78 protein-coding genes and 1 tRNA gene (1 of these 79 running past the window's edge) are annotated in these 82,911 nt (G+C 60.3%); 31 read left to right on the top strand and 48 right to left on the bottom strand.

Annotated features, from left to right (window positions below):
- The first annotated feature begins 71 nt into the window (after positions 1-71).
- A tRNA-Val gene (locus AAHA39_RS16245) sits at positions 72-147 on the top strand.
- Between the two features lie 294 nt (positions 148-441).
- Here the strand turns inward: AAHA39_RS16245 and AAHA39_RS16240 are convergent.
- The gene (locus AAHA39_RS16240) at positions 442-1,755 is read right to left on the bottom strand and encodes a sodium-dependent transporter (protein ID WP_320656123.1); all 1,314 of its coding nucleotides are present in this window, start codon (positions 1,753-1,755) and stop codon (positions 442-444) included.
- 416 nt (positions 1,756-2,171) lie between these two features.
- On the opposite strand from AAHA39_RS16240, the gene AAHA39_RS16235 reads away from it, so the two are divergent.
- A complete protein-coding gene (locus AAHA39_RS16235) occupies positions 2,172-2,891 on the top strand; it encodes a substrate-binding periplasmic protein (protein WP_320656124.1) in 720 nt (239 codons plus the stop codon).
- Positions 2,892-2,894: 3 nt separating this feature from the next.
- Here AAHA39_RS16235 and AAHA39_RS16230 read toward each other — a convergent pair whose 3' ends face one another.
- Positions 2,895-4,208, bottom strand: a complete 1,314-nt coding sequence (locus AAHA39_RS16230; RefSeq protein WP_320656125.1) for a sodium-dependent transporter — start codon at positions 4,206-4,208, stop codon at positions 2,895-2,897.
- 211 nt (positions 4,209-4,419) lie between these two features.
- Positions 4,420-5,259: an isopenicillin N synthase family dioxygenase gene (locus tag AAHA39_RS16225; RefSeq protein ID WP_203974814.1), complete on the bottom strand. Its 840-nt coding sequence runs from the start codon at positions 5,257-5,259 to the stop codon at positions 4,420-4,422.
- Positions 5,260-5,466: 207 nt separating this feature from the next.
- Here AAHA39_RS16225 and AAHA39_RS16220 point away from each other — a divergent pair, with 207 nt between their 5' ends.
- Positions 5,467-6,030, top strand: coding sequence for a DUF2799 domain-containing protein (locus AAHA39_RS16220; RefSeq protein WP_320656126.1), 564 nt, complete (start codon positions 5,467-5,469; stop codon positions 6,028-6,030).
- A 51-nt stretch (positions 6,031-6,081) separates the two neighbouring features.
- On the opposite strand, the gene AAHA39_RS16215 is transcribed toward AAHA39_RS16220, so the two are convergent.
- Both AAHA39_RS16215 and AAHA39_RS16210 read right to left on the bottom strand, forming a co-directional pair.
- Positions 6,082-6,900, bottom strand: coding sequence for a Cof-type HAD-IIB family hydrolase (locus AAHA39_RS16215; protein ID WP_043849890.1), 819 nt, complete (start codon positions 6,898-6,900; stop codon positions 6,082-6,084).
- Positions 6,901-7,009: 109 nt separating this feature from the next.
- Positions 7,010-8,239, bottom strand: coding sequence for an MFS transporter (locus tag AAHA39_RS16210; protein ID WP_320656127.1), 1,230 nt, complete (start codon positions 8,237-8,239; stop codon positions 7,010-7,012).
- A gap of 106 nt (positions 8,240-8,345) precedes the next feature.
- Between AAHA39_RS16210 and AAHA39_RS16205 the strand changes: the two genes are divergently transcribed.
- Together AAHA39_RS16205 and AAHA39_RS16200 are read left to right on the top strand one after the other, a co-directional pair.
- Entirely contained in the window at positions 8,346-8,969 is a 624-nt protein-coding gene (locus AAHA39_RS16205) for a helix-turn-helix transcriptional regulator (protein WP_320656128.1), read from the top strand.
- A 318-nt stretch (positions 8,970-9,287) separates the two neighbouring features.
- Positions 9,288-9,764 carry an Lrp/AsnC family transcriptional regulator gene (locus AAHA39_RS16200; RefSeq protein WP_005304871.1) on the top strand — a complete coding sequence of 159 codons (477 nt, stop codon included), beginning with the start codon at positions 9,288-9,290 and terminating at the stop codon, positions 9,762-9,764.
- A 63-nt stretch (positions 9,765-9,827) separates the two neighbouring features.
- On the opposite strand, the gene AAHA39_RS16195 is transcribed toward AAHA39_RS16200, so the two are convergent.
- Positions 9,828-10,145 carry a hypothetical protein gene (locus AAHA39_RS16195; RefSeq protein ID WP_041210257.1) on the bottom strand — a complete coding sequence of 106 codons (318 nt, stop codon included), beginning with the start codon at positions 10,143-10,145 and terminating at the stop codon, positions 9,828-9,830.
- 305 nt (positions 10,146-10,450) lie between these two features.
- Here AAHA39_RS16195 and AAHA39_RS16190 point away from each other — a divergent pair, with 305 nt between their 5' ends.
- Positions 10,451-10,906 (top strand): nucleotide triphosphate diphosphatase NUDT15, encoded by a 456-nt coding sequence (locus tag AAHA39_RS16190; protein WP_320656129.1) that lies wholly within the window; start codon positions 10,451-10,453, stop codon positions 10,904-10,906.
- Between the two features lie 72 nt (positions 10,907-10,978).
- Entirely contained in the window at positions 10,979-12,127 is a 1,149-nt protein-coding gene (gene chrA / locus AAHA39_RS16185; RefSeq protein WP_320656130.1) for a chromate efflux transporter, read from the top strand.
- Between the two features lie 317 nt (positions 12,128-12,444).
- Here chrA and msrB read toward each other — a convergent pair whose 3' ends face one another.
- From msrB to malQ, 4 genes are all read right to left on the bottom strand, one after another.
- On the bottom strand, positions 12,445-12,831 hold the full coding sequence (gene msrB, locus AAHA39_RS16180) for a peptide-methionine (R)-S-oxide reductase MsrB (RefSeq protein ID WP_033113220.1): 387 nt from the start codon (positions 12,829-12,831) through the stop codon (positions 12,445-12,447).
- Positions 12,832-12,899: 68 nt separating this feature from the next.
- Complete coding sequence (glgX, locus tag AAHA39_RS16175) at positions 12,900-15,056, bottom strand: glycogen debranching protein GlgX (protein WP_320656131.1); 2,157 nt, start codon at positions 15,054-15,056, stop codon at positions 12,900-12,902.
- On the bottom strand, positions 15,056-17,233 hold the full coding sequence (glgB, locus tag AAHA39_RS16170) for a 1,4-alpha-glucan branching protein GlgB (protein WP_320656132.1): 2,178 nt from the start codon (positions 17,231-17,233) through the stop codon (positions 15,056-15,058). The genes glgX and glgB overlap by 1 nt, the downstream gene beginning before the upstream one ends.
- A gap of 82 nt (positions 17,234-17,315) precedes the next feature.
- Positions 17,316-19,505: a 4-alpha-glucanotransferase gene (malQ, locus tag AAHA39_RS16165; protein ID WP_320656133.1), complete on the bottom strand. Its 2,190-nt coding sequence runs from the start codon at positions 19,503-19,505 to the stop codon at positions 17,316-17,318.
- Between the two features lie 347 nt (positions 19,506-19,852).
- Between malQ and gap the strand changes: the two genes are divergently transcribed.
- Positions 19,853-20,848, top strand: coding sequence for a type I glyceraldehyde-3-phosphate dehydrogenase (gene gap, locus AAHA39_RS16160; protein WP_033113224.1), 996 nt, complete (start codon positions 19,853-19,855; stop codon positions 20,846-20,848).
- A gap of 85 nt (positions 20,849-20,933) precedes the next feature.
- The gene (locus AAHA39_RS16155) at positions 20,934-21,800 is read left to right on the top strand and encodes a D-hexose-6-phosphate mutarotase (protein ID WP_320656134.1); all 867 of its coding nucleotides are present in this window, start codon (positions 20,934-20,936) and stop codon (positions 21,798-21,800) included.
- 70 nt (positions 21,801-21,870) lie between these two features.
- On the opposite strand, the gene nadA is transcribed toward AAHA39_RS16155, so the two are convergent.
- Entirely contained in the window at positions 21,871-22,944 is a 1,074-nt protein-coding gene (gene nadA / locus AAHA39_RS16150) for a quinolinate synthase NadA (protein ID WP_320656135.1), read from the bottom strand.
- Positions 22,945-23,086: 142 nt separating this feature from the next.
- Here nadA and AAHA39_RS16145 point away from each other — a divergent pair, with 142 nt between their 5' ends.
- A complete protein-coding gene (locus AAHA39_RS16145; RefSeq protein WP_320656136.1) occupies positions 23,087-25,192 on the top strand; it encodes a methyl-accepting chemotaxis protein in 2,106 nt (701 codons plus the stop codon).
- Between the two features lie 61 nt (positions 25,193-25,253).
- Here AAHA39_RS16145 and AAHA39_RS16140 read toward each other — a convergent pair whose 3' ends face one another.
- Both AAHA39_RS16140 and AAHA39_RS16135 read right to left on the bottom strand, forming a co-directional pair.
- Positions 25,254-25,709 (bottom strand): NfeD family protein, encoded by a 456-nt coding sequence (locus tag AAHA39_RS16140; protein ID WP_320656137.1) that lies wholly within the window; start codon positions 25,707-25,709, stop codon positions 25,254-25,256.
- Positions 25,706-26,626: an SPFH domain-containing protein gene (locus tag AAHA39_RS16135; RefSeq protein ID WP_041210247.1), complete on the bottom strand. Its 921-nt coding sequence runs from the start codon at positions 26,624-26,626 to the stop codon at positions 25,706-25,708. Before AAHA39_RS16135 ends, AAHA39_RS16140 begins: the two co-directional genes overlap by 4 nt.
- A 198-nt stretch (positions 26,627-26,824) precedes the next feature.
- On the opposite strand from AAHA39_RS16135, the gene cysG reads away from it, so the two are divergent.
- The 4 genes from cysG to cysC all read left to right on the top strand — a co-directional run bounded on the left by cysG (position 26,825) and on the right by cysC (position 31,551).
- Positions 26,825-28,261, top strand: a complete 1,437-nt coding sequence (gene cysG / locus AAHA39_RS16130) for a siroheme synthase CysG (RefSeq protein WP_320656138.1) — start codon at positions 26,825-26,827, stop codon at positions 28,259-28,261.
- A gap of 71 nt (positions 28,262-28,332) precedes the next feature.
- On the top strand, positions 28,333-29,265 hold the full coding sequence (gene cysD, locus AAHA39_RS16125) for a sulfate adenylyltransferase subunit CysD (protein ID WP_342690027.1): 933 nt from the start codon (positions 28,333-28,335) through the stop codon (positions 29,263-29,265).
- A gap of 12 nt (positions 29,266-29,277) precedes the next feature.
- A complete protein-coding gene (cysN, locus tag AAHA39_RS16120; protein WP_320656140.1) occupies positions 29,278-30,705 on the top strand; it encodes a sulfate adenylyltransferase subunit CysN in 1,428 nt (475 codons plus the stop codon).
- 255 nt (positions 30,706-30,960) lie between these two features.
- On the top strand, positions 30,961-31,551 hold the full coding sequence (cysC, locus tag AAHA39_RS16115) for an adenylyl-sulfate kinase (RefSeq protein WP_320656141.1): 591 nt from the start codon (positions 30,961-30,963) through the stop codon (positions 31,549-31,551).
- A gap of 403 nt (positions 31,552-31,954) precedes the next feature.
- Here the strand turns inward: cysC and AAHA39_RS16110 are convergent, their stop codons facing one another.
- The 12 genes from AAHA39_RS16110 to AAHA39_RS16055 form a co-directional block, all read right to left on the bottom strand.
- Positions 31,955-32,848, bottom strand: coding sequence for a hypothetical protein (locus AAHA39_RS16110; RefSeq protein ID WP_342690026.1), 894 nt, complete (start codon positions 32,846-32,848; stop codon positions 31,955-31,957).
- A gap of 10 nt (positions 32,849-32,858) precedes the next feature.
- Positions 32,859-33,320: a macro domain-containing protein gene (locus AAHA39_RS16105; RefSeq protein ID WP_320656477.1), complete on the bottom strand. Its 462-nt coding sequence runs from the start codon at positions 33,318-33,320 to the stop codon at positions 32,859-32,861.
- A 389-nt stretch (positions 33,321-33,709) separates the two neighbouring features.
- Positions 33,710-34,381, bottom strand: coding sequence for a hypothetical protein (locus AAHA39_RS16100; protein ID WP_320656478.1), 672 nt, complete (start codon positions 34,379-34,381; stop codon positions 33,710-33,712).
- Positions 34,382-34,930: 549 nt separating this feature from the next.
- Positions 34,931-36,559 carry a methyl-accepting chemotaxis protein gene (locus tag AAHA39_RS16095; RefSeq protein ID WP_201967731.1) on the bottom strand — a complete coding sequence of 543 codons (1,629 nt, stop codon included), beginning with the start codon at positions 36,557-36,559 and terminating at the stop codon, positions 34,931-34,933.
- A 270-nt stretch (positions 36,560-36,829) separates the two neighbouring features.
- A complete protein-coding gene (locus AAHA39_RS16090) occupies positions 36,830-37,702 on the bottom strand; it encodes a TIGR03899 family protein (RefSeq protein WP_104016389.1) in 873 nt (290 codons plus the stop codon).
- A gap of 104 nt (positions 37,703-37,806) precedes the next feature.
- Positions 37,807-38,286, bottom strand: coding sequence for a DUF3299 domain-containing protein (locus AAHA39_RS16085; RefSeq protein ID WP_124241686.1), 480 nt, complete (start codon positions 38,284-38,286; stop codon positions 37,807-37,809).
- Positions 38,287-38,317: 31 nt separating this feature from the next.
- Positions 38,318-39,565: an ABC transporter permease gene (locus AAHA39_RS16080; RefSeq protein WP_320656479.1), complete on the bottom strand. Its 1,248-nt coding sequence runs from the start codon at positions 39,563-39,565 to the stop codon at positions 38,318-38,320.
- Positions 39,559-40,248, bottom strand: coding sequence for an ABC transporter ATP-binding protein (locus AAHA39_RS16075; protein WP_320656480.1), 690 nt, complete (start codon positions 40,246-40,248; stop codon positions 39,559-39,561). Before AAHA39_RS16075 ends, AAHA39_RS16080 begins: the two co-directional genes overlap by 7 nt.
- Positions 40,249-40,252: 4 nt before the next feature.
- Positions 40,253-40,837 (bottom strand): DUF2796 domain-containing protein, encoded by a 585-nt coding sequence (locus AAHA39_RS16070; RefSeq protein WP_320656481.1) that lies wholly within the window; start codon positions 40,835-40,837, stop codon positions 40,253-40,255.
- A gap of 30 nt (positions 40,838-40,867) precedes the next feature.
- Entirely contained in the window at positions 40,868-41,167 is a 300-nt protein-coding gene (locus AAHA39_RS16065) for a DUF2607 family protein (RefSeq protein ID WP_043849910.1), read from the bottom strand.
- Positions 41,168-41,210: 43 nt separating this feature from the next.
- Positions 41,211-41,753, bottom strand: a complete 543-nt coding sequence (locus tag AAHA39_RS16060) for a YtfJ family protein (protein WP_041210236.1) — start codon at positions 41,751-41,753, stop codon at positions 41,211-41,213.
- Positions 41,754-41,962: 209 nt separating this feature from the next.
- Positions 41,963-42,841, bottom strand: a complete 879-nt coding sequence (locus tag AAHA39_RS16055; RefSeq protein WP_279011369.1) for a hypothetical protein — start codon at positions 42,839-42,841, stop codon at positions 41,963-41,965.
- A 138-nt stretch (positions 42,842-42,979) separates the two neighbouring features.
- On the opposite strand from AAHA39_RS16055, the gene AAHA39_RS16050 reads away from it, so the two are divergent.
- Positions 42,980-43,330, top strand: a complete 351-nt coding sequence (locus AAHA39_RS16050; RefSeq protein WP_320656482.1) for a hypothetical protein — start codon at positions 42,980-42,982, stop codon at positions 43,328-43,330.
- Between the two features lie 27 nt (positions 43,331-43,357).
- Here the strand turns inward: AAHA39_RS16050 and ppa are convergent, their stop codons facing one another.
- The 3 genes from ppa to AAHA39_RS16035 all read right to left on the bottom strand — a co-directional run bounded on the left by ppa (position 43,358) and on the right by AAHA39_RS16035 (position 46,657).
- A complete protein-coding gene (gene ppa / locus AAHA39_RS16045) occupies positions 43,358-43,888 on the bottom strand; it encodes an inorganic diphosphatase (RefSeq protein WP_005335667.1) in 531 nt (176 codons plus the stop codon).
- A gap of 198 nt (positions 43,889-44,086) precedes the next feature.
- Positions 44,087-45,667, bottom strand: a complete 1,581-nt coding sequence (locus AAHA39_RS16040; RefSeq protein ID WP_320656483.1) for a DUF3369 domain-containing protein — start codon at positions 45,665-45,667, stop codon at positions 44,087-44,089.
- 108 nt (positions 45,668-45,775) lie between these two features.
- Positions 45,776-46,657: a LysR family transcriptional regulator gene (locus tag AAHA39_RS16035; protein ID WP_320656484.1), complete on the bottom strand. Its 882-nt coding sequence runs from the start codon at positions 46,655-46,657 to the stop codon at positions 45,776-45,778.
- A 159-nt stretch (positions 46,658-46,816) separates the two neighbouring features.
- Here AAHA39_RS16035 and AAHA39_RS16030 point away from each other — a divergent pair, with 159 nt between their 5' ends.
- Positions 46,817-47,221, top strand: a complete 405-nt coding sequence (locus AAHA39_RS16030) for an SMR family transporter (RefSeq protein WP_082035428.1) — start codon at positions 46,817-46,819, stop codon at positions 47,219-47,221.
- Positions 47,209-47,529, top strand: a complete 321-nt coding sequence (locus tag AAHA39_RS16025) for an SMR family transporter (protein ID WP_033113059.1) — start codon at positions 47,209-47,211, stop codon at positions 47,527-47,529. Before AAHA39_RS16030 ends, AAHA39_RS16025 begins: the two co-directional genes overlap by 13 nt.
- A gap of 69 nt (positions 47,530-47,598) precedes the next feature.
- Here AAHA39_RS16025 and gloA2 read toward each other — a convergent pair whose 3' ends face one another.
- From gloA2 to hrpB, 3 genes are all read right to left on the bottom strand, one after another.
- Positions 47,599-48,000, bottom strand: a complete 402-nt coding sequence (gene gloA2, locus AAHA39_RS16020) for an SMU1112c/YaeR family gloxylase I-like metalloprotein (RefSeq protein ID WP_320656485.1) — start codon at positions 47,998-48,000, stop codon at positions 47,599-47,601.
- A gap of 59 nt (positions 48,001-48,059) precedes the next feature.
- Entirely contained in the window at positions 48,060-50,378 is a 2,319-nt protein-coding gene (gene mrcB, locus AAHA39_RS16015) for a penicillin-binding protein 1B (RefSeq protein ID WP_320656486.1), read from the bottom strand.
- Positions 50,379-50,451: 73 nt separating this feature from the next.
- Positions 50,452-52,899, bottom strand: coding sequence for an ATP-dependent helicase HrpB (hrpB, locus tag AAHA39_RS16010; RefSeq protein WP_320656487.1), 2,448 nt, complete (start codon positions 52,897-52,899; stop codon positions 50,452-50,454).
- Between the two features lie 179 nt (positions 52,900-53,078).
- On the opposite strand from hrpB, the gene thpR reads away from it, so the two are divergent.
- The 10 genes from thpR (at position 53,079) to AAHA39_RS15960 (ending at position 62,062) form a co-directional block, all read left to right on the top strand.
- Entirely contained in the window at positions 53,079-53,651 is a 573-nt protein-coding gene (gene thpR, locus AAHA39_RS16005) for an RNA 2',3'-cyclic phosphodiesterase (RefSeq protein WP_320656525.1), read from the top strand.
- Complete coding sequence (gene sfsA / locus AAHA39_RS16000; RefSeq protein ID WP_320656488.1) at positions 53,648-54,391, top strand: DNA/RNA nuclease SfsA; 744 nt, start codon at positions 53,648-53,650, stop codon at positions 54,389-54,391. Before thpR ends, sfsA begins: the two co-directional genes overlap by 4 nt.
- Before the next feature lie 119 nt (positions 54,392-54,510).
- Positions 54,511-54,960 (top strand): RNA polymerase-binding protein DksA, encoded by a 450-nt coding sequence (dksA, locus tag AAHA39_RS15995; protein ID WP_005335644.1) that lies wholly within the window; start codon positions 54,511-54,513, stop codon positions 54,958-54,960.
- A gap of 110 nt (positions 54,961-55,070) precedes the next feature.
- Positions 55,071-55,979 (top strand): tRNA glutamyl-Q(34) synthetase GluQRS, encoded by a 909-nt coding sequence (gene gluQRS, locus AAHA39_RS15990; RefSeq protein WP_320656489.1) that lies wholly within the window; start codon positions 55,071-55,073, stop codon positions 55,977-55,979.
- 432 nt (positions 55,980-56,411) lie between these two features.
- Positions 56,412-57,893: a polynucleotide adenylyltransferase PcnB gene (pcnB, locus tag AAHA39_RS15985; protein ID WP_198505769.1), complete on the top strand. Its 1,482-nt coding sequence runs from the start codon at positions 56,412-56,414 to the stop codon at positions 57,891-57,893.
- Positions 57,894-57,904: 11 nt separating this feature from the next.
- Entirely contained in the window at positions 57,905-58,414 is a 510-nt protein-coding gene (folK, locus tag AAHA39_RS15980; protein WP_042030454.1) for a 2-amino-4-hydroxy-6-hydroxymethyldihydropteridine diphosphokinase, read from the top strand.
- Positions 58,411-59,205: a 3-methyl-2-oxobutanoate hydroxymethyltransferase gene (panB, locus tag AAHA39_RS15975; RefSeq protein WP_042030455.1), complete on the top strand. Its 795-nt coding sequence runs from the start codon at positions 58,411-58,413 to the stop codon at positions 59,203-59,205. Before folK ends, panB begins: the two co-directional genes overlap by 4 nt.
- A 104-nt stretch (positions 59,206-59,309) precedes the next feature.
- The gene (gene panC / locus AAHA39_RS15970) at positions 59,310-60,167 is read left to right on the top strand and encodes a pantoate--beta-alanine ligase (RefSeq protein WP_043849920.1); all 858 of its coding nucleotides are present in this window, start codon (positions 59,310-59,312) and stop codon (positions 60,165-60,167) included.
- A 24-nt stretch (positions 60,168-60,191) separates the two neighbouring features.
- On the top strand, positions 60,192-60,542 hold the full coding sequence (locus tag AAHA39_RS15965; RefSeq protein WP_041210222.1) for a putative quinol monooxygenase: 351 nt from the start codon (positions 60,192-60,194) through the stop codon (positions 60,540-60,542).
- Between the two features lie 149 nt (positions 60,543-60,691).
- Positions 60,692-62,062: a cation:dicarboxylate symporter family transporter gene (locus AAHA39_RS15960; RefSeq protein WP_185430666.1), complete on the top strand. Its 1,371-nt coding sequence runs from the start codon at positions 60,692-60,694 to the stop codon at positions 62,060-62,062.
- A gap of 63 nt (positions 62,063-62,125) precedes the next feature.
- Here the strand turns inward: AAHA39_RS15960 and AAHA39_RS15955 are convergent, their stop codons facing one another.
- The 8 genes from AAHA39_RS15955 to hpt all read right to left on the bottom strand — a co-directional run bounded on the left by AAHA39_RS15955 (position 62,126) and on the right by hpt (position 67,914).
- Positions 62,126-62,653 carry a rhodanese-like domain-containing protein gene (locus AAHA39_RS15955; RefSeq protein ID WP_075114616.1) on the bottom strand — a complete coding sequence of 176 codons (528 nt, stop codon included), beginning with the start codon at positions 62,651-62,653 and terminating at the stop codon, positions 62,126-62,128.
- A 4-nt stretch (positions 62,654-62,657) separates the two neighbouring features.
- Complete coding sequence (locus AAHA39_RS15950; protein ID WP_320656490.1) at positions 62,658-63,092, bottom strand: MauE/DoxX family redox-associated membrane protein; 435 nt, start codon at positions 63,090-63,092, stop codon at positions 62,658-62,660.
- Positions 63,093-63,106: 14 nt separating this feature from the next.
- Positions 63,107-63,415 carry a DUF3343 domain-containing protein gene (locus AAHA39_RS15945; protein WP_320656526.1) on the bottom strand — a complete coding sequence of 103 codons (309 nt, stop codon included), beginning with the start codon at positions 63,413-63,415 and terminating at the stop codon, positions 63,107-63,109.
- Positions 63,415-64,200, bottom strand: coding sequence for an acyl-CoA dehydratase activase (locus tag AAHA39_RS15940; RefSeq protein ID WP_320656491.1), 786 nt, complete (start codon positions 64,198-64,200; stop codon positions 63,415-63,417). The genes AAHA39_RS15945 and AAHA39_RS15940 overlap by 1 nt, the downstream gene beginning before the upstream one ends.
- 9 nt (positions 64,201-64,209) lie before the next feature.
- Entirely contained in the window at positions 64,210-65,361 is a 1,152-nt protein-coding gene (locus AAHA39_RS15935; RefSeq protein WP_320656492.1) for a double-cubane-cluster-containing anaerobic reductase, read from the bottom strand.
- Positions 65,362-65,587: 226 nt separating this feature from the next.
- Positions 65,588-66,361 (bottom strand): ABC transporter permease, encoded by a 774-nt coding sequence (locus AAHA39_RS15930; RefSeq protein ID WP_320656493.1) that lies wholly within the window; start codon positions 66,359-66,361, stop codon positions 65,588-65,590.
- The gene (locus tag AAHA39_RS15925; RefSeq protein ID WP_042030466.1) at positions 66,358-67,275 is read right to left on the bottom strand and encodes an ABC transporter ATP-binding protein; all 918 of its coding nucleotides are present in this window, start codon (positions 67,273-67,275) and stop codon (positions 66,358-66,360) included. Before AAHA39_RS15925 ends, AAHA39_RS15930 begins: the two co-directional genes overlap by 4 nt.
- 108 nt (positions 67,276-67,383) lie before the next feature.
- Positions 67,384-67,914, bottom strand: coding sequence for a hypoxanthine phosphoribosyltransferase (gene hpt, locus AAHA39_RS15920; RefSeq protein ID WP_005343302.1), 531 nt, complete (start codon positions 67,912-67,914; stop codon positions 67,384-67,386).
- A gap of 201 nt (positions 67,915-68,115) precedes the next feature.
- Here hpt and AAHA39_RS15915 point away from each other — a divergent pair, with 201 nt between their 5' ends.
- Positions 68,116-68,730, top strand: coding sequence for a TetR/AcrR family transcriptional regulator (locus tag AAHA39_RS15915; RefSeq protein WP_033113077.1), 615 nt, complete (start codon positions 68,116-68,118; stop codon positions 68,728-68,730).
- Positions 68,731-68,798: 68 nt separating this feature from the next.
- Here AAHA39_RS15915 and AAHA39_RS15910 read toward each other — a convergent pair whose 3' ends face one another.
- Positions 68,799-69,410 (bottom strand): flavin prenyltransferase UbiX, encoded by a 612-nt coding sequence (locus AAHA39_RS15910; RefSeq protein WP_041210212.1) that lies wholly within the window; start codon positions 69,408-69,410, stop codon positions 68,799-68,801.
- Positions 69,407-70,777 carry a UDP-N-acetylmuramate:L-alanyl-gamma-D-glutamyl-meso-diaminopimelate ligase gene (gene mpl / locus AAHA39_RS15905; protein ID WP_320656494.1) on the bottom strand — a complete coding sequence of 457 codons (1,371 nt, stop codon included), beginning with the start codon at positions 70,775-70,777 and terminating at the stop codon, positions 69,407-69,409. The genes AAHA39_RS15910 and mpl overlap by 4 nt, the downstream gene beginning before the upstream one ends.
- A 196-nt stretch (positions 70,778-70,973) precedes the next feature.
- Here mpl and AAHA39_RS15900 point away from each other — a divergent pair, with 196 nt between their 5' ends.
- Positions 70,974-71,675, top strand: a complete 702-nt coding sequence (locus tag AAHA39_RS15900) for a phosphatase PAP2 family protein (RefSeq protein WP_320656495.1) — start codon at positions 70,974-70,976, stop codon at positions 71,673-71,675.
- Positions 71,676-71,744: 69 nt separating this feature from the next.
- On the opposite strand, the gene galE is transcribed toward AAHA39_RS15900, so the two are convergent.
- From galE to barA, 7 genes are all read right to left on the bottom strand, one after another.
- Positions 71,745-72,758, bottom strand: a complete 1,014-nt coding sequence (gene galE / locus AAHA39_RS15895; RefSeq protein ID WP_320656496.1) for a UDP-glucose 4-epimerase GalE — start codon at positions 72,756-72,758, stop codon at positions 71,745-71,747.
- Positions 72,759-72,843: 85 nt separating this feature from the next.
- Positions 72,844-73,851 carry a hybrid-cluster NAD(P)-dependent oxidoreductase gene (locus tag AAHA39_RS15890; RefSeq protein ID WP_320656497.1) on the bottom strand — a complete coding sequence of 336 codons (1,008 nt, stop codon included), beginning with the start codon at positions 73,849-73,851 and terminating at the stop codon, positions 72,844-72,846.
- A gap of 82 nt (positions 73,852-73,933) precedes the next feature.
- A complete protein-coding gene (gene hcp, locus AAHA39_RS15885; RefSeq protein ID WP_320656527.1) occupies positions 73,934-75,583 on the bottom strand; it encodes a hydroxylamine reductase in 1,650 nt (549 codons plus the stop codon).
- A 205-nt stretch (positions 75,584-75,788) separates the two neighbouring features.
- Entirely contained in the window at positions 75,789-76,256 is a 468-nt protein-coding gene (locus AAHA39_RS15880) for a Dps family protein (protein WP_033113084.1), read from the bottom strand.
- Positions 76,257-76,408: 152 nt separating this feature from the next.
- The gene (locus tag AAHA39_RS15875) at positions 76,409-77,290 is read right to left on the bottom strand and encodes an N-acetylmuramoyl-L-alanine amidase (protein ID WP_320656498.1); all 882 of its coding nucleotides are present in this window, start codon (positions 77,288-77,290) and stop codon (positions 76,409-76,411) included.
- A gap of 30 nt (positions 77,291-77,320) precedes the next feature.
- The gene (locus tag AAHA39_RS15870) at positions 77,321-77,800 is read right to left on the bottom strand and encodes a DUF1456 family protein (protein WP_185228321.1); all 480 of its coding nucleotides are present in this window, start codon (positions 77,798-77,800) and stop codon (positions 77,321-77,323) included.
- A gap of 95 nt (positions 77,801-77,895) precedes the next feature.
- Positions 77,896-80,607 (bottom strand): two-component sensor histidine kinase BarA, encoded by a 2,712-nt coding sequence (gene barA / locus AAHA39_RS15865; RefSeq protein ID WP_320656499.1) that lies wholly within the window; start codon positions 80,605-80,607, stop codon positions 77,896-77,898.
- A 76-nt stretch (positions 80,608-80,683) separates the two neighbouring features.
- Between barA and rlmD the strand changes: the two genes are divergently transcribed.
- Together rlmD and relA are read left to right on the top strand one after the other, a co-directional pair.
- On the top strand, positions 80,684-82,006 hold the full coding sequence (gene rlmD, locus AAHA39_RS15860) for a 23S rRNA (uracil(1939)-C(5))-methyltransferase RlmD (protein ID WP_320656500.1): 1,323 nt from the start codon (positions 80,684-80,686) through the stop codon (positions 82,004-82,006).
- A gap of 211 nt (positions 82,007-82,217) precedes the next feature.
- Positions 82,218-82,911 carry the 5' end (the start) of a GTP diphosphokinase gene (relA, locus tag AAHA39_RS15855; RefSeq protein WP_040068329.1) on the top strand. 1,520 nt of this gene lie beyond the right edge of the window, so the window shows 694 of its 2,214 coding nt (coding positions 1-694); it begins with the start codon at positions 82,218-82,220; its stop codon lies off the right edge, out of view.

Here is an 82,911-nt window from a genome sequence, read left to right as displayed (position 1 = left end):
AGCAGTTGACTTTTAATCAATTGGTCGCTGGTTCGAATCCAGCACGACCCACCATCATTTAAGAATTCCCAGGTCGTTTAGCTCAGCTGGGAGAGCACCTCCCTTACAAGGAGGGGGTCACTGGTTCGATCCCAGTAACGACCACCATATTCGCAAGCGAGGCTGAGATATCAGCTGCGGTTGCAGAGAAAGTCCCCACTCAGATGGGGATTTTTTTTGCCTGAAATTCAGTGACCAGCATTTTCTATTGCTCGATCTCTTAACCTGTCCCGTCTGCTCCCGTCTGCTCCCGTCTGCTCCCGTCTTATCCAAGCGCCCTTTTCCACTCCCGCTCTTGGTCTGTTGATGCCTGCTCATCTTATTGCTGCACCTGACTGCTGCCTCTGGATAGCGGTAAGAAAAAGGGCAGGCCAGAGCCTGCCCTCATCGCGATGATCGACGTTACATGATCCCGCGGATCAGGATCCCGCTGATCAGCAGCGGAGCCACCACGCGCCAGCACCAGAGCAGCGCAAGGCGCAAGGTGGGTGACAGGCTTGCAGGCAGAATGGCATCACCCAGTCGCCAGCCCAGCAGCAGGGTCAGTACCAGGCCAAACAGCGGCATCATCAGGTTGGAGGTGAGGTAGTCGAGCAGCTCGAAGATGGTCTTGCCAAACAGGGTCAGATCGCTCAAGGGGCCGAACGACAGGCTGACCGGAATGCCGGAAGCCATGATGAGCAGGGTCAATACCCGGCAGGCGCCGCGGCGTGACCAGCCCCACTCCTCGGTGGTGAAGCGCACCAGATGCTCCAGCATGGAGATGGAGGAGGAGAGCGCGGCGACCAGCAGCAGCAGGAAGAAGACGACGCCGAGCCCCTGACCGAACGGCAGATGGCTGAAGACGGCGGGCATGGTCATAAAGGTGAGCCCTGGCCCGGCAGTCGGGTCGATGCCGGTGGAGGCCAGCGCCGGGAAGATCATCAGCCCAGCCAGCACCGAGATCAGGCTGGCCAGGGTAACGACCCAGACGCCGGAGCGCACCACGCCGTCGCTATTGGGCAGGTAGGCGCCATAGGTGGTGTGTACCCCGAGCCCGATGGAGAGGGAGAAGAAGGCCAGCCCCAGCGCATCCAGCACGCTCTGGCCGGTCAGCATGGAGAAGTCCGGCAGCAGCAGCTGGCACACACCCGCCATGGAGCCGGGCATGGAGAGGCCAACCCCCACCAGCAGCAACATCATGATGAACAGCGCCGGCATCATCCAGCGCAGCGCCCGCTCCACCCCTTTCTGAATGCCACCCTGCACGAACCACCAGGTTAGCCCGGCAAAGATCAGATGGGTCAGCACCGGCCACCAGGGGTTGCTGACATAGCCGTTGAACAGGGCGGTGAGGGCGCTTCCTTCGCTCAGGTTGAGCTTGCCAGCCATCGCCAATGCGGCGTAACCCACGGTCCAGCCACCCACCACGCTGTAGAAGCTGTAGATAAAGAAGCCGCAGAGGATCCCCATATACCCCATCCAGCGCCAGTTCGGCCCCACCAGCTTGCGGAAGGCGCCGAGCACCCCGCGCTGGCTATGGCTGCCGAGCAGGGTTTCGCCGACCTGTACCGCCACACCCAGGGTGAAGCTGAACAGCAGAAACACCAGCAGGAAGGCGCCACCGCCATTGGTGGCGGTCACATAGGGAAACTTCCAGATGGCACCAAGGCCAATCGCTGTACCTGCTGCGGCCAACACATGACCGAGACGGGAAGACCATTGAACCTGGCTCATACAACCTCCGGGTAACACGACATCGAAGCAATACTCCTCTGTAGCAATAAACGACAGACAACAAAAAGGCCGCCCGAGGCGACCTTTGCAATGAACATTCAGAAAACTGTGCGTGCAAGGTCACCTCTCTTGCGAGATAAAAAATCGACCAAACAGCACGAGGATGGCAGACATGGGTGACAGCCTGAATAGTGAATGAGGGGACAGCCTAAACCATGGAAAGAAAAATTGACACATAAAATAAAATTTTTTTGATGGCGATGGGCTGCATTCATGATTCACCGCAGAGGCGGGGCTGGTGTGCCCTATCTTTTATCCCCTTTCACCCGTTACTGGGCGATAATCCAGCTAGCTTCTTGTGGAACTTGCGGGCATCAGCTGACCCGGCAGGTGCCAAACATGAGACAGGATGTCGTATGAGATGGATGGTTTTGCCCTGGCTGTTGTTGAGTCTGAGCTTGTCGGCTCAGACGGGATTAACGCTGCTAAGTCATGATCTGCCCCCCTTTACCGAGTCCCGCGACGGCAAGCTCGACGGTCTGGCCATTCGACTGGTGCAGCAGGTGCAGCATGAGCTGGGTAGTGATTATCCCGTCCGGCTCTATCCGCTCAAGCGCGCGCTGGCGCTGACTCAGGTCGAGCCGGGTTACGCGCTCTTTGTGGTGCAGCGGATCCCGGAGCGGGAGACGCTGTTCAAATGGGTGGGCCCGCTTTTTATCAACCGGGTCTTTATCTATCAGGCGCCGGGCAGTGCCCGGCCGCTGACCGAGCTGGCCCAGCTGCGTCAACTGCCGAGAGTCGGGGTGGTGCTTGGCAATGCGGATGATGTGCGGCTGACCCACGAGGGCTACACCAATCTGGTGCGCTACAAGACGGTGACAGAGGCCATCGAGCGGCTGATGCTGGGCAAGATAGATGCCTTGCCGATGGCGGAGAGAGTCATGGATGCCACCCTCGACAAGATGGGGCTATCCCGTCACAGCGTGGCCAGCAGTGGCGTGCTGCTCCATGAGGCTGGCCTCTATATCGCCTTCTCCAGAGCCACTGACGATGGTGAGATTGCCCGTTGGCAACGAGCCCTGGACAAGGTGAGAGCCATAGAGGGGCGGGCCGGTGAGCCCACCCATCATCATTGATCCTCAGATAAGACCGCGAACCAGGATCCCGCCGATCAGCAGCGGAGCAACCCAGCGCCAGCAGTTCATCAGCAGGTGATGCCAGTGGGCAGAGAGCCCTTGCGGTAGCGCCCTGCGCCCCAGTTTCCAGCCCAGCAGCAGCGTCAGCATCAGGCCGAACAGCGGCATCATCAGGTTGGAGGTGATGAAGTCGAGCAGTTCGAAGATGGTTTTGCCAAACAGGGTGACATGTTGCAGCGGGCCAAACGACAGGCTGACCGGAATGCCGCACACCATGACGAACAGGGTGATGGCGCTGCAGGCGTTACGACGTGACCAGCCCCAGGTTTCGCACAGGAAGCACTGCAGGTGCTCCAGCAGCGAAATGGCGGAGGAGAGCGCGGCAAAGACCAGCAGGGAGAAGAAGATCACCGCCAGACCCTGACCGAAGGGCAACAGCTGGAATACCGCCGGCATGGTCATGAAGGTGAGGCCCGGGCCCGCAGCAGGGTCGATACCGGTTGATGCCAGCACCGGGAAGATCATCAAGCCCGCCAGTACCGCCACCATGCTGGCCAGCAGCACCACCCAGAGGCTGGAGCGACCAACCCCTTCACTGGAGGGCAGGTAGGCGCCGTAGGTGGTATGAATGCCCAGACCGATGGAGAGAGAGAAGAAGGCCAGCCCCATGGCGTCGAGCACGCCGGACATCCCCAGCTTGCTGAAGTCGGGCATCAGGAAGTGGCGTACCCCCGCCATGGCGTTGGGCAGGGTGAGGCTAAAGGCGACCAGCATCAGGATCATCACGAACAGGGCCGGCATCATCCAGCGCAGGGTGCGCTCCACCCCTTTCTGGATCCCGCCCTGCACCACCATCCAGGTCAGTGCCGCAAACAGCAGATGAGTGAGAATGGGCCAGACGTCACCGCTGACATAGTCATTGAAGCGGGCAGTGAGGGCCGCCGCATCCCCATGATTGAGCTGGCCGGCAGCGGCCATGCCGGTATAACCCAGGGTCCAGCCGCCCACCACGCTGTAGAAGCAGAAGATCAGCAGGGTACTCAGCACCCCCATGACGCCGACCCAGCTCCAGCGCTTGCCGAGCAGCTCGCCAAACGCCCCCGCAACACCGCGACGGCTCATGCTGCCAAGCAGGGTCTCGCCCATCAGTACCGCAACCCCCAGGGTGAAGCTGAACAGCAGAAAGACCAGCAAAAAGGCACCACCGCCGTTGACGGCAGTGACGTAGGGAAACTTCCAGATTGCGCCGATACCGACGGCGGAGCCGGCGGCGGCGAGAATATAGCCGAGGCGGGAGGACCATTGGGACTGCATCATTTGAACTCCAATCGAGGGCCCATGGCTGGGCCAGAATGGCGCTCATATTACGGAAAGGGGTCCGCAATCACTACGCAGCTTGTCAGCCTTAAATACGATTTATTGGCACGATTACCTAATAAAATTCGCTTAATTGTGTGATTGTGCCAACAAATAAAAACCGGAGCATTTTTGCTCCGGTTTTGGATTGATGCCAGACTGGCAGGGCAGGTCAGATGACGCCCAGCTCGCGCAGCCGCTCCATCAGGTAGCTGTGGGCGGTATGACGCTCGGAGAGCACCACCTCGGGCCGCGGATGGAGGAACAGCGGCAGGGAGATGCGTGACTTGCTGGCGCTGCCGCCGGTCGGGTTGATGACGCGGTGGGTGGTGGAGGGGTAGTAGCCGCGGGAGGCCTCCTGCAGCATGTCGCCGATATTGATGATGAGGGTACCAAAGTCGCACGGCACATCCATCCACTCGCCGTCGGAACCCTTCACCTGCAGACCGGGCTCGTTGGCGGCGGGGAGAATGGTGAGCAGGTTGATATCCTCGTGGGCGGCGGCGCGGATGGCACCCGGCTCCTCGGTGCCGTTGAACGGCGGATAGTGCAGCACCCGCAGCAGGGTCTTCTGGCTATCGTCGATCATCGAGGAGAGGGGGCCGCTGTAGTTGGCGGCGATATCAGCCGGGGTATGCTGCTCGACCCAGCCCAGCAGCTCGGCGGCCAGACCGTTGGCAAGGCGGTAGTACTCCATCGCCTGCTCTTTCAGCTCTGCCGGCATCTGGCCCCAGGGGTAGATGTGGAAGTACTCCTTGATGTCTTTCTGGCTATGGCCCTTGGCCACCTCGGAGACCGATGGCGGGAAGTAGCCATCCTGGGTTTCGCGGTTGAACAGAAAATCCTGTTTCTGCTCGCTCATGAAGAAGCGATACCAGTTGTCGTAGATGGATTGCACCAGCTCTTTCGGGATGGGGTGGTTGGTCAACACGCCAAAGCCGGTAGTACGCAGGGATTCGGTGAAGCGTTGGGCCGCATCGGGTGAGCGGTAATCGACGGTCAGGACTTTCATTGTTTTTGTTGCGCGCCAGTTAAAAGATGGCGCAGTTTACCCTGCAAGCCGTAACAAGGAAAGCAACGCCGCCTCCAGCTGCCGCCCCCTGCCTGATAGTGATAAAAACATCAGATAAAAGAGACGGATAGTGGCGATCGTGGCTCCCTTGTCCTGCCTGCCCATCCTCACTAGAATGCCAGCCACTGTCTTTTCCGGAGTCTGTCCATGTCCTCGAAGATCCTGTTGCTCACCCTGCCGCTACTGCTGGCCGGATGCAGCTCCCTGTCGGAAGATGAGTGCCGCACCATGAGCTGGTACAACCTTGGCTATCAGGATGGTGAGCAGGGCAAGACCCGCAATCAGGCGCGGGACTACGTCTCTACCTGCGGCGAGTATGGCCTCATGGTGGACGAGGCGGAGTGGAAACGGGGTTACGACAAGGGGCTGGAGCTCTACTGCATTCCCGAGCTGGCCTACAGCAAGGGCAAGGAGGGGCAGGAGTATCGCGGTGTCTGTCCCAACGACGCCAGCTTCCTCAAGCAGTACCAGCGCGGTTATGAAGAGTACAAGCTGGCGACCCGGCTGCGGGAGATCAGCGACGAGCTGGAGCGCACCGAGCGGGATATCGACGATCTCGAGCGCAGCATCCGCAACGAGACCAACAGCGAGCAGCGCGACTACTACCGCGCCAAGCGCAATCGCGCCATTCGCCACTATGAATCCCTGCGCCGTGAATATGACCGGCTGCGCTATCCGGATCGGGTGATCCAGTTCTCCTTCGGCAACTAAGCCATCATTTTTGGCCAGCCATCGCGGCTGGCCATCTTGCATCCTGTTCGCTCAGGGCAGAACCCAGCGCTGCAGCGCCAGCGCGATGCCATCCTCGTTGTGATCGGCGGTGACCTGATCGGCATGGTGCTGGATCTGCGGTGCCGCATTACCCATCGCCACCGCCAGCCCCACCTGCTCGAACATGCTGATGTCGTTGTTGTTGTCACCGAACGCCACCACCTGCTCCATCGCAATGCCCTCGCTGGCGGCCCACTGGGCCAGCCGGTTGCCCTTGCTGCAACCGGGCTGTACCAGCTCCACCGCGTAGGGGGCAGCCCAGTCGCGGGTGAAGGGGATGAGGTCGCGCTCTTCGTCCATAAAGCGGTGCAGGCGCGCCGGATCCTGATTGAACAGCTCCAGCTTCCAGACCGGGTTGTCGAGCCAGCCTGCCAGCTCCTCGACCGGGTGGATGGCGATCTTCAGGTGGTCCGGCTGATTGGCCGACCAGTGGCGGATGCGGGTGACATGCTCCTCGCAGCCGATGTAGCCGATCCCCTCGCTCAGGTGGAACAGGGCGCCCATCTGCTGCGCCTCGACTTGTGCCAGCAGGGCGTTGAGCGGCGCGCTTGCCAGCGGATCGCCGGCCAGAATGCGATCTGTCGTCGGGTCGTAGAGGCAGGCGCCGTTGCTGCAGATGATGGGGGTATCGAGCGCCAGCTCGTGGTGAAAGGGACGCGCCGTCATGAAGTGGCGCCCGGTGACCAGCAGCACCTTGATACCGTGGGCGCGCGCCTGCGCCAGTGCCGCCCGGGTGGCCGACGAGATCTTGTGATCCCGGGTCAGCAGGGTGCCATCCATATCGAGGGCGATGGCCTTGTACTCACTCATAACACCTCCAGCATCGAACAAACCAGCAAGAGCCTTACCGTCCCAGACCCGGCGCCCCGATGCAAGTTTTGCCGCATGACGGAGCGCCGAACTGTGATCTTTTGCCGGCTCAGGCGCAACTGGCCAACTGCTGGCGGCGGTCGGCACGCTGGCGCAGCAGATAGAAACCGGCGGCGCTGGCAAGGGCGCAGAGGGTGGCGAGGTAGAAGGGCCACTCGCTCCCTGCCAGCAGTACCAGACTGCCCAGCACGACCGCCAGGATCTCGCTGCCCACCGCGAGGGCGCGGTAGAGCCCCATCGCCTGTCCCTGCTGCTCGGCATGGCTGCGGTTGGAGACCGCCACCGAGGTGGCCAGCTCCCCCAGACTCATGCCGATGCCGGCCGGAATGAAGGTGAGCGCCAGTCCCCACCAGTGGCTCGGCAGGATAAAGAGCAGCATGCCGGTCGCCATCACCAGATGGCCGACGATGCCGAGAGAGCTGCCGCGCCAGTGGCGGGCGATGCGGGAGCCGAGCCAGGAGCCCGCCATCATCGGCAGGCTCACCAGCACCGCCGCCTGCGCCAGCTGGGCCGGATCCCAGGCCAGCCGCTCCACCAGCCAGATATTGAAGTAGGTGAAGTAGAGCTGCACCGCGCCATAGCTGACCAGAGTGAGGGCGAAGTAGGGGAGCAGGGCCGGTTGCAGCAACAGCTGGCGGCTGGAGAGCGTCGGTGCCTGCCGGGCGGCTGCCACCAGCGGGCGATGGGGCACCAGCCAGAGCACCAGCAGCAGGTTGAGCAGGGTCATCGCGACGGCCAGCCAGGCCGCCAGACTGTAATCCCCCGAGATCACCGCGGCGTAGCCCCCGATCACCGGCCCCACCACCCAGCCCAGATTCATGCCGATATTGATCCAGGCGAAGCTGCGCGCCTTGTGCTCCTTGCCGGCGAGATCCGCCGCCATCGCCTGCACGATGGCGATGTTGCCGTTGCACAGCCCCTCCACCACCCGGCTGAGCAGCAGCAGGGGGAGGGAGCGCCAGGCGATGCCGAGTGCCATCAGGGCATAGCCGGTCAGCACGCCCGCCAGCGAGAGCAGCAGCAGTGGCTTGCGGCCGTAGCGGTCGGAGAGCCGCCCGAGCCAGGGGCTGCCCACCAGCTGGAACAGGGGATAGAGCCCCATGATGACCCCCAGCCACACCTTGCGGCTCCAGTCGGAGGCTTCCGGCGTCAGCATCCCCTGCGCCGGATCCAGCAGCAAGGGGGCCAATACCGGGGAGGGGAGGCTGAAGCCGGCGACCGCCAGCGTGACCGTCATCACCAGCACCCAGAGGGGGTTTTTGGGCTGTTGTTTCGCCATGTTGCACCTATTAAGTAAAGTAATTGGTTTATTTATGCTGGGTGATAATCGGCATTAAGTAAAGTGAATTGTTGATTTAATAAAGGGGGCTCCCCATAATGGGGTCATGAACGCAAGCACCGACAAAATCCTGTTTCTGCTCAAGAGCCATGGCCCGCAGAGCGCCGCCGCGCTGGGGGAGCAGTTGCAGATGACCTCCATGGGCGCCCGCCAGCACCTGCTCGCACTGGAGCAGGAGGGGTGGGTCACATTCAGCGACGAGGCACGCGGACGCGGTCGTCCCGTGCGGCTGTGGCAGCTCACCGAGCAGGCCTGGCAGCGCTTCCCCGATAGCCATAGCGACCTGACCGTGCAGCTGATCGACAATGTGCGCGAGCTGTTTGGCGAGGAGGGGATGGAGCGGCTGATCCTGCAGCGGGAGCAGCAGATGCTGGCGCGCTATCAGCAGACGCTGGGCAACAAGGGGTTGTCCGGTCGGCTGGAGGCGCTCAGGGAGCTGCGCAGCCGCGAAGGCTACATGGCGGAGATCCGCCGTGAGGAGGATGGCAGCTGGCTGCTGTGGGAGAGTCACTGCCCAATCTGTGCGGCGGCGCGCAGCTGCCGCGGTTTTTGTCGCAGCGAGCTGGCGTTGTTTCGCCAGCTGCTGGCACCGGCGACGGTGGAGCGGGAGCAGTATCTGCTGGATGGCGCGCACCGCTGCCTCTATCGCATCACGCCGACCGCGTTCTGATAGCGCCGTTGGCAACCCTCCAAAAACAACAAAGCAGGCGCCGGGATGCCTGCTTTGTTGCCTTCGGGGGAGTGGATGCTCTCGTTCCAGCCCGTCGTTGCCCGATAAGGTGAGACGGCTGATGGGGCTCTTGACCCGGTAAGGTCCTTCGCCACAGAGACCCGGTCAGGTATCTGTCTTGCCACCGGAAGATGTAACCATAGTACCCCTCCCGTGCCAGTGAGTGGTTGCAAAGTAGCCACTTATTTCGGTTGTTTTTGCAATAGTTCACCCTTAACCTAGGAAAAGTGGATTAGTCATTGCAACGAGGAAGGGGTAATGCTGAAACTGGATCGCATAGACAGACACATTCTGGAACTGATGCAGGAGAATGGCCGCATCAGCAATCTCGAACTGGCCGAGCTGGTGGGGCTCTCGCCGTCACCCTGCTCCCGTCGGGTCAAGGCGCTGGAGGATGCCGGTCTCATCGACACCCACGTCACCCTGCTCAATGCCCGCCAGCTTGGTCTCACCCTCACCGCCTACATTCATATCTCCATGGACCGCCACACGCCGGAGCGGTTCGAAAATTTCGACCGTGCCATCAGCGAGCTGCCCGAAGTGCTCGAGTGTGATCTCATCACCGGCAACGATGCCGACTACCAGCTCAAGGTAGTGGTGCGCGACATGGAGCACTACCAGCACTTCCTGCTGGACAAGCTGACCCATATTCCGGGGGTGACCGGGGTGCGCTCCAGCTTCGTGCTGCGCCGCATCAAGCACAAGACGGCGCTGCCGCTCAACCACCTCGGCTAACGGCGGGGCGACCAAAAGCAAAAGAGGAGGCCAATGCCTCCTCTTTGTTTAACCGGTTGCCGGTCAGACGGCCACTTCGCGGACCTGCTCCACCTGCAGCAGCCAGCCGCTCTGATCCTGTTGCGGCGCACCGCTCACCCGCAGCCGTTCCCCTGCGGGCACCCAGGCCCCGTCGGGCAGGGAGACCTGCAGACTCTCGCTGCCGTTGTCGAATAGCCAGCGATTTTCGCCGAGCGATTCAATCAGATAACCTTCCATCTCCACTCTGGATCCGGTTTGCCAGGATGGCGCAACGGAATCACGGCTCTCGATGAAATCCCCCTGAACACCAAAACTGGCTAGCCCCCACAGAATGGAGAGCCCGACCAATGATGACTCCATCTTGTCTCTCCTCTTTTGGAACTGTGGGGCCAGTATGGGAAGAGAAAACTGAGCGCTCTATGAACAAAACCGCAAAGTGGAACCGGGATCGCTAAAAAATCGATATTCGGTACCACTTTCGTCATTTTATGGCGCAGAGATCACACTCTCTGGCGGCTTGCTCCGTAGTAGCGCTCGTTACTGGCGTATCTCTCTGCGGGCCGTTTTTGCGGTTTATGGCGTGCAGCGCCTCCGGCAGGCTTGTCCTGCCCGCCTATCCGGCCTAAGGTAGGCCGTTTTCATTGCGCCATCGAGGAGGCTTGCTCATGTCCACCCCCTATCCCCGCGTCGGTGTCGGCGTCATCCTGACCAACCGCGACGGTCTGGTGCTGCTTGGCAAGCGCAAGGGGAGCCACGCCCCCTACTGGTCCATTCCGGGCGGTCATCTCGAGCTGGGGGAGAGCTTCGAATCGGCGGCGATCCGCGAGGTGGCCGAAGAGACCGGGCTGGCGATCAGCGCGCCCGAGGTGGTGGCGGTGACCAACAATCTGGAGACCTGGCGCGAGAGCGGCCTGCACTATATCTCGGTGACCCTGCACGCGCGGACCGATGGCGAACCGCAGGTGCTGGAGCCGGAGAAGTGCGAGGGGTGGGTCTGGTGCGATCCGCGCGCGCTGCCAGAACCCCACTTCGATGCCAGTCGCCAGTCGATCGCCTGCTGGCTGGCGGGACGCTGCTATCTGCCGGGTGATGTGGCCATGGTGTCGGCCGGATCAGTCTGATTGTCATAAAAAGATCATCGCGCTGTCATATTATCTCCTCTCCATCGGCGTGAAAGGGACGGGAGCAGCAGCGTGGGCGAGGTCTTTTGGCGGTTTTTGTGGCTGGGATGCGTCAGTTTTGGCGGCCCGGCCGCCCATATCGGGTATTTCCAGCGCACCTTTGTCCAGCGCCTGGGCTGGCTGGAGCAGGGCGAATTTGCCCGCCTGCTGGCGCTCTGCCAGCTGCTGCCGGGGCCAGCCTCCAGCCAGCTTGGCTTTGCCATTGGCCGCCACCGTGCCGGTCTTGGCGGGGCGCTGGCCGCCTTTGTCGGTTTCACCTTTCCCTCTTTTATCCTGCTGCTGGCGGCTGCCCTCGGGGTGGCGCTGGTGGGCAGCAATCTCTGGCTGGCGAGCGCCCTGCACGGCCTCAAGCTGCTGGCGCTGATCGTGGTGGCCGATGCCGTGCTCGCCATGAGTCGCCAGTTCTGCAGCAACCGCTTGGCTCAGGGGATCATGGTGGCGACCGCCGCCGCGCTCTGGTGGCTGCCCGGCCTGCTGACCCAGCTGGGAATGCTGGCGCTCGCCGCGCTGCTCTCGGCCCGCTTCCAGCGCGGGGAGGGGAGACAAGGGGCCGTCGAGTCACAAGCTGCCACTACCAGCCAACCAAACTGGCTGCTTCTGCTGCTCTTTGCCGCCCTCTTTGTTGGCCTGCCGCTGCTGGGTGGTCCCCTCGGCCAGCTGGTGGCCGACTTCTATCGGGCGGGCGCGCTGGTCTTTGGCGGTGGCCACGTGGTGTTGCCGCTGCTGGCCGAGAGCGTGGGCCACACCCTCAGCGAGCAGCAGTTCCTGACCGGTTACAGTCTGGCCCAGCTGGTGCCAGGCCCCATGTTTACCCTTGCCACCTACCTTGGCGCCCAGCTGTTGTCCGAGACGCCGCTGCTCGGGGCCTTGGCGGCGACGCTGGCGCTCTTTGCGCCCGGCTTTCTGCTGCTCTGGGCGGTGGGCCCCTGTTGGCAGCAGTGGCTGGCGCGGCCACGTCTGGCGGGGGCGGTCGCTGGCATCAATGCCGCCGTGGTGGGGCTCTTGCTGGCCGCGCTCTACCAGCCGGTGTGGCAGAGCGCCGTGCTGGCACCGACCGATCTGGCGCTGGCCGTTATCGGTTTTTATCTGCTGCGGGTGGTGAAGCTACCGGTGCCGGCTATCGCTGGGTTGCTGGTGCTGGCAGCCCTGTTGCAGGCGTGACGGGGGTTTTCCCTGCTGTGTTGTCAGGGGATGCCGCTTGGCGTTTTGCTGTTAATCGCCCATAGCGGATCGGGCGCTGGCCTGTGGTGACTGCCGAGATGGCGCGAAAGGCGAGAGAAGCCATGAGTGGCTTGGTATAAGGAAAAATTGGGTCATGCAGCCAAAATCCATAAATCAAATTTATAGTGTGGGTTTGGCGGTGCGGCAGGCTCCGGGGGCGGTGATCGCCGCTTACAGAGGGCCCCCTCCGATCCTGTCAGGCAGATAAAAAAACGGCGCCTCCATGATGGAGGCGCCGTTTTTGTAGCTGGTCGGGCTCAGGCGTCCGGCTCGAAGTCGAGGCTCAGGCTGTTGACGCAGTAGCGCTGGCCGGTATCGGTCGGCCCGTCGGGGAATACGTGCCCGAGGTGGGAGCCGCACTGGCTGCAGGTGATCTCCACCCGCTTCATGCCATGGCTGTTGTCCTCGGTGTAGGTCACGGTTCCCTCGATGGCTCGGTCAAACGAGGGCCAGCCGCAGCCGGAGTCAAACTTCGCATCCGAGTGGAACAGCACGCTCTTGCAGCAGACGCAGAGGTAGTCGCCACTCTTGCGATTGTGAAGCAGGGCGCCGCTGTAGGGGCGCTCGGTGCCCTTCTCCCAGCAGACATGAAACTGCTCGGCGCTCAGCTTGCTGCGCCACTGTTCCGGGTTGTTACTGCTCATACCGACTCCTTGCCATCAATAACGGAACCCAGCATAGCGGCTCCGTAAAGCTGACTCCAGCATGCTTGTTATGGTTTGCCCGGATCTGTGATCGGGGTTTCAGCCATGTCCGCACTGGATGCCGGCAGCAGCGCCTGCTCCGGCGGCTGGGCATCCTCTGCCGTACAGGCCAGTGCCACCCGCTCCAGCAGCTTGAGGGAGTGGGCGCGGCCGACCGCCACCTGACGTTTGATATCGTCGGGCAGGAACGGCAGCCCGTCGTTGGTGGCGGTGTCGATGGTCTGGATCCACTCCAGCCCTTCCCCCGGCGGTGGCAGGCGGAACTGGATGTCGTAGTCGCTGGCGTTGAACAGCACGTACCAGCGCTCGCCGACGCAGTTGATCATGCCGATATCCATGGCAAACGCCTGCCCCATGGGGGCGTGCCAATCCTGATCGGTGAGCTGGTGGCCATCCGGGTGATACCAGTTGACCTGATGGCAGCTGGTGGCGGTGCCGTGCCAGCTGTCATCGCTCAGTTGCAGGTTGGAGAAGACGGTGGACTCCGCCCGCAGCGCCATCATCTGCTGGGTGAAGGCGAACAGCCGCTCATCCTCCGGCCGCCACTGCCAGTTGACCCAGCTGATCTGGTTGTCCTGACAGTAGGCGTTGTTGTTGCCAAGCTGGCTGCGCCCCATCTCGTCACCGGCAAGGAAGTGCGGGGTGCCCTGGGAGAGCAGCAGGGTGGCGATCAGGTTGCGCTTCTGCTGCTGGCGCAGGTTGTTGATGCGTGGATCCAGGGTCGGCCCCTCGACGCCGTGATTGCTGGAGAGGTTGTTGCCGTGGCCGTCGCGGTTATCCTCGCCGTTGGCCTGATTGTGGCGCTGGTTGTAGGAGACCAGATCCTCCAGGGTGAAGCCGTCGTGATAGCAGAGGTAGTTGACGCTGGTGTGAGGCGAGCGCCAGTTCTTCGGGAAGAGATCCCGCGAGCCGACCAGCCGGGTGGCAAAGTCGCCCATCTTGCCCGCATCGCCGCGCCAGAAGGAGCGCACCGTGTCACGGTAGCGGTCGTTGATCTCCAGCCACTGGCTCGGGAACTGGCCGAGGCGATAGCCGAAGGGGCCGATATCCCAGGGTTCGGCGATGAGCTTGACCTGTGACAGCACAGGGTCGGCCATCACTGCCTTGAAGAAGGCGCCCATGGGGTCGAACTCGCCCGCTTCCCGCGCCAGCGTCACCGCCAGATCGAAGCGGAAGCCGTCCACCTGCATCTCGGTCACCCAGTAGCGCAGGGCATCGAGCACCAGTCGCAGGGTGTTGGGGTGATCCAGATTGACGCTGTTGCCACAGCCGGTGACGTTGGCGTGGCGGGTGTAATCGGGGCCGTGGGAGCCCGCCTCGAAGGCGTAGTAACCGGCGTTGTCAAAGCCCTTGAAGGAGAGCATGGGGCCGTCGAAGCCCGACTCGGCGGTGTGGTTGTAGACCACATCCAGAATCACCTCGAGCCCGGCCCGGTGCAGCTCGCGCACCATGGTCTTGAACTCGGTCACGGCATCGTCTTGTCTGGTGCCGTAACGGGGCTCGGGGGCGAAAAATGCGATGGGGTTGTAGCCCCAGTAGTTGGTCAGTCCCAGCTCTTCCAGCCGGGGCTCCGACATGAAGGCGGCTACCGGCATCAGTTGTAGCGAGGTGATGCCGAGGGACTTCATGTGCTCGATCATCAGCGGGTGGCTGATGCCAAGATAGGTGCCCTGCAGCTCCTTGGGGATCCCCGGGTGCTGGCGGGTAAAGCCCTTGACGTGGGCCTCGTAGAGAATGGTGCGCGAGTGGCAGATGGCCGGTTTGCTCACCCCCTGCCAGTCGAAGGCGTCATCCACCACCAGCGACTTGGCGATCATGGCGGCGCTGTCACCCTGATAGAGGGCGTTGTCCCAGTAGGTGGGGCGGCTCACCGCCCGGGCATAAGGGTCGATCAGCAGCTTTTGCGGGTCGAACAGCATCCCCTCCTGGGGGATGCCATAAACCCGGTAGCCGTAGCGCTGGCCGGCTCGGACGCCGCGCACATAGCCAAAGCGATACTGGCCGCGGCGGCCGGGCAGCTCGAGGCGCGCCAGCTCCTGCTCCTGTTCGTCGAACAGACAGAGTTCCACCTTGTCCGACTGGGGAGCCCAGACGCAGAAGTTGCAACCGTTCTCGTCAAGACGGGCCCCCAGCGGGTAGCCCGACCCTTTTTCCATTACCAGCATCAGGACTCCTGTTTGATGAACAAGGTCGCCAGTGGCGGCAGATCCAGCACTATGCTGTGTGCCATCCCCTGCCAGGGTGTCGGCTCGGCCGCGAAGACCAGACCCACATCATAGTTGCTGCCCCAGTAATACTCGCTGTCGGTATTGAGCACGACCCGATAGTGGCCCGCAGCCGGTACGCCAATCCGGTATTCGATGCGCGGCACCGGGGTGAAGTTGCACGCCACCATGATGGCCTGTTTGCCCTCTTTGTCGGCCCGCTGCCAGGCAAAGATGCTGTTGTCGGCATCGTTGTGATCCAGCCAGCGGAAGCCGTTTTGCTCATAGTCCGCCTGATACAAGGCAGGCTCATGACGGTAGAGGTGGTTGAGATCGTGGATCAACCGCTGCTGGCCGCCGTGCTTGGGATATTGCAGCAGGTGCCAGGGCAGCTGGGCATCGTGGTTCCACTCGTTGCTCTGGGCGATTTCGGTGCCCATGAAGTTGAGCTTCTTGCCCGGGTGGCCGTACATGAACCCCATGTAGGCGCGCAGGTTGGCGGCCTGCTGCCACTCGTCGCCCGGCATCTTGTAGAGCATGGAGTGCTTGCCGTGCACCACCTCGTCGTGAGAGAGCGACAGGATGAAGTTCTCGTCATAGTGGTAAACCATGGAGAAGGTCATGTCGTTGTGGTGGTAGCGACGGTGGATCGGCTCTTTCTGCATGTAGGTGAGGGTGTCGTGCATCCAGCCCATATTCCACTTGAAGCCAAAGCCGAGACCACCGAGGAAGGTGGGACGGGAGACCCCGGCAAAGGCGGTGGACTCCTCGGCGATGGTCATGGCGTGGGGGTACTTGCGATAGACCTCCTCGTTGGTCCACTTGAGCAGGCTGATCGCCTCGTAGTTGTGGTTGCCGCCATCGACGTTGGGTACCCACTCGCCGGCGTTGCGCGAATAGTCCAGATAGAGCATGGAGGCGACCGCATCCACCCGCAGACCGTCGATATGGAACTTGTCGAGCCAGAACAGGGCGCTGGCTACGAGGAACTGGCGCACTGTGTTGCGGCCGAAGTCGTAGATGTAGGAGTTCCAGTCCGGGTGCCAGCCACGGCGCGGATCTTCGTACTCGTAGAGCGGGGTGCCGTCGAAACGGGCCAGCCCGTGGGCATCGGACGGGAAGTGGGCGGGCACCCAATCCAGAATGATGCCGATGCCGGCCTGGTGGCACTGGTCAACGAAGTATTTGAAATCATCAGCCGTGCCGTAGCGGCTGGTGGGGGAGAACATGCCCACCGGCTGGTAGCCCCAGGAGCCGCTGAAGGGGTGCTCGGAGACCGGCAGCAGCTCGATGTGGGTGTACTCCATCTCCTTGATGTAGGCGACCAGCTCCACCGCCAGCTCGCGCCAGCTCAGGCTGTCGCCGTTGGGGTGCCGCTTCCAGGAGCCGATGTGCAGCTCATAGATGGAGAGCGGCTGCTCGCGCTTGTCGTTGAGCTGGCTCTCGCGCCAGGCGGCATCCTGCCACTGATACTGGTCGTGGTCATAGACCACGGAGGCGAACGAGGGGTACTGCTCGCAGTAGAAGCCGACCGGGTCGCTCTTGTGCGGCAGCCGGTTGCCCATGGGATCCTTGAGCTCGAATTTGTAGCGATCCCCGGCCTTGATGCCCGGCACGAACAGCACCCAGTGACCACACTGGCTGCGCTCCATCGGGTGGCGACGGCCATCCCAGAAGTTGAAATCGCCGATCAGGCTCACCGAGGTGGCGCTCGGCGCATAGACCGCAAAACGGACCCCTTCCACCTGCTGACCAAGATGCTCCACGGTGCGCAGCTGGGCGCCAAGGGTGTGGTAGAGGTTTTCCGGCTGGGCGGTCAGTTCGGCCAGGCCTGCCCAGGCGGCATCCTGAAACTGGTAGGGGTCGATCACTTCGGCAGTCGCTTCTGCGTAACTGACGAGCAACTGGTAGGGGAAGGTGTTCTTGCGGCGGGTGAAAACAGTTTCAAAAAGACCCGATTCATCGGTGGGCGCCAGGGTGGCAACAACTTTGCCCGACTTGAGATCCTTGACGCGAACTTCAACGGCATCAGGCAACCAGGCGGTCAGTTTGAGGCCGGGCCCATCCGGATTGGCCTGCAGGCCTAAGTGTGAGAAGGGATCGGAACAGCGGGCAGCAACCAAACGTTCAACGAGCATCGAGATTTCCTTTCATGACAGAGCGTCCGCTCCGGCCAGGGCCGGAGCGGATTTAGGTGAGTCGGCTGTAGCGGACAACCGCTCAACGACTGGCCTCATCACGGGCGCGGCTCATCTTGCCGGCCAGTGCCTTGAGTGCCTCATTGGCAAAAATATCTTCCAGGTCGGTGGAGAGCTTGCGGCGCCAGTTGGGGTATTCGTAACTGGTGCCCGGTACGTTGACCGGCTTGTCCATCTCCAGCCAGTCTTCCAGCTGGGTGCTGAACAGGGCGCAGCTGCCACGGGACATGTGGATCTGCAGACCGTGGTTGAGTTCGGTATTCATACCGACCCAGTTCACGTCATGGCTGATGCTCTCGGGGATGACACCGTGGCCATGCAGGCTGTCGAGGATCCGCTGTTTGGCCTGGTGGCGATCAGCATACAGACTCTTCAGCACATCTTCATCTGGATACAAACCCAGTTGGCGGCCCAGCGCCAGATCATCGCAGTGCCAGAAGCCCTTGAGAGTCGGCATGTCGTGAGTGGTCAGGGCAGACATCGCCTGCTCGGCATAGTGGGCCGGGGAGATGAAGCCGCCATCGGCCTTGGAGCGCTCGAAGAAGAACACCTTGTAGGAGTGGACGCCGTTCTCCTTCAGGGTCACGTCGATCCCCTCCGGCACGGTACCCAGATCTTCGCCGATCAGCAGGCACTGGTTGCGGTGGGATTCGAGGGCCAGGATGCCCAGCAGATCGTTGACCGGATAGTAGATGTAGGCGCCCTTGGCGGCAGACTCTCCGGGTGGGACCCACCAGAGGCGCAGCAGCGCCATCACGTGGTCGATGCGCAGTGCGCCGCAGGAGCGCATGTTGGCACGGAACAGATCCACCATCGGCTGGTAGGCCGCTTCGAACAACCTGTTCGGGTTCATCGGGGGCAGACCCCAGTTCTGACCAAGCGGGCCGAGGATATCGGGCGGCGCACCGACCGAGGCTTTCGGGCAGTAGAGATCCTGGTTGGCCCAGATCTCGGTGGAGCCTTCGGAGACGCCCACCGCCAGATCGCGGTAGATCCCCATCACCATGCCGGCAGCCTTGGCACGGGCATCGGCTTGCGCCAGCTGCTCGTCGGCCAGGAATTGCAGGTAGAGGTAGAAGTTCACATCCTGCTGGTGTTCGGCCATCCACTTGGCAACGGCGGGATTGTGGTAGTTGCGGAACTGCTCCGGCCATACCGGCCAGCCCCAGGCATTCTCGCCCTTGCCATAGAAATAGGCTTGCAGGGCATCGAACGCGGCCTGCTGTTGCAGGCTGTCGCCACCGGCGGCGACGAAGGCATCGAAGGCGGCCTGACGCTCGGCGCTCAGGGTGGCGTCGTCGAATACCTGACGCAGCATGCCAATCTTGGTCTCGATGACGCCGGTGTAATCGACGTTCTCTTTGGCGCGCAGATCGGCCAGATGCTGCTGGAAGGCGGGACTCGCCACGTCAGCTTTCAGGCGCGCATTGCTCTGGAATTCGGGCACCGCTTCCACATTGATGTAGGCCACGTTGAGCCAGCGACGGGAAGAGGGGCTGTAGGGACTGGCGCTCTCCGGGTTGGCCGGATAGAGGGCGTGGATGGGGTTGAGGCCGACGAAGTGGGCACCCCAGCCGGCCGCTTTCTCGACCAGCTGGCCGAGATCGCTGAAATCGCCGATCCCCCAGTTGTGGCGGCTGCGCAGGCAGTAAAGCTGCACGCTCGGGCCCCACACCTTGCGACCATTGGCGATAGGAGCCTGCTTGTAGCACGCCTTGGGCGCAACGATGAGGCGCATGGTGGCCAGCGGCTCGTCGTTGCTATCTTCCAGCAACACCAGCTCGTGATAACCCAGTTCAGGGGCCATCTCCAGTGTCACGCGGTAGGCCTGGCACTCCATCTCTTCAAATTCGGCCACGCCAACCAGCTCGCCCTCGATGGGGGTGAACTGGCCGGAGAGCTCGCCGCCCTGTTCCAGCTTGAGCTGCCAGGTGAGGGCGTCATTGACGAATTCGATGGGGAGGCGGACTTCGAGCGTGACTGCGTCACCGGTGCGAACCACCATGACGGGATCCAGCGCCCGCAGCCAGTGCTGGCGATGTTCCTCTTCCAGCTGCTGCATCAGGGCTGCTTCGTCATCGACGCGATAGCCCATGGCGCCCAGCATGGCGGCCTTGCTCTCTTCGGATACCTGAGCCGACTGGCCCCAGGCATCGACATACTCGCTGGCTATGCCTTTTGCGGCAGCCAGCTGTTCAATCAGGGTGGTCATAGTTTGAGAATTCCCGCTGTGGATTCTATCTATACTATTTTGTTTGATTTTTATGGGGTGGTACTTGAACAGTGGCTCTATGGGCCATGCTAAACCGCGCACATTTTTACATATCCATCATCACGGTTGTGTGACGTGGCAGGCACTATTGTCGATCTCCGGGCGATGCAACAACTGACCTCTTTTTCGACAAAACGTGGTAATCAGTTACATAAACAGAAAATAAATTTCACAGTTTTTCATGATATAGCGCAATTTCAGACAGAATGTTGGTTGACTCATCAGAGAGTTCTAGTAAATTTACAAGCGGAATTTTCTTTGACTACTGAACAGTTAGGTAACTAAATATGACTATCAAAGTAGGTATTAACGGTTTTGGCCGTATCGGTCGTTTCGTATTCCGTCTGGCTTGCGAGCGTTCTGACATCGAAGTTGTTGGTATCAACGACTTGATCGATGTTGACTACATGGCTTACATGCTGAAGTACGACTCTACCCACGGTCGTTTCAAGGGTACCGTTGAAGTTAAAGACGGCAACCTGGTTGTAAACGGCAAAACCGTACGTGTTACCGCTGAGCGTGACCCGGCCAACCTGCGTTGGAACGAAATCGGTGTTGACGTTGTTGCTGAAGCTACCGGTCTGTTCCTGACCGACGAGACTGCTCGTAAGCACATCGCTGCCGGTGCCAAGAAAGTTGTTCTGACTGGCCCGTCCAAAGACGCGACCCCGATGTTCGTAATGGGCGTTAACCACGCTACCTATGCTGGTCAGGACATCGTTTCCAACGCTTCCTGCACCACCAACTGCCTGGCTCCGATCGCTAAAGTACTGAACGACACCTTCGGTATCGAATCCGGTCTGATGACCACCGTTCACGCTACCACTGCTACCCAGAAGACCGTTGATGGTCCGTCTGCCAAAGACTGGCGCGGTGGCCGCGGCGCGGCTCAGAACATCATCCCGTCCTCTACCGGTGCTGCCAAGGCTGTTGGCGTAGTTATCCCGGAACTGAAAGGCCTGCTGACCGGTATGGCTTTCCGTGTTCCGACTCCGGACGTGTCTGTTGTTGACCTGACCGTTAACCTGAAGAAAGCTGCCACCTACGCAGAAATCTGCGAAGCGATGAAAGCTGCTTCCGAAGGCTCCATGAAGGGCGTTCTGGGCTACACCGAAGACGAAGTTGTATCTACCGACTTCCTGGGTGAGCGTCAGACCTCCGTATTCGACGCCAAAGCTGGTATCCAGCTGACCGACAAGTTCGTTAAAGTTGTATCCTGGTACGACAACGAAATGGGCTACTCCAGCAAAGTTCTGGACCTGATCGCTCACATCACCAAGTAATTTGGGATGCGCAATCGCGTAGCTTGAAAAAGGCGGCCATGGGCCGCCTTTTTGTTTTCCGGTTTCCCTGATGACAGGAGTCCTCATGCAATCCATTCGTCCCCTGACAGCCAGCTGCCAGCTCGCCAACAATGCAGCCGGCCTGCCCGTTCTCACCGTCAACAACGACTATGCCAAGGCCGAGATCAGCCTGTTCGGTGGTCACGTGCTCACCTATCAGCGCCATGGTGAGCCAGCCTCCATCTGGTTGAGCGACAAGGCAGTGCTGGATGGCAGCAAGCCGATCCGTGGCGGTATTCCGCTATGCTGGCCCTGGTTTGGCCCGGCGCCGGCCCGTGTCGGTAGCGGCAAACCCTCCCACGGTTTTGCCCGCACCACCCTCTGGATGCTGGACGGGGTCTCCGACCATGCCGATGGCACGCTTGTCCATCTCTCTCTGCGCGACAGCGACGCCACCCGCGGCCTGTGGGATCACGCCTTCGAGCTGGAGCTGGATGTGCTGGTCGGCAAGGAGCTCTCGCTGGTGCTGACCACTCGCAATACCGGTAGCCAGCCGCTGGTCTATAGCGGGGCGCTGCACACCTATTTGCAGATCAGTGCACCGGAGGCGGTGAGCGTCACCGGCCTTGGCGAGCCTTATGCCGACAAGCTGACCGGTCTGAATGGCCAGCAGCAGGGGGCGTTGACCCTGAACGGGCCGCTGGATCGGGTCTACTGGCAGCCTGAGGCGCTGGTGAGCGTGCAGGATGGCGATCGCGAGATCCGGGTGGTTAGTGGCAACCATGACAGCACAGTGGTCTGGACCCCCTGGCTGGAAGGGGCTACCGCCATGGCTGACATGAGCGATGATGGCTATCGCACCATGCTCTGTGTCGAAGCTGCCATTGCCGGCGATGCGGGGGTGACCGTAGCACCGGATGAGGAGCACAGCTTCTCTACCGTGATCATCTGAGCAGGATGAGGTTCAGCTAAATAAAGAGGGCTCCCGCGGGAGCCCTCTTTGCATCTCGTTATCTCGGCAATCAGGCGTTGCCCTGGGTTTTCAATTTGAGTTCGGCGGCGAAATTGAGCATGCGGTCGAGCGGGATGAGGGCTTTTACCCGCAGCGCTTCATCGACATGGATCTCGTGGCGCTCGGCACCATCGGTGAGCGCTTCCTTGATCGCCACCAGACCGTTCATTGCCATCCAGGGGCAGTGGGCACAGCTGCGGCAGGTGGCGCCATCGCCACCGGTCGGGGCCTCCACCATCTCTTTCTCCGGACAGGCTTGCTGCATCTTGTAGAAGATGCCCCGGTCGGTCGCCACGATCAGCTTCTGCTGGGGCAGCTCTTTCGCTGCCTTGATCAGCTGGCTGGTGGAGCCGACCGCATCGGCCAGTTCGATCACCGAAGCGGGGGATTCCGGATGAACCAGCACGGCAGCGTCCGGGTTCTGCTCTTTCAGCTCGCGCAGGGCGCGGGCCTTGAACTCGTCGTGGACGATGCAGTGGCCCTGCCAGCGCAGCATCTGGGCGCCGGTCTTCTTCTCGATATAGGCACCCAGATGGCGATCCGGACCCCAGATGATCTTGTGACCCAGACTGTCGAGGTGTTCGACGATCTCGAGCGCGATGCTGGAGGTAACGACCCAGTCAGCCCGCGCTTTGACCGCAGCCGAGGTATTGGCGTAGACCACCACGGTATGATCCGGGTTGGCATCGCAAAACGCGGAGAATTGCTCGATGGGGCAGCCCAGATCAAGCGAGCATTCGGCCTCCAGCGTCGGCATCAGTACCCGCTTGTGGGGGCTCAGGATCTTGGAGGTTTCGCCCATAAAGCGCACCCCGGCGACGATCAGGGTCTGCGCCTCGTGATCGCGGCCAAAACGGGCCATCTCCAGCGAGTCACCAACAAAACCGCCGGTGGCTTCGGCCAGCGCCTGGATCTCGGGATCCGTGTAGTAGTGGGCTACCAGCACCGCCTTGCGCTCCTTGAGCAGTGCCTTGATCTCTGTCGTAAGGGCGGCTCTCTGCTCGGCACCCAGGGGCTGCGGTTTGGCCGGAAAGGGGTAGTCCATTTCGACTACCGGTGGGATACTGCTCAGTGCATTGCTCATTTGCGACTGTTCCATCAACGCTCGGGAAGGCAAAAATTATAACCAGAAGCCGGCTGCAAACCCATCAACAAATCGGGTGAGTGGCAAGTAGGGGAATATACTCAACTTATTCGTTGTTACTCTTGCCATAAGGAGTTGCCGCATGAAACAACGTTCGCTCAAGTTCAAGCTCTTGTGTCTGACCATGGGGCTCTTTCTGCTCACCGGTCTGGCCATGACCTTGCTGCAATCGGCCTCTTTCAGTTCTCTTCGTACCATGGTGATGACCCAGACCAGCGATGCGCTGGAGCAGGAAGTCTCCCACAGCCTGCAATATCAGGCTGAGCGCTATGCCATCCAGATCTCCTCTCTGATGCAGAACTCCTACCAGATCCCCCTGACGGTCACTGCCCAGATTGAAGCGGCCATGGCCAAACCGGAACAACGTCTCTCGCGGCCACAGGTGGAGGCGCTGCTCGGCAGCAGCTTGCAGCAGGCGAGCGGGATCAGCTCCATCTATGCCCAGTTTGAGCCGAACGGCTACGATGGCGAGGATGCCAACTGGGTGGCCGGAGCCAGCCACTCGGTGGCGGGCAAGGGGAGCCTGGAGGTTTATTTCACCAAGGGGCAGGGGGGGGACGTTACCCAGCAGCCGATTGATGCGGCTGCCAGCGAGGCCAAATTCGATACATCCGTCAACGAATTTGGCATCCGCAATAGCGAGTGGTATCTCTGTGGCCGCGATACCCGCCAGCCCTGCCTGATGGAGCCCTACCTCTACGAGATAAGCCCGGGCAACAAGATGCTGATGACCAGTCTGACCGTGCCCGTTCTCCACGACGGCAAATTTGTCGGTCTGACCGGGGTCGACATGAACCTGCCCATCTTCCAGCAACTGGCCGAAACGCTGGGCAAGAGCCTTTATGACAACAAGGCGGATGTCACCATCGTCAGCAAGATGGGGCTGATTGTTGGCAGCAACCGCTACGCCAACAAACTGGGTCGCCCGCTCAAGGAGGTGGGTCTTGCCCTGCCGACCGGCCAGCCGGTCAACAGTGACAGTGACTTTATCCTCGAGCAGCCGATCCGGGTCGATGTCGCCAATGCCCAGTGGTGGCTGATGATCAAGGTGCCCAAGGCGCTGGCGCTGAGCAAGGCGCGCAGCATCAGTAACGATCTGGGCGCCCTGCTGCAGGGTGCCCAGCAGCAGCAGGTAATGGCCATGGGCGTCATCACCCTGCTGGTACTTGGCATGCTGATCTGGTTTATCCAGACCATTACTGCGCCGCTGGCTCTGATCAGCCGTCATGTATCCCATCTCTCCAGCAATGAGGGAGACCTGACCCAGAAGATAGAGATTGATACCCACGCAGAGCTGATAGAGCTGGGAAGGCATCTCAACGCCTTCCTTGGCAAGCTGCGTGGCATGGTGCAGAACAGCAAGGAGATAGGCCAGCAGGTCAACGATCAGGCCAGAGGCATGAAGCAGACAGCCAACACCATGCGCCAGAGTCTGGATGAACAGCATCTGGAGCTGGAGAGTGTGGTCAGTGCCATGCACGAGATGAGCACTACCGCGGTCAGCGTCGCAGGCTATGCCGAGCAGGCTGCCGAGGAGTCGGAGGCTGCGACCCATCACATCAACAGTGCCCAGCAGACCTTGAGCAATGCGCGGCAGGAGATCCATACCCTGGTTGAGGATATGCACGAGGCTGACAAGGCGGTGGCACTGGTGGCCCAGCGCAGTGCCAATATCAGCAGGATCCTCGATGTGATCCGTGCCATCGCCGAGCAGACCAACCTGCTGGCCCTGAACGCCGCCATCGAGGCGGCCCGGGCTGGCGACATGGGGCGCGGTTTTGCCGTGGTGGCGGACGAGGTGCGGGCACTGGCGACCAAGACAAGGGCGTCAACCGACGAGATAGGTCAGTTGATTGGTAGCTTGCAGGCCGAGGTGAACAGTAGCCAGCGCCTGATGAATACCGGCATCGAGCGCTCCAGCTCTACCGTGCAGGGAACCGAGCAGGCATTCGAGGCGCTCAATCTGGTCGTCTCCCAGATCCAGCAGATCCACGACCATATCAGTCAGGTCGCTACGGCTGCCGAACAGCAGAGCGCCGTCAGCGACGACATCAACCAGAACCTGATGCGTATCGGCGACACCGCCAACGTGATTGGTCAGGAGGCCAATGCCAGCCATCAGCTCAGCGAAACGCTGGAGCAAGCGGCAACGGCGCTGGCCAGCCAGCTGGATCGGCTGCGCACTTGATGGAAATAGAAGGCAAACAAAAGCCCGCGATATCGCGGGCTTTTTTATGGCTTGCTGGCGGTCAGGAGAGCGGTTCAACCAGCAGGATATGGGAGTCGGCTCCCACCACCCTGACTTGGGTGCCTGCCGGCAGTTGCTGGCTGCAGCGCACCGTCCAGACCGTATCGTCCAGATGCACCCGGCTGGTGCCCTGCACGACATCATCGAGCAGGGTCAGCTCGCGGCCCAGATAGCTCTGCATCCGCTCGTTGATGGGGGCGGCAGCATCGTTGCCGGAGCGATCCCGGTTGTGCTGCCAGCGCCACCAGACCCAGGTGGTGAGCAGGGATTGCAGGGCGAACAGCAGCAGTTGCGCCTGCCAGCCGAAGGGCCAGACCAGCAGCAGCAGGCCCACCTCCAGCGCGGCGATGCCGGTCCAGAGCAGAAAACCCACCGACCCCAGCACCTCAATGGCCAGCAGCACGAAGCCGAGCCCCAGCCAGTGCCAGTGGGTCAGCCCCTCGAACAGGGCTGTCATGACTTGCCGCCCTTGCCATCCTTGAACAGCTCGGCCATGCCGGCCACAGCGCCAATCAGGCTGCCCGCTTCCAGTGGCATCATCACCACCTTGCTGTTGGGGCCTTCACCGATGCGGGCCAGTGCCTCGGTGTATTTCTGCGCCACGAAGTAGTTGATGGCCTGCAGATCCCCTTCGGCGATGGCCTTGGAGACCATGTGGGTCGCCTTGGCTTCCGCCTCGGCGGCCCGCTCCCGCGCTTCGGCGGCGAGAAAGGCGGCCTGACGCTCACCCTCGGCCTTGAGGATCTGGGACTGTTTCTCCCCCTCGGCTTTCAGGATCTTGGACTGGCGCACCCCTTCGGCCTCCAGCACCTCGGCCCGTTTCTGGCGCTCGGCCTTCATCTGGGCGTTCATCGCCTCGACCAGCGCCAGCGGCGGGCGCACATCTTTAATCTCGATGCGGGTTACCTTGATGCCCCAGGGGGCGGTGGCGGCATCCATGGTGCGCAGCAGTTTCTCGTTGATGGTGTCGCGCTGGGAGAGCATCTCGTCCAGCTCCATGGCGCCGAGCACGGTCCGCATATTGGTCATGGTGAGATTGCGGATGGCGCTGGTGAGATCGTTGACCTCGTAGCCCGCTTTGCGGGCATCCACCACCTGCACAAAGCTGATGGCGTCGATGGTGACGTTGGCGTTGTCGCGGGAGATCACCTCTTGTGCCGGGATGTCCAGCACCTGCTCCATCATGATGATCTTGTGGCCGACCCGATCCACATAGGGGATCAACAGGTTGAGGCCCGGGGTCAGAGTGCGGGTGTAGCGGCCGAAGCGCTCGACAGTCCAGTTGAAGCCCTGTGGCACTATCTTGATGCCGGCACTCAGGGTTGCGATGACCAGAAATACAAAAATCCCTAGCACAATCAATGATTCGTTCATCATTAAGCTCCTTATGAAACACAGTCCATAGCCTAGGGTTTGCCCTTTGGCACTACAAGCGACTTTCGCTCTCTTTAGTCAGTAAATGGCTTTGCTAATTACCAAAGTGTCTTAAAAAGCATTTTTTATTATTTTGAGGGATAAGTGGCCCTGCCTATAGTCGCCCCATATTAGTCGTATTCCGAGGGATGGGTCGAAATGGATTATTTGCCGATGTTTGCCAAGTTGGACGGGCGCCCGGTGCTGTTGGTGGGCGGGGGCGAAGTAGCCCTGCGCAAGGCGCGCCTGCTGCTGGCGGCCGGTGCCAGACTGACCATTGTCTCCCCGGAGCTTGAACCCGAATTCACGGAATTTTCCGGTCGTTTCAGCCATCTTGCCGAGCGCTTCACTCCGGCCCATCTGGCAGGCCAGATTTTGGTGGTGGCGGCGACCGACAACCTCGAAGTCAACGCCATCGTCTATCAGAGTGCCAATCAGCTGGGTCTGTTCGTCAACGTGGTGGATGACCCCAAGCGCTCCAGCTTTATCTTTCCCTCGATCATCGATCGCTCGCCGCTGATGGTGGCGGTCTCCAGCGGCGGCAAGGCGCCGGTGCTGGTGCGCTTGCTACGCGAGCGGTTGGAGAGCCTGCTGCCGCGCCATCTCGGCGGACTGACCGAGCTCTCCGGCCGGGTGCGTGACAAGGCCAAGCGGGTGCTCTCCTCTATTTCCGATCGTCGCCGCTTCTGGGAGCGCGCCTTTGCCTCCAACACCCTCGCCAGCCTGATTGAGAAAGAGGATTGGCAAGGGGCCGAGCAGTGGCTGAGCGATGGCCTCGATCAGGCAAAAAGCGAAGTGGGTGAGGTTGTGCTGGTTGGCGCGGGCCCCGGCGATCCGGGCCTGCTGACTCTCAAGGCGCTGCAACAGATTCAACAGGCTGAAGTGGTGCTCTACGACCAGCTGGTCTCCGCCGAGATCCTCGATCTGGTGCGCCGCGATGCCACTCTGGTGTCGGTTGGCAAGAAGGCGGGCGCCCACAGCGTGCCGCAGGAGGAGACCAATCGCCTGCTGGTGGACTACGCCAAGGCGGGCAACCGGGTGGTGCGGCTGAAAGGGGGTGATCCCTTTATGTTTGGCCGTGGCGGCGAGGAGCTGGAAGTGCTGGCCGACGAAGGCATCCCCTTCTCGGTGGTGCCCGGCATCACGGCTGCCGCCGGAGCCACCGCCTATGCCGGCATTCCGCTCACCCACCGTGACTATGCCCAGAGCGCCGTCTTTATTACCGGCCACTGCCAAAAAGAGGGTAAGGAGCCCGACTGGCAGCAGCTCGCCGCCACCAGTCAGACCCTTGTCATCTACATGGGGCTGATGCGCTCCGAGCATATCCAGCAGCAGTTGGTGGATCACGGCCGCAGCCAAGCCACCCCCATCGCCATCATCGAGCGCGGCACCACAGCCCGCCAGCGGGTGCTGACCGGCACTTTGGCCGATTTGGCCGAGTTGGCCAAACAGGCGGTGAGTCCGTCGCTTATCGTCATCGGCGAGGTAGTAGCCCTGCGCGAACGGCTCGCCTGGTTTGGAGAAAAGAGTGGCGAGCAGCGGCGCGCCAACCCGGATCTCGATGGCTGCGACCTCAAGCTGGTGCAGCTGGCCTGAGGGCAAAGAGCTATTTGATGCGGCTGCCGGTGCGGCCGCGCACTGAACCACCAAGCGCCCCGAGCAGGCGCATAAGCAATGACCCGAGGACCAACATGGATCGTGAAAGATTGACCCACTTGCAGCAGCTGGAAGCCGAGAGCATCCACATCATCCGCGAGGTGGCTGCCGAATTTGAAAACCCGGTGATGATGTACTCCATCGGCAAGGACTCCTCCGTCATGCTGCATCTGGCCCGCAAGGCCTTCTATCCGGGCAAGATCCCGTTCCCCTTGCTCCACGTCGACACCGACTGGAAGTTCAAGGAGATGATCAAATTCCGCGACGAGACTGCCAAAAAGTACGGGCTGGATCTGATCGTTCACAAGAACCCGGATGGGCTCGCCATGGGCATCAACCCCTTCGTCCACGGTAGTGGCAAGCACACCGACATCATGAAGACCGAGGGGCTCAAGCAGGCGCTCAACAAATACGGCTTCGACGCCGCCTTCGGTGGCGCCCGTCGCGATGAGGAGAAGTCCCGCGCCAAGGAGCGGGTCTACTCCTTCCGCGACAAGTCCCACCGCTGGGATCCGAAGAACCAGCGCCCCGAGCTGTGGCGGGTCTACAACAGCCAGGTCAACAAGGGGGAGAGCATCCGGGTGTTCCCGCTCTCCAACTGGACCGAGCTGGATATCTGGCAATACATCTACCTCGAGAACATCGACATAGTGCCGCTCTACTTCGCGGCCCATCGCCCGGTGGTGGAGCGCAACGGCATCAAGATCATGGTGGATGACGATCGCATGCCGCTCACCGCCGAGGATGAGGTGAAGCAGGAGCTGGTGCGCTTCCGCACTCTCGGCTGCTACCCGTTGACCGGAGCCATCGAATCCGCTGCCACCACCTTGCCGGAAATTATTGAAGAGATGCTGCTCACCACCTCGAGCGAGCGGCAAGGGCGGCTGATTGACCACGATCAGGCCGGCTCCATGGAGCAGAAGAAGCGTCAGGGATATTTCTAAGGAGTCGTCAGCATGAACAGCCATATTCAGACCGCCATCACCGAACAGGGCATCGAAGCCTATCTGCACGCCCAGCAGCACAAGAGTCTGCTGCGTTTTCTCACCTGCGGCAGCGTGGATGACGGCAAGAGCACCCTTATCGGCCGCCTGCTGCACGACTCCCAGCAGATCTATGAAGATCAGCTCAAAGCGCTGGAGTCCGACAGCCAGAAGCTGGGCACCACCGGCGAGAAGCTGGACCTGGCGCTCTTGGTAGACGGCCTGCAAGCGGAGCGCGAGCAGGGCATCACCATCGACGTGGCCTACCGCTATTTCTCCACCGCCAAGCGCAAATTTATCATCTCGGATACCCCGGGCCACGAGCAGTACACCCGCAACATGGCCACCGGCGCCTCCACCTGCGATCTCGCCATCATATTGATCGATGCCCGCAAAGGCGTGCTGGATCAGACCCGCCGCCACAGCTTTATCGCCAGCCTGCTCGGCATCAAGCAGTTCGTGGTGGCGGTCAACAAGATGGATCTGGTGGAGTTCAGTCAGGAGGTGTTCGAGCGCATCAGTACCGATTACCGCGAGTTTGCCAAAAAGCTCAGCGTCGACACCATCCATATCGTGCCGGTCTCGGCGCTGGACGGCGATAACGTGGTCAACCAGAGCGACAAACTGGCCTGGTATCAAGGGGAAACCCTGCTCTCCCTGCTTGAAACCGCCGAGGTAGAGCGCGAGCTGGAGCGCCATCCGGTGCGCCTGCCGGTGCAGTATGTAAATCGCCCCAACCTTGATTTTCGTGGCTTCGCGGGCACGCTCGCCTCCGGCATTCTGCGGGTGGGCGACAAGCTGGCGGTGTTGCCGTCGGGCAAGGAGAGCACGGTGGCCCGCATCGTCACCTTCGACGGCGATCTGGAGTACGCCCTGCCGGGTCAGGCTATAACGGTCACCTTCGCCGACGAGATCGACATCAGCCGCGGCGACCTGCTGGTGGATGCCGCCAACCGTCCGCAAGTGACCCAGAACCTGCTGGCCCATATCGTCTGGATGGGGGAGGAGTCCCTGCAACCGGGCCGGGTCTACGACGTCAAGCTGGCCACCAAGAAGAGTCGCGGTCAGGTGGAGGCCATCCACCACCGCATCGAGATCAACAAGCTCGACGAGCTGCCCGCCAGCGAACTCAAGCTCAACGAGATCGGCCTGTGCGAGCTGAGCCTGACCGACCCGGTGGCATTCGACCCGTATCAGGAGATCCGCGATACCGGCAGCTTTATCCTGATCGACCGGCTGAGCAACGTCACCGTCGGCGCCGGCATGATAGTGGAAGGCTTGGCGGCCAAAGCGGTAAAAGGGCACTACAGCGAGTTTGAAATCGAGCTCAATGCGCTGGTGCGCAAGCACTTCCCGCACTGGCAGGCGCTGACCATCGGCAACGACAGCGACAAGTCATAGCGCCTGGTGCCTCTCCCAAGGGAGAGGCAAATATTCCCTCTCCCTCTGGGAGAGGGTTAGGGTGAGGGGCCTGATCCCGCCGAGGAAAAGAGGGGGCAGGGAGTATCCCCTCTCCCTTGGGAGAGGGCAGGATGATAAGCGTCCCCCATTATCCCCACTCCTCTTGCCGTTGAGGGCAAAGAGGGGGCTGGGAGTGTTCCCTCTCCCTTTGGGAGAGGGTGAGGGGCGGGAGTGCGCCGAAAAGAAGGAGTCAGGATGAATAACGTTGTGTGGCACTCGCATGCGGTGAACAAGGCCAGCCGGGCCGAGGCCAAGGGGCAGCGACCGCTGGTGATCTGGTTTACCGGGTTGTCGGGGGCGGGCAAATCGACTCTGGCGGGGGCGCTGGAGCAGGCGCTGACCGCCGAGGGCAAGCACACTTATCTGCTCGATGGCGATAATGTGCGCCACGGCCTGTGCGGCGATCTTGGTTTCGACGATGCCGCGCGGCAGGAGAATATCCGCCGGGTTGGCGAAGTGGCAAAACTGATGGTGGATGCGGGCCTTATCGTGCTTACCGCCTTTATCTCGCCATTTCGTGCCGAGCGCGAGCTGGTGCGCACTCTCCTGGGTGAAGGGGAGTTTGTCGAGGTGTTTGTCGATGCGCCGCTCGCCGTCTGCGAAGAGCGCGACCCCAAGGGGCTCTACAAAAAGGCGCGGGCGGGGGAGATCACGAATTTTACCGGTATCGACTCTGCCTATGAGGCGCCCGAGCAGCCGGAAATCCATCTGCTTAACGCCGGCAAACCGGTCGCTGCGCTGGTGGATGAGCTGCTGACCGCCCTGCGGCAGGGGAACTACCTGTAGCTGGATCGGAAGAACCTATAACAAGCGCCCGGTAGCCCTTAAGCTGGCCATCACAGGCGCTGCTGGGCTGGCGGCAGCCACTATAAGCAAAAGTTGGGTCATAATCGGAAAACCCATAAATCCAACTTATAGTGGCACCGGCAAGTTTTGAGCCGCCCCAAGGCGGTCGATAGCAACCCCGCAAGGGGTTCTTCCGATCCCTGCTTATATCGCGGCGGGGTTATTCGCGATTGTCCGAATACGCTGCGCTATTCGAACCTACGGGCTTCACCGAGCATTGATAGCAGAGGGAGCGTTTGCCCCCTTGTTTATTTCCTGCCAATATTCTCCATTGCTAGCAGTAGCGTAATGGTTAAATAAGTCGTGCAACTTTTCGTTGTGAGTGGGAATTATAAAATGATATTTAAAAGTAGGTTGGCCAATTAATTTTACTTGATTTTTCACATAGAACATTCATTGCCATGTTTACGTGATTACACCCCCCCAAACGAGCATCCTTGATAAGTTGTAGTAAATTGTTAGCTATTAAGTTTTTCGGCGTTTTAGTTCGAAGATCTTCCAGTTTTAATTTCGATGTTTTTTGGTAGTCATATCCATATCTAGATAAAAATGCCATCAGTACAAAATGAAAACCATGCAAAACGAACCATTTATTACAGTTTTGACTTTTTGATATTGTGGAAAAATAATCACAAACCTTTTTGTATTTATTGATATTCCAGCTCTGAAATTCAGAAAAACTAACCACACCTTTTTCAGTTATTAAAGAATCCGCCATGAGTAATAATTGATCTTTGAAAAAGTGGTCAACAGCATGTTCACTGTCATAGTTTCTTCCATCAAAAATTGACGCATCACAAAAAACATTCTGCATAGTCTTGAGATATTTTACAAAATAGAGGTCATCTATATCAGATAATGTCCCATCTAAATAAATAAGTTCTTTTTCAACTTTTCTACACCAAGCAAAAAAAACAAGATATCTGTAACAAAATGATTGAAGATAATATTTGTCGTTGATTTTTTCTTTGGGTTTAAATGACAACCAGTCTTTACTACAGTTTATTGAAAAATTCCATAGTCTATGATTCAGCGATTCTGCTGAGTCGATTAATGGCACCTTATATTTTGATATGGCCTCTTTGATTTTCTTTTTTTGTTCATATTTATGTTCTGTTCGAATTTTAAAATGATGAAAATGTTTATCCCAAATAGGTTTGGTTAGTCCTTTTAAAAGGAAAATGAAAAGTGTTACCGTACCTGAAACTACAGCTGCTATTAGTTTGGGGTCTGACATTTTAAATATGTTACTCTGGTTTGTAAATAACTAAAGTGTGATTTTGATTAACCAATGACTTATTGATGATTTCTTTAATTAAATCCCAATCACCACCACCTAAACCTGCACCGATTTTTGGATATGCGATGCTAAAACCATTAAAGTCGTGACTTATTTTTTCAAAAACTTTCCGGATGGCGTCATAACTAACATGAATTTTTCTCGCATCTTGATAATCATATTGAGTGTATGCATTTACCAGATAGAAACTAACGTCTCCTCTCATTATTTTAACTACCGAATAATTGCCAAGTTTTTCTATATCGGCTCTCCTTGTTAGGCAGTCTACAGCAAAGGCTTCAGGAAAAATAGATTTGATTCTCTTAGCTATCCCGCCGTCCATCACGCCAAAACAATTGCATCCATGAACAATAACGTCAAATCTTCCGTTGAGAGCTAGCTCAAGTAAATCACCATTTATAACATCCATATGTGGTTCCTTTACATGGGAATTTGTGGCATTTATTAATTGGACAATAGCATATCATACTGTTTGATTTGACAGGTCAAGAAATCTAGATGATTGCTATTTTGATTGGCACGTAAACTTGCTATTTTTCATCTGGAAGATCTATTGCACCTGAATTTCATCTCGTATATGTGGTTAAAATGCTAGGCAGGTGCTGAACGCAGATAAGCTCAATATTTACCACGAAACGTATCTGCACATTTTTTTAGCGATCGACCAAGTCCATGATTATTTCGCTCTGGTTGCGGTGCTCATGCTCGTCTGTTGGGCTTCGCTACGATCTGAGCCAACCTACAACAACCACGTGACCGCCCCTTAGTATTAAAATTTTAGATGCAACAATGTGGGAATTACGAGTTTCTTGGGAAGTCGTCTGGATCAAAATATGGGTCATTCTCCAAACCCATTTCAATATTAATCTTCTCTCTAAATACTACTGCCTCCCAGTGACTAAGAAGGGATTGTGCCGATTTGAGCTCATTTTCAAAATCATCTAAAGATATACCTACACGGTCAGAGCTCTTTTGCTTATTGAACGCGACTTTTCTAGATATGCCAAAGCGAAATAGGTCTCCCGAAGGGTCAATTTCATGATATGCAGTAATAATATTGTTTGTCATTTCAAGGCGAGCATCATCATTAAGCTTGTAACCATTGCCGATGAGCCAATCTTTACAAGCTAACCATATCGTTTCAAGACTATGGCTATTAAGAGGCGCAGTATCAAAGGTTTTGTCAAAATTATTTATTGAATGCATTAATGCTTTTAAATGTAGTTCAATAACTTGTCTCGATATGTGAGCAACTGGAGCAATCCAGTTTTCAATCTCTGAAACACGGTATTTTTCAATTAATGCATCAGCGGCCATGCCAAAGTCAATAGCAAGTTCAGAATACCCACATGAAGCATTATGGTTTTCAACGTAAAAAATTGATTTATGGTTTTTTCCATATTCTGAAGATGGACCTTTCCATATTTCATAGTGAAATCTAGGGTCACTATAAGTTTTGCTTTTGGACATTAAATGGCTCTTGCTGAAAATGGTCTCGTATGTTGGACTAAAAAATCGTAGGTTGGTACTGAACGAAGTGAAGCCCAATGTTTACTTCGAAACGTATCTGCGAATTTGTGTTGCCGATCGGGAAAATACATGTTTATCCCGCTCTGTTTGAGGTGATCATGCTCGTCTGTTGAGCCTCGATACGCTCTGCGCCAACCTGAAAAAAACCACGCTACCGCCCCTGAATTTCAGCTTCCAGTCTGCTGCTTGTTACCTGCGTTTTGGCACTGGTTTGGCTCATGGCTGACTCCGACAAGGGGTTGCCAAGCGACTATGTTACCGAACGGGGCTGGGGTGAAAAGCGCAAGCGGGCCATTTCCTGAGCAAGATCAACAAATTAATCAATAACGGGTGGCGATGCGTTCGTACCAGAACCGCCGCCCATCAGCGCAGGGGGAAATCGGAAGGGGAAATCGGGAGTGTCGCCCTTTTGTTGGCGGGCATTAAAAAACCACATGGGCCCAAGGGCCCATGTGGTTTTTCTGCGCTGATTGCTTGTCTGTATCTGGCTTAGCGAACCGGCACCACGCGGGCGGCTGGCATCTCGTAGCGGCTCTGGGTTGCCGGAGCTCCTTTCTGGAACTGGCGTACCAGACGGTTGAGGTCGCTCAGCTGGGTCACCAGCTGGGTGATGCCGTGGACGGCGTGCTGGCTGCCGACACTGGAGTCATCGGCCAGGGTCTTGATACTGAGCACGTTGCGGTTGATCTCGGCGGTGACGTGGGATTGCTCTTGTACTGCGTGGGCAATCTGGCTGCTGCCGGAGGCGACCTGCTGCAGCATGCTGTTGATTTGCTGCAGGATGGCGCCGGTGGCCGATGCCTTCTGCTGGCAGCTGTCCGCCAGCAGACAGCCCTTCTCCATCGCCTGCTCTGCTTCGCCGGAGCTGTTTTGCAGTTCGGTGATCATCTTCTGGATTTCGCTGGTAGAGGATTGGGTCTTGATGGCGAGCGAGCGGATCTCGTCGGCAACCACCGAGAAACCACGACCCGCTTCACCGGCCCGGGCGGCTTCGATGGCGGCATTGAGGGCCAGCAGGTTGGTCTGGTTGGCGATGTTGTTGATGACATCGAGGATGCCGTCGATATCGCGGCAGTGGCCGACCAGTGCGCTGATAACCGTTCTGGAGGTGGTCAGTTCGCTGTTCATGCCAGCGACGGCGGCGACGGTTTCGGTGACGCTGCTGTTGCCGCTTTTGAACAGATCGGCGGTCTCGTCCAGCAGGCTGGAGGAGTCGGTCGAACTCTGCGAAACCTCGCGAATGGACTCGGACATCTCGGTGATGGCGGTCGCCACCTGATTGGTCTCTGCCTGTTGCTGCTGCAGGTTTTCGGTGATGGATTCGGCGTTGCGCAGATCCCCCTCGGCGGCTTGCAGGATCCGGCTGCAGGTCTGCTGGGTGCGGGCCAGCACGGCGTTGAACTCGGCCTGATTCATCACCATCGAGAGCTCGATGGCGGCGATGTTGTCCACCTTGTTGGTGTAGAGCAGCTGCATCAGCGGGTTGTCGAAGCGGCTGCGGGCCATCTTGTTGAGCTTGCCGAGGCGACGGGAGAGGGCGTTGAGGGTGATGGCGGCCAAGGCCAGCGGAATGGCGGCCAGTGCCAGTTGCCAGCCCAGCGGGTTGGTGAACGAGAGGCTGAGAATGGCAACCAGGCTCAGCAGCAGGCAGAGGTTGATGGCCAGAGTGTGGGAGAAGGTCGGCATGCGCAGTTGCAGCGGCAGCTTGTTGTTGCGCAGGTCGGCATAGACCTTCTCGGCCCGCTGCTTGATCTCTTCACTCGGCGCGGTGCGCACTGACTGGTACTCGACGACGCGGCCATTGGCATCCTTGATGGGGGTGACAAAGGCGCTGACCCAGTAGTGGTCACCATTTTTGCAGCGGTTCTTCACCGGCCCCATCCAGACTTTGCCCTCTTTGATATGGCTCCACAGATCGCCAAAGGCCTGTTTTGGCATGTCCGGATGGCGCACCAGATTGTGATGTTCGCCCACCAGCTCATCCAGCTGGAAGCCGGCAATCTCGCAGAACTCTTCGTTGGCGTAAGTGATACGACTCTCCAGATCTGTGGTGGAGATGAGGCTCTGGTGTTCCGGATAGAGACGTTCGCGTTGGGTAACCGGTTGATTGACTCTCATGGCGTTGCTCCCGAACAGTGGTGGTTGAATTTTGATCTACATCAAGAGTGTGTGCAAAGGATGGGCCATGTTCCGTTTTTAATGATTTTTATGTCATTAAAGGGCTGGCGAGCGTGGTAGCGGGGATTTTGTTTTGCAAGTTGCAAAAAATGGGGGCGGTGAGGGGGGAGCGATCTGCATTTTGCACTTCATTTTGACGATGAGAGCAATACAGATCGCCCTATTCGCAATAAGGGAGGGCTTGCCTCCCCGGGGTATTTGGGAACGGATTCAGGGATGGCTTGCGGGAGTGGGCTCGGTGGTGGAGGGGGGCGGCTCGCTCGGTTGTTGCTGCACCTCTATCTGCATCCCCTGCACCAGCACTGTTTTCAGATCCTGCAGGTACTCATCCAGCGGCGCATCGGTGAGCAGCTGGGCCAGCTCGTTGCCCACCGGGGTGAGCCGGTAGTAGAGCAGGGTGATGTTGTTCTGCTTGCGCTGCAGCCGCCAGCGCTGGTTGCCAAACTCCAGCTCGACGCCGTCGGCTGGCAGCGGGCCGGACTCCAGCTCGCCCTTGTGCAGCAGACCCAGCTCGAACAGCTGCAGCAGGGCGCTGTAGGGGAGGCGATATTTGCCGAGCCCCAGCCGGGTTGCCTTGGCGCGGCTCAGCAGGCTGGCGCCCTTGTGCAGCCCCAGCAGCAGGCGCTGCTCGTCGCTGCCCGCATAGTGGCAGGTGAGGGAGCAGATGCGCTGGAACAGCTGGGCTTCGCGCTGGGTCATCTCCTTCAGGGTGGAGAGCGCCCGAATGGAGAAGCGACCCGGGGTGGCGATCTCCAGCGCGAAGATCCGCCCCCACAGCTGCTGCATCGGCACCATGCTGATATCTTCGGCCAGTTGCAGGAAGCGGGTCAGCCAGTCGCTGTCCATCTCGCCGCCAGCGGCGGTCTCTTCGCAGTGACGGGAGGCCATCACCATGATAGCTTCCAGATTGCGCTGGCGGGCGGCCTGATCCGCCAGATGGCGAAAGGTGGCGCGCTGTTCGAAGGTGCTGTCGGTGTTGCGGGTGAGCATGCCGTCGATGCCGCGGCTGCGTGCCAGACGCAGAGTCTGCTCCTGACTGCTCAGGATCGAACTCTCTTTCTTGGGGGGGGGCAGATCGGCCATGCTGACTCCATTCGCACAGGTGCAGGAGGTGAATGTTACTCCAAGCCAAGTTTGAAGATAACAAAGCGGCCTCCGTGGAGGCCGCTTTTTTTGCAAAGGGAGGATTACTCCTCGTAAACGCTCACCTCCACCGCATCCATGGCGTAGGAGGCGGTGGCCATTTCGTGGCTGGAGCTGATGGTGCGCATCTTGCCCTTGACCCAGATGGCGTCCCACAGGTCATCCACCGGCGCTCCCTTGGGGTAGCTCACATAGACCACCTGATTGGTGGGCGGGGGCGGGACGTGGATACAGGCGCCAAAGTAGGGCACCAGCAGGAAGGCGGTGATCTTCTTGGCATCCCCCTCCAGCGGTACCACGAAGCCCGGCAGCCGTACATTCTGCTCATTCAGCTTCTTGTTCACGCCACCCACAGGTTGCGGCACCGAGGCAAAATTGCCGTCATGGTTGATCGGCGGGGGCGGCTGGATCTTCTCCCCCTGCGGGATGAGCACGTCCCAGTCGATGGTCTTGTAATCGTCTGCGGCCATGGCGGGCAGAGCCAGCAGGCTGGCGAGCAGCGCCACTATTTTCCACTTCATCATCTGTCCTTCTGTTTCTCTTTTGGGCGTCTCGCTAGACGCGAATACTCATGCCATCGCTCAGGCTGTAGCGGTAAGCGCGGGCGGCGGGGAGCAGGCCGATCACCATGCCCGCCAGCCACACCAGCCCAAGCAGCTGCCACTCGTAAGCGCTCGGCAGTCCCAGACTCAGTTGCAGGCCATAGTGGCTGAGCAGCCAGGGGGTAGCAAGCCCCTGCCCGAGGTAGAGCACCGCCACCCCGAACGCGATGCCAACCGTGGTCAGCGCCATCGCCTCCAGCGCCAGCAGCAGGAACAGGTGAGCAGGGCCGGCACCGAGGGAGCGCAATATGGCGAGCTCGCGGCGCCGTTCGTTAAGCCCGGCCAGCAAGGTGGTCAGCATGCCGATCAGGCCCGCCACCACCACAAAACCGGCGATGACCGACAGAGCGGTTTCTGCCACGCTCATCAGGCTCCACAGCTCCTGCAGGGCGGCGCCCGGCAGGATCGCCATCAGCGGCTCTCTGAGATAGGTGTTGATGGTGCGTTGCAGCTGGAACGCCAGAATCCGGTTGCTCAACCCCACCATAAAGGCGGTGATGGTTTTCGGGGTGAGATCCTGCGCCAGCGCCTGCTCCGGCGTCACGTTCTTGCTGTGGCGACCGGTATCCCACCCGAGATGGATCGCCTCGATCCCCGCCAGCGGCACATGGATGGTGCGATCGATGGGCGTGCCGGTCGGCGCAAGAATGCCCACCACCTTGAATGGCAGGTTGTCGTGCTGGCTGAACGAGGTGTTGCCGGCGCCGTGGGCGATGACGATGGACTGGCCAAGGTGATAGCCGAGCTTCTCGGCCACCTGGGCGCCGAGTACCGCTTCGAACGGCGTATCGAATGGTCGCCCCTCGCGCAGTTGCAGCGACTGCTGCTGGCCGTACTTCAGGTGGGTGAAGTAGTCGCCGTTGGTGCCGAGCACCCGAAATCCCTTGTGGGAGTCACCGAGGGAGAGCGGGATGGTCCAGGCGATGCCGGGGCGCTGCTTGATGGCCTGATAGGAGTCCCAGCCCACGTTGTTGGTGGGGTTGCCGATGCGAAACACCGAGTAGAGCAGCAGATTCACCTGACCGGAGCGGGCGCCGACGATGAGATCGGTGCCCGAGACGGTATTGGCAAAACTGTCGCGCGCCTGATTGCGCACCCGCTCCACCCCGAGCAGCAGGGTGACGCTGATGGCGATGGCCAGCAGGGTAAGCCCGGCGGTGAGGCGGCGGGCCCAGAGACTTTGCAGGGCGAGAGTCAGCATGATGCCCTCCGGTTGAGCTGTTGCAGGTTCTCCACCCGCGGGAAGAGGGGTTCGAGGTAAGGGTCGTGGCTGACGAAGATGAGGGTCGAACCCTGCTTGTTGCACTCCTCGAACAGCAGCTTGATAAAGGCGGCCCGGTTGTCGGTGTCGAGGGCCGAGGTGGGCTCGTCGGCAATCACCAGCGGTGGCGAGCCAATGAGAGCACGTGCCGCCGCGACCCGCTGCTGCTGGCCGATGCTGAGGGCGTGCACGGGACGATGCAGCGCTTCGTCCGGCAGTTGCAGCTCCGCCAGCAGGCGGCGCGCCTCCTGTTGTGGCGAGGCTTGCAGCCGGCTGCGCTTCTCGGGGGAGAAGGTGAGCGCAGCGGTGACGTTATCCAGCACCGAGAGAAACGGCAGCAGGTTGAACTGCTGGAAGATGTAACCGAGATTGGCCGCCCGGAAGTGGTCACGGGCGCGACCAGAGAGCTGGGCCAGTGGCTGGCCCAGCACCTCCAGGGTGCCGTGGTTGGCGGTCTGGATCCCGGCCAGCAGGCCGAGCAGCGTCGATTTGCCGGAGCCCGACGGCCCCTTGATAAAGACCCGCTCGCCCTTTGCAATGGTCAGGGTGGGCAGGTCGAGTACAACCTCGTGACCCGGCCAGGCAAAGGCCAGATCGCGGATCTCAACCACGGCGTTTTTCATGGCGTTACCAGCTCAGCTTGTTGGCGGACGGGGTCAGTTCGGCTGCGGTCTGGCCGGTGGGCAGGATCCCCTGCACGCTCAGCTTCTCAAGGCTTGGATAGACGCTGAACAGGGTCGCTTCAAGACCGGTGAGTTTGGCCGGGGTGGCGCAGGTGTAGGTATACATGGCGCCCATATCGGCGTGACCCGCTTCGTCATGATCATGGTGGTGCTCATGCTCGCCGCTGGCAGCCTTGTCATGGTCATGGTCATGGTCATGGTCGTGATCTTCTTTGGCGGCCTGCAGCTCCTGCTGAGTCAGCTTGCAGCCGGCGGCCGGGTCGAAGCGGAACAGGGTGTCAGGCTGCTGGAGGCGGGTGATGGCCTTGGCGTATTGCGCCTTATCTTCATCGCTCTTGGCTGCGTGCTCAAAGCCCACCAGATCGGCGGCGGGGGCTTGCAGCTCGATCATCAGCTGGTCGCCATCGACCACCAGATTGAGATGGCCGTGGCCGTGTTCGTGGGCACCGTGGCTGTGACTTTCGTGTTCATCGTGATTGGCGTGCGCGGCAAAGGTGGCTACCGCCAGCAACAGGGTAACTGCTTTCATCTTGAATCCTTTTAATAACAAAAATAGAACTTAAACAAAGGGATAGATAAAAGCGGAGAGCGGTGGCGCACGGATTGCGTAGCTGTGGGGCGGGGTGGCATCTGCCGAGTGTTGCATGAGTGCAACAACAGGCGTGTCGGCTGTTTTATCAGCGTAGCAATATGGGGCAGGGGTGATCGCCTGTTTGCCATCCAGATGGAGGGCGCAAACCAGGCAGTGGTGGTTGTCGTGACCGGGCAGGGCGGAGTCAAGCTGATGCCGGGCGAGCAGGGGTTGCAGCAACAACCAGCCCAGCAGCAGGATCCAGATTTTCAGCTTGATACGACCCATAGACCCTTATGGAAAGGGCGCCATCAGCGCCCTTTCACTCTGATTAGAGATGGGACTTGATGAGCCCCATCACGGTTGCGATGTTGTTGGCATCGAGCTGGCCATCTTTGGCAAACAGCACCTTGCCCTCTTTATCCAGCAGGATGATGGCTGAACTCTCCGGCGCCAGATCCCAGGCGTTGCGCGCCATGCCCTTGGCATCCAGCACCAGTGCGGACCAGGGGAACTCTTTCTTGGTATCTTCAGCGCTGCTCTTCACAAAGCCGGAGGTACCCCAGATGGCGTCATTGCTGTTGATGATGGTGACGGTCTGGTACTTGTCATGGGGCAGATGAGCCGCCTTGATCGCCTCGATCATCGGTGCATTCAGCTCTTTGGCACTGGTGCGACCGGCGATGTGCTGGATCAGGAAGACCTTGCCGGTGAGCGCCTTGCTCTGCCACGGCTGGTAGCTGATCTCCTTGCCGCTGAGTACCAGCTCACCCTTGTCGCTGATATTGACCAGCGGAACCGGGTTCGCTTCCTTGATGTTGCTGGCGAAGGCGAGGCAGGGCAGCAGCGCCAAAGTAAGTACGAGATGTTTCATCCTGATGACACTCCATTTGTTATGTTATAACGAGTTTCAGATTGAGGGAATGGGCGAGCTTCATCCTAAACTGATCGGATCTGTTTAAAAAGTGTTAAATAGAATCGCAATTCGGAAGTGCCACCACCCCGTCGGTTTGACGGGGTGGGCTAGGATGGCATGGCATCGATAAAAATCAATGAATTGGCAGCTGGTCTGAGCTCTCGGGTTCAGTAGAGCGGCTGGCTGACGAGGGGGATCCTGGCCAGCGCCATCTGCTGCACCATCAGCGGAGATCCGGTCAGCAATACCTGACGCTGGTTGTTGATCATCAGGGTATCGCCCTTGAGGCCGCTGTCGGCGGTGATGGCGAGCCAGGCGGGCGAGACGCTGCCGATGCTGATATCGGGATAGATGATGCTGAGCACATATTGCGGCGCCAGCTCTGCCAGCAGGCTGGCCATCAGCAGCGCCTTCTCGTCGCTGTCGGCCTTGTTCTCCTGCAGCACCTGCAGCGGCGGCGCGAAGTGATCCATCTGCTCGGGCTGGGTCGGGATGGCGTTCAGCCACTCCTGCAGCAGGCTGACGCTGGTGGCGAGATCCTTGGCGGCAAACTGGCGGGCCAGCGGCTTGAGGGAGTCCTTGAAGTGGTAGAAGAGCCGCGAGTAGTCGGGCCGCACGCAGGGTAGCTTGCGATTGGAGGGATGTACGCAGGGCACCACCATCATCTGGTAGAAAGCGTCATCCTGATACTGCTGGTAGGCTTGCCAGAAGAGTTGCGACTCCATGCTGTCATCGTGCAGGGTGAAGGCCTGCTCCAGCGAGCGAAACTTGGTGGCGGTCTCGGGGCTGTACTGATTGATGAGATTGATGCTGTTGTAGAGCCTGGGCCCTATGTAGGCGTACAGGGTCTCCAGCGGCTTGGTAAGGGAGGCATCGAGCAGCTGCATCTCGTGCTGGCTCGCTGCCAGGGTCTGGTCATCCGTGGTCAGCTGAAAGTGCTGGTGCTGACCGCCCGGCGATTGCCACTGCCAGCTCATCTGGATCTCGCTAGCATGAGCTGTGGTAGAGAGGGTCAAAGCGAGCAACAGCGCGGCGATTGGCTTCATGGCGGTGTGTCCTGCCGGGGATGATAATTAACAACTAGGTGAGACGGGGCTAGTTTGGCGATGTTTCGTTTTGTGAACCGGATAACAGACTGATGTGGCTTTAAATTTAATTGTGAAAAAAAGTCACGAGGAGGGGTTATGAAGCTGTGGCTCTTGGGATGGCTGGTGGCTATGAGCCTGCCTGCAGTGGCGGGGCCTGTCATCGTCAGCAAGGGAGATGACGGTATCGATGCCTTTGCCCTGCGCGACAAGCTGGCGCGCGAACATGAGTGGCAGGAGTGGTTGCGCTTCCAGCAGGCCATCAAGTGGCTGGAGGTGCTGCCGGTCAATTGCGAGCTGGTGAGTCAGAAGGAGGGAGGGTATCGCTGCGGGAGCGACTACTATCGCCCTTACCAGCAGCAAGATGGCCGTGAAATATATATTCAGGGGGATCCTGCTGGCGAAACACCCAGAAATTTGCCGCAACAACCCACTAAAAAGGCGCCATAAGGCGCCTTTTTCATCTGCGGGTTGCGCTTACTTGGCAGCGTAACGCTCGGCAGAGGTTTTGATCTCGGCTTCGGCAGCGGCCTTGTCGCCCCAACCTTCAACCTTGACCCATTTGCCTGCTTCCAGCTCTTTGTAACGCTCGAAGAAGTGCTGGATCTGTGCTTTCAGCAGTTCCGGCAGATCGTTCACATCCTGGATGTGGTCGTACTGCTTGGTCAGCTTGGAGTGGGGTACGGCAACGATCTTGGCATCTTCGCCAGATTCGTCGGTCATCTTCAGCACGCCAACCGGGCGGCAGCGGATGACGGAGCCCGCCAGCAGCGGGTAGGGGGTCGGAACCAGTACGTCGACGGGGTCACCATCCAGAGAGAGGGTCGCGTTCACATAGCCGTAGTTGCACGGATAGAACATCGGGGTAGACATGAAGCGATCCACGAAAATCGCGCCGCTATCCTTGTCGACTTCGTATTTGATCGGGTCGGCATTCTGCGGGATTTCGATGATGACGTAGATATCGTCGGGCAGGCTCTTGCCGGCCGGTACCAGGTTCAGGCTCATGATATTTCCTTGGTTTTAATATCGGGTTTGCAGGCCGACATTATAGCGATGTGATGTTAAATGACCATATTTCAGCAGATATCGCCGCCAAAGAGAGGGGATGTTTATCGCGGGGGGATAGTAGGTGTGCGCAAAATGCAACAAATTGGCTGTTTTCATGCCATACCGGTGGGTTGCGTCACCGGTATGGCATGAGATTCAGAGCGAGTAAGGAAGCCGCGATTCGTTGACCAGTCGGGCGAGGGCCGCCACGACATGGGGGTCAAACTGGGTGCCGGAGCGGGACTGGATGTACTCCATGGTCTGCTCTAGCGTCCAGGGCTCCTTGTAGGGGCGTTTGCTGAGCAGGGCATCGAACACATCGACCACCGCCACAATCCGCGCCGAAAGCGGGATCTGCTGGCCAGACAGCCGTTCGGGATAACCCTTGCCGTCAAAATGCTCGTGGTGGCCACGGGCAATCTCGGCTCCGAGCGAGAGGTAGCTGGTGCCCTCCACCATTTCGCCCGCCTTGTGCAGTATGTTGGCGCCGATGCCGGCATGCTGCTCCATGATGGCCCGCTCGTCGGGATCGAAACGCCCCGGCTTGTGCAGGATATGGTCCGGTGTGCCCACCTTACCCACATCGTGCAGGATGGAGGCCATGCCGATCATCTCGACAAACTCGGGGGTGAGCTGCTCGGGGTAGGCGGCCATCTGTTGCAGCTCTTCCACCAGAGCATCGGAGAGCTTCTGGACCCGCAAGACGTGTTCGCCAGTGTCAGAATCGCGGAACTCCGCCAGCGCAGCCAGCGCCACTACGGTGGCCTCCTGGGCACGCAGCAGCTGGTTGTAGAGATAGAGGTTGTCGTAGGCGGCGGAGATACGCTGGCAGAACACATCCAGCAGGTCGCACTCGAGAGGATCGAGAGGCTGGGTGGGGGTAAAGCTCAGCACGAACTCGCGACCATTCTGGGCGGCGATATAGAGCGAGTCCTGCGGGTGTTCAAAGCGGTTGCAGCGGGCCGCCAGCGCCTTGGTGACCGACTCGTTGAGGGTCGGGAAGTCGGTGATGCTGCCTTCGTTGAGCAGGGTTTCATAGTCACCGGTGGCAGCCAGGATCTCCAGTTTCTGCTCACCCGGGCGGCGTTCGGCGCAGATGGCCCCTTCGGTGCCGACGTCCAGAATCGCGCTGATCTGTTTGAGCACACCGGAGGCAAACTCCTTGAGCGAATGGAGATGGTAGAGGTCTCCCGCTCCTTCCAGGATCTTGCCAAGGCCTTGCCGACTCTTGTCGATGGCACTCAGCGTTTCATACGAGCGCAAGGAGGCGATGACGGTGGTGTAGAGCTTTTGTACCGTCAGCTCGGTCTTGGTCTTGTAGTCGTTGATGTCGTAATCGAGGATCACCCGCTGCTCTGGCGCCTGCCCGGGTTGGCCGGTCCGCAACACGATGCGCACCAGCGAGTTGCGCATTTCGTTGCGGATCCTGTGCACTAGGCGCAGGCCGGCGTCTTCGGTCTCCATCACCACATCGAGCAGGATCAGGGCAATTTTGGGATTGGCCTCCAGCATGGTGGCGGCTTCGGCACCGCTATAGGCATTGAGCAGTTCGAGCGGGCGGGATTTGTACTGAATATTGGAGAGGGCAAGCCGGGTGGCATGATGAATGTCGGGCTCATCATCCACGATCAGCACCTGCCAGGGGTTGAGTGCCTTGGGGGTTACGACCTCTTCGTCATCGAGTTCGATGATGTCGTCATCCAGCCAAATGTCGTCCTTGTCTTGGGCACTGCTCATATCGGTTACGCCTCCGGCGTTCAATGAGTATGTAAACAGTATGCACGATCATGCTCGGTAGACGCATCAGCTTAAATGCAGATCGTGAACTTGCTCCGTGACTTTCATCTATTCGAATGGTTCCAGATATGTCTGGATTGAGCGCTTCAACCAGGCCAGCGCCTTACCGTGATAGGCGTTCTGCGCCAGATAGACCCCGTAATCCCGCCACTGCAGGCTGAACTTGTGTTTCAGGGTCAGTAGCGAACCCTGCCTCAGCTGGCTCTGTATGAGGGGGGAGGGGAGCACCGCCCAGCCAAGGCCGTCCAGCACCGCATTGCGCATCAACTCGAAGCTGGAGAGACCAATATGCTTGCCGCCCACTGGCAGCAGGCTTTTTACAGAAAACTCATCCACATAGGAGAGTGTGACCTGAGTGTGATCGGTGAGATCCTGCTGCACCACCCGTTTCAACGTTGCCAGCGGGTGGTTGGGGGCGACCACCATCAGGGTGCGGATCGGGTTGAGCAGATCGATGTGGAGGCCGCTGCGCTCCTGATCTTCGGTAATAAGGCCGAAAGCGGCATCGACGAACCCCTCTTCCACCAGCGCCGGCAATTCGGGCGGGGAGGCGAGCACCAGCGAGATGCTGGTGCCGGGAAACTGGTTGTGCAGTCCAGCCAGCATCTCGCGCCATACCTGCTCGGGGATGGCGTCATCGCGGGCGATCCGCAGCGCCACTTCGGCCCCCGAGGCGTAATGTTTGCACTTCTGCTGCAGGCTGTTGGCGGCCTGCAGCAGGCGGGTACAGTCATCCAGCACCAGCTCGCCAATTTCGGTCAGCCGACTCTGGTTGGCACCGCGTTCAAAAAGTTCGACGCCAAGCTCGACTTCAAGAGTTGCAATGGCGGTACTGACTGAGCTGCGGCTCTTGCCAAGACGGCGGGCAGTGCTGGCGATGGAGCCACTATTGGCGGACTCGACAAAGAGTTCTATCTGATAAAGCTTCATGGTTTACGGCATATGACACAGTGATCCCATCTTCACCTTACCCTGCCCCCGACTGACAAGGCAAACGAGTAGCGTCGATATTGTCGATGCTCAGCGACTCCCGCCAAAGAGAGTGCCCGAGCTACCATCTCTCCCGTCGCAGCAACAAAAGGAAAGTTTATGTTATTCAGTCGCATGCTTTTAGCTCGAATATTTTTGACGGGCGCCATAGTGACCGAGGTGGCAGGCACCTCGAGTATGGCGATGATCCCCGAGAACGATGCCGGATGGCTCAACTATTTGCCGATGTGGGTGCTGATTTCGCTCTCGTATCTGCTACTGGCCAAAGCCGCCAAAACAATCTCCATTGGTATTGCCTTTGCGTTGTGGGAGGGGCTGGGGATTGCGCTGATCACCGTCGTCTCCGTGATGTTCCTTGACTACAACCTGAGTGCTCAGGAGTTGATTGGTCTGGGGCTGGCGATAGTGGGTATTGTTATGGTGACCATGGGGGAGTGCCACGATGAGCCGACAAGTGCTCACGATGACACCCGCAATGGCGAGGAGGTTGTATGCACCCGTTAATTATCGTTTTTGGCGCAGCTCTGCTGGATATCGGCGCCAACATGGCGATCAACCGCTCGGTCGGCTTTCGCTACAAGAGGTGGGGTTTCCTCGGCATCCTGCTGGTGCTGATGGCCTTTACCCTGCTCTCCGAGGCGGTCAGCGGTGGCAAGATCGACCTGGCCGTGGCCTACGCAACCTGGGGTGCCATCGGTATTCTCGGTACTGCGCTGGGTGGCTTGCTCATCTTCCGCGAGCGCCTCAAGCCCATCGGCTGGGCCGGCATGATGGTGATGGCACTGGCTGTCGCCATGCTGACCACCGCCTGATAACACGCCAGCAATAAATAAAAAAGCCGCCCGGTTCGCCGGGCGGCTTTTTGTTTGGCCGATGCGGACTCAGCGCGGCGCTTCGTAGAGCTCCAGCGGCAGGCCGTCGGGGTCAGCGAAAAAGGTGAAGCGCTTGCCGGTCAGCTCATCCACCCGCAGCGGCTCCACAGCGACTTGGTGGGCGTGCAGATGGGCGATGACGCGGTCGAGGTCGCGCACCCGAAAGGCCAAATGACGCAGGCCGCATGCCTCTGGCGTAGAGGGGCGCTTGGGGGTGATGGGGAAGCTGAACAGCTCCAGCTGGCTGCCATCCGGCAGGGCCAGATCCAGTTTCCACGAATGGCGCGCCTCGCGCAGGGTCTCCGCAATGATGGGCAGGCCCAGCACCTCGTGATAGAAGTGGCGCGAGCGAGCGTAATCGCTGGCGATGATGGCAACGTGGTGGATGGCCTCAAACAGCGGTTGGTTCATGGTGACTCCTTGTAAGCGGGATGGTGAGACGGGCAGCCCGGGCTACCCGTCTCCCTCGGTCAGTTGAAGAATCCGCCGAACCAGTCGTCCAGCGCGCTGCGTGGTGTACCCGGGCTGCTGCAGCTGGTCGGTGAGCCCATGGTCGATACCTTGGCCGGCACCTGCAGGCTGCCCGGGCAGTCGCTGGTAACCCGGGTGCCACTGCTGCGAGAGAAGTTGGCCCAGGTAACCCCTTCCGGGATCTGCAGGCTCAGGCTGTTGACGCCGCGCTGGCTCATGTAGCCAGTAAAGAGCTGCAGGGCGCCGCTGGCACCGGTGAGGCCTGCCGGGGTGTTGTCATCGCGGCCGACCCAGATACTGACCAGCTCATTGTTGTCGAGCCCGGTAAACCAGGAGTCGCGCAGTTCGTTGGTGGTGCCGGTCTTGGCCGCCATGGTGGCACCCGGGAACTTGGCGCCCAGCGAGCGCGCCGTCCCCTGACTCACCGTCTTGGTCATGGCGAACAGGGTGAGCCAGCTCGCCTGACTGTCGGTGACCCGTTTAGCGGTCTGATCATGCTGATAGAGCAGGCTGCCATCCCCTTTGACCACGGCGCGGATCGCCGACAGCGGCTGGGTAAGACCCTGATTGGCGATGGGCAGGTACATCTGGTTCACCTCCATCGGCGAGAGCGCAACGGCCCCCAGCACCAGCGACGGATAGGGCTGGATCTCCTGCTGCACCCCCAGTTTGTGCAGGGTGTCGACCACCTTCTCCAGCCCCACCTGCAGACCAAGATTGACGGTCGGCACGTTGAGGGAGCTGGCCAGCGCATCCATCAGCGGCACGCTCTGGCGGAACTTGCGATCGTAGTTTTGCGGCGTCCAGACCTGACCATCCTGACCGCGAATGCGGATCGGCTGATCTTTGAGCGGGGTCGCCAGGGTCAGGCCGTTGGAGAGGCCGGTCAGGTAGACCGCTGGCTTCACCAGCGAACCGATCTGGCGGCGGGCATCGAGCGCCCGGTTGAAACCGGCGTAGCGAGGATCGCGACCACCGACCAGCGCCACCACTTCGCCCTTGTGCCAGTCGGAGACCACCATGGCGGCTTCCAGCTTCTTCTTGCCGCGCAGTTTTTCGATGTCGGCGAGGCCAGAAGCGACCGCCTGTTCAGCGGCATGCTGGGCGATGGGGTCGAGGCTGGTGAAGATCTTGAGGCCGGACTGTTTGAGCAGATCCGGGCCGAAGCGGCTCTGGATCTCGCGCTTGAGCAGCCCCATGAAGGCCGGGGTGCGGCCGTAGCTCATCTGGCCGCGGGCGATGATGCCGAGCGGCTGCTTGCTGGCCAGATCATATTCGGCCTGGGTCAGGCTGCCGTGATCCATCAGCAGTTTCAGTACCAGATCGCGGCGCACCTTGGCCCGATCGGGGAAGCGCCAGGGATCGTAATAGGAGGGGCCTTTTACCAGACCGACCAGCAGGGCGACCTGATCGATATCCAGCTCGTTGACCGGAATGCCGAAGTAGAAGTAGGAGGCGAGGCCGAAGCCATATACCCCTTGCGAGAAGTTCTGCCCCAGATAGACCTCGTTGAGGTAGGACTCCAGGATCTCGTCCTTGCTGTAGCGGTAATCGATCAGTACCGCCATGTAGGCTTCCTGCAGTTTTCGCCACAGGCTGCGCTCACGGGTCAGAAAGAAGTTCTTGGCCAGCTGCTGGGTGAGGGTACTCCCGCCCTGCACGGTGCGGCCGGCGATCAGGTTGGCAAACATGGCGCGCATGATGGCGATGGGAGAGACGCCGCCATGCTGATAGAAGTCGCGATCCTCGGTGGTGAGCAGGGTCACCAGCAGGCTGTCCGGTACCTCGGCGAGGCGCACCAGCAGGCGATCTTCCCGATCTTCGGTGTTGAGGCGATCGAGCAGCACCGGGTCCATCTGGGCGTAACCGAGCTGGCGCTGGTTCTCCAGCGACTGGATCCCCTCGAGGCGCGGGCCGTTGAAGGTGAGGCGCAGGCCGCGGGCACCATCGGTGCCATCGTAGAAGGCAAATGGTCGGCGAATAAGCTCGATGCGGTTGCCGATGATGGTGTATTCGCCCGGGGTATGGGGCTGGCGCACCTGCTTGTAGCTCAGCATGTTGAGCTCGCGCAGCATCTGGTCGCGCGACAGGCGCTGACCCGGATAGAGCTCCAGCGGACGGCTGTAGACCATCACCGGCAGCTGCCACTTCTCGCCGTCAAATCGCTCGCGCACCTGGGTATCGAGGTAGATGCCAAACACCACCATGAAGGCCGCTACCACCAGCGAGAGCTTGAAGCCAAGCCAGAACAGCTTGCGCCAGATGGTACGCTTGGGTGGCGCTTTCTTGGGGGCGCGCTTGCGTCGTTGGGTTGCCATAAATCCTCTTTGCTTTCCTTTCTACTTGTTATGTCGCATTCGCGAACGTCCGATCGGGCCTGGCCAATCGAACCTAGATACCCATCTTCTTCTTGGTGACCCTGGTCGGCATCGCCTCCAGCGGATTGTCCGGCCAGTAGTGGCGGGGATAGCGCCCCTTCATCTCTTTTTTCACCAGCTCGTAGGAGCCAGCCCAGAAAGCGGCCAGATCGGCGGTGATCTGCAGTGGTCGCTGGGCGGGGGAGAGCAGCTCTACCACCAGCGCCACCCGGCCATCGGCCACGCAGGGGGTTGCCGCCTGACCGAACATCTCCTGAATTCGTACCGGGATCACCGGTGCCTGCCCCGGCTGATAACGGATCCGTACCCGGCTGCCGGTCGGTGCCGTGAAGTGGCCGGGCAGTGCCTCGTCCAGCCGTTTGGGCAGTGGCCAGGGCAGAGATTGGCGCAGGATGTCGCTCATATCGAGCTTTTTCAACTGCTCCAGTCGGGTCATGCCGCTCACCGCCGGCAGCAGCCACTGTTCGAGGGTGGCCAGCAGGCTGTCGTCATCCATGGCTGGCCACTCCTCATCGGGCAACCAGTCGCGTGCGCAGCGCAGACGGGCCAGCAGCCCTTCGCTGCTCTCGTCCCACGGCAGCACATGCAGCCCCTTGCGGCGGATGCCCTGCAGCAGGCAGCGCCCCTTCTGCTCATCCGAAAGGTCCGTCAGCGGTCGCTGGCTCAGCACCAGCTCGCCGATCACCTGCTGGCGTTCGGCTCGCACCCGCTCCTCGCGCTCGTCCCAGTCAAACCACTGGCGCTCGCTTAGCAGCTCCGGCAACAGACGCGCCAGCTCATCCAGCTCTATCGGTTCGGCGATAAAGATGCGGCTGCCGCGCTCGTTCTGGCCCATCTCCACCGCAATCAGCGCACTCTGGCCCTGACAGGGGTGGCCATCGATCAGATCGCAGCTCACCCCGCCACTGAGCTGGTAACGGCTGCCGCTGCGCAGCTTGCCGATGCGATCCGGCCAGGCGAGGGCGCAGAGCAGCCCGAGCCACTGACCCTGTGGATTGGCCGGGCGAGTGCCAAGCCGTTCAAACCAGCGGGCCGCACTCTGGCGCAGGGCTCCCTGACGGCGGTGGAACAGCACCGAGAGGCGCTCCGATCCTCGCAGATCTTCTTCCAGCAACGCCACCAGATATGCGGCATCGGCGACAATCCCTGTCAGACCTTCAGCTTCCAGCTCGCGGGCGCGCAGCAGCATGCGGGCGAGCCGGGGATGGGTACCGAAGGCCGCCATGGCGCGGCCAGCCGGGGTAAGTTGTTGCTCACCCTCCGGCTTCATGGCGCCAAGGGCGACCAGCAGCCGCTGGGCGCTGGCGACGGCCGCCGCCGGCGGCATGTCGAGCAACGGCAGATCTTCCACTTTTGCCCCCCACTGGGCGGCATCCAGCAGCAGACCGGTCAGTTCCTGAGTGAGGATGTCGGGCGGACTCTGCTCGGCGAGTCGCTCCTGCACTTCGTTGCTCCAGAGCCGGTAGCAGACGCCGGGGCCAAGACGACCGGCACGGCCCGCCCGCTGGGTGGCGGAGGCTTTGGCGATGGGGCGGGTCTCCAGTCGGGTGACGCCGCTTTTCAGATCGAACGAGGCGCGCCGCTCCAGCCCGCTGTCGATCACGACAGAGACGCCTTCGATGGTGAGGGAGGTCTCCGCCACATTGGTGGTGAGCACCAGCTTACGGCGGCCCGCAGGTGGCGGCTCGATGGCCGCTTGCTGGGCTGCCATGTCGAGGCGGCCGTAGAGGGGGGCAAGGGTCACGTCATCCGGCAGCCGTCCTTCCAGCCACAGTGCCAGCCGCTCGATCTCTCCCTGTCCCGGCAGAAAGACCAGCAGGCTACCAGCTTGCTCGGCCAGCGCTTCGAGCACCACGGCGCCGACCTGGGGCTCCAGCCACTGCTGGCGATTGGCGGGGCGGTAGTGGTAGTCGATGGGAAAGCAGCGCCCTTCCGAACGGATCACCGGCGCATCCGGCAGCAGCTTTTCCAGTGCCATGCCATCCAGAGTGGCGGACATCACCAAGAGCTTGAGGTCATCGCGCAATCCCTGCTGGCTCTCGATGGCGAAGGCCAGCGCGGTATCGGCGTGCAGGCTGCGTTCGTGGAACTCATCGAAGATGACCAGCGAGACGCCGCCGAGCTCGGGATCCTGCTGCAACATCCGGGTCAGCACCCCTTCGGTGACGATCTCGAGCCGGGTCGCGGAGCTGGTACGGCTCTCGCCGCGTACCCGCAGGCCGATGCGCTCGCCCACCTTCTCCCCGAGCTGACGCGCCAGAAAGCTGGCGATATTGCGCGCCGCCAGCCGTCTTGGTTCCAGCATGATGATGCGGCCGGGCAGCCGGTTCTGACGTACCAGCTCCAGCGGCAGCAGGGTCGATTTGCCCGCGCCGGGGGGCGCCTGCAGGATCACGCTGTTGTGGCGGTCGAGGGCGGCAAAGAGTTCGGGCAGCACCGAAACGATGGGGAGTGGGGACAAAACGATCAACACCTTCTGTTGCAACCGGTAAAACGGCGCCTATTCTGCCACAGCCAGCCCGGCCACCGTGAGCAGATGTAGGGGAGCAGATGGCCCTCGGCCCGGATGGCGAGACAGGAGGAGATGGCTGCCATAGAATGGGCCACCCTCTCTGTCTGGAAAAAGGCATCTTCACCCGAATGGCCAAACTCTTCTTTGCCCTGCCCGTCGGGGAGCTCGCTCCCGAACTCATCAGCTGGCGTGATCAACGCCCCTGGCCCGGTCAGCCGGTGCCGCAAGCCAATCTTCACCTCACCCTCGCCTTCCTCGGTGAAGCGGACGAGGTGACCACCCGCCGCCTGATCGCCGCCGTTGAGCGCCAGCACTGCCCGCCGCTCACCATCCGGCTGGACGAGACCGGCTGGTTCAGCCGCGCCAAGGCAGGCTGGATTGGCCCGAAGGAGTGGCCCAACGAGCTGACCGTGCTGGCGAAGGCGCTGCGGCGTCACGGCGAGAAGCTGGGACTTGGCAATGGCGAGCAGGGTTATCGCCCTCACGTCACCCTGTCGCGCAAGGCGGGCGAGGCGCCAGCCACCCTGCCGGCCCCCGATTTTCTGCTTAAGGCCGATCAATTTTGCCTCTATGAGTCGATCTCGACTCCGGACGGGGTGCACTACCAGCCGCTTGCCTGCTGGCCGCTGCGGGCCAGAGCCAAGGATGAGGGGGCTCGGGATGAGTGGGACAACGAACAGGCGCGGAGGGCGAACCCGTGATATTCGAGCCGCCGCTGCAATCCGGGCAGCTTATCGCCCGCTACAAGCGCTTTCTGACCGATGTCGAACTGGCCAATGGCGAGGTGATCACCATCCACTGCGCCAATACCGGTGCCATGACCGGCTGTGCCGATCCGGGCACCCGGGTCTGGTACTCCACATCAAGCAACCCCAAGCGCAAGCTGCCCCATAGCTGGGAGATCGCCGAGAGCCCGGCCGGCCACTTTATCTGCGTCAACACGGCGCGCGCCAACCAGATTGCCCGGGAGCTGATCGAGCAGGATGCCATTGCACCGCTGTGCGGCTATGCCAGATTGCGCACCGAGGTGAAATATGGCGAAGAGAACAGTCGCATCGACCTCTTGCTGGAAGATGAGGAGAAGGGCAACTGTTACATCGAGGTAAAATCGGTCACCCTGCTCGATGAGCGGGAAGAGGCCGGCATGGGCTACTTCCCCGATGCGGTAACTGCCCGTGGCGCCAAGCATTTACGTGAATTGATGGCCATGAAAGCGGCCGGTCACAGAGCCGTGCTGCTATTTATGGTGTTGCACTCCGGAATAAGCCGGATGCGCCCTGCAGCGCACATAGATCCGCACTATAGTCTGCTAATTGAACAGGCAATTGCGGCGGGGGTTGAAATTTTATGCTATCGGCCCCATGTTGGGGTGCAAGGCATGGTGGCACAAGGATTTATCCCGTTTGAATCCAGCCACCTGTTACCCGAGGGGAGTTCATAAATATTGGAGTGGGTAACATTATTGGTACGGCTCGTTTGCTTACCCGTTACCCTTCTGCTATAGATGTCGCCCTCAATTTATGGATGGCACGGGTAGCGTGCTGAATTAGGAGACAGGGCATGCCAACAGGCGAAAACAGGAAATCTCTGGGCCCCCTGGCCATTGCGGGTGTCGCGCCTTACCAGGAAAAGCCGGGTGAGGAGTACATGAATGACCAACAGAAGGCGCATTTTCGCAAGATCCTGGGTGCCTGGCGCAACCAACTGATGCAGGAAGTTGACCGCACCGTTGATCACATGAAGGACGAGGCTGCCAACTTCCCGGATCCCGTGGATCGTGCCGCGCAGGAAGAGGAGTTCGCTCTCGAACTGCGTACCCGCGATCGTGAACGCAAGCTGATCAAGAAGATCGAGAAGACCTTGCAGCTGCTGGAAGATGACGACTTCGGTTACTGCGAGCACTGCGGTATCGAAATCGGTATCCGCCGTCTGGAAGCCCGTCCGACTGCCGACCTCTGTGTCGACTGCAAGACGCTGGCCGAGATCAAGGAAAAGCAGATGGCCGGTTGATACCGACCCGCTGCAATATGAAAAAGGGAGCTTGCGGGCTCCCTTTTTTATTGAGCTTTTGGGCGGGTCGTCCCAAAATGCGCCTCACTGAACTGCTTACCCGAACCGTCATGGCTGTGAATACCCCTTCCTCCCCCCAAATTCGCCCCTATGTGGGCCGCTTTGCGCCGTCCCCTTCCGGCCCGCTCCACTTCGGTTCGCTGATTGCGGCCCTCGGCAGCTTTTTGCAGGCCAGAGCGCAACAGGGGCGCTGGCTGGTGCGCATCGAGGATATCGATCCGCCGCGGGAGATGGCGGGGGCGGCCGACCTTATTCTCAAAACCCTTGAGGCATACGGTCTTGAGTGGGATGGCGAGGTGATGTTCCAGAGCGCGCGCCACGGCCGCTATGACGAGATCATCGAGCAGCTCTACCGGGCGGGCGATCTCTACTGGTGCCGCTGTACCCGGCGCGAAATCATGGCGAGCGGTGGCTTTTACAACGGCCACTGCCGCCCCCTTGGGCTGACGGCAGAGGGCTCTGCCGCCCGCTTGCGTCAGCACCATCCGGTCTACCACTTCGATGACCGGTTGCAGGGCCATATCGCGGTGCCGGCGGCGCTCGCCGAGGAGGATTTCATTATCCGCCGCCGCGACGGGCTCTACGCCTACAACCTGGCGGTGGTAGTGGATGACATGGACAGCGGCATCACCGAGATAGTGCGCGGTGCCGACCTGCTGGAGCCGACGGTGCGTCAGATTGCCCTCTACCAGACCCTGGGGGCAGCCGTGCCGGACTGGGTGCATCTGCCGCTGGCGGTACAGGCCGATGGCAACAAGCTCTCCAAGCAGAACCATGCGCCGGCGCTGGCGCTGGATGAGGTGCGCCCGGCCCTGTGGCAGGCGCTGCACTTTCTCGGTCAGTGCCCGCCGCCCGAGCTGATGGCAAGCCGGATCGACGAGATCATCGGCTGGGGCATCGCCCACTGGCAGCTGGTCCGGGTGCCCGCCAGCGAGAAGATCCCGTTGGTTGCCGGCTAAATCTGGCAGCCAAAGCAAGGTGAAGTGCTGCGCGAGTCGGCTTGAGCGGATCGGGCGCAGGCCTTCGAGAGCAAAAAGAGAGAACAACGGACCCTGCGCCGCGGATCCGGTTAGGTATAAGGTGGAATTGGGTCATTCCCCGAAAAGCCATAAATTAAATTTATAGTGACGGGGTTGGCGCCATAGCCGCCTTGTTGCCGTGCCGACCGGCCCTAACAAGGCTTTGGCCGGTGAATTCCTGTGAACAGGCCGCTTTTTTAGCGGCAACGCCGATTCAAACGGGATCAATTACCGTCACGGTTTTTCATTTGGTCAGGTGTGAGCTATCGGAATAGACCGCTATTTTTTCCGGCAACGCCGATTCAAACGGGATCAATTGCCGTCACGGTTTTTCATTTGGTTAGGCGTGAGCTATGATAGGCCGCTATTTTTTTGGCCTCCCGTCAATTTGAAGTCATAACGAGGTGTACCATTTTTTCCCAGATCGCAAACTTTTGCCGCAAAGTGCTCGGCAAGGATGAGGGCGAGCAGTCGGCGGAGTCCCCCATTCCGGCCCGTGTTGCCGGACAACGTCGAACCCTGAGTCGTGACCAGCACCCGATTTCGCGCAAAGAGATCAGCGAGAATGCACTCAAGGTGCTCTATCGCCTGAACAAGGGCGGCTACGAAGCCTACCTGGTCGGCGGCGGAGTCCGGGATCTGCTGCTCGGGAAGACGCCCAAGGATTTCGACATCGCTACCGATGCGACGCCGGAGCAGATCAAGGCGCTGTTCAGTAACTGCCGCCTGATTGGCCGCCGTTTCCGTCTGGCCCACATTGTGTTTGGTCGTGACGTGATCGAAGTGGCCACCTTCCGCGGTCACCACCATCAGGTCAATACCAGCAAACATGTGTCGGCCCAGTCCGATGAAGGCATGCTGCTGCGCGACAACGTCTACGGCACCATCGAAGAGGATGCCGAGCGCCGTGACTTTACCGTCAACGCCCTCTACTACAGCGCCAAGGATTTCACCCTGCACGATTTCGAGGGCGGGCTGGAAGATTTGGCCGAGCGCAAGCTGGAGCTGATTGGCGATCCCGAAACCCGCTACCGCGAAGATCCTGTGCGGATGCTGCGCGCCGTGCGTTTCGCCGCCAAGCTCGACATGACCATCAGCCCGCGCACCGCCGCCCCCATCAGGGAGCTGGCGCCGCTGCTGCAGGATATTCCGGCTGCCCGCCTGTTTGAGGAGACCCTCAAGCTGTTCCTGGCTGGCGATGCCCTGACTACCTACAAGCTGCTGCGCGAGTACGGCCTGTTCCAGCAGCTCTTCCCGCAAGTGGCTGCGCTGTTTACCCCGCACGGCAATTCGCCTTACGAGCAGTTTATCGAGCAGGCGCTGATCGATACCGACACTCGCGTTCGTGAAGATAAACGCGTCACCCCCGCCTTCCTCTACGCCACCCTGCTGTGGGGCTGCGTCGAGGCCCGTGGTCGGGTGCTGGAGAACGAGAGCGGCCTGCCCTGGTATGACGCCTTCATGCTGGCGATCAACGAGGTGCTCGACAATCAGGTGCGTATCATCGCCGTTCCCCGCCGTTTCACGACAGATGTCCGCGACATCTGGGCACTGCAACAGCGCCTGACCCGTCGTCAGGGCAAGCACCCCGAGCGCGCCATGGAGCACCCCAAGTTCCGCGCGGCGTTCGACTTCCTGTTGCTGCGCAACCGGGTCGAGCGCGGTCTCGGCGAGCTGGCCAGCTGGTGGGAGCGCTATGTTGCTTCCAATCCGGATGTGCGCCCGCAACTGCAACGGGAAGCGACTCGTCGCCCGGCCAGCGGTGAGAGCCGTAGCCACGATGGCGAGAAGCGCAGCAGCAACAGCCGCAATCGTCGCCGCCCGCGCCGTCGCAAGCCGAAAGCGGCCGAGTGACCACAGACGTGATGACCGAGGTCTTCATCGCCATTGGTTCCAACCTGTCTGACCCATTGGGTCAGGCGCGCCGCGCGGTCGCCGCGCTGGCGACCTTGCCGGAATCTGTGCTGGTGCAGGCCTCGTCGTTTTACAGCAGCCGCCCCATGGGGCCTGCTGATCAGCCGGACTACGTCAATGCCGTGGCCCGGCTCAACACCCGGCTGACGCCGCTGGCGCTGCTGGATCAACTACAAAAAATCGAGCTGGAACAGGGACGTGTGCGCAAAGAGGAGCGGTGGGGGCCCAGAACCCTGGATCTCGATCTGCTGCTCTTTGGCGATCAGGTGATCAACCACGAGCGCTTGATCGTTCCCCATTACGGCATGAAGGAGCGGGAGTTCGTGCTGCTGCCCCTGGCCGAAATCGCGCCCGCTCTGGTGCTGCCCTGCGGCACCCCGCTCGCACAACTGGTTGCCCGCTGCCCGGGCAATGATCTCGCCATCATTGCGCCGAGTGCAGACGTACAGGAGCCTTTATGAGCAAGATCACCACCGCCAGCCTGCTGAAGATGAAGCAGGATGGTCAAAAGTTCACCGCCATCACCGCCTATGATGCCACTTTTGCCAAGTTGTTCGACGACGAGGGAGCCCACGTGCTGCTCATCGGCGATTCGCTGGGCATGGTGCTGCAAGGGGGTCAGGATACCCTGGCGGTCAACATGGATGAGATGGTCTATCACACCCGCTGTGTGGCTCGCGGTGCCAGCAATGCGCTGATCATCGCCGATATGCCCTTCATGAGTTACGCCACTCCCGAGCAGACTTACCAGAACGCCGCCCGCCTGATGGCAGCCGGTGCCCGCATGGTCAAGATGGAAGGGGGCGACTGGCTCTGCGACTCCATCCGCCATCTCACCCGCAACGGGGTGCCGGTGTGCGGTCACCTCGGCCTCACCCCGCAATCCGTCCACGTCTTTGGCGGCTTCAAGGTGCAGGGGCGCGACGAGTTTCAGGCCCAGGAGATCTACCGTCAGGCCCTCGAACTGCAGGCGGCCGGTATCCAGCTGCTGGTGCTCGAGTGCGTACCCAGTGCGCTGGCCGAGCGGATCAGCAAGGCGCTGCGCATCCCGGTGATCGGCATCGGTGCCGGCCCCGCGACCGACGGTCAGATTCTGGTGATGCACGACGCCTTTGGCGTCACCTCCGGCTATGTGCCCAAGTTCACCAAGAACTTTCTGGCCGAGACCGGCGACGTGCGTGCCGCCGTGCGCCTCTATGTGCAGCAGGTGAGCGAGGGGAGCTTCCCCGGCCCGGAACACTGCTTCAACTGATGTGATGCCCTATCGATGAGAGCGGGGGCCAGTGCCCCCGTTTCGTCATCCTGTCAGGCTGATGTAACCCGTATCTTTTTGATTCATCTGAAGGTGAACTGCCGATGTTGGTTGTTAACAATCCTGCCGCTCTGCGTGAGCAGATCTCTCAATGGCGCCGTGAAGGGCGTGCCATCGCATTCGTGCCCACTATGGGCAATCTGCATCAGGGCCACCTGACGCTGGTGAAAGAGGCGCACAGCCACGCCGAGAAGGTGGTGGTCAGCATCTTCGTCAACCCGATGCAGTTCGACAAGGCCGAGGATCTTGCCAACTACCCGCGCACTCTGGAGCAGGATTGCGCTGCGCTGGAAGCGGCCGGGGTCGATATGGTGTTCACCCCGACCCCGGAGATCATGTATCCGCAGGGGTTGGCCAGCCAGACCTTCGTCGAGGTGCCGGGTCTCTCCAATCTGCTGGAGGGGGCGCTGCGCCCGGGTCACTTCCGCGGGGTCAGCACTGTCGTCACCAAGCTGTTCAATCTGGTACAGCCGGATGTGGCCTGCTTTGGCCAGAAGGATTACCAGCAGCTGGCGCTCATTCGCAAGATGGTGGCCGACATGGCGATGCCCATCGAGATCGTCGGCGTGCCGACCGTGCGGGCCGAAGACGGGCTGGCGCTCTCTTCGCGCAACGGTTACCTGACCGCTGCCGAGCGGGCCATCGCTCCCGAGCTGGCGCGCACTATGAACTGGATCGCCGAGCAGATCGAAGCGGGTGATCACCACCTGCCCTCCTTGGTAGCGCAGGCCAGTCAGCGCCTCGACAACGCCGGTTTTCGCACCGATGCCATCGACATCGTCGATGCCGCCAACCTCGAAGCGGCTACCGATGAGAGCGAGCAGCTGGTGATCCTGATGGCTGCATATCTCGGCAAGGCCCGTCTTATCGACAACCGGGTGGTCACGCTACAGCAAGCCTGAGCGAGTCGCCCACAGGAGGATCTCATGTCCAAGAAGGTTTATTGCATCGCCCAATTCCTGCCGAAAGCTGGTCAGGAGCAGGCCCTGTTTCAGGTGTTGCAGGCACTGGAGCCCAACACCCTGCGTGAGGATGGCTGCCTGCAATATCGGGTAACCCGCCACATCGCCAGCCCGTTTGCCGAGGGGGAGAGCTTCCCCATCGTGTTCAACGAGATTTGGCAAGATATGGCCTCTTTCGAGGCGCACTGCCAGCGCGCCGAGATCAAGGCTTTCTTCGAGCGTTACTGTCTGGCCGACGATGGCCTGGCTGCCAAGTGGAACGTCTGCGTCTATAGCGACGAACCCGAACAGTACGACGCCCCCGTAAAGAAGTAATTCCCCCGATTGTCAGCGGACGCCTTCCCGGGCGTCCGCTGCTTTTTCACGCCTGCACTCTCCTGCATCCCGGCGTTTTGTTCTGCGGCCCTGCCCGCATCCCCCTTCGTTTCAATCCACTTTTGGCCTGATGGCCGCTACAGGTATTCATGATGTTTGTCCTGATTGCATCGCTTGTTTTCTGTCTGCTCTGTTTTGCTCTCACCCGGTTACCCACCGGGTTGCCGCTCTCGCGCAAGGTGCTTGCGGGTCTGCTGTTAGGCGCCCTGTTCGGGCTGGCGCTGCAACTGGGGTGGGGCGCCGATGATGCCGGCGTCCAGCAGACCCTGGAGTGGGTCAATATCGTCGGCGGTGGCTATGTCAGCCTGCTCAAGGTAGTGATGATGCCGCTGGTGTTCACCTCCATCCTCTCCGCCATCAACAAGCTGGAGCAGGCCCAGTCTCTCGGCAAGATCAGCGCCGTGCTGATCGGCTCCATGCTGACGCTGGTGATGATCGCCGGTGTGGTGGGGATGACGGTGACCCATCTGAGCGGTCTCACTGCCGAGGGGCTGTTGAGCCACGGCAGCGACACGGCTGCGCTGCAACAGAGCATGAGCACCATCGACAGTGCCCAGACCCTGCCGGCCCTGCTGCTCTCGCTGGTGCCCACCAACTTTGCCGCCGATATGGCGGGTAGCCGCGGTCTCTCGGTGATCGGCGTGGTGATCTTCACCGTGCTGGCCGGGGTTGCCCTGCTGCAGCTGAAGGCGGAGCATCCAGAGGCTGGTGCTCGCGCCGCCGTGGCCATCGACACCCTGCAACTGTGGGTGATGAAGATGGTGCGGGTGGTGATTGCGCTCACCCCCTATGGCGTGATGGCGCTGATCGCCCGGGTGGTGGCCCACTATCCCCTGAGCGAGATCCTCAGCCTGCTCGGCTTTATTCTGGTCTGCTACGTCGCCATTCTGGCGATGTTTGCCGTGCACATGGTGATCCTGCTGCTGATCGGCCAGAACCCGCTGCACTATCTTCGGGAAGTGTGGGGCGTGCTTACCTTCGCCTTTATCTCCCGCAGCAGCGCCGCCTCCATCCCGCTCAGCATCGAGACCCAGCAGCGTCTTGGGGTGCCCTCCAGCATCGCCAACTTTGCCGCCTCGTTCGGTGCCAACCTCGGCCAGAACGGCTGCGCCGGCATCTATCCGGCCATGATGGTGGCGATGATTGCCCCCATGCTCGGCATCAACCCCTTCGATCCCCTGTTCCTGCTGACTCTGCTGCCGGTGATTGCACTGGGCTCCATCGGGGTGGCTGGCGTCGGCGGTGGCGGCACCTTCGCCGCGCTGATCGTGCTCTCCACCCTCAACTTCCCCATCGCGCTGGTGGGGGTGATGATTGCCATCGAGCCGCTGGTGGACATGGGCCGTACCGCCCTCAACGTCAACGGCTCCATCATGGCGGCGATGATCACCAAGCGCCTGCTGGGTGAACAGGCGCAGAGCGACGTTGCGGAAGGCGAAGCGTCCCGAGTCGCCAGCTGACAGCCAGCATCGAAATGAGAGAAGCCCGCAGTTGCGGGCTTCTTTTTTGGGCGAAAGGTCGGGTTACTCGGCCGTGACGGGGTAGCCGGCCCCTTTCCAGGCGAAGATGCCGCCCGGCACCCGATAGACCTGTTGATAGCCCTGATTGACCGCCCAGGCGGCAGCATTGTGGCTGCGGCCGCACTTGACGAAGCCGCAATAGATCACCACGGGGCGAGCTTTGTCTTCACCCAGCAGCGCCTGGAACTGCTCCGGTGTACCGCTTCCCTCGACAATCTCGCTCCAGTTGTCGCCCGCTTTCGCCTCTTTCACGAAGGCAAAGTTCTTGGCGCCCGGGATGTGCTCCTTCTTGTAGGAGTCCTCATAGGGCATGGTGTCGATGATCACCAGCTCCTCGCCCTTGTCCATCCGGGTTTTCAGCTCGGCCACGGTCAGCAGCTGATAGCCCCCCTGCTGCGCCTCCTGTGCCAGCTGCACAGCCGATTGCTCAAGCTTCACCTCCTGCTCGAATTGGTTGTCGCCACAGCCCGCGAGGGCAAAGCTGGCGGCGATCAGCGAGGCCACCAGAGTGCGGGATCGCAATGTCATCATGTCACTACTCCTTTAGTACGGGAAAAACGGGAACGGGAAAAACGGGGCGGGAAGTTCGCAGCAGGGCGCCCGCAAGCGTCAGTAGCAGCAGATCCCGCACAATGGCCTCCGGCAACGAGCTGAGATCTGCCCTGCCCAGACAGCCGCAAGAGATGTCGAGCCCGATGGCAACGCCATAGCCCAACACCGGAATAAACAGGGCGAGCAGCCCGATCACCAGCCACAATCCCCAGCGCCGGTTGGCGATGACTGCCAGCCCTGCGCAGAGCTCAAGGGCGAGCAGTCCCCAGGCGGCGAACGGGATCAGCGGCGGCCAGATCAGGCCAAAGGCGCCGATCTGCTCGATGAACAGGGCGGGGGAGGCCAGCTTGAACCCGGCGGAGGCGAGAAAGAATCCCCCCAGCGCCAGCCTGGCCAGCATGCGCAGATAAACAGCCATGGGATAGCTCTTTATCATCCATGACTCCGACTGCCAGCCACAGGCGTTTGCTTAGCCATGTCCTGACTATCGGCCGGATAGCGGGCCAGCTCCTGATAGTCGCCGTCCGCTTCGCAGCGAAAGACGGCGGCGGTTTCGCCGTGCTGGCACCACTGTTGCCACTCGTCTGGCGGGCAGTGGAGGCGAATGGCGAGGCCACAGCCGGCGCTGAGCAGGCGCGGCACATCGCAGACCCGAAACGACTGACCGTGCTGATCCAACCGCTTGCGCAGCCTGACCGTGCCGAGGGTGGAGTGGAACAGGTAGAGAAACTCCTGATTCATCATTTGCCTCCCGTGCTGGCGCGCGCGCCGACGCCGAACAGGGCGGCCCCCAGCGCACCGGCAAACTGGGCATCCGGGTGGGTGGCCACTTCGCAGCCCAACCCTTCGGCCAGATAGTGGCGGAAGGTGGCACAGTGGCTGACTCCGCCGGTAAAGAGCACGCTCGGTCTGGCGCCGAGGCGGCCGATAAAGTTGGCACTGCGCCGGGCCATGGAGCGGACGATGCCGGCCAGGATCGACTCGGCCGGAATGCCCGCCGAGCGCAGGCTGATCGCCTCCGATTCGGCAAACACGGTGCACATGCTGCTGATGTCGTGGGGCTCGGCCCCTTGCAGCAGTTCGTCAAGCTGCTCGACCCGCGCCCCCAGAGTGCGGGTGATCACCTCGAGAAAGCGACCGGTACCGGCGGCGCACTTGTCGTTCATCAGAAAGTCGGTGAGGTTGCCGTCGCTATCGAGCTGGATCACCTTGCTATCCTGCCCGCCGATGTCGATGACGGTGTGTACCGACGGGCAGAGCAGGCGCGCCCCCAGCCCGTGGCAGGAGATCTCGGTAACCCGGCGATTGGCGAACGATGCCAGATCGCGGCCATAGCCGGTCAGGGTCAGGTGGGGGCGCTCTGGCAAATCGGCCGAGAGCTCCTCCCAGCCTTGCTCGATGGCAGCCAGCGGACGAAAGGGGGTCGGCACCAGAAAACGGCGGACGATACGCCCGCTATCCTTGTGGTCGAACAGGATCCCCTTGGTCGCGGTGGAGCCCGAGTCAATCCCGATGGAGAGTGACACGGCGCCTCCTTACAGCATTTCGATAAAGGCGGCCAGCCGGGTCGCCAGTTGCCCCTTGTCGGCGCTGGAGTAGTCAGTCTCGACCGCCATGTAGGGGATGCCGTGGCGTTCGCGCACATGGCGCTTGATGGCGAGCGACTCCACCGCATAGGTGTGGCAGGCCTGCAGGATCACATCGATCACCCCGTCTGCCTGATACTCCTCCACCATCTGGCTCAGCAGCTTCATGCGCTGGTGGTTGGGGGAGATGCAGGAGCAGCCGATGGCCAGATACTTGTCGGTCAGCGCATCGAACAGGTCACCCTCCTCGCTGACGCACTGCTCGGTCGCCTTGGCGCCGGTGCAGTTCTCGTAACCTACAACCCAGCCGCCGTGCTCCTCGATAAGGCGCACAACCTTGTCGGCCGCGCCGCCGATGGGGCAGCCGGTGATGAGGATGCGCGGACGGGCATCAAGCCGCTTGCCCTCGGCATACTCGGCCTTGATGCGGCGGGTCATCTCCTGCAGCTCGCTGATGAGCTGCTCCTTGTCGAAGCGGAAGGTGGCGCCATAGACCACCTTGAGGATGTCGGTGCCGCTCAGCGCCGGCGGATTGAGCTGGCCCAGCCGGTAGAAGTCGGCCAGTGCGCGGCGCTCGCGGTTTTTCAGCACGATGGCCTCTCGCAGCGCCTGCTCGCTGATGGGCTTGCCGAACTGCTGCTCCAGCAACTCCTTGAAGCGGACGATTTCGCTGCGCCACAGGGTGCGGGAGGCTTCGTCATCGGCGCGATTGGGCAATTGCATCACATGCACCGGTTTGAACTCGGCCATGTACTCGTACATCTTCTTCTTGCCGTCGCAGGTGGTTTCCCCCACCACCAGATCGGAGAAGTAGAAGTAGGGGCACTTGTCGGTCTTGCCGAAACCGTAGCTGCTTTTGATCAGCGGGCAGAGGTTGCGGGGCAGGTCTTTCTCGGCCTCCTCGATGGTCTCGTCGCTGGTGGAGCAGAGCGATACCACCACGGCGCCGGCGGCCATCGCCACCTCCTGTGGCATAAAGGTACAGTAGGTGCCGACCAGGGGGATCTGTCGCTCCTTGAGTGCCATTACAGCCAGAAAGCCCTGACGACGGGCATCTGAAAAACTATCGAATATGGCTGGCAACTCGGTGATAAGTGACATAGGCGATCCTGCCCTGATGAGAGAAATGAAGAGACGGACGAGCCATCCGTGACGGCACATCCAACCGCGAGAATTATACCTTTGGGGGTAATTCGAAAATTGCGGTGGATCACAAGGTGTCAGGTAAATCCTTAATGACAGGCAGGTTATTGAGAAGGGGGCTGGCAGGTTGAAGGGGCTACAGGGGGAATAAAAAACGGGCACCGCGAGGTGCCCGTTTTGGTCATTAGTGGCGCAGGCCGGTGCCGCGGGAGATGAGCCACCAGGCGATACCGTAGAGGGCCACGATAAAGCCGATGATGATGAGGTAGGCGGTGCCGAGTGGCACGTCGGAGATACCGAGGAAGCCGAAACGGAACGCGTTCACCATGTAGATGATGGGGTTCACCTGGGAGACCCCCTGCCAGAAGGGGGGCAGCAGGCTGATGGAGTAGAACACCCCGCCCAGATAGGTGAGCGGCGTCAGCACGAAGGTGGGGATGATGCTGATGTCGTCGAAAGTCTTGGCAAAAACCGCGTTGATGAGGCCACCCAGCGAGAAGAGGATGGCGGTCAGCAGCACGGTGACGCAGACGCTGAACAGGTGGTGGATCTGCAGCGGCACGAAGAAGAGCGACACCAGGGTGACAATGAGGCCGACGCAGAGGCCGCGCGCCACGCCACCGCCGACGTAACCGGCGATGATGACGTAGTTGGGCACCGGTGCCACCAGCAGCTCCTCGACGTTGCGCTGGAACTTGGCGCTGAAGAAGGAGGAGGCGACGTTGGAGTAGGAGTTGGTGATCACCGACATCATGATGAGGCCGGGCACGATGAACTCCATGTAGGTGAAGCCGCCCATGTCACCGATGCGCGAACCGATCAGGTTGCCGAAGATGACGAAGTAGAGGCTCATGGTGATGGCGGGCGGCACCAGGGTCTGGATCCAGATCCGGGTAAAGCGGCTCACCTCTTTGGCCAGAATGCTCTTGAAGGCGATGTAATAAGTGGTCAGGTTCATGCTTTTCTCCCCTCTTCGACCAGGGTGACAAACAGCTCTTCCAGCCGGTTGGCCTTGTTGCGCATGCTCAGTACCTGCACCTGCTGGTGTGACAGCTGCTCGAACAGGCTGTTGAGGGACTGGCTCTTGTCGAGATCCACTTCTAGGGTGCGCTCATCTTGCATGCGGCCGTTGAATTCGGGCACGTTTGGTACGGCAGAACCTGGCGCCAGATCGAGCAGGAAGGTCTCGCGACCCAGCTTGCCCAGCAGGTTTTTCATGCTGGTGTTCTCGATCAGGCGACCCTTGTCGATGATGCCGATGTTGCGGCAGAGCATCTCCGCCTCTTCCAGATAGTGGGTGGTGAGGATGATGGTGACGCCCTGCTCGTTGAGATCCTTGAGGAAACTCCACATGGATCGACGGATCTCGATATCGACCCCGGCGGTCGGCTCATCGAGGATCAGCAGCTTGGGTTCGTGCATCAGGGCGCGGGCGATCATCAAGCGGCGCTTCATGCCGCCGGAGAGGGTGCGGGCCGGCATGTCGCGCTTCTCCCACAGATCGAGCTGGCGCAGGTACTTCTCGGCGCGAATTTTGGCTTCTGCCTTGGGCACACCGTAGAAGCCGGCCTGATGGGTGACAATCTGGATCACCTTCTCGAACTGGCTGAAGTTGAACTCCTGCGGCACCAGCCCAAGCTGGGCCTTGGCCTCTTCCAGATGGGTATCGATGTCATAACCGAATACCTTCACCTTGCCGCCACTCTTGTTCACCAGCGAGCTGATGACGCCGATGGTGGTGGACTTGCCTGCCCCATTGGGGCCGAGCAGGGCGAAGAAATCCCCCTGCTTGACGGTGAGATCGATGCCTTTCAGGGCTTCGACGCCCCCCTGATAGGTCTTTTTCAGGCCGCTGATTTCCAGTGCGTTCATTGCAACCTCTAACTGGCTGAACCCGTCTTGATACAGAAAAGGCGGCCGAGGCCGCCTGAGACAGAAAATGGCGCAGCGCCACCTTGTTCGGTATGTTTTTTAACCTTGTTACTCTTGCGGTACCACTTTGCCGATGAAGGGCAGGTTGCGGTACTTCTGTGCGTAGTCGATGCCGCAGCCGACCACGAATTCATCCGGAATGGCAAAGCCGACCCAGTCAACCGGCACCTGCACTTCGCGGCGGGAGGGTTTGTCCAGCAGGGTGCAGATGGCGAGGGATTTCGGCTCGCGCAGGGAGAGGATCTCGCGCACCTTGTTGAGGGTGTAGCCGGTATCGATGATGTCTTCGACAATCACCACATCCTTGCCCTTGATGTCGTCATCCAGGTCTTTGAGGATACGCACGTCACGGGTGCTGTGCATGCCGGAGCCATAGCTGGAGGCGGTCATAAAATCCAGGGTGATGGGCAGCTGGCACTGACGGCAGAGGTCAGCCAGGAAGACGCAGGAGCCGCGCAGCAGACCGATCATTACGACTTCGTCGGAACCCTGGTAGCGGGCGGTGATCTCTTCACCCAATTTGGCGATCCGGGCGGCTACTTCAGCCTCGGAGATCATCACCTCGACAGTGTGTTTCATCACTTACTCCCATATGGCCAAAGGGAAACTGGCCGTTCATGAACATCAAAACCGATGATTCTACCACCCGTGTCGAGAGGCGCCATATATACGTGGTGCTTTTATCGGCTTATTTTAATTGATAGAGTTAGCAGGCACTCAGGCATGATTAGTTACAATACTATAAACACCATAATCAATAACTATTAGATGATAAAAACTATGGAACCACGCGCAGAAATAAGACGTCGTACCCGGCTGTCGCCGGAGGCTCGTCGCAATCAACTGATGGAATGTGCCATCGAAGTGTTCTCCCGCCGCGGTATCGGTCGTGCCGGTCACGCCGAAATTGCCGAGCAGGCCAAGGTCTCTGTTGCCACCGTCTTCAACTATTTCAACACCCGCGAGGAGTTGGTAGATGAGGTATTGGCCGAGATCGAGCGCTTCGTGAATCAGATGTTGTCGCAGGCATACAGCGGCAATGGTTCAATCTTCGACAAGATCAAGCGCCATGTGAGCTTGTCCGTCGATGCGGCCTATGACCAGCCCGATTACGCAGGTATCTGGCTGGAGTGGAGTTCCTCGGTTCGGGAAGAGGTATGGCCTCGCTATACCCGGCTGCTCGATCAGTGCCTTGAGCTGATCGCCAGCGAGCTGCAAACCGCCATGGATGCAGGGGAGATCACCAGCGTGCTGTCGGCACAGGATCTGGCCCGCTCTCTGACCGGTTTTGGCTATGTGATGATGCAGATGATCAATCAACCTCAGCGCCCGGCGCGCGAAGAGGTGACTGATTTCCTGTTCAAGTACGTGACTGCACCTATTCAGGCTTGCTGATACGGCTTAACGAAAAAAGGCGCCCCTCATCGAGGGGCGCCTTTTTTTATCCGGCTTGTCTGGCCAGCTCAGCCGTGGCCATAGCCCCAGCGGCTGGTCAGCTCATGCTCGACACCCAGATGATCGAGGATGCGGGCGACCATAAAATCTACCAGATCCGCGATGCTTTTCGGCTCATGATAGAAACCCGGTGCGGCAGGCATGATGGTCACCCCGAGCCGCGCCAGTTTCAGCATGTTCTCCAGATGGATCGCCGAGAAGGGGCTCTCGCGGGGCACCAGAATGAGCTGGCCGCGCTCCTTGATCACCACATCCGCCGCCCGCTCCAGCAGGTTGTCGGAGGTACCGTTGGCAATGGCCGAGACGGTGCCCATGGAGCAAGGGCAGACCACCATCTGCTTGGGGGCCGCCGAGCCGGAGGCCACCGGCGAGAACCACTCCTCCTTGCCGCAGGCGACTATCTGACCCTCTTTGGCGCCATATTGGCGACAGAGATACGCCGATAGCTCCTTCGGTGAGCCCGGCCACTCCTGCTGTTGCTCGGTCTTGAGTACCACCCGTGCCGCTGAGGAGGCGAGCAGGTAGACCCGATAGTCCGCCTGCACCAGACACTGGAGCAGGCGCAGGGCGTAGGGGGCGCCGGAGGCACCGGTCAGCGCCAGGGTGATCGCTTTGTTCATAGTTCGCCGTGGTAATCCTTGAGGCGGGCGATCAGCTTGTCATGAATGCCGCCGAAGCCGCCGTTGCTCATGATCAGAATATGGTCGCCATCGCGGCTCTCGGCCACCAACCGGTTGATCAGGGTATCCAGATCGTTGAACACCTTGGCCGGTCGGGTCATATGGGTCGTCACCTCGCCGAGATCCCAGCCGATGTTGGGGGGCTGGAAGAAGAACACCTCGTCGGCGCCATCGAAGCAGCCAGCCAGCTCCTCCTTGTGAACACCCAGCTTCATGGTGTTGGAGCGTGGCTCCAGCACCGCCAGAATGCGGGCTTCACCCACCTTGGCGCGCAGACCGCCGAGGGTGGTCTCGATGGCAGTGGGGTGGTGGGCAAAGTCGTCATAGACACTGATACCGGCCACTTCCCCTTTCAGCTCCATCCGCCGCTTGGGTGATTTGAACTGGCAGAGCGCCGCAATACCATGCTCCACCATGACGCCGGCATGACGGGCGGCAGCGATGGCCATCAGGCCATTGTTGACGTTGTGCTCGCCGATGCACTCCCAGTGCACCTCGCCCTGCTTTTCGCCATCCAGCCACACCTCGAAGGCGGAGCCGTCATCGGCCAGCTTGACCGCTTTCCACTTGGCGTCGTCCTGACCCACCAGCTCTACCTCGCTCCAGCAGCCCATCTTGCGCACGGCGGTGAGGTTGTCATCCGCCTGCGGGAACAGCACCCGGCCGTTGCTTGGCACGGTGCGCATCAGGTGGTGGAACTGACGCTGGATAGCGGCGAGATCCGGGAAGATGTCCGCGTGATCGAACTCCAGGTTGTTCATCACCAGGGTGCGCGGGTGGTAGTGGACGAACTTGGAGCGCTTGTCGAAGAAGGCGCAGTCATATTCGTCCGCTTCGATCACGAAGAAGGGGGCAGAGCCGAGGCGGGCCGAGACCGGGAAGTTGCCCGGCACGCCGCCAATAAGGAAACCGGGCTCCAGCTTGGCGTACTCCAGCACCCAGGCCAGCATGCTGGCGGTGGTGGTTTTGCCGTGGGTACCGGCAACGGCCAGCACCCAGCGATCCTGCAGCACATGCTCCAGCAGCCACTGGGGGCCGGAGATGTAGGGCAGATTGCGATCCAGCACATATTCAACACAGGGGTTGCCACGGCTCATGGCGTTGCCAACCACCACCAGATCCGGCGCCGGATCAAGCTGGGAAGGGTCATAGCCTTCGGTCAGTTCGATGCCCTGTTGCTCGAGCTGGGTGCTCATGGGGGGATAGACGTTGGCGTCCGAGCCGGTCACCCGGTAACCAAGCTGTTTTGCCAACACCGCCACACCACCCATAAAGGTGCCGCAGATCCCGAGAATGTGAATATGCATACCGCTTCCTTTCGCAGTAAAGGGAAGTGCGCATTCTAGCAAGGTGACAGAAATTTGGCAGACCCAAGGGGGAGGCTGGCAGGAATTAAGTTGGTAGGGATGGGGCTTGATTTCAAATGAAAGCGCTTTAAAATGCCCCATTTTTGTGACGGCGGTAACATATTTTCGGCCGTTGCCCTTTCCGAGGAGAGTCTGCATGGGCAAGTTTCTGCTTTGCTATCTGGTCGGTGGTCTGGTGGCCATCAGTTGGGCTGCGCAGCCGGCTCATGGCCCTTGGGATCAATGGGATCTCGCGATTTTTCACACCGTCAACGCCTGGCTGGGCGAGTCTGCTCGCTGGGCGGATCTGGTGGCCATCACCAACAACCGGCTGTTCGATCTGGTGGTGCTGGGCTGCATGGGATTGATCCTGGCCCGCAACTTCTTTGCCCGTGATATGGCTGGTCGCCGTCAGCTGGTGGCGATGGGCATAGTGATGCTGCTGAGCGCAGTGGTAATCAACCAGCTTGGTCACCAGTTGCCGGTGGAGCGACCCAGCCCGACCCTGATGGTGAGCGATGCCCTGCGAGTCACCCATCTCAGCGAGATCCCGACCAAGGACTCTTCCGGTGACAGCTTCCCGGGGGATCACGCCCTGTTCCTGATGATCTTTGCCGGCTTTGCTCTGCGCTACCTGCCTCGCAGTGCCGGGATCTGCGCTCTGCTGATGGTGCCGGTCTTCTCTGCGCCCCGAATTTTCTCCGGCGCCCACTGGTTTACCGATGTCTATGTCGGCGCGCTGGGACTGGCGACCCTCTGCCTGCCATGGTTGTTGCTGACCCCGCTGTCGGATCGCCTGATTGCACGGATCGAACCCTATCTGGCCCCTTTGCCGCTGCTGCGTAGTCAGACCCACTGATTGAACGCCGCAAATTAAAACGCCCCGACATCTTCATGCCGGGGCGTTTTGCTATGGCCAGCTCGAGGATTAGCCCTGATAGCCGTTGGGGTTCTGGCTTTGCCAGCGCCAGGTATCGGCCATCATCTGCTCCAGACCACGCTCTGCATGCCAGCCCAGCTCGGCACGGGCCTTGTGCGGCTCTGCCCAACACTCGGCGATGTCGCCGGGGCGGCGTGGCTTGATCTGGTAGGGAATGGGTCGGCCGCTGGCCGCTTCAAACGCCTTGATCATCTCCAGCACCGAGTAACCCTGACCTGTGCCCAGGTTATAGGTAAAGACGCCGGTATCCGACGCGATGCGCGCCAGCGCTTTGAGGTGACCGATGGCCAGATCCACCACGTGGATGTAGTCGCGCACCCCGGTACCGTCCGGCGTCGGGTAGTCGTTGCCAAATATCCCCAGCTCCTTCAGCTTGCCCACACCGACCTGACTGATATAGGGCAGCAGGTTGTTGGGGATGCCGTTGGGATCTTCCCCGATGAGGCCGCTCTCGTGGGCACCGACCGGGTTGAAGTAGCGCAGCAGCACGATGGCCCAGCGGGGATCGGATTTGGCGAGATCGCGCAGGATCTCCTCCACCATCAGCTTGGAGCGGCCATAAGGGTTGGTGGCGCTGGTGGGGAAATCTTCCCGCAGCGGTACCGAGGCGGGATCGCCATAGACGGTAGCCGAGGAGCTGAAGACCAGCCGGAACACGCCAGCCCTGGCCATCTCTTCGCACAGCACCAGGGTGCCGCTGATGTTGTTCTGGTAATAGGTGAGCGGGATCTGGCTCGACTCGCCGACTGCCTTGAGCCCGGCGAAATGGATCACCGACTCGATCTGGTGGGCAGCAAACAGCTGTTGCAGGCAGGCTCTGTCCAGCACATCCCCTTCGACGAAGATGACCGGCTTGCCGGTGATCCGTTCGACCCGCTTGAGTGACTCCGGTGAGGAGTTGGAGAGGTTGTCCAGCACCACCACCTGCTGCCCGACGTTCAAGAGTTCAACCAGGGTATGGGAGCCGATATAGCCGGCGCCCCCTGTAACCAGAATTGTCATTTTTTATCCCGTCTTCGACTGAAACTGGAGCTGAGTCTACCTGCCCGGCCCACTCGGGAAAAGCGCGAGATGCCAGGAACGCACCTCAATAGTCGACGCTGACATCTCCGCTGGCGGTGCAGGAGCAGGCCAGTGCCACTCCACCTTCGAGATCCTGCGCGCTCAGGGTCATCACGCTCTGGCGCTCGATCTCGCCTTCCGTGGTGCAGCGGCAGGCACCGCATACCCCGGCGCGGCAGGCCGCCATCATGGTATTCCCCGCCCCCTCCAGCGCCGCCAGCAGGGTCTGACCCGGCAGGATCTTCACCTTCTTGCCGCTCTTTTTCAGGGTCAGCCAGAAGTGGTCGCTGCCGGCCGCAACTGGCGCTGCACTCAATGTAACCGCAGGCAGACCGAACGACTCCTGGTGCAACTGTGCTGCCGGTAGCCCCAGCTCCGCCAGCATGGTGCAAACTGTGGTCATGTAAGGCGCGGGCCCACACAGATAGACGTGGCGCGCGAGCAGGTCAGGTGCCAATTCCTTCAACATGTCCGCTGTGAGTCGGCCCACCCAGGGGTGATCTGCAGGGGCCTCTTCCAGAATCAGGGCGTGCCGTACACCGGCATGGGCCGCGGCCAGCGCAGCCAAGTCGTCTGCGAAGATCACATCCTTCGGCGAGCGGGCACTGTGTATAAAGCAGATGTCGGCGGCCGGTCGTTTGGCCAGCTCGTCCCGCAACATGGCCCACATGGGGGTGATGCCGGAGCCGGCACTGAGCAACAGCGGCCGCTGGCAGGGCAAGGCAGTCAGGTTGAAGTCGCCGAAGGGGCCATCCACCCGGATCACGTCCCCCACTTGCAGGGTCTGGTGCAGGTGGTGGGAGACCAACCCCACATCCTTGATGGTGATTTGCCAGCAAGCATCCTGCGGGCTGGAGGAGAGGGTATAGGCGCGGCAGTGGGGCTTGCCGTCAATCTCGGTATGCAGGGTGACGCACTGGCCAGCCAGCACGGCTGGCAGGCCGCCCGTCTGCGGCACGAACTGCCAGCTCGCCACGTCGTGGGTATCAGACCGGCGACCGATGCAGCGCAGGGTCAAAGAGGTGGAGGTCATCGCAAGGCTCCTCTTGCTCGGAAATGGCTTTGAAAAAAGGCGAGCTCAATGGCTCGCCAAACGCTTACAACATGCTGGAATGTCAGGCCGCCAGGATCTCGGCCAAGTCAGCCTCGGCCGTGGTGGTCCCTTTCAGGCCAAACTGCTCCTCCAGCACCTTGAGCAGGGCCGGGGTGAGGAAGGCGGGGGCGGTCGGGCCGGTACGGATGTCCTTCACACCCAGCGCCAGCAGGGTGAGCAGGATGACGATGGCCTTCTGCTCGAACCAGGAGAGCACCAGCGTCAGCGGCAGATCGTTGACGCCGCACTCGAACGCCTCGGAGAGCGTCAGCGCCAGCTGGATGGCGGAGTAGGCATCGTTGCACTGACCCACGTCCAGCAGACGCGGAATGCCGCCGATGTCGCCAAAGTCGAGCTTGTTGAACTTGTACTTGCCACAACCCAGCGTGAGCAGCAGGCTGTCGCGCGGCGCCGCCTTGGCAAATTCGGTGAAGTAGGCGCGCTCGGCCTTGTCGCCGTCACAGCCACCCACCAGGAAGAAGTGGCTGATCTCCCCGGCTTTGACCTTCTCAATCACCGCGGGGGCGGCCTGCATCAGGGCGTTGCGGGCAAAGCCGATGGTGATGAAGTGCTCGAGTTCGATGTGCTTGAAGCCTTCCAGTGCTTGCGCCTTGGCGATCACGGCGGAGAAATCATCCCCCTCCAGGTGGGTGACGCCCGGCCAGCCGACGATGGAGCGGGTGAAGATGCGATCCGAGTAGTTGCCCACATTCGGGTCGATGATGCAGTTGGAGGTCATCACCACAGCGCCCGGGAAGTTGGCAAACTCCTTCTGCTGGTTCTGCCAGGCGGAGCCGTAGTTGCCCACTAGATGGGGGTACTGTTTGAAGAAGGGGTAGGCCAGCGCGGGCAGCATTTCGCCATGGGTGTAGACATGAATGCCGGTCCCCTTGGTCTGCTCCAGAATGAGCTTGAGATCCATCATGTCGTGGCCGGAGACCAGAATGCACTTGCCGGGAATCGGGGTGACCCTGACCCGGGTCGGCTCTGGGTGGCCGAAGGCGCTGGTTTCACCCAGATCCAGCATCTCCATGATTTTGAAGTTGAGCTGGCCGATCTCCATGGCACAGCTGAACAGCCGACCCATTTCGCTCGGGTCTGTGCTTAGCCAGCTCATGATGCGGTGGAATTCAGCGGTCACTTCGTCACTCTGCTGATCCAGCACCCGGGCGTGCTCCATGTAGGCGGCAGCACCCTTGAGGCCGTAGAGGCAGAGCAGGCGCAGCCCCATGATGTCCTCGTTCACCTCGCTCTTGCCCCGATTGGGGGCGGCTGGCGCGGCATGGGCGAGCTGTTCCAGCAGCTTGGCACCGGGCTCGAAGTGGGCGGATGATGGCAAATCGTTCACCTGCACCGCCATGGCAGTCAGACGATCGGCCAGCTGCTGGCGATAGGCGAGGGCCTGATTGACGTAAGCCACGATGCGGGCAGAGTCGAAGTTGACGTTGGTGAGGGTGGCGAAGAAAGCCTTGGGTACGAAGGCATCGAACTCGCGATCTATGATGCCCTGCTCGCGGGCAACCAGAGCCCAGGCGCTAAGACCCTGCAGGGTATAGATCAGCACATCCTGCAGATCCGAGGTTTCCGCCGTCTTGCCGCACATACCTTGTGCGTAGGCACAGCCGTTGCCAGCCGGGGTACGAATTGTCTGTTCACATTGCACACAAAACATCATGCCTCTCCTAATTGGACATTTCAGTTGTCTGTTTTATGGCGATTCTATTCCTACGTCTCAGAACTTAATAGGCATTCATTTTGCCAATTAAGGTTCCCTTGATGCAGATCAAAAACAAAAAAGCCGCCCAAACAGGGCGGCAAGCGGGTGGATAAAAGGAGAGACAACTCGGGTTCGCAACAAAGCTCACTTCAACAATGGGTCAGGCCAGGTAGGCGCGCAGCATCCAGACCAGTTTCTCCTGCTGCTGCACGTAGTCGGAGAGGATGGACGCTGTCCCTTCATCACCGGCATCGGCGGCCTGAGCCAGAATGCGGCGCTGAGCCACCAGCAGTTCACGGAAGCTCCCCAGCAGGGATTCGACACAGGCACGACCGTCGTGCAGCCCTTTCTGTTCGGGAATAGCGGAGACCTTGATGTAGTCGCTGAAGCTGTGCAGTGGCACGCTATCCAGGGTCAGGATGCGTTCTGCCAGGGCATCGACTTTCAGCAGCAGGTCGTTGTAGATCTCCTCGAACTTCAGGTGCAGCTCGAAGAACTGGTTGCCACGGATATTCCAGTGGAAGCCGCGGACGTTCATGTAGAGGATCTGGTAGCTGGCCAGCAACTTGTTCAGCTCGGCAGCCAGAGCTTGTGATTGAGCGGTATCAAGACCAATCGGGCTTTTCATCATTCACCTCCAGATAAGGAAATCGGGTTTGACAATCTGTCTTGGAACGAACTCAGATTAACCCCTTGTTATTTGAAGGGATAATCGCTCGTACCTAACAGTTTGATAGCGAGTGGCTATCAAAGCGGGGAGGGAAGTGGAGAAAGGGTGGGCTAGTTTGGGTACTTCTCGAGCAGGGCCATCAGGATGGCCTGACACTCGCTATCCGGCTCACTATCGACTTTGCCGGCGCGAAAGTGGAGCTGGAAGGCACGCATGACGGAGCGGCTCTGCTCGTCCCACTGGCCGCTTTGTGACAGGCCGTAGCCGTAGCGAGCCAGCTGCTGCTGCCACATGGTGGCACTCCATTCGGGCAGAGGATTGGCAAGCAGCTCTGCCACCCGGCTTTCATCTGGCCAGGCGCCGACACCGTACTCCAGATAGAGCTGACGCCAGGGGAAGTGGGGGCCGGGATCCTGCTTGCGCTCGGGGGCGACATCGCTATGAGCCAGCACCTGGGTCGGCGGGATCCGGTAACGGTCGACCAGCTTGCGGCTGAGGGCGCCGACGGCGGCAATCTGCTGCGGGGTATAGGGTTGCCAGCGGCGGGCATGGGGGGCCAGCTGCTCATCTTCCGGCGGATAGCCGAGATTGACGATCTCGATGCCGAGCGAGCTGGCATTGAGCCCGGCATATTGGTGCCAGCGGCTGCGCCCGGCATGCCAGGCGCGCTGGCTGTCCGGCACCAGCTGATAGACGGGGGGCGGTGTCTCGCGGCTGTCACGGGGGAGCAGGTAGTGGGCGCTCACCTTGTGCTCCGGCTCGGTCAGCAGGCGCAGGGAGTGGGCGTCATCCTCGTCGGTGTAGTGCAGGATAAGAAAGGCGATCCGCTCGTTCTGGTTGGCGCTCTGATAGCGAGTGGAGAGCTGGTAGCTCTGCTGATTGCAGCCTTGCAGCAGAGAGCCAAGCAGCGTGCCAAGAAGCAGCGATGCGACGATGCGCCATCCCCTGACTGCTCGACGTTTGGGCAGTGTGATGGAGAGGCGCTTCGTCATGGCTGCTGGCCTGCCGGTTGAGCGGTGCAGTTAGCTGCGGTATTTGGCGGTGAGGCCGAGCAGGAAGTTGCGCAGGATCTGATCCCCGCAATCCTGATAGTGCTTGTGATCTTTGGAGCGGAACAGGGCGCTCAGCTCGGATTTGGAGAGGTTGAAGTTCGCCAGCTTGAGGGTCGCGAGCATATCCTCTTCCTTGAAGTTGAGGGCGATGCGCAGCTTGCGCAGGATCAGGTTGTTGTTGATCCGGTTTGGCACCACCTGGGGCGGCGCATCTTCCCGCACTCCGCGGCGGGTGACGATGAGACCGTCGAGGAACTGGCTCAGGGCGGAGTCGGGGCAGGCGGCATAGCCCGCTTCCTGTACTTCTCCCTCTTCGGCCTCTTTCATCAGCCAGCCGTGCAGTTGAGCATGGTCGATGGCCAGATTGCCCTTGGCAAACATCGCGACCATCTCGTCGTTGCTGATGGTGAGGGCGTAGCGCAGGCGGCGCAGAATATCGTTGTTGGTCATGCTGACTCCTGTTTAAACGGCGCAACTTTACCATCTGTCGGCCCCCGCGTCAGAAAAAGCGGGGTAACGATATCCAGGGCGTGAACCAGTCTGGCTCAATTCAGGTAGCGTGGCGACTCCTGGCGCACCAGTTCAAGGGCATCCTGCAGCTCCAGCAGCTCGGGCTCCAGCTCGCTGACCAGCACGCCGTCGCGCAGCTGTTGCTCCAGTTGTGACAGCAGTCGCTGCAGACCGGGCACCCCCGAGTAGGCGCAGCCGCCGTTGAGACGATGGAGCTGTGCCAGCACTTCGCTGTCGTCGATGGCATCCGCAAGGGCGGCATCCAGCACAGGCTCCACCTCGTCGAAACTGGCCAGCAGCATGGTCAGCATCTCTCTGGCCAGATCCTCCTTGCCGGCCGCCTGACGTACCGCCAGCGCCCAGTCGATCTGCTGATCGCCGACGATCTGGTGACGGCGATGGGCAAAGTCGGTGATGAGTCTGGCCAGCATGCTCTCGTCGATGGGCTTGGCCAGATAGTCATCCATCCCCTGGCGGATCAGGCGCTCCCGCTCGCCGGGAATGGCGTGGGCGGTCACCGCGACGATCGGCGTCTCGGTATTGAGGGACTGGCTGCGGATCGCCTGGGTGGCGCTGATGCCATCCATGATTGGCATCTGGATATCCATGAAGATGATGTCGAACGGCTGGCTCTGGGCCTGTTTGACCGCCTCCTTGCCGTTCTTGCAGAGCACGACCTGAGTCACCATCTCCCTGAGCATGGCGGCGATCAGCTTGAGGTTGGCGGCGTTGTCATCCACTGCCAGCACCTTGATCGGTTGCAGCTGGCGAGCAGATGGCTGGGCCGGCAGTTGCTGGCGGCTTGCCTCCGGGGTGAGCAGTGCGTGCAGCAGCTTGCGATGGTTGAGCGGTTTGGAGAGACAGTGCTGGGCACCGTGAGTCAGCATCGCCTCGTAGAGCGCGGGTTCATGGCTGCTGAGCAGCACTATGGTGTTCTGCTGCTGGCCGCTCAGGCTGTCGAGTCGGCTGATCACCTGTTGCGGCGTATGCAGGGTGCTGCTGCCAATGAGCACAATGTCCTGTTCACTCATCTCTGGCCAGGGGGCATCGTTTGTCAGTAGCTGCACATCGAGCTGCCACTCGGCCAGCAGCGCCAGCAGAGCGGCGCGAGCAAAAGGATCCGGCTCCAGCAGCCAGAGCCGTTTGTTGCGGATGCGATCCAGCGGCAGCTGATCGGTCTGGGGCAGGGGAGAGACCTCCAGATCCAGGCTGAAAGAGAAGACTGAGCCCTTGTCCAGCTCCGACTCGAAGCGGATCTGGCCGCCCATCTGCTGCACCAGCTTCTGGGTGATGACCAGACCCAGTCCGGTGCCGCCATAACGGCGCGAGATGGAGGAGTCGGCCTGATTGAAAGCCTGGAACAGCTGGCGCTGCTGCTCTTCCGAGATGCCGATGCCGGTGTCCCGGATCCGCACGTTGAGTTTCACCTTGTGGTTGCTGCTGCCGAGCTGCTCGATATGAACATCCACGTTGCCGCGCTCGGTGAACTTGATGGCGTTACCGGTGAGGTTGGTCAGCACCTGCTGCAGACGCATGGGGTCGCCGGTGAGGGTATCGGGGACATCCGCATCGACCCGCAAAGAGAGCTCCAGTTGCTTGTCGTGGGCGCTGGGGCCGAGCAGGTGCATGGTCTCGTTGAGGGTGTCGCGCAGGCTGAAGGGAATATGCTCCAGCTGCAGCTTGCCCGCCTCCAGCTTGGAGAAGTCGAGGATGTCGTTGATGATGCCAAGCAGGTTGCGCGCCGACTTCTCGATGGTCTGCATGTAGTCGGTCTGGCTCGGCGTGAGGCTGGTCTTGAGTAGCTGGCGGGTAAAACCGATGACGCCGTTGAGCGGAGTGCGCAGCTCGTGAGACATGTTGGCGAGGAACTCCGATTTGACCCTTGCCGCCTCCTGCGCCCGCTTCTTGGCCATGTCGAGCTCGACGTTCTGGATCTCGATCTGCTCCAGTGTCTCGCGCAAATCCGAGGTGGCCTGATCGATATTCTGCTGCATCTCCTCGTGATATTCGGAGAGCGCCTTGGCCATCGCGTTGATGCCGTTTTTCAGCATGTCCAGCTCGCCGGTCAGCTCACCGCTGACCCGGGTGTCGAGCCGTCCTTCCCGGATCTTGTGCACCGCCTGCACCATGTTGGTGATGGGCTGGGTCACGCTCTTGACCAGCCGGAAGCCAAACAGGGTACTGACGGCGACCCCGAGCAGCACCATGATGATGGCGAAGAAGGTATCGCGGTAGTGGAGCAGCATGGCGCGATCCGTGGTCATCTGCATCGAGATGTAACCGATCATCGGCGGCTCTACATCGCTGGGCAGCGGGAAGCCATCCATGGTGGTTTCGGCCTGGATCGGGGTGCGTAATATGATGTCGTCACCGTAGAGGGTGATACTGGTCAGCTCCGGAATCGGCTCGCCATCGGGCAGTTGCAACCGGGTGAAGTCCCTGTGGTAGTTGGACGTCACGAACAGCTGGTTGTCCTGAGTGAAGACGGCAATGGACTTGATGAGCGGCGAGTTCTTGCGATGGGTCAGACCAATCAGCCGCTTGAGGGATTCGCGGCTGTGCTGGGTCATACCATATTCACTGGCGATGGCCAGTGGCTCTATGATGTTGATCCCTTGATCGATCAGGTTGTTTTCCAGCTGCTGGTAGCGATGGAAGGTGAAGTAGCCGGCCATCAGGCCACCGATGATCAAGGTGGGTAATATGGTAAATGCCAGCACCCGCGCCCGAAGGCCGTATTTGGTCATACTATTATTCTTGTGGGACAATAGCCTGCTGCAGATTCCACAATCATGACATAGCCACCTATAGGCACCAAGTTTTATGGCCCAGTTTTTCAAGCCCCAAAAGAAATCCACCCAACCCCAACGCATTGAATTTACGGTAGACACCCTCGATCACCACTGTGTCGGGATCGGTCGTCATCAAGGCAAGGCGATCTTTGTTGAAGGGGCGCTGCCCGGCGAGACCATCAAGGCTCGCATCACCGAAGACAAAAAGCAGTATGGCCATGCCGCTCTGCAACAGGTGGTGACACCAGCCGCCAACCGCATTGCCCCCTTCTGCAGCCACTACCGCGAGTGCGGTGGTTGCAGCGCCCAGCATATGTCGGTGGCGGATCAGCAGGCAGCCAAGGCGGCCGGGCTGGTCAATCTGTTCGAGCGTCTCGGCAATATCAGTGCGCCGGTGCTGGAGCCGGTGCTGACTGGCGAGGAGCGTGCCTATCGCCGGGTCTGCCGGCTGGCCATCAAATTCGACAAGAACGGTCGCTGCACCCGGGTCGGTTTTCGTCGCCGCAACAGCAACGATCTGGTGGAGATCGAAGGGTGCCCGGTGCTGGCCGAACCGCTCTCTGCTCTGATTGCGCCGCTGCGCGAGTGCCTCAATCGCTTGAAGAGCCAGCGCGAGCTGGGTCATGCCGAACTGATCCAGGCGGAGCAGGGGATCATGATGCTGCTCCGTCATACAGGTCGTCCCAACGAGACGGATCGGGCGCAGCTGGTGGAGTTTGCAACCGAGCAGGGTATCGACCTCTATCTGCAGGCGGCCGACGACAAGATAGTGCCGCTGCATCAGCAGTTCGAGCCCTCTTACTCGCTGGATGGCCTGTCTCTTGCATTTGCACCGGGTGACTTCATTCAGGTCAACGGCCCCGTCAACCAGCAGATGGTCGATCAGGCGCTCTCATGGCTTGGGGCGAGCAAGGATGACAAGGTGCTCGATCTCTTCTGTGGCATCGGCAACTTTACCCTGCCGCTGGCCCGTCAGGCCCGCGAAGTGGTGGGGGTGGAAGGTGAGCTGGCCATGGTGGCGCGCGCCGAAGAGAACGCCCGTCGCAACGGCATCAGCAACGCCCGTTTCTACAAGGCGGACTTGAGCGGCGATATCGTCGGCATGTCCTGGGCGCGGGAAGGGTTCGATCTGGTACTGCTGGATCCGGCTCGTCCCGGTGCGCTGGAGGTGATGGAGCACGTCGTGAAACTTTCACCCAAGCGGGTGGTCTACGTCTCCTGTAATCCGGTAACGCTGGCGCGTGATAGCCAGGTGCTGGTGAAGGGCGGTTATCGACTGGTACGGTTGGGCATGCTCGACATGTTCCCCCACACCGGTCATCTGGAGTCCATGGCCCTCTTCGAGCGGGGCTAGCGAGTGCTCATCAGCAACCTGAACTGAAGCTGTTTGAGCAGACGTGATTGGGGTAACCTAGCCCCTCGTAATTCGGCTGGGCCTGCCGGAGAGACCTATTGTCTTTTTTGACAATATGCCTTGAAACCCTCTCCGGAAATCCCCATTTGAGGCGATCTCACAAGGGGTGAAAGTGACTACTTTCGGCCAAACACTTTAAAGGATTGATACCATGGTTGCGGTTCGCGATATTCATTTGAAAGACAACTTCACCCTGGAGGAGTGGGTCAGCTCGCTCACCCTGAGTGACAGTGACAAGGAGCAGTTGCGAACCGTCTACCAGTATTGCCTGACGTTGGGCGACGAGGCCCTCACCAGCAAGTTGCTGGTGCGCGGCATCGAGATGGTGGGCATCCTGCTGATGCTCAGCATGGATCTCGGTACCCTCAAGGCCGCCATCATCTACCCCTTTGTCGAAGCCGGTCTCATCAGCCAGGAGCGGATGGACGAGGATTTCGGGCCCAAGATCGCCAAGCTGGTGGAAGGGGTGCTGGAGATGGAGGCCATCCGCTCCCTGCAGACCCTGCACCGCAGCGAAACCTCGCCTGAGCAGGTCGACAATGTGCGCCGCATGCTGCTCGCTATGGTCGAGGATGTGCGTGCCGTGGTCATCAAGTTGGCCGAGCGGATCGCCTGCCTGCGGGAAGCGAAAAAGGCGGATGAAGAGACCCGGGTGCTGATGGCCCAGGAGATCACCAACATCTATGCGCCGCTCGCCAACCGGCTCGGTATCGGTCAGCTCAAGTGGGAGCTTGAAGATCTCGCCTTCCGTTATCTGCACCCGGAAACCTACAAGCAGATCGCCAAACAGCTGGATGAGAAGCGGCTCGATCGGGAGCGCTACATTCAGGAGTTTGTGCGCTCCC

This window comes from Aeromonas sp. SE22 (assembly GCF_038739755.1).
GTDB classification, from domain to species: Bacteria; Pseudomonadota; Gammaproteobacteria; order Enterobacterales; family Aeromonadaceae; genus Aeromonas; species Aeromonas jandaei.
This window is presented reverse-complemented; position numbering and strand designations above follow the sequence as displayed.

Bases quoted from the DNA above. Each gene is read 5' to 3' on its own strand.
- AAHA39_RS16240 (WP_320656123.1), bottom strand. From the start codon at position 1,755: ATGAGCCAGGTTCAATGGTCTTCCCGTCTCGGTCATGTGTTGGCCGCA.
- AAHA39_RS16235 (WP_320656124.1), top strand. From the start codon at position 2,172: ATGAGATGGATGGTTTTGCCCTGGCTGTTGTTGAGTCTGAGCTTGTCG.
- AAHA39_RS16230 (WP_320656125.1), bottom strand. From the start codon at position 4,208: ATGATGCAGTCCCAATGGTCCTCCCGCCTCGGCTATATTCTCGCCGCC.
- AAHA39_RS16225 (WP_203974814.1), bottom strand. From the start codon at position 5,259: ATGAAAGTCCTGACCGTCGATTACCGCTCACCCGATGCGGCCCAACGC.
- AAHA39_RS16220 (WP_320656126.1), top strand. From the start codon at position 5,467: ATGTCCTCGAAGATCCTGTTGCTCACCCTGCCGCTACTGCTGGCCGGA.
- AAHA39_RS16215 (WP_043849890.1), bottom strand. From the start codon at position 6,900: ATGAGTGAGTACAAGGCCATCGCCCTCGATATGGATGGCACCCTGCTG.
- AAHA39_RS16210 (WP_320656127.1), bottom strand. From the start codon at position 8,239: ATGGCGAAACAACAGCCCAAAAACCCCCTCTGGGTGCTGGTGATGACG.
- AAHA39_RS16205 (WP_320656128.1), top strand. From the start codon at position 8,346: ATGAACGCAAGCACCGACAAAATCCTGTTTCTGCTCAAGAGCCATGGC.
- AAHA39_RS16200 (WP_005304871.1), top strand. From the start codon at position 9,288: ATGCTGAAACTGGATCGCATAGACAGACACATTCTGGAACTGATGCAG.
- AAHA39_RS16195 (WP_041210257.1), bottom strand. From the start codon at position 10,145: ATGGAGTCATCATTGGTCGGGCTCTCCATTCTGTGGGGGCTAGCCAGT.
- AAHA39_RS16190 (WP_320656129.1), top strand. From the start codon at position 10,451: ATGTCCACCCCCTATCCCCGCGTCGGTGTCGGCGTCATCCTGACCAAC.
- msrB (WP_033113220.1), bottom strand. From the start codon at position 12,831: ATGAGCAGTAACAACCCGGAACAGTGGCGCAGCAAGCTGAGCGCCGAG.
- glgX (WP_320656131.1), bottom strand. From the start codon at position 15,056: ATGCTGGTAATGGAAAAAGGGTCGGGCTACCCGCTGGGGGCCCGTCTT.
- glgB (WP_320656132.1), bottom strand. From the start codon at position 17,233: ATGCTCGTTGAACGTTTGGTTGCTGCCCGCTGTTCCGATCCCTTCTCA.
- malQ (WP_320656133.1), bottom strand. From the start codon at position 19,505: ATGACCACCCTGATTGAACAGCTGGCTGCCGCAAAAGGCATAGCCAGC.
- gap (WP_033113224.1), top strand. From the start codon at position 19,853: ATGACTATCAAAGTAGGTATTAACGGTTTTGGCCGTATCGGTCGTTTC.
- AAHA39_RS16155 (WP_320656134.1), top strand. From the start codon at position 20,934: ATGCAATCCATTCGTCCCCTGACAGCCAGCTGCCAGCTCGCCAACAAT.
- nadA (WP_320656135.1), bottom strand. From the start codon at position 22,944: ATGAGCAATGCACTGAGCAGTATCCCACCGGTAGTCGAAATGGACTAC.
- AAHA39_RS16145 (WP_320656136.1), top strand. From the start codon at position 23,087: ATGAAACAACGTTCGCTCAAGTTCAAGCTCTTGTGTCTGACCATGGGG.
- AAHA39_RS16140 (WP_320656137.1), bottom strand. From the start codon at position 25,709: ATGACAGCCCTGTTCGAGGGGCTGACCCACTGGCACTGGCTGGGGCTC.
- AAHA39_RS16135 (WP_041210247.1), bottom strand. From the start codon at position 26,626: ATGAACGAATCATTGATTGTGCTAGGGATTTTTGTATTTCTGGTCATC.
- cysG (WP_320656138.1), top strand. From the start codon at position 26,825: ATGGATTATTTGCCGATGTTTGCCAAGTTGGACGGGCGCCCGGTGCTG.
- cysN (WP_320656140.1), top strand. From the start codon at position 29,278: ATGAACAGCCATATTCAGACCGCCATCACCGAACAGGGCATCGAAGCC.
- cysC (WP_320656141.1), top strand. From the start codon at position 30,961: ATGAATAACGTTGTGTGGCACTCGCATGCGGTGAACAAGGCCAGCCGG.
- AAHA39_RS16110 (WP_342690026.1), bottom strand. From the start codon at position 32,848: ATGTCAGACCCCAAACTAATAGCAGCTGTAGTTTCAGGTACGGTAACA.
- AAHA39_RS16105 (WP_320656477.1), bottom strand. From the start codon at position 33,320: ATGGATGTTATAAATGGTGATTTACTTGAGCTAGCTCTCAACGGAAGA.
- AAHA39_RS16100 (WP_320656478.1), bottom strand. From the start codon at position 34,381: ATGTCCAAAAGCAAAACTTATAGTGACCCTAGATTTCACTATGAAATA.
- AAHA39_RS16095 (WP_201967731.1), bottom strand. From the start codon at position 36,559: ATGAGAGTCAATCAACCGGTTACCCAACGCGAACGTCTCTATCCGGAA.
- AAHA39_RS16090 (WP_104016389.1), bottom strand. From the start codon at position 37,702: ATGGCCGATCTGCCCCCCCCCAAGAAAGAGAGTTCGATCCTGAGCAGT.
- AAHA39_RS16085 (WP_124241686.1), bottom strand. From the start codon at position 38,286: ATGATGAAGTGGAAAATAGTGGCGCTGCTCGCCAGCCTGCTGGCTCTG.
- AAHA39_RS16080 (WP_320656479.1), bottom strand. From the start codon at position 39,565: ATGCTGACTCTCGCCCTGCAAAGTCTCTGGGCCCGCCGCCTCACCGCC.
- AAHA39_RS16075 (WP_320656480.1), bottom strand. From the start codon at position 40,248: ATGAAAAACGCCGTGGTTGAGATCCGCGATCTGGCCTTTGCCTGGCCG.
- AAHA39_RS16070 (WP_320656481.1), bottom strand. From the start codon at position 40,837: ATGAAAGCAGTTACCCTGTTGCTGGCGGTAGCCACCTTTGCCGCGCAC.
- AAHA39_RS16065 (WP_043849910.1), bottom strand. From the start codon at position 41,167: ATGGGTCGTATCAAGCTGAAAATCTGGATCCTGCTGCTGGGCTGGTTG.
- AAHA39_RS16060 (WP_041210236.1), bottom strand. From the start codon at position 41,753: ATGAAACATCTCGTACTTACTTTGGCGCTGCTGCCCTGCCTCGCCTTC.
- AAHA39_RS16055 (WP_279011369.1), bottom strand. From the start codon at position 42,841: ATGAAGCCAATCGCCGCGCTGTTGCTCGCTTTGACCCTCTCTACCACA.
- AAHA39_RS16050 (WP_320656482.1), top strand. From the start codon at position 42,980: ATGAAGCTGTGGCTCTTGGGATGGCTGGTGGCTATGAGCCTGCCTGCA.
- ppa (WP_005335667.1), bottom strand. From the start codon at position 43,888: ATGAGCCTGAACCTGGTACCGGCCGGCAAGAGCCTGCCCGACGATATC.
- AAHA39_RS16040 (WP_320656483.1), bottom strand. From the start codon at position 45,667: ATGAGCAGTGCCCAAGACAAGGACGACATTTGGCTGGATGACGACATC.
- AAHA39_RS16035 (WP_320656484.1), bottom strand. From the start codon at position 46,657: ATGAAGCTTTATCAGATAGAACTCTTTGTCGAGTCCGCCAATAGTGGC.
- AAHA39_RS16030 (WP_082035428.1), top strand. From the start codon at position 46,817: ATGTTATTCAGTCGCATGCTTTTAGCTCGAATATTTTTGACGGGCGCC.
- AAHA39_RS16025 (WP_033113059.1), top strand. From the start codon at position 47,209: ATGCACCCGTTAATTATCGTTTTTGGCGCAGCTCTGCTGGATATCGGC.
- gloA2 (WP_320656485.1), bottom strand. From the start codon at position 48,000: ATGAACCAACCGCTGTTTGAGGCCATCCACCACGTTGCCATCATCGCC.
- mrcB (WP_320656486.1), bottom strand. From the start codon at position 50,378: ATGGCAACCCAACGACGCAAGCGCGCCCCCAAGAAAGCGCCACCCAAG.
- thpR (WP_320656525.1), top strand. From the start codon at position 53,079: ATGGCCAAACTCTTCTTTGCCCTGCCCGTCGGGGAGCTCGCTCCCGAA.
- dksA (WP_005335644.1), top strand. From the start codon at position 54,511: ATGCCAACAGGCGAAAACAGGAAATCTCTGGGCCCCCTGGCCATTGCG.
- gluQRS (WP_320656489.1), top strand. From the start codon at position 55,071: ATGGCTGTGAATACCCCTTCCTCCCCCCAAATTCGCCCCTATGTGGGC.
- folK (WP_042030454.1), top strand. From the start codon at position 57,905: ATGACCGAGGTCTTCATCGCCATTGGTTCCAACCTGTCTGACCCATTG.
- panB (WP_042030455.1), top strand. From the start codon at position 58,411: ATGAGCAAGATCACCACCGCCAGCCTGCTGAAGATGAAGCAGGATGGT.
- panC (WP_043849920.1), top strand. From the start codon at position 59,310: ATGTTGGTTGTTAACAATCCTGCCGCTCTGCGTGAGCAGATCTCTCAA.
- AAHA39_RS15965 (WP_041210222.1), top strand. From the start codon at position 60,192: ATGTCCAAGAAGGTTTATTGCATCGCCCAATTCCTGCCGAAAGCTGGT.
- AAHA39_RS15960 (WP_185430666.1), top strand. From the start codon at position 60,692: ATGATGTTTGTCCTGATTGCATCGCTTGTTTTCTGTCTGCTCTGTTTT.
- AAHA39_RS15955 (WP_075114616.1), bottom strand. From the start codon at position 62,653: ATGATGACATTGCGATCCCGCACTCTGGTGGCCTCGCTGATCGCCGCC.
- AAHA39_RS15950 (WP_320656490.1), bottom strand. From the start codon at position 63,092: ATGGCTGTTTATCTGCGCATGCTGGCCAGGCTGGCGCTGGGGGGATTC.
- AAHA39_RS15945 (WP_320656526.1), bottom strand. From the start codon at position 63,415: ATGAATCAGGAGTTTCTCTACCTGTTCCACTCCACCCTCGGCACGGTC.
- AAHA39_RS15935 (WP_320656492.1), bottom strand. From the start codon at position 65,361: ATGTCACTTATCACCGAGTTGCCAGCCATATTCGATAGTTTTTCAGAT.
- AAHA39_RS15930 (WP_320656493.1), bottom strand. From the start codon at position 66,361: ATGAACCTGACCACTTATTACATCGCCTTCAAGAGCATTCTGGCCAAA.
- AAHA39_RS15925 (WP_042030466.1), bottom strand. From the start codon at position 67,275: ATGAACGCACTGGAAATCAGCGGCCTGAAAAAGACCTATCAGGGGGGC.
- hpt (WP_005343302.1), bottom strand. From the start codon at position 67,914: ATGAAACACACTGTCGAGGTGATGATCTCCGAGGCTGAAGTAGCCGCC.
- AAHA39_RS15915 (WP_033113077.1), top strand. From the start codon at position 68,116: ATGGAACCACGCGCAGAAATAAGACGTCGTACCCGGCTGTCGCCGGAG.
- AAHA39_RS15910 (WP_041210212.1), bottom strand. From the start codon at position 69,410: ATGAACAAAGCGATCACCCTGGCGCTGACCGGTGCCTCCGGCGCCCCC.
- mpl (WP_320656494.1), bottom strand. From the start codon at position 70,777: ATGCATATTCACATTCTCGGGATCTGCGGCACCTTTATGGGTGGTGTG.
- AAHA39_RS15900 (WP_320656495.1), top strand. From the start codon at position 70,974: ATGGGCAAGTTTCTGCTTTGCTATCTGGTCGGTGGTCTGGTGGCCATC.
- galE (WP_320656496.1), bottom strand. From the start codon at position 72,758: ATGACAATTCTGGTTACAGGGGGCGCCGGCTATATCGGCTCCCATACC.
- AAHA39_RS15890 (WP_320656497.1), bottom strand. From the start codon at position 73,851: ATGACCTCCACCTCTTTGACCCTGCGCTGCATCGGTCGCCGGTCTGAT.
- hcp (WP_320656527.1), bottom strand. From the start codon at position 75,583: ATGTTTTGTGTGCAATGTGAACAGACAATTCGTACCCCGGCTGGCAAC.
- AAHA39_RS15880 (WP_033113084.1), bottom strand. From the start codon at position 76,256: ATGAAAAGCCCGATTGGTCTTGATACCGCTCAATCACAAGCTCTGGCT.
- AAHA39_RS15875 (WP_320656498.1), bottom strand. From the start codon at position 77,290: ATGACGAAGCGCCTCTCCATCACACTGCCCAAACGTCGAGCAGTCAGG.
- AAHA39_RS15870 (WP_185228321.1), bottom strand. From the start codon at position 77,800: ATGACCAACAACGATATTCTGCGCCGCCTGCGCTACGCCCTCACCATC.
- barA (WP_320656499.1), bottom strand. From the start codon at position 80,607: ATGACCAAATACGGCCTTCGGGCGCGGGTGCTGGCATTTACCATATTA.
- rlmD (WP_320656500.1), top strand. From the start codon at position 80,684: ATGGCCCAGTTTTTCAAGCCCCAAAAGAAATCCACCCAACCCCAACGC.